At 46.7% G+C, this 115,343-nt stretch carries 119 protein-coding genes, 1 tRNA gene and 2 pseudogenes (2 of these 122 running past the window's edge); 28 read left to right on the top strand and 94 right to left on the bottom strand.

Going from position 1 to position 115,343, the window contains the following annotated elements:
- A protein-coding gene (gene rpoN / locus ICW23_RS09830; protein ID WP_049628769.1) for an RNA polymerase factor sigma-54 crosses the window boundary here: on the bottom strand, positions 1-69 show its beginning. Its footprint begins 1,242 nt before the window's first position; 69 of the gene's 1,311 nt are visible here — the first part of the coding sequence; it begins with the start codon at positions 67-69; its stop codon lies off the left edge, out of view.
- 77 nt (positions 70-146) lie between these two features.
- Between rpoN and yvfG the strand changes: the two genes are divergently transcribed.
- Positions 147-365, top strand: a complete 219-nt coding sequence (gene yvfG / locus ICW23_RS09825) for a protein YvfG (protein WP_003151570.1) — start codon at positions 147-149, stop codon at positions 363-365.
- A gap of 13 nt (positions 366-378) precedes the next feature.
- Here yvfG and ICW23_RS09820 read toward each other — a convergent pair whose 3' ends face one another.
- From ICW23_RS09820 to ICW23_RS09750, 15 genes are all read right to left on the bottom strand, one after another.
- Positions 379-1,344, bottom strand: a complete 966-nt coding sequence (locus ICW23_RS09820; protein WP_016937867.1) for a polysaccharide pyruvyl transferase family protein — start codon at positions 1,342-1,344, stop codon at positions 379-381.
- A complete protein-coding gene (locus tag ICW23_RS09815; protein WP_016937866.1) occupies positions 1,323-2,495 on the bottom strand; it encodes an aminotransferase class I/II-fold pyridoxal phosphate-dependent enzyme in 1,173 nt (390 codons plus the stop codon). Before ICW23_RS09815 ends, ICW23_RS09820 begins: the two co-directional genes overlap by 22 nt.
- A gap of 4 nt (positions 2,496-2,499) precedes the next feature.
- Entirely contained in the window at positions 2,500-3,147 is a 648-nt protein-coding gene (locus ICW23_RS09810; protein WP_188154426.1) for an acetyltransferase, read from the bottom strand.
- Positions 3,144-3,752 (bottom strand): sugar transferase, encoded by a 609-nt coding sequence (locus ICW23_RS09805; RefSeq protein WP_188154425.1) that lies wholly within the window; start codon positions 3,750-3,752, stop codon positions 3,144-3,146. The genes ICW23_RS09810 and ICW23_RS09805 overlap by 4 nt, the downstream gene beginning before the upstream one ends.
- Positions 3,749-5,266, bottom strand: coding sequence for an MATE family efflux transporter (locus ICW23_RS09800; RefSeq protein ID WP_188154424.1), 1,518 nt, complete (start codon positions 5,264-5,266; stop codon positions 3,749-3,751). The genes ICW23_RS09805 and ICW23_RS09800 overlap by 4 nt, the downstream gene beginning before the upstream one ends.
- Positions 5,263-6,297, bottom strand: coding sequence for a glycosyltransferase (locus ICW23_RS09795; protein WP_095241302.1), 1,035 nt, complete (start codon positions 6,295-6,297; stop codon positions 5,263-5,265). Before ICW23_RS09795 ends, ICW23_RS09800 begins: the two co-directional genes overlap by 4 nt.
- A complete protein-coding gene (locus tag ICW23_RS09790; protein WP_095241301.1) occupies positions 6,294-7,370 on the bottom strand; it encodes a polysaccharide pyruvyl transferase family protein in 1,077 nt (358 codons plus the stop codon). Before ICW23_RS09790 ends, ICW23_RS09795 begins: the two co-directional genes overlap by 4 nt.
- Positions 7,371-7,374: 4 nt before the next feature.
- Positions 7,375-8,412, bottom strand: coding sequence for a glycosyltransferase family 2 protein (locus tag ICW23_RS09785; protein ID WP_016937860.1), 1,038 nt, complete (start codon positions 8,410-8,412; stop codon positions 7,375-7,377).
- An 18-nt stretch (positions 8,413-8,430) separates the two neighbouring features.
- Positions 8,431-9,534: a biofilm exopolysaccharide biosynthesis protein EpsG gene (gene epsG, locus ICW23_RS09780; protein ID WP_016937859.1), complete on the bottom strand. Its 1,104-nt coding sequence runs from the start codon at positions 9,532-9,534 to the stop codon at positions 8,431-8,433.
- Between the two features lie 3 nt (positions 9,535-9,537).
- The gene (locus tag ICW23_RS09775; RefSeq protein ID WP_188154423.1) at positions 9,538-10,674 is read right to left on the bottom strand and encodes a glycosyltransferase family 1 protein; all 1,137 of its coding nucleotides are present in this window, start codon (positions 10,672-10,674) and stop codon (positions 9,538-9,540) included.
- Entirely contained in the window at positions 10,667-11,509 is an 843-nt protein-coding gene (gene epsE / locus ICW23_RS09770; RefSeq protein WP_188154422.1) for a glycosyltransferase EpsE, read from the bottom strand. The genes ICW23_RS09775 and epsE overlap by 8 nt, the downstream gene beginning before the upstream one ends.
- A complete protein-coding gene (locus ICW23_RS09765; RefSeq protein ID WP_188154421.1) occupies positions 11,506-12,645 on the bottom strand; it encodes a glycosyltransferase family 4 protein in 1,140 nt (379 codons plus the stop codon). The genes epsE and ICW23_RS09765 overlap by 4 nt, the downstream gene beginning before the upstream one ends.
- A 15-nt stretch (positions 12,646-12,660) precedes the next feature.
- Positions 12,661-14,478, bottom strand: coding sequence for a nucleoside-diphosphate sugar epimerase/dehydratase (locus ICW23_RS09760; RefSeq protein WP_188154420.1), 1,818 nt, complete (start codon positions 14,476-14,478; stop codon positions 12,661-12,663).
- A gap of 223 nt (positions 14,479-14,701) precedes the next feature.
- Positions 14,702-15,382: a protein tyrosine kinase EpsB gene (gene epsB / locus ICW23_RS09755; protein WP_016937854.1), complete on the bottom strand. Its 681-nt coding sequence runs from the start codon at positions 15,380-15,382 to the stop codon at positions 14,702-14,704.
- 5 nt (positions 15,383-15,387) lie between these two features.
- Positions 15,388-16,095, bottom strand: coding sequence for a YveK family protein (locus ICW23_RS09750; protein ID WP_188154419.1), 708 nt, complete (start codon positions 16,093-16,095; stop codon positions 15,388-15,390).
- Positions 16,096-16,340: 245 nt separating this feature from the next.
- Between ICW23_RS09750 and slrR the strand changes: the two genes are divergently transcribed.
- From slrR to ICW23_RS09735, 3 genes are all read left to right on the top strand, one after another.
- Complete coding sequence (gene slrR / locus ICW23_RS09745) at positions 16,341-16,796, top strand: HTH-type transcriptional regulator SlrR (protein WP_188154418.1); 456 nt, start codon at positions 16,341-16,343, stop codon at positions 16,794-16,796.
- An 80-nt stretch (positions 16,797-16,876) separates the two neighbouring features.
- Complete coding sequence (locus ICW23_RS09740; protein ID WP_188154417.1) at positions 16,877-18,340, top strand: carboxylesterase/lipase family protein; 1,464 nt, start codon at positions 16,877-16,879, stop codon at positions 18,338-18,340.
- A 133-nt stretch (positions 18,341-18,473) separates the two neighbouring features.
- Positions 18,474-18,674 (top strand): hypothetical protein, encoded by a 201-nt coding sequence (locus tag ICW23_RS09735; RefSeq protein WP_045925906.1) that lies wholly within the window; start codon positions 18,474-18,476, stop codon positions 18,672-18,674.
- A 29-nt stretch (positions 18,675-18,703) separates the two neighbouring features.
- Here the strand turns inward: ICW23_RS09735 and ICW23_RS09730 are convergent, their stop codons facing one another.
- Both ICW23_RS09730 and ICW23_RS09725 read right to left on the bottom strand, forming a co-directional pair.
- Positions 18,704-19,234: a dihydrofolate reductase family protein gene (locus ICW23_RS09730; protein ID WP_016937850.1), complete on the bottom strand. Its 531-nt coding sequence runs from the start codon at positions 19,232-19,234 to the stop codon at positions 18,704-18,706.
- 37 nt (positions 19,235-19,271) lie between these two features.
- A complete protein-coding gene (locus tag ICW23_RS09725) occupies positions 19,272-19,907 on the bottom strand; it encodes a YczE/YyaS/YitT family protein (protein WP_064778582.1) in 636 nt (211 codons plus the stop codon).
- A 119-nt stretch (positions 19,908-20,026) separates the two neighbouring features.
- Here ICW23_RS09725 and paiA point away from each other — a divergent pair, with 119 nt between their 5' ends.
- Positions 20,027-20,545 carry a spermidine/spermine N(1)-acetyltransferase gene (paiA, locus tag ICW23_RS09720; protein ID WP_099744160.1) on the top strand — a complete coding sequence of 173 codons (519 nt, stop codon included), beginning with the start codon at positions 20,027-20,029 and terminating at the stop codon, positions 20,543-20,545.
- 53 nt (positions 20,546-20,598) lie between these two features.
- Here the strand turns inward: paiA and ICW23_RS09715 are convergent, their stop codons facing one another.
- The 5 genes and pseudogenes from ICW23_RS09715 to ICW23_RS09695 all read right to left on the bottom strand — a co-directional run bounded on the left by ICW23_RS09715 (position 20,599) and on the right by ICW23_RS09695 (position 23,050).
- A complete protein-coding gene (locus ICW23_RS09715) occupies positions 20,599-21,087 on the bottom strand; it encodes a phenolic acid decarboxylase (protein ID WP_045925902.1) in 489 nt (162 codons plus the stop codon).
- Positions 21,088-21,108: 21 nt separating this feature from the next.
- Positions 21,109-21,258 (bottom strand): annotated as a pseudogene (locus tag ICW23_RS09710) (DUF3237 family protein); the annotation flags it as partial.
- Positions 21,259-21,519: 261 nt separating this feature from the next.
- A complete protein-coding gene (locus ICW23_RS09705; RefSeq protein WP_060965103.1) occupies positions 21,520-21,804 on the bottom strand; it encodes a DUF1433 domain-containing protein in 285 nt (94 codons plus the stop codon).
- A 204-nt stretch (positions 21,805-22,008) separates the two neighbouring features.
- Complete coding sequence (locus tag ICW23_RS09700; protein ID WP_188154416.1) at positions 22,009-22,296, bottom strand: DUF1433 domain-containing protein; 288 nt, start codon at positions 22,294-22,296, stop codon at positions 22,009-22,011.
- A gap of 415 nt (positions 22,297-22,711) precedes the next feature.
- Positions 22,712-23,050, bottom strand: a complete 339-nt coding sequence (locus tag ICW23_RS09695; protein ID WP_188154415.1) for a DUF1433 domain-containing protein — start codon at positions 23,048-23,050, stop codon at positions 22,712-22,714.
- 66 nt (positions 23,051-23,116) lie between these two features.
- Between ICW23_RS09695 and ICW23_RS18955 the strand changes: the two are divergent.
- Positions 23,117-23,227, top strand: a pseudogene (locus ICW23_RS18955) (sporulation transcription factor Spo0A); the annotation flags it as partial.
- Positions 23,228-23,415: 188 nt separating this feature from the next.
- Here ICW23_RS18955 and ICW23_RS09690 read toward each other — a convergent pair.
- Positions 23,416-23,730, bottom strand: a complete 315-nt coding sequence (locus tag ICW23_RS09690) for a DUF1433 domain-containing protein (protein ID WP_012118522.1) — start codon at positions 23,728-23,730, stop codon at positions 23,416-23,418.
- 51 nt (positions 23,731-23,781) lie between these two features.
- Between ICW23_RS09690 and ICW23_RS09685 the strand changes: the two genes are divergently transcribed.
- The 3 genes from ICW23_RS09685 (at position 23,782) to ICW23_RS09675 (ending at position 25,916) form a co-directional block, all read left to right on the top strand.
- Positions 23,782-25,209: a lipase gene (locus ICW23_RS09685; RefSeq protein WP_188154414.1), complete on the top strand. Its 1,428-nt coding sequence runs from the start codon at positions 23,782-23,784 to the stop codon at positions 25,207-25,209.
- Positions 25,210-25,225: 16 nt separating this feature from the next.
- Positions 25,226-25,537, top strand: coding sequence for a hypothetical protein (locus ICW23_RS09680; protein ID WP_045925896.1), 312 nt, complete (start codon positions 25,226-25,228; stop codon positions 25,535-25,537).
- Positions 25,538-25,721: 184 nt separating this feature from the next.
- The gene (locus ICW23_RS09675; protein WP_188154537.1) at positions 25,722-25,916 is read left to right on the top strand and encodes a hypothetical protein; all 195 of its coding nucleotides are present in this window, start codon (positions 25,722-25,724) and stop codon (positions 25,914-25,916) included.
- Between the two features lie 472 nt (positions 25,917-26,388).
- Here the strand turns inward: ICW23_RS09675 and ICW23_RS09670 are convergent.
- From ICW23_RS09670 to ICW23_RS09660, 3 genes are all read right to left on the bottom strand, one after another.
- Positions 26,389-26,464: transfer RNA gene (locus tag ICW23_RS09670), tRNA-Arg, on the bottom strand.
- 251 nt (positions 26,465-26,715) lie between these two features.
- The gene (locus ICW23_RS09665) at positions 26,716-28,185 is read right to left on the bottom strand and encodes a glycoside hydrolase family 32 protein (RefSeq protein WP_188154413.1); all 1,470 of its coding nucleotides are present in this window, start codon (positions 28,183-28,185) and stop codon (positions 26,716-26,718) included.
- A gap of 14 nt (positions 28,186-28,199) precedes the next feature.
- Positions 28,200-29,432, bottom strand: a complete 1,233-nt coding sequence (locus ICW23_RS09660; RefSeq protein WP_188154412.1) for an MFS transporter — start codon at positions 29,430-29,432, stop codon at positions 28,200-28,202.
- 365 nt (positions 29,433-29,797) lie between these two features.
- On the opposite strand from ICW23_RS09660, the gene ICW23_RS09655 reads away from it, so the two are divergent.
- On the top strand, positions 29,798-30,772 hold the full coding sequence (locus ICW23_RS09655; protein WP_188154411.1) for a LacI family DNA-binding transcriptional regulator: 975 nt from the start codon (positions 29,798-29,800) through the stop codon (positions 30,770-30,772).
- 241 nt (positions 30,773-31,013) lie between these two features.
- Entirely contained in the window at positions 31,014-31,610 is a 597-nt protein-coding gene (gene clpP / locus ICW23_RS09650) for an ATP-dependent Clp endopeptidase proteolytic subunit ClpP (RefSeq protein ID WP_003151513.1), read from the top strand.
- A 41-nt stretch (positions 31,611-31,651) separates the two neighbouring features.
- Here clpP and ICW23_RS09645 read toward each other — a convergent pair whose 3' ends face one another.
- On the bottom strand, positions 31,652-32,512 hold the full coding sequence (locus tag ICW23_RS09645) for a LysR family transcriptional regulator (protein WP_188154410.1): 861 nt from the start codon (positions 32,510-32,512) through the stop codon (positions 31,652-31,654).
- A 173-nt stretch (positions 32,513-32,685) separates the two neighbouring features.
- Here ICW23_RS09645 and ICW23_RS09640 point away from each other — a divergent pair, with 173 nt between their 5' ends.
- The 3 genes from ICW23_RS09640 to ICW23_RS09630 all read left to right on the top strand — a co-directional run bounded on the left by ICW23_RS09640 (position 32,686) and on the right by ICW23_RS09630 (position 36,254).
- A complete protein-coding gene (locus ICW23_RS09640) occupies positions 32,686-33,816 on the top strand; it encodes a 2-methylaconitate cis-trans isomerase PrpF family protein (protein WP_099744154.1) in 1,131 nt (376 codons plus the stop codon).
- A gap of 43 nt (positions 33,817-33,859) precedes the next feature.
- Entirely contained in the window at positions 33,860-35,236 is a 1,377-nt protein-coding gene (locus ICW23_RS09635) for an MFS transporter (RefSeq protein WP_188154409.1), read from the top strand.
- 178 nt (positions 35,237-35,414) lie between these two features.
- A complete protein-coding gene (locus ICW23_RS09630) occupies positions 35,415-36,254 on the top strand; it encodes a hypothetical protein (protein WP_188154408.1) in 840 nt (279 codons plus the stop codon).
- Positions 36,255-36,262: 8 nt separating this feature from the next.
- Here ICW23_RS09630 and ICW23_RS09625 read toward each other — a convergent pair whose 3' ends face one another.
- Entirely contained in the window at positions 36,263-36,838 is a 576-nt protein-coding gene (locus tag ICW23_RS09625; protein ID WP_047477263.1) for a TIGR00730 family Rossman fold protein, read from the bottom strand.
- Between the two features lie 115 nt (positions 36,839-36,953).
- Between ICW23_RS09625 and ICW23_RS09620 the strand changes: the two genes are divergently transcribed.
- A complete protein-coding gene (locus ICW23_RS09620) occupies positions 36,954-37,274 on the top strand; it encodes a MazG nucleotide pyrophosphohydrolase domain-containing protein (protein ID WP_016937830.1) in 321 nt (106 codons plus the stop codon).
- Positions 37,275-37,318: 44 nt separating this feature from the next.
- Here the strand turns inward: ICW23_RS09620 and ICW23_RS09615 are convergent, their stop codons facing one another.
- Complete coding sequence (locus ICW23_RS09615; RefSeq protein WP_049627467.1) at positions 37,319-38,908, bottom strand: SulP family inorganic anion transporter; 1,590 nt, start codon at positions 38,906-38,908, stop codon at positions 37,319-37,321.
- A 2-nt stretch (positions 38,909-38,910) separates the two neighbouring features.
- The gene (locus tag ICW23_RS09610; RefSeq protein WP_095241440.1) at positions 38,911-39,501 is read right to left on the bottom strand and encodes a beta-class carbonic anhydrase; all 591 of its coding nucleotides are present in this window, start codon (positions 39,499-39,501) and stop codon (positions 38,911-38,913) included.
- 364 nt (positions 39,502-39,865) lie between these two features.
- Here ICW23_RS09610 and ICW23_RS09605 point away from each other — a divergent pair, with 364 nt between their 5' ends.
- Positions 39,866-40,858, top strand: a complete 993-nt coding sequence (locus ICW23_RS09605) for a 2-hydroxyacid dehydrogenase (protein WP_188154407.1) — start codon at positions 39,866-39,868, stop codon at positions 40,856-40,858.
- A gap of 130 nt (positions 40,859-40,988) precedes the next feature.
- Positions 40,989-41,453, top strand: coding sequence for a ribonuclease (locus ICW23_RS09600; RefSeq protein WP_016937826.1), 465 nt, complete (start codon positions 40,989-40,991; stop codon positions 41,451-41,453).
- A 62-nt stretch (positions 41,454-41,515) separates the two neighbouring features.
- On the opposite strand, the gene ICW23_RS09595 is transcribed toward ICW23_RS09600, so the two are convergent.
- The 21 genes from ICW23_RS09595 to ICW23_RS09495 form a co-directional block, all read right to left on the bottom strand.
- Positions 41,516-42,262: an arylamine N-acetyltransferase family protein gene (locus ICW23_RS09595; RefSeq protein WP_045925888.1), complete on the bottom strand. Its 747-nt coding sequence runs from the start codon at positions 42,260-42,262 to the stop codon at positions 41,516-41,518.
- Between the two features lie 24 nt (positions 42,263-42,286).
- Complete coding sequence (locus ICW23_RS09590; RefSeq protein ID WP_012118534.1) at positions 42,287-42,544, bottom strand: HPr family phosphocarrier protein; 258 nt, start codon at positions 42,542-42,544, stop codon at positions 42,287-42,289.
- 23 nt (positions 42,545-42,567) lie between these two features.
- Positions 42,568-43,518 carry a DNA-binding protein WhiA gene (gene whiA, locus ICW23_RS09585; RefSeq protein WP_007407421.1) on the bottom strand — a complete coding sequence of 317 codons (951 nt, stop codon included), beginning with the start codon at positions 43,516-43,518 and terminating at the stop codon, positions 42,568-42,570.
- Positions 43,519-43,544: 26 nt separating this feature from the next.
- The gene (locus tag ICW23_RS09580) at positions 43,545-44,498 is read right to left on the bottom strand and encodes a gluconeogenesis factor YvcK family protein (protein ID WP_013353725.1); all 954 of its coding nucleotides are present in this window, start codon (positions 44,496-44,498) and stop codon (positions 43,545-43,547) included.
- Complete coding sequence (gene rapZ, locus ICW23_RS09575) at positions 44,495-45,382, bottom strand: RNase adapter RapZ (protein ID WP_013353726.1); 888 nt, start codon at positions 45,380-45,382, stop codon at positions 44,495-44,497. The genes ICW23_RS09580 and rapZ overlap by 4 nt, the downstream gene beginning before the upstream one ends.
- A 25-nt stretch (positions 45,383-45,407) precedes the next feature.
- Positions 45,408-45,875, bottom strand: coding sequence for an 8-oxo-dGTP diphosphatase (locus ICW23_RS09570; protein ID WP_013353727.1), 468 nt, complete (start codon positions 45,873-45,875; stop codon positions 45,408-45,410).
- Positions 45,876-46,149: 274 nt separating this feature from the next.
- The gene (gene trxB, locus ICW23_RS09565) at positions 46,150-47,100 is read right to left on the bottom strand and encodes a thioredoxin-disulfide reductase (protein WP_029575303.1); all 951 of its coding nucleotides are present in this window, start codon (positions 47,098-47,100) and stop codon (positions 46,150-46,152) included.
- Between the two features lie 205 nt (positions 47,101-47,305).
- A complete protein-coding gene (gene cwlO / locus ICW23_RS09560) occupies positions 47,306-48,712 on the bottom strand; it encodes a peptidoglycan DL-endopeptidase CwlO (protein WP_049627469.1) in 1,407 nt (468 codons plus the stop codon).
- A gap of 397 nt (positions 48,713-49,109) precedes the next feature.
- Entirely contained in the window at positions 49,110-50,564 is a 1,455-nt protein-coding gene (locus tag ICW23_RS09555) for a tetratricopeptide repeat protein (RefSeq protein ID WP_095241272.1), read from the bottom strand.
- 92 nt (positions 50,565-50,656) lie between these two features.
- Complete coding sequence (locus ICW23_RS09550) at positions 50,657-51,742, bottom strand: sensor histidine kinase (RefSeq protein ID WP_016937822.1); 1,086 nt, start codon at positions 51,740-51,742, stop codon at positions 50,657-50,659.
- Positions 51,739-52,416: a response regulator transcription factor gene (locus ICW23_RS09545; RefSeq protein ID WP_016937821.1), complete on the bottom strand. Its 678-nt coding sequence runs from the start codon at positions 52,414-52,416 to the stop codon at positions 51,739-51,741. The genes ICW23_RS09550 and ICW23_RS09545 overlap by 4 nt, the downstream gene beginning before the upstream one ends.
- A 36-nt stretch (positions 52,417-52,452) precedes the next feature.
- On the bottom strand, positions 52,453-53,058 hold the full coding sequence (locus tag ICW23_RS09540) for a hypothetical protein (protein WP_016937820.1): 606 nt from the start codon (positions 53,056-53,058) through the stop codon (positions 52,453-52,455).
- 88 nt (positions 53,059-53,146) lie between these two features.
- Complete coding sequence (locus ICW23_RS09535) at positions 53,147-54,916, bottom strand: ABC transporter ATP-binding protein (RefSeq protein ID WP_016937819.1); 1,770 nt, start codon at positions 54,914-54,916, stop codon at positions 53,147-53,149.
- 213 nt (positions 54,917-55,129) lie between these two features.
- Positions 55,130-55,750, bottom strand: a complete 621-nt coding sequence (gene hisIE, locus ICW23_RS09530; protein ID WP_099744374.1) for a bifunctional phosphoribosyl-AMP cyclohydrolase/phosphoribosyl-ATP diphosphatase HisIE — start codon at positions 55,748-55,750, stop codon at positions 55,130-55,132.
- Positions 55,747-56,505: an imidazole glycerol phosphate synthase subunit HisF gene (hisF, locus tag ICW23_RS09525; RefSeq protein ID WP_188154406.1), complete on the bottom strand. Its 759-nt coding sequence runs from the start codon at positions 56,503-56,505 to the stop codon at positions 55,747-55,749. The genes hisIE and hisF overlap by 4 nt, the downstream gene beginning before the upstream one ends.
- Positions 56,502-57,239, bottom strand: a complete 738-nt coding sequence (gene hisA, locus ICW23_RS09520; RefSeq protein WP_188154405.1) for a 1-(5-phosphoribosyl)-5-[(5-phosphoribosylamino)methylideneamino]imidazole-4-carboxamide isomerase — start codon at positions 57,237-57,239, stop codon at positions 56,502-56,504. The genes hisF and hisA overlap by 4 nt, the downstream gene beginning before the upstream one ends.
- Complete coding sequence (gene hisH, locus ICW23_RS09515) at positions 57,236-57,874, bottom strand: imidazole glycerol phosphate synthase subunit HisH (protein WP_045925881.1); 639 nt, start codon at positions 57,872-57,874, stop codon at positions 57,236-57,238. The genes hisA and hisH overlap by 4 nt, the downstream gene beginning before the upstream one ends.
- Entirely contained in the window at positions 57,875-58,459 is a 585-nt protein-coding gene (gene hisB / locus ICW23_RS09510; RefSeq protein WP_016937814.1) for an imidazoleglycerol-phosphate dehydratase HisB, read from the bottom strand.
- Positions 58,456-59,739, bottom strand: coding sequence for a histidinol dehydrogenase (gene hisD, locus ICW23_RS09505; protein ID WP_188154404.1), 1,284 nt, complete (start codon positions 59,737-59,739; stop codon positions 58,456-58,458). Before hisD ends, hisB begins: the two co-directional genes overlap by 4 nt.
- Entirely contained in the window at positions 59,736-60,377 is a 642-nt protein-coding gene (hisG, locus tag ICW23_RS09500) for an ATP phosphoribosyltransferase (RefSeq protein ID WP_045925879.1), read from the bottom strand. Before hisG ends, hisD begins: the two co-directional genes overlap by 4 nt.
- Complete coding sequence (locus tag ICW23_RS09495) at positions 60,370-61,542, bottom strand: ATP phosphoribosyltransferase regulatory subunit (RefSeq protein WP_188154403.1); 1,173 nt, start codon at positions 61,540-61,542, stop codon at positions 60,370-60,372. The genes hisG and ICW23_RS09495 overlap by 8 nt, the downstream gene beginning before the upstream one ends.
- A 240-nt stretch (positions 61,543-61,782) precedes the next feature.
- On the opposite strand from ICW23_RS09495, the gene ICW23_RS09490 reads away from it, so the two are divergent.
- On the top strand, positions 61,783-62,508 hold the full coding sequence (locus tag ICW23_RS09490; RefSeq protein WP_188154402.1) for a C39 family peptidase: 726 nt from the start codon (positions 61,783-61,785) through the stop codon (positions 62,506-62,508).
- Positions 62,509-62,524: 16 nt separating this feature from the next.
- Here ICW23_RS09490 and ICW23_RS09485 read toward each other — a convergent pair whose 3' ends face one another.
- The 4 genes from ICW23_RS09485 to hprK are packed head-to-tail and all read right to left on the bottom strand — an operon-like array spanning position 62,525 to position 65,485.
- Positions 62,525-63,043: an acyltransferase gene (locus tag ICW23_RS09485; protein ID WP_064778556.1), complete on the bottom strand. Its 519-nt coding sequence runs from the start codon at positions 63,041-63,043 to the stop codon at positions 62,525-62,527.
- Between the two features lie 3 nt (positions 63,044-63,046).
- Positions 63,047-63,697 carry a pyrophosphatase PpaX gene (gene ppaX, locus ICW23_RS09480; protein WP_064778555.1) on the bottom strand — a complete coding sequence of 217 codons (651 nt, stop codon included), beginning with the start codon at positions 63,695-63,697 and terminating at the stop codon, positions 63,047-63,049.
- Between the two features lie 25 nt (positions 63,698-63,722).
- The gene (gene lgt, locus ICW23_RS09475) at positions 63,723-64,538 is read right to left on the bottom strand and encodes a prolipoprotein diacylglyceryl transferase (RefSeq protein WP_016937807.1); all 816 of its coding nucleotides are present in this window, start codon (positions 64,536-64,538) and stop codon (positions 63,723-63,725) included.
- 14 nt (positions 64,539-64,552) lie between these two features.
- Complete coding sequence (gene hprK / locus ICW23_RS09470; protein WP_013353746.1) at positions 64,553-65,485, bottom strand: HPr(Ser) kinase/phosphatase; 933 nt, start codon at positions 65,483-65,485, stop codon at positions 64,553-64,555.
- Positions 65,486-65,654: 169 nt separating this feature from the next.
- On the opposite strand from hprK, the gene nagA reads away from it, so the two are divergent.
- The 3 genes from nagA to ICW23_RS09455 are packed head-to-tail and all read left to right on the top strand — an operon-like array spanning position 65,655 to position 68,312.
- The gene (gene nagA, locus ICW23_RS09465; protein ID WP_095241261.1) at positions 65,655-66,845 is read left to right on the top strand and encodes an N-acetylglucosamine-6-phosphate deacetylase; all 1,191 of its coding nucleotides are present in this window, start codon (positions 65,655-65,657) and stop codon (positions 66,843-66,845) included.
- Positions 66,842-67,567 (top strand): glucosamine-6-phosphate deaminase, encoded by a 726-nt coding sequence (gene nagB, locus ICW23_RS09460; RefSeq protein ID WP_188154531.1) that lies wholly within the window; start codon positions 66,842-66,844, stop codon positions 67,565-67,567. The genes nagA and nagB overlap by 4 nt, the downstream gene beginning before the upstream one ends.
- Before the next feature lie 13 nt (positions 67,568-67,580).
- Positions 67,581-68,312, top strand: a complete 732-nt coding sequence (locus ICW23_RS09455) for a GntR family transcriptional regulator (protein ID WP_064778553.1) — start codon at positions 67,581-67,583, stop codon at positions 68,310-68,312.
- A 133-nt stretch (positions 68,313-68,445) separates the two neighbouring features.
- On the opposite strand, the gene ICW23_RS09450 is transcribed toward ICW23_RS09455, so the two are convergent.
- The 6 genes from ICW23_RS09450 to ICW23_RS09425 all read right to left on the bottom strand — a co-directional run bounded on the left by ICW23_RS09450 (position 68,446) and on the right by ICW23_RS09425 (position 75,156).
- A complete protein-coding gene (locus ICW23_RS09450) occupies positions 68,446-69,021 on the bottom strand; it encodes a TetR/AcrR family transcriptional regulator (RefSeq protein WP_045925873.1) in 576 nt (191 codons plus the stop codon).
- A gap of 165 nt (positions 69,022-69,186) precedes the next feature.
- A complete protein-coding gene (locus ICW23_RS09445) occupies positions 69,187-73,056 on the bottom strand; it encodes a metallophosphoesterase (RefSeq protein ID WP_188154401.1) in 3,870 nt (1,289 codons plus the stop codon).
- Between the two features lie 92 nt (positions 73,057-73,148).
- Positions 73,149-73,508, bottom strand: a complete 360-nt coding sequence (locus ICW23_RS09440; protein ID WP_014418984.1) for a phage holin family protein — start codon at positions 73,506-73,508, stop codon at positions 73,149-73,151.
- A complete protein-coding gene (locus ICW23_RS09435; protein ID WP_003151448.1) occupies positions 73,509-73,703 on the bottom strand; it encodes a PspC domain-containing protein in 195 nt (64 codons plus the stop codon).
- Positions 73,704-73,707: 4 nt separating this feature from the next.
- Entirely contained in the window at positions 73,708-74,805 is a 1,098-nt protein-coding gene (locus ICW23_RS09430) for a DUF4097 family beta strand repeat-containing protein (RefSeq protein ID WP_188154400.1), read from the bottom strand.
- A 24-nt stretch (positions 74,806-74,829) separates the two neighbouring features.
- A complete protein-coding gene (locus ICW23_RS09425) occupies positions 74,830-75,156 on the bottom strand; it encodes a hypothetical protein (RefSeq protein ID WP_016937800.1) in 327 nt (108 codons plus the stop codon).
- Between the two features lie 200 nt (positions 75,157-75,356).
- On the opposite strand from ICW23_RS09425, the gene ICW23_RS09420 reads away from it, so the two are divergent.
- Complete coding sequence (locus ICW23_RS09420; RefSeq protein WP_016937799.1) at positions 75,357-75,596, top strand: hypothetical protein; 240 nt, start codon at positions 75,357-75,359, stop codon at positions 75,594-75,596.
- 45 nt (positions 75,597-75,641) lie between these two features.
- Here the strand turns inward: ICW23_RS09420 and uvrA are convergent, their stop codons facing one another.
- The 3 genes from uvrA to ICW23_RS09405 all read right to left on the bottom strand — a co-directional run bounded on the left by uvrA (position 75,642) and on the right by ICW23_RS09405 (position 80,919).
- Entirely contained in the window at positions 75,642-78,515 is a 2,874-nt protein-coding gene (uvrA, locus tag ICW23_RS09415) for an excinuclease ABC subunit UvrA (RefSeq protein WP_188154399.1), read from the bottom strand.
- A 7-nt stretch (positions 78,516-78,522) separates the two neighbouring features.
- The gene (gene uvrB / locus ICW23_RS09410; RefSeq protein WP_049627486.1) at positions 78,523-80,508 is read right to left on the bottom strand and encodes an excinuclease ABC subunit UvrB; all 1,986 of its coding nucleotides are present in this window, start codon (positions 80,506-80,508) and stop codon (positions 78,523-78,525) included.
- Between the two features lie 174 nt (positions 80,509-80,682).
- Positions 80,683-80,919, bottom strand: a complete 237-nt coding sequence (locus ICW23_RS09405; protein ID WP_003151438.1) for a CsbA family protein — start codon at positions 80,917-80,919, stop codon at positions 80,683-80,685.
- A 299-nt stretch (positions 80,920-81,218) separates the two neighbouring features.
- On the opposite strand from ICW23_RS09405, the gene ICW23_RS09400 reads away from it, so the two are divergent.
- The 3 genes from ICW23_RS09400 to ICW23_RS09390 all read left to right on the top strand — a co-directional run bounded on the left by ICW23_RS09400 (position 81,219) and on the right by ICW23_RS09390 (position 85,724).
- Positions 81,219-83,720: a PEP/pyruvate-binding domain-containing protein gene (locus tag ICW23_RS09400; RefSeq protein ID WP_188154398.1), complete on the top strand. Its 2,502-nt coding sequence runs from the start codon at positions 81,219-81,221 to the stop codon at positions 83,718-83,720.
- A 71-nt stretch (positions 83,721-83,791) separates the two neighbouring features.
- A complete protein-coding gene (locus ICW23_RS09395; RefSeq protein WP_016937794.1) occupies positions 83,792-84,361 on the top strand; it encodes a TetR/AcrR family transcriptional regulator in 570 nt (189 codons plus the stop codon).
- Between the two features lie 25 nt (positions 84,362-84,386).
- Positions 84,387-85,724, top strand: coding sequence for an MFS transporter (locus tag ICW23_RS09390; protein WP_188154397.1), 1,338 nt, complete (start codon positions 84,387-84,389; stop codon positions 85,722-85,724).
- A 227-nt stretch (positions 85,725-85,951) separates the two neighbouring features.
- Here the strand turns inward: ICW23_RS09390 and minJ are convergent, their stop codons facing one another.
- The 3 genes from minJ to ctpB form a co-directional block, all read right to left on the bottom strand.
- Positions 85,952-87,142, bottom strand: a complete 1,191-nt coding sequence (minJ, locus tag ICW23_RS09385) for a cell division topological determinant MinJ (protein ID WP_016937791.1) — start codon at positions 87,140-87,142, stop codon at positions 85,952-85,954.
- A 74-nt stretch (positions 87,143-87,216) separates the two neighbouring features.
- A complete protein-coding gene (gene swrA / locus ICW23_RS09380) occupies positions 87,217-87,570 on the bottom strand; it encodes a swarming motility protein SwrAA (RefSeq protein WP_012118562.1) in 354 nt (117 codons plus the stop codon).
- 374 nt (positions 87,571-87,944) lie between these two features.
- Positions 87,945-89,345 carry a carboxy-terminal processing protease CtpB gene (ctpB, locus tag ICW23_RS09375; protein WP_045926622.1) on the bottom strand — a complete coding sequence of 467 codons (1,401 nt, stop codon included), beginning with the start codon at positions 89,343-89,345 and terminating at the stop codon, positions 87,945-87,947.
- A gap of 167 nt (positions 89,346-89,512) precedes the next feature.
- On the opposite strand from ctpB, the gene ICW23_RS09370 reads away from it, so the two are divergent.
- Positions 89,513-90,919 (top strand): right-handed parallel beta-helix repeat-containing protein, encoded by a 1,407-nt coding sequence (locus ICW23_RS09370; protein WP_188154396.1) that lies wholly within the window; start codon positions 89,513-89,515, stop codon positions 90,917-90,919.
- A 46-nt stretch (positions 90,920-90,965) separates the two neighbouring features.
- Here the strand turns inward: ICW23_RS09370 and ftsX are convergent, their stop codons facing one another.
- The 26 genes from ftsX to degS all read right to left on the bottom strand — a co-directional run bounded on the left by ftsX (position 90,966) and on the right by degS (position 113,361).
- A complete protein-coding gene (ftsX, locus tag ICW23_RS09365) occupies positions 90,966-91,856 on the bottom strand; it encodes a permease-like cell division protein FtsX (RefSeq protein WP_016937789.1) in 891 nt (296 codons plus the stop codon).
- Entirely contained in the window at positions 91,849-92,535 is a 687-nt protein-coding gene (ftsE, locus tag ICW23_RS09360) for a cell division ATP-binding protein FtsE (protein WP_003151418.1), read from the bottom strand. The genes ftsX and ftsE overlap by 8 nt, the downstream gene beginning before the upstream one ends.
- Positions 92,536-92,753: 218 nt before the next feature.
- Positions 92,754-93,095: a cytochrome c551 gene (cccB, locus tag ICW23_RS09355; RefSeq protein ID WP_016937788.1), complete on the bottom strand. Its 342-nt coding sequence runs from the start codon at positions 93,093-93,095 to the stop codon at positions 92,754-92,756.
- A gap of 35 nt (positions 93,096-93,130) precedes the next feature.
- Positions 93,131-93,979 carry a YitT family protein gene (locus ICW23_RS09350; protein WP_095241253.1) on the bottom strand — a complete coding sequence of 283 codons (849 nt, stop codon included), beginning with the start codon at positions 93,977-93,979 and terminating at the stop codon, positions 93,131-93,133.
- A gap of 168 nt (positions 93,980-94,147) precedes the next feature.
- A protein-coding gene (gene prfB, locus ICW23_RS09345) for a peptide chain release factor 2 (protein WP_155816738.1) occupies positions 94,148-95,249 on the bottom strand; the annotation gives its coding sequence in 2 pieces (ribosomal slippage) (positions 94,148-95,176 and positions 95,178-95,249; 1,101 coding nt in all).
- A gap of 74 nt (positions 95,250-95,323) precedes the next feature.
- Entirely contained in the window at positions 95,324-97,849 is a 2,526-nt protein-coding gene (secA, locus tag ICW23_RS09340; RefSeq protein WP_188154395.1) for a preprotein translocase subunit SecA, read from the bottom strand.
- A 166-nt stretch (positions 97,850-98,015) separates the two neighbouring features.
- Positions 98,016-98,582, bottom strand: a complete 567-nt coding sequence (hpf, locus tag ICW23_RS09335; protein WP_016937784.1) for a ribosome hibernation-promoting factor, HPF/YfiA family — start codon at positions 98,580-98,582, stop codon at positions 98,016-98,018.
- Between the two features lie 194 nt (positions 98,583-98,776).
- On the bottom strand, positions 98,777-99,154 hold the full coding sequence (locus ICW23_RS09330) for a DUF8042 domain-containing protein (protein WP_029575299.1): 378 nt from the start codon (positions 99,152-99,154) through the stop codon (positions 98,777-98,779).
- Between the two features lie 9 nt (positions 99,155-99,163).
- On the bottom strand, positions 99,164-99,508 hold the full coding sequence (gene fliT, locus ICW23_RS09325) for a flagella biosynthesis regulatory protein FliT (RefSeq protein WP_188154394.1): 345 nt from the start codon (positions 99,506-99,508) through the stop codon (positions 99,164-99,166).
- Positions 99,508-99,909 carry a flagellar export chaperone FliS gene (gene fliS, locus ICW23_RS09320; protein ID WP_188154393.1) on the bottom strand — a complete coding sequence of 134 codons (402 nt, stop codon included), beginning with the start codon at positions 99,907-99,909 and terminating at the stop codon, positions 99,508-99,510. The genes fliT and fliS overlap by 1 nt, the downstream gene beginning before the upstream one ends.
- Positions 99,910-99,928: 19 nt before the next feature.
- Positions 99,929-101,449, bottom strand: coding sequence for a flagellar hook-associated protein 2 (locus ICW23_RS09315; protein WP_045926615.1), 1,521 nt, complete (start codon positions 101,447-101,449; stop codon positions 99,929-99,931).
- Positions 101,450-101,696: 247 nt separating this feature from the next.
- The gene (locus ICW23_RS09310; protein ID WP_016937779.1) at positions 101,697-102,683 is read right to left on the bottom strand and encodes a flagellin N-terminal helical domain-containing protein; all 987 of its coding nucleotides are present in this window, start codon (positions 102,681-102,683) and stop codon (positions 101,697-101,699) included.
- A gap of 144 nt (positions 102,684-102,827) precedes the next feature.
- Positions 102,828-103,052: a carbon storage regulator CsrA gene (gene csrA / locus ICW23_RS09305; RefSeq protein ID WP_003151402.1), complete on the bottom strand. Its 225-nt coding sequence runs from the start codon at positions 103,050-103,052 to the stop codon at positions 102,828-102,830.
- Positions 103,046-103,477: a flagellar assembly protein FliW gene (fliW, locus tag ICW23_RS09300; protein ID WP_016937778.1), complete on the bottom strand. Its 432-nt coding sequence runs from the start codon at positions 103,475-103,477 to the stop codon at positions 103,046-103,048. The genes csrA and fliW overlap by 7 nt, the downstream gene beginning before the upstream one ends.
- Positions 103,478-103,506: 29 nt before the next feature.
- Entirely contained in the window at positions 103,507-104,076 is a 570-nt protein-coding gene (locus tag ICW23_RS09295; RefSeq protein WP_188154392.1) for a DUF6470 family protein, read from the bottom strand.
- A gap of 90 nt (positions 104,077-104,166) precedes the next feature.
- Positions 104,167-105,084: a flagellar hook-associated protein FlgL gene (gene flgL, locus ICW23_RS09290; RefSeq protein WP_016937776.1), complete on the bottom strand. Its 918-nt coding sequence runs from the start codon at positions 105,082-105,084 to the stop codon at positions 104,167-104,169.
- A 12-nt stretch (positions 105,085-105,096) separates the two neighbouring features.
- On the bottom strand, positions 105,097-106,614 hold the full coding sequence (gene flgK / locus ICW23_RS09285) for a flagellar hook-associated protein FlgK (RefSeq protein WP_188154391.1): 1,518 nt from the start codon (positions 106,612-106,614) through the stop codon (positions 105,097-105,099).
- Between the two features lie 15 nt (positions 106,615-106,629).
- Positions 106,630-107,112, bottom strand: a complete 483-nt coding sequence (locus ICW23_RS09280; protein WP_045926612.1) for a flagellar protein FlgN — start codon at positions 107,110-107,112, stop codon at positions 106,630-106,632.
- Between the two features lie 14 nt (positions 107,113-107,126).
- Positions 107,127-107,393, bottom strand: coding sequence for a flagellar biosynthesis anti-sigma factor FlgM (flgM, locus tag ICW23_RS09275; RefSeq protein WP_016937773.1), 267 nt, complete (start codon positions 107,391-107,393; stop codon positions 107,127-107,129).
- 69 nt (positions 107,394-107,462) lie between these two features.
- Entirely contained in the window at positions 107,463-107,882 is a 420-nt protein-coding gene (locus ICW23_RS09270; protein WP_016937772.1) for a TIGR03826 family flagellar region protein, read from the bottom strand.
- A gap of 73 nt (positions 107,883-107,955) precedes the next feature.
- Positions 107,956-108,645 carry a phosphoribosyltransferase family protein gene (locus tag ICW23_RS09265; protein WP_223152324.1) on the bottom strand — a complete coding sequence of 230 codons (690 nt, stop codon included), beginning with the start codon at positions 108,643-108,645 and terminating at the stop codon, positions 107,956-107,958.
- 5 nt (positions 108,646-108,650) lie between these two features.
- Positions 108,651-108,935, bottom strand: a complete 285-nt coding sequence (gene comFB / locus ICW23_RS09260; protein ID WP_188154389.1) for a late competence protein ComFB — start codon at positions 108,933-108,935, stop codon at positions 108,651-108,653.
- Between the two features lie 57 nt (positions 108,936-108,992).
- On the bottom strand, positions 108,993-110,378 hold the full coding sequence (locus ICW23_RS09255; protein WP_188154388.1) for an ATP-dependent helicase ComFA: 1,386 nt from the start codon (positions 110,376-110,378) through the stop codon (positions 108,993-108,995).
- A gap of 107 nt (positions 110,379-110,485) precedes the next feature.
- Positions 110,486-111,334 (bottom strand): DegV family protein, encoded by an 849-nt coding sequence (locus ICW23_RS09250; RefSeq protein WP_016937768.1) that lies wholly within the window; start codon positions 111,332-111,334, stop codon positions 110,486-110,488.
- 97 nt (positions 111,335-111,431) lie between these two features.
- Positions 111,432-112,121 carry a two-component system response regulator DegU gene (degU, locus tag ICW23_RS09245; RefSeq protein WP_003219701.1) on the bottom strand — a complete coding sequence of 230 codons (690 nt, stop codon included), beginning with the start codon at positions 112,119-112,121 and terminating at the stop codon, positions 111,432-111,434.
- A gap of 76 nt (positions 112,122-112,197) precedes the next feature.
- Positions 112,198-113,361: a two-component sensor histidine kinase DegS gene (gene degS, locus ICW23_RS09240; RefSeq protein WP_016937767.1), complete on the bottom strand. Its 1,164-nt coding sequence runs from the start codon at positions 113,359-113,361 to the stop codon at positions 112,198-112,200.
- 222 nt (positions 113,362-113,583) lie between these two features.
- Between degS and ICW23_RS09235 the strand changes: the two genes are divergently transcribed.
- Together ICW23_RS09235 and ICW23_RS09230 are read left to right on the top strand one after the other, a co-directional pair.
- A complete protein-coding gene (locus ICW23_RS09235) occupies positions 113,584-114,231 on the top strand; it encodes a YigZ family protein (protein WP_045927194.1) in 648 nt (215 codons plus the stop codon).
- A 4-nt stretch (positions 114,232-114,235) separates the two neighbouring features.
- Positions 114,236-115,343: the 5' portion of an LCP family protein gene (locus ICW23_RS09230; protein ID WP_095241244.1), read on the top strand. 131 nt of this gene lie beyond the right edge of the window; 1,108 of the gene's 1,239 nt are visible here — the first part of the coding sequence; it begins with the start codon at positions 114,236-114,238; the stop codon falls past the right edge of the window.

The following is a 115,343-nucleotide window of genomic DNA, read 5'->3' as shown; positions in this document are numbered from 1 at the left end:
GATGGCCTGTTTAAGCTCTTGCGTTAATTGAGGCTTTAACATTTGTGTTTGCTGAAGTTTGATATCCATCATGCTCACTCCCCTTTTTTCATTGTACATGATTGGTTTCATACCGTATATACTTATTAAAAGGAGTTGCTTTATAGATGTCAGAACTTTTTTCTGTTCCGTATTTTATTGAAAACTTTACACAGCATATTGAAATGAATCCGAATGAAGACCGAATTCATGCGATGAACAGCTATTACCGTTCCGTCGTCTCAACCCTTGTCCAGGATCAGCTGACAAAGAACTCGGTTGTGCTCAAAAGAATTCAGCATTTGGATGAGGCATATAACAAAGTAAAACGTGGAGAAACAAAATAAACCTTCCGCTCATTCAAAGCGGAAGGTTTTCCTTCGTGCCGGCGGTTTCCCCGATCAGACGGACGTCCGGCGCTTCGTGCATCCAAGTGTGATAATAGTTGGCGTTTTTCCCGTATGAATTATCAATGACGGTATTTGGTTTCCCAAGAAGCGAGGACAGAATGTGGCCGTGAAGCCTTGACGTTTCCACCGATTCGTACCTGCTGAAAAACAGGACCGCTTTTTTCGTTAAGAAATCGGAATAGCGTTTCCAAAACCGCGCAATCGGCAGCGGGTTTCCCGCTTTTTTATTCAAAACATTCAGTGTTTGAAAAAAAGCGATCCCCCGGCGGTCACTTGCTGACAGCACATGCTGCCAGTCGCAGCTTTCAACGGAAGAATCGGTTTGCAGATTCGGATTGATTTCCCCGTCCGTGCGGATAAAATGGAGCCTGCCGCGTGACGGAGCCGCTGCCGTCCGGATCGGATACAGCTGATGGGCCATATCCGGCATAAGCCCGATATGATTTGCCGAAAAAAAGCGTTTCGCGGTTTCGTATGACACATGATCTCTCGTAAACAGATGCAGATCCTTGTGCTCCGCAAAAAGCGCCGCTGTCTTTCGCAGCCGTGTTTTATCCTGATAATAGATGGATTGCGGCAGAATGACGATCCTGTTTTCCGGAAAGGCTTTGACGATTCTTTCTCTGAACGTCTGATAGTACGGATAGAGATCCCCGAAATTCCCGCCTCCCTGGCAGACGATGATCGTTTCTTTGCCCGCCCGGCGCCCGAATGGAAAATTATCAGGGTTCCAGCGCTGTTTCACGCGGATGCCGTGCGCTTTAAAAAACGCCTCCGTCCCTTTCATAATTAATAAATCCCCTACATTTCCGTAGAGGGGATAGTCGGCATAAATGATGTCAGACTGGGGCGGTATGACGCTGAGCAGCCCTGCCAGCGTCTCTTTTAATCGGCTCATGACATGGCGGCTGTCCATGTTTTCTCCCCTTTCGTTTCAAACAGATGCGCAAGTGCGTCAATGACACGCTGCTGCTCGTCAATAGACAAGTCAGAGCCGGACGGCAGACAAATCCCCCGGCTGAAAAGATTCTCAGAGACCCGCTCATCTTCACTGTGAGGATAAAAGACGGAAGACGAGAAAAGCGGCTGCGTATGCAGCGGTTTCCACAACGGACGGGCCTCAATATGCTGTTTTGCAAGATAGGCGACGGCTTCTTCCGGCGTCACGCCGTTATCAAGCGTCAGAGCCGTCAGCCAGCGGTTTGAAACCGTTCCTTCAAGCTCCGGCATCATACGGATTCCCGGATACGTTTCGAGCGCTTCCCGATACCTGTGAAAAATGTCTCTCCTCGCCCGGACGCGATCTTCGAGCACTTCCAGCTGTGATATACCCACACCTGCGAGAATGTTGCTGAGCCTGTAGTTATAACCGAGCTCGCTGTGCTGGTAATGAACGGCGGCATCTCTCGCCTGTGACGCAAGAAACCTCGCTTTTTCAATCGCGGCTTCATCGTCAGACACGAGCATGCCGCCTCCCGATGTTGTAATGATTTTGTTTCCGTTAAAGGAATAAATGCCGAAACGGCCGAATGTGCCGCTCTGTCTGCCTTTATATGTTGATCCTAAAGACTCGGCAGCATCTTCAATCAGACAGACATCGTATGCGTCGCAAAGGCTCATGAGTTCATCCATTTTTGCGCTTTGGCCGTAAAGATTGACGGCGATCACCGCTTTCGGGAGCCTGCCGCGCCGTTTTGCATCACGGAGCGCCCGCTCAAGCGCGTCGGGAGACATGTTCCACGTCTCCCATTCCGAATCAATAAAAACGGGCTCTGCCTGCTCGTACACAATCGGATTCGCCGTGGCGACAAATGTAAAGGAGGGGCAAAATACAGCGTCTCCTTTTTTCACACCCGCAAGCCGCAGGGCTAAATGGATGGCCGCCGTTCCCGAGCTTACGGCCGCCGCGCTTTTCACTCCCGCATATTCCGCAAGCCGCGCTTCAAACGAATTGACGAGCGGACCGAGCGGCGCAATCCAATTGGAACGGAAGGCTTCCGCGATGTATTCCTGTTCTTTTCCGCTCATATGCGGCGGAGATAAATAAATCCGTTTGTTTGTATGCATGAAATCATCCTTTTTCATTATGAATAGGGGAGATGACGCGGGCCGGAACGCCGACCGCCGTCACATGATCGGGAATCCGGCTGATGACGGCAGCCCCCGCGCCGATCACGGACCAAGGGCCGATGTCCATCTGCGGTATGACGGACGCCCCGATTCCGACGTGCGCTCCTTCCCCGACTTTCACTCCGCCGGCAAGCGCCGCGCGCGGTGAAAGGTGGACGTAATCTCCGATTGCATTGTCATGATCGGCAACCGCACCCGTATTAATGATGCAATGGGCGCCGATGTCAGCGCCCGCCTGAATGACGGCGCCCGCCATCACAACCGTTCCGTGTCCGACGGAAGCCGTTTCACTGACGATTGCCTCCGGGTGAATGAGTGCGGCATAATTGTCTTGTTCAATCCCAAGCGTTTCAGCAAGCTGCTTTCTGACACCGTTATGTCCGATGCATATCGTGTACACGGCTTCAGGGACGAGTTGCAGAAGCATGTGCACGTCTTTCGTCCGGCCCGTATATAAACCGTTCCGAACGGCAAAACCGCTGAATCCGTCGTCCAATACGCCCGTAAGCTCCATATCGGAACGGGCCTGCACGATTTCCTTCACCACTTTTCCGTGTCCGCCGTTTCCGATCAGCACGACCTTTTTCACGATGACATATCTCCGCTGCCTGTGAAGCGCTTTGCCGTCACTTGGCCGTCTTGGTGTATGCCTTCTGACACGAGAACTTTTTTCACCGTTAAAAGCAGAATCTTTAAGTCGAGAAGGAATGAGCGGTTGTCGACATACCACACGTCAAGCTTGAATTTCTCTTCCCAGGAAATCTCGTTTCTCCCGTTAATCTGCGCCCAGCCCGTAATTCCCGGTTTCACCTCGTGCCGCCGCGCCTGCTCCGCCGTATAAAGCGGCAGATAATCCATCAGCAAAGGGCGGGGGCCGACCAGACTGATATCGCCTTTAATCACATTAAAAAGCTGGGGAAGCTCATCGATGCTCAGTTTTCTGATGAGCTTTCCCATTTTGGTCAGACGGAGATGATCCGGAAGCAGCACACCGTTTTCATCACGCGCATCCGTCATCGTCCTGAGTTTATACAACGTAAACGGACGCCCGTTATGCCCCGGTCTCGTCTGTTTGAATAATACGGGAGACCCGATGGCGCATCTGACGGCTGCCATGGCGAAGAGAAGAATGACACTTGCGCCGCACAATAACAACATCGCGGCCGCTATATCAAATACACGTTTCACCTTCAAATGTGAACAGCTCCTTTCACTTTTCGGCATTTCTGTAAAGCAAGCCGCCTTTCTTCTTTCGTACAAATGAAGAAAAAAGCGAATGCGGCATAGCTCATGCATACGGCAAGCCCCCCAGCGATCAGACCGGCCCAGCTGTCAAGCGGTGAAAACAGCCGGATACCCCGGCAGACAGCCCAGGCAAATACGGCCGCCGCCAACGGGCCGAACATTCCTTTGTAAAACGCGGTTTTCTGAAAGCCGGTAATATGCGAAACATACAGCGGCGTGAAGACGGCATTTTTCAAAATGAGGGAGACAGCCCCGGCAATGGTGATGCCGTACAGGCCGAGATGAGCCGGTCCGCTGAGAACCACGGCCAATATGACATTCAGTCCGCCTAAACATAAAGTAACGACGGCGGGCGTTTTTTGTTTATTAAAAGCCGTCCATACGTAAAAAAGCGGCATGACAGAGAGACTGACCGCCAAGTACCCGGCGTGAATGTATAAAAGCGGCGCCGTCTGCACAAATGACGGGCCCAGCCAAATCGCCAGAAACGGTTCGGCAAGCCCTCCCAATAATGCCGCGGGAAGCGCGAGCAGAAGCCCGTTCAGCCGTACGGCCTTATTGGCGTAAGACAGGAGGCCTTCCATATCGCCTTTTGAATAGCAGGAAGTCAAAACCGGCGCAAACAGCGAAGCAAGCGTCCCGGCGAGACTTCTGAGCAAAAGCGGAAATTGGATAATCGCCGCATAAACACCCGCTTCAGACGGTCCCAGCACGAGGTTGGCCGTCATGAGGTCAATCTGCAGAAACAGCAGCACGCCGATCTGATTGACAGAACTCCAGGCACCGGCCGAAAACAGCACTTTACTCGTCTGTAATGACAAGGTTTTACGGCTGAAAGAAAACCACGGAATCAATTTCTTAAAAAAGAAAAACGTCAGCACGGCCGCACAGACGGCTCCCGCTAAAGCTGAAAGCTGGATCTGCCAGATCTTCGGCGGCAGGCACGTAAACAGAGCGAGCACACACAGCACCCTCACCAGCATTTGCACGGCCTGAATGGAACTTGTGATATAAAGCTTGTTGGCAAAAAACGGCCCTGTCGCGAATCCCGCCGTCAAAAACGTCAGCATAAACAGCACACTGCCGATGACGATAGAGAGCCTCACATCCGTTAACAGCCCGGCCGGCACATTCATGATCTTGTCAATATAAAAAGCCGTCCCGGCGAGCGGCACAGCGAGCAAGAGCGATATCACGGCAGACGCGGCTAAATAATTGCTTACATACGCATTGGCCTCATCCCTGTTCCCCCTGTGGGCGGCGACGGTGAAAAACCTCACAACGACAGAGCTCAGCGCAACAGTAATAATCGAGAAATAGTTAATGATATTCTGTGTCAGATGGACAAATCCAAAAGCCTCCACACCTAATGTTTTCACAATAAAGGGCGTCATCCACACTGATAAAAACACCGATAGTAAAAACGCCGTCACATTGGCGCCGAAATTAATGGCAAATTTCATGCTCCTTCCGCACTGCCTTTCTCTTTCGTTTTCCGTTCGAAAAACGCATGCAGAAGAAGCGGAAGGCGCATTTTGCACAGACCGAGCACCACACGCTCTCCCGCCAGCAGCTGTTTATGCCGGCACGGCGTGCTGCGCACCGCCGTTTTTACCATGTCATACGTCAAAATTCTGCCGATGTGCGCCGTAATCTGATGTGACGGCTGCGGGGCGGCGCATGCGTTGGCGATCAGCATCGGGATCTGATGCTTGCACAAATACGTATCGATATCGCCCCGGCAGGCGTCCGTCAGTCCGTTCGCCTCATAAAAAGCCATTTTCGCCTCATATTGCTTCTGAAGTTCGTCATCTAAGTGAGGCTTAAACGGTGTTTCTGTAAGGCTTTGCGGGTTTTCCCGGTACACGTACAGCCCTTCATCTAGCACTTTGACACGCGAGGCTTGGCGGAACGCTGCCAAGTTAAACGGAGAATCTTCGGCAAACCGGATATCTTCATGGAACAACAGCCCTTGCAGCGCTTCTCTCCGGTATATATAGCGCCACACATACCAAATAAACCGATGTTCGTGCGCGCGGGTCAGCAATTCAGTCATCTCAGCCGCCGTGAAGACGCGGCCCGGCGGAAGGGACGGCGGCATATACGTTCTTTCTTTAGACGGCGTTTCTTTGTAATAACCGCAGCCGGCGATATCAAGCCGGTTCTTCTCCGCTTCTTCATAAAGCCGCTCGAACATCGTTTCCGCCGCATAGTCATCGCCGTCCGCAAAACCGATATAACGGCCGCGGGCGGCTTTTATTCCGGCATTGCGGGCCGAGCTGAGGCCGCCGTTTTCTTTATGAATCACCCGGATTCTCGCATCTTCTGCGGCGAATTGTTCGGCAATCCGGCCGGACTGATCAGGTGAGCCGTCATTGACGAAAATGATTTCGATGTCTCTCAGCGTCTGTTTTGTTAAAGATACAGCGCATTCTTTAATAAAAGGCTCTGTCTTATACATCGGGACGATCACGCTCACAAGCGGCGCGTTCATTGGGCATCACCGCTGATTTTCGAGCGCAGCCCGGCAAAATAAACACTGCGCAAAGAACCGTCTGCCTCATGCTTGCCGCTCAGCAGCCCGTTTACAGCGGCCGTCACGGCTTCAGGCTCCGGACGTTCAAGCAGTGTCATGTTCGGTATATGTTTCAGCCATTGAAAGCCTTCCATCACTTTATGATCAAACGAACGAATGACGACACAAGGCGTTTTCGTCAGCGCGCAAAAAATCATCCCGTGAAGCCTGTCAGTGACAACCGCCTCCGCGCCTTTCAGCGTATTCCACAGCGCCTCCAGCTCCCCTTCGCGTGTATGGCGGCTGACCCTCCGGCCGACCGTCGTGGTAAAAGTATGCAGCTCTCCGTACTCTTTTTTCAAAGCCTCTTTTACCATCGTTCTTTCCTCAGCTGTCAGCGCACTCTCCTTATCCTCCCGTAAACAAAGGTAGATCCCTTCCCGCGGGATGTGCCGCTCGCTTTTATCCAAATATAAGACCATATCAGGCTGTTTGAGCACAGTTTTTCCGGGAAAATGCCGCTTCATCCATTGATACGTCGTCTCATCTCTCGCCATCAGCAGAAGGTCAGGATGCGCATTGTACACTTTTTGGGCGCGTTTCAGTTCCTTCCGCCCCTTTTTTGAATCAGAGAAGTGAGCCGTCGCCGGAAGCTGAACGATCCGATACTGCCGGAATGTTTTTATAATAAAACGGCGCGTCCATTCCTCATACCGGTACAAATCCCCCATGTTTCCGCCGCCGATGATGAATACCATATCATCGGGATGGCGCTTTTTGATCAGCGCTTTTGCGGACCTGTAAATATCCTTCATATCGACCTCAATCAGATCAAAATCGGGATATTCCCGTTCAAGAAACGTTTTGCTTGCATAAGCGATGGCATGATCACCGAGATTATCGTGGGACGGAAGCAGCGTCAGAATGATCTTTTTTCTTGCCGCTGTATGCTCCGCCCTGTCCGCTGCCGTTCCGAAATGAAATTGGGACGGGTATTTGACCTTTAGCAAAAGCCATTCCGCGAGATTGATTTTTAAAGATTGTATCGACATTTCTTCACCCTCTGATTTTCATTTTGTACTCGATTGCCCGCTGATACGCGGCTGATGCCAGTGATACGAACGGAATCAGCTTCAGCCTCGCCAAAAGCAGAAGGCATGAGCGTTTAACGTCAAACGGCGCCGTTCCGGTTTTGGAAAGACTCAGCCGGAACACGGGATCAGCGCATATCCGGCTGATATTCCGCCATTTTTCGGAGAACCGGCCGCCGTTATTCCGCTTCCATTCATTCAGCAGGCAGACCGTTCCGTGCTGGACGATAAAATAATCAAGCTCCTGCCGGTATTCCTGTAAGCAGCCGTTTTCACGCAAAAAAGCCTCGTTCAGCCGGTAGAGAACGAGACCTGAGTCAAACAGCTTTTTCTGATAGCTTTGCACAATGGAAGTCAAGTGAATCCGATAATGATAGAGCGGCTGATCCACGTACGAGACCGCCTCGGCGAAAACATGCGCCCGGAGGCTGAAGTACTGATCCTCCACGTGCTCAAGCTCATCCCGAAGCGGAAAGCGCAGCCGATGCTGTTCGATCATAGCCCTTTTGTACAGCTTGTTCCATGAAAATCCGCTGACTCTTCCTTCAAATAAATCTTTCAGGTACAGCTGTTTCGGGCGGCCCTCGTATGCTGAAGCGATCGTTGAAACGGCGGTTTTCCCCGTATCCGCAAATTCGGCCGCATATTCGCAAATCACGAGATCAGCCTGATGAGCCTTCGCTTTTTCATACATGCGCAGGCAATAATCGGGATCAACCCAGTCGTCCGCATCAATAAAAGCGATAAATTCGCCGCGCGCCGCCTCAATCCCCTTGTTGCGGACCGCGCCGAGTCCCCGGTTTTGCTGATGAATGACCCGGATTCTCTCATCCCGCTTCTGATAGGTTTCAAGAATGTCCGGGCTTTGATCCGTTGACCCGTCATTGACGGCGATGATTTCGATATTGGCGAGCGACTGATTGAGCAATGAATCTAAGCATCTTTCTAAATAAGTTTCCGTATTATACACAGCAATTAATAAACTGACCGCGGGTGTTTCCATATAAACCTCCAGTATCCATTACCGGGAAAAAATCGTTCTGTACGGAAGCACAGACGAATCGACCGGCATAAGCAAATAGCTGTAAAGAAAATAACAGACAATAATGGCGATATAGATCAGCGCATTCGATTTTTCATCAAAAATCCTCACAAAATAAGGGATCAGGATCATTTGGTAAAGGCCGAAATATATATTAAACCGGGCAAAAATAACATCCTTTGTCGCCAGCAGACCGAAAAGCAGGCCCAGCAGACAGAAATTCACGATAACATCAATGTCAGGCCAGAGCTTACGCAGCCGCTCCCGGTAGCAAAAAGCCAAAAACAGCGGCAGAAGCAGCACCGCGATTTTTACGACGTTCATCCCGTTCGTGTTGGTCATCAGCCATTTCTCATAATGGCCGTACGAACTGTTTTCCAGCACGACGACAAACAGCGAAATGAACTTCTGATACAGAAACGTCATGAGAAGAAACAAGGCCGACAGCCCGAAAATCGCGGGCGACCAGGCTCTTCTTCTGACAATGAAATAAACCGGAATCATGATTAAGGCCGAGGAATGAAAGAGCGAACACAACAGCACGATGGACATATAACGCTTCCAGCTTCCATTTATCACATAGCGGACTGCCCAAAACAAAACGGCCGCCACCATATACTGCCTGATTCCGTTAAAGGAAGCGTAATAATGATACGTGCCCAAAAACAAAAACACACTCAGTTCAAACGGACGTCCGAACTCAACGAGCCCCTTTAAAATAAAGCTGCACGTCACGACCGCCACGGTGAAATACATAATTTGCGGATCTTTCGTGATAAAATTCATGAGCCAGATAAGAGCGGTAAATCCCGGATCAACGGCTGCTTTTTTCGCTCCGAACCCGAAGATCTCCCATATGCTCCCGTAATTTCCCGCCAGTTTATACATCAGCGCGTACGTCTGAAAATCCGTCCCGACTCTGTAACGCAAACCGGAAACCAATACAAGCGATGCCAGCGGAACGAGCATGACGAGCTGATTCGGCCGGTATCCGGTTGAAAGCGATTGATCACGCCCGCCGCACATTTTCGCGAACCATGACCAAATATAAACAATTCCCATATTGACTACATATACAATCATTCGTTACTGTTCCTTTTCACAGTTCATATTGTAAAGCTTCATAACAGCTCCCGCATTCTCTCCCGCGTCATATCCCAGCCGTCCGAGGGTTTCTTTAATGCGCGCCCTGCCAGGCTTTGGCGCCTCAGCTGCCCGTAAAATCGCGGATGCCCATTGTTCAGGCGGTTCTTTGAGGCTGAGCCTTTTGACCAGCCCGAGCCCGGCATCAGCTTCTTCCGTTATGCCGTCTGATATGACGCACGGCACCCCGGAGGCCTGCGCTTCAACGAGTGTGACGGGCAGCCCCTCATAAAGAGACGGCATGACAAATACATCCAGCGTTTTCAGCAGATCATGAACGCGATCCTCTACACCGATAAAACGCACAGCATCATCAAGCCCCAGCTTCTCCGCCAGTTTTTCCATATCGGTGCGAAGCGGACCGTCTCCGGCAAGAATCAGCTGTAAACCAATGCCCCGCTCTTTCATATCAGCGGCCAGCCGGAGCAGAAATTCGTGGTTTTTTTCTTCTGTAAAGCGGCCGATATGACCGATCACCAATCGGCCGGCGGCAATGCCCCGCTTCCTTTTTTCAGATTCTGTATCCGCGCGTCCTTCGGCAAATAAGTCAAGATCAATGCCGTTCGGCAAAAGCCGCACGTCTTTTTGTTCTCCGAATAAGAAACGGCCCGCTTCTTCTCCGCAGGCGCACAGTGCGGTGGCATTTGCCGTAATCAGCCGCCTGAACACAAACATCTGCATCTTGCCGAGCCCGGACGACCGTCCCCGCCACGATGTGCTGTGCGAATGACAGATCCGCACGGGGACGCCTGCTAAACGAGCGGCAAGCGCGATAAATCCCGACTGAAAATCGGTATGAGCATGCACGGCGGCAAACGGTCCTTTTTCCTGAATCACCCGTTTGACCTGTTTCACAAAAGTAATCGGGTTTGTGCTGCCGATGCTCGGCACATAAAAAAGCCGTCCGCCGAGAGCAAGAATCTCTTCATCATAAGCGCACGGATCGTTCCTATGGGTTAAAAAGTCAAACTGCACCTTCGTTCTGTCCATCTTCCGGTACAAATTCATCATCATCGTTTCTGCGCCGCCTCTGTTCATCCCGCTGAAAATGTGCAGCACCCGCGCCGGTTTGTCAGTCATGTTCGGCAAGCCCTTCTTTTTGGCGGACGTCCCTGTTTTTATGATAACGGTTCATGACTGCGGGCGGCGTGATGGCGCGGATGAGCGGTTTTGCGATATACACGTAATGGGAAAGCGGCAGTTTCAGCCGTCTGCACGCCTGAAAAACGAGCACTGCGTTATCAATGGAATACGTAAACGATCTCCGTTTAAACGCATCGCTGTCCTCTCTGACTTTATACAGCGTTTCCTGAAGGTTGTACCCTCGGAAACCCGCTTCAAAAAAGCGCAGCCACAAATCGATATCCTCCATCCGCCGCGTCCGCCTGACTGACCGGTAGCCGCCGAGTGCTTTGTACGCTTCGGCCCGCATCATAATGGTCCCGTGGCAGAACGGTGTGCCTTTCGCCATAATTTCCGGTTTCGGCACGGGCGGCAAAAGCCGGGCGCCCCTGACGCCGAATTCGTCAAATACGAGCATACCCGTGCCGACGACTTGATAGTGGGCGTGCTTGTTTAAGAAAGCGGCCTGTTTTTCCAGTCTTCTCGGGGCGGATATGTCATCACCGTCCTGCCTGGCGATATAATCCCCCGTTGCGTATGTCAGACAGCGGTTCAGCGAAGCGGCAAGCCGTTGATTTGTCTTATTTTGAATCAGCGTGATCCGGTCGCTGTAATGGTCCGCATAGCGGCGCGCAATCTGATACGTTCCGTCAGTTGACGCGTCATCACACATAATCAGTTCCCAATTCTTATAAGATTGGCTCAGGATGGATTCAATACTCTCCGCTAAAGTCTGTTCGCAATTATAAATCCCCATGATAACGGAAATTTTCGGTTGTGCTCCTGCATTCATACGCTTTTCTCCTTTTTATCCATATAGCCGGCGTAAATATGCGCCATTTCCTTTACCGTGCGTGTTTCTGAAAAACATTCCGCCGTACTGCGCCCTTTTTGCCCCATTGCTTTTCGCAGGCCGGGGGAGCGGTACAGCTTTTCAATCCGATCGGCAAACGCCGCGCTGTCTCCGGCCGGCACGAGAAAACCATTCACACCGTCTTCGATGATCTCGCGGTGCCCCCTGTTGTCCGTGGCAACGACGGGCTTTTCGGCAGCCATCCCTTCAAGCAGATTCATACCGAGCCCTTCGCGGATGCTTGAGGCGACAGACAGATCGGCAAGCTGAATCAGCTCATGAATGTCGCGGCAAAAACCGTAAAATCGCACAATGTCGGATACCCCGAGTGATTCAGCCTTTTTTCTGTACGGCTCTTCCATCGCGCCTTCTCCGGCAAATACGAGTTTCAGCTCCGGGATGCTGCGCTTCAGCAAGGCCGCAGACTCAATGAGGATACCCTGATTTTTGTTGCCGTTTAATTCGGCGGGATATACGAGGATAAATTCCCCGGCGCTGAAGCCGTGTTTTTCTCTCAGCCGTTCACTTTCTCTCCGGCTCACAGGGCGGAACCTGTCTGTATTAACACCGATGCCGTGTATTTTTTTCGCGTCGCAATCCGTTTTTTTCATTTGCTTGGCCCGTTCGAAATCTTCTTCATTAATGGTAATGAGACAATCCGTATAAGAAGAGAGAAATTTTTCGATCGGGTAATAAAGAAGCCAGTTCTTCAGAGGCGCTCCGTCGCAGAAGTGAAAGCCGTGCGCGGTGTACAGCACCTTTGTCCCTTTTTGGCGCGCTTGTCTCGCAGCAAGGCGGGTGAGTACGCCGCCGACCGGCGTATGACAGTGAATCATGTCATAGCCGTTGTCTTGAATGAGCTGCTTCAGCCGCCTGTAAACAGAAAGATTTTCGGGATGAAACGGGGAGCGCCGGATCGGAATGGAAAACTTTTTATCAACGAACGGAAGGTTCATATGACCGCCTGCCGCGACATGCACCTCCCAGCCCATATCCTGAAACCATTGAAAATACGGAAGATGAAAGGCTTTAAAATGATAATCGACTGTCGCGCAGAATAATACTTTTTTCGTCATCTTTCTGTCCTCCCATCACACGCCTGCGGCCGCTTCTTCATGTACTGATTCAATCGCCTCAAACAGCCGTTTTCTCAGCTCATCTTCAGGCAGACGGCTGAATTCCTCCATAAAACGGATGAGCACGCCCCAATCCCCGTCGATCGCTTTACCGATATGGATTTTCGGAAAAATCTGTTCCGTATGTACTTCATTATGATTCAGCAGTTCTTCATACATCTTTTCTCCCGGGCGGATGCCTGAGAATTCAATGGGAATCTGTTCTGTCGTATAGCCTGATAAATGAATCAGGTTCTTTGCCAAGTCGACGATTTTGACGGGCTCTCCCATATCCAGAACGAAAATCTGACGCCCTTTTGCAAGCGCCCCCGCCTGAATGACGAGTCTTGACGCTTCGGGAATCGTCATAAAATATCTTGTCATCGCCGGATGCGTGACGGTGACGGGTCCGCCTTTTTCAATCTGCTTTTTAAAAATCGGAATGACGCTGCCGCGGCTTCCGAGCACATTTCCGAAACGGACGGCGGCGAATTTGGTGCGGCTGACCTTTCCGAGGTTCATGATGACCATTTCCGCAAACCGCTTCGTCGCGCCCATGACATTGGCCGGATTGACCGCTTTGTCAGAAGAAATCAGCACGAATGTTTCCGTTCCGCACATATCGGCGGCTTCGGCGACATTTTTCGTGCCGATAATATTGTTTTTGACGGCTTCTTCAGGATTATGTTCCATTAACGGCACATGTTTATGAGCGGCCGCATGATAGACGACGTGCGGCTCGTATTTCTTCATCAATGTAAAGATTTTATCTCTGTCCTGAATATCGGCAATCTCCGCGTGAAAAAGCACCTCTTTGCCGAAGCGTGCGGACAGTTCGTTATGCACCGAATAAATGCTGTTCTCCCCGTGGCCGAGAAGGACGATTTCATGCGGAAGAAACGCGCTGATCTGGCGGCAGATTTCAGAACCGATAGAGCCGCCGGCGCCCGTGACCAGAATCGTTTTCCCCTTTATGCTGTCAGAAATTTTGCTCGTATCAAGGGTGACCGGCTTTCTGCCGAGGAGATCTTCGGCTTTTACATCCCTGATGTTTCCGGCAGCCTGCGTTCCGAGCAGGATCTCATCAAATTGCGGCATGATTTTAATATGGGCGCCCGTCTGCACACATTCTTTGTACAGCGTTTGGAGCTCATGGGGGCAAAGAGACGGAATGGCGATGATGATATGATGAATTCTCAGCCTCTGCACCGCCGGCATAATGCTTTCTTTTCCGCCGATGACGGGCAGACCCATAATTTTGAGCTTATGCTTCGTCTGATCATCATCAATAAAAGCCACCGGCATGATCCCGAGATCATTTTTCTGCGTAAGCTGACGGGCGAGCAGCGTCCCCCCTGCGCCCGCGCCGATGATCAGCGCCCGGGAAGAGTCATTTTGCTTCCTGCCGATCGTTTCTTTCAGCACGCGCGAAATCATCCGGCTTCCTCCGATAAACAAGAGCTGAATCATCCAGCTGACGGCTAAAAGCCGGAACAAAATCGTGTGGAACACCCCGTATTGGACGGCGGCTGTCACGGCTGCGGACAGAGTGATCCCCTTCAGCAGATCAAGCAGCTCGCCTATTCCCGTATACGTCCATACCTGCTTATACTGATGAAACATAAAAGCGCATACATGGTGGCTGATCAGCATGCTCACGGCGGTCAGCAATAACGCTCCGGAGTCATAAAAGTGATAAGAATCCTCAAAAAATTGATATCCTATAACAACGGAAAGTAAAACGAGATACGTATCCAATGCAAAAATCATTGAAAGTCTTCTCCGGTAAGTCAATCTTTCCCCTCCTCATTTATCGGTTTAGCTGGTACGGTTTTCGTAAAAAAACTGGCATAACAGCTAAAACGATAACAATGCAGCATTAAGATAAATTGGGCATTTAACCCGTCCTCACACCCCGCCACCGACGACCAGCATCTAAGGCAGCAGCAGAAACCGCTGCCCACAGCAGAGCCGAGTGCCTCCGTTGATAAAGGTAAGGAGACATCACCTGCACTGCTCAATACGAGTAGTGCTCTGTTTTTTTGATCTTCTTTTTATTCAGCAGTGCGCCCAGAAGCTTCGCCTTTGACTGCTGGAGCGCGTCTTTCGCCTTTTGGACGGTATCCATTTTCGTTTTTCCGCTCAAAACGACGAGAACGCTTCCATCCGTCTGGTTTGCTAAAATCTGTCCGTCAGCCACCGCCAAAAGCGGAGGTGAGTCGAAAACAACAAGACTGTACCGGCTGTACATCTCCTGAATCAGCTCTCCCATCGCCTTTGAGGACAAAAGCTCTGCCGGATTCGGCGGCGTCGGCCCGCTCGTTAGGACATAGAGGTTGTCAATCAGCGTTTTTTGCACTGTTTCATCGAGGGAAGCGTTTCCGACTAACACATTCGTAAGGCCTTGTACATTTTCAAGCTGATAAGTCTCGTGTATCGTCGGTTTTCGTAAATCCGCATCGACGAGCAGCACCTTTTTCTCCTGCTGCGCAAATACCGCGGCAAGATTGGCGGCGCTGAATGATTTTCCTTCTCCCGGAACGGAAGAAGTGACGAGAATGGAGCGCAGATGGGTCTGGACAGAGGAAAACTCAATATTTGTCCGAATGGTGCGGTATTGTTCAGCCACCAATGATTTGTGATGTAAAACAGATATTTGAGCCAATCCCCGTCTTGACTTCTTTTTTCTGAATCCCAAACGCCTCACTCCCCGAAATGTTTTTCATCAGACCGTGTCTGCTGATTTTTGATATCATACACAACCCCTAAAACGGGCAAGTCCGTTTTTTCGCTGAGCTGCCGCTCGCTCTTAACGGTTTCATCAAGAAAGTGGAGAAAAAACGCAAGCGTCACACCGGCCATAAGAGCCGCACCGAATGCCATCATGATATTCCGGATGCGCGAAGGCTTGACCATCGGGCTTTCCGATGCTTTCGCCTCAGACAAAACGATAACGCCTTTTATATTCATCCTGTCGCGGACTTCTTTTTTAAATGCCTTCATCAGCGTGTTCGCTATAGCGGCGGCCTTTTTCGGATTCTCATCCTGCACCGCTGCGGTGATGATTTCTGAATCGGTTTCGCTGCTTGTCGTGATCTTTGCTTTTAAAGCGGATGCCGTCTCAGAAAGATGCAGCGTCTGTTTCACTTTCTCAAGCACAACCGGGCTTTTCATTATCGTTTGAAACGTGGTGCTGTAATGAAGATTCAGCTGAACGTCGCTGAGATTCGAATTTTTTTCACCGCTTGTTTCATGAATGAGCACTTGTGTCGACGCCTGATAAACGGGCGAAATCACCCGGAATTGGATGTATCCCGTTATCAGCGTCACCGCTGCTGTCATGATAAAAATCAGTAAAAATCTGTACTTAATAATGTCAAATAATTCTTTAAAACTCATATTCTCATTCATGTAATATACAGCCTCATCCTTGTTGCATCAGGCTTAAACGCCCCCTTCTGTTAATGATTGGATTATAAAAGAAAAGCTCGAAATTTGAAAATTTCAAATTAAGCCATTTGGTTCTTTTTAGAGAACATTATCGTGATTTTCCTCTTATTTACTGCACTTACCTTTCAATTTTAAATTTTATAAAGAACGAAAAATTTCTTATAATGAACGAAAAAATGTCAGTATGCAGGGGAGAATTCAGCACAATGATTGGAAGAATAATACGTTTATACCGCAGAAGAAATGGCTACTCTATTAATCAGCTAGCAGTCGAAGCGGGAGTCTCTAAATCTTATTTAAGCAAGATAGAACGGGGGGTTCACTCAAATCCGTCCATCCAATTTCTTAAAAAAGTGTCCGCCACCCTTCAAGTCGATCTGACGGAGCTTTTTGATGCCGAAACGATGCTGCATCATATGGGAGGCACGGAAGATGAGTGGCGCATTCATCTCGTGCAGGCTGTGCAGTCAGGCATGCCGAAAGAAGAACTGTTCACCTTTACGAACAAACTGACTGAAAAACGGCCGGAGCCCGCACCCTACCGCAACAGAAAACTGACTGAATCGAACATTGAGGAATGGAAAGCGCTGATGCAGGAAGCAAAAGAACTCGGCTTGTCCGTTCAGGAAGTCAGATCATTTTTAGAACGGAAACGTTACTGATCATATGCAGATGAAAGGGATTTCATTCGCTTCATGTCTTCATCTCTGTATATAATGAAAAGAAAAAAGGGGATGAAGTCATGACAAAACTTACCGTTCAAACCCGCTGCGGCGCATTAAAAGGAACGGCCGGCCGCGGTGTCCGCACATGGAAGGGCATCCCTTACGCCAAGCCGCCCGTCGGAGAGCTGAGATTTAAAGCGCCGGAGCCGCCCGCACCTTGGGACGGCGTAAAACATGCCGACTCGTTCGGACCGGTTTGTCCGCAGCCCGCTGATTTGCTGTCCATGTCGTTTTCCGGAGATGTTCCGCCTCAATCTGAAGATTGCCTTTACCTCAATGTGTTCGCCCCGGAATCAGAGGGTGTGAAACGGCCTGTCATGGTATGGATTCACGGCGGCGCATTTTTTTTAGGCGCCGGAAGCGAACCGATTTACGACGGCTCTGCTCTTGCCGCTGAAGGAGATGTCATTGTGGTGACACTTAATTACAGGCTCGGGCCGTTCGGTTTTTTACATTTGTCTTCTATTTCTGACGCGTATCCCGGCAATATCGGCCTGCTCGATCAGATCGCCGCGCTGCGCTGGGTGAAGGACAATATTTCCGCTTTTGGAGGGGACCCTGATAACGTCACGGTATTTGGTGAATCGGCAGGCGGCATGAGCATCGCCTCCCTTATGGCAATGCCTGACGCAAAAGGCCTGTTTCATAAAGCCATTTTAGAAAGCGGGGCCTCTCAGACGATGACTGCTGATATGGCAAAAGACATTGCCGAGACTTTTATCAGCGAGGCCGGTATTAAGACAGATGATATGAGCAAATTGCATACCCTCCCGACAGATGACATTCTCACAGCTGCCGGAAAAGTGAACAGTATAAAGGGACAGAATATTTTTCATCTTTTTTATCAGCCGGCCATAGATCCGGCCACATTGCCGAAGGAACCTGAAAAAGCGATACACGGCGGTGCGGCAGAAGGCATACCGATACTCATCGGCACCAATCGGGATGAAGGATATTTATTTTTCACCCCTGATTCACCTGTTCATTCCGAACAGGAGCACGCCGATTATTTGCGCCATCATCTTGGAGAAGAAGGCTATTTGCAAGCGGCACCCTTATATCCTCATTCCTTAACGGGACAAATTGATATGATGACGGATCTGAAATTCTGGCGGCCGGCTGTCGCTTTCGCACAAGGACAATCGCGATTCGCACCCGTCTGGATGTACCGCTTTGACTGGCATGGCGAAACACCGCCGTTTCATAAAGCGGTTCACGCTCTGGAATTGCCGTTTGTGTTCGGAAACTTTGATTCTTTGAAAAAGACGCTGAAGGAACCGCCCGGTGAAGATGCAAAAGAGCTCTCCAGGCTGATGCAATCCGCATGGCTGGCCTTTGCGAAAAAAGGAAACCCGGACACCGATCAGCTCCATTGGCCTCAGTATGAAACAGGCTCGCGTGAGACGCTCATTTTCAACACAGCCGTCTCGACGGAAAGTGATCCCGATTCCGCCAAACGCCGCATCCTGTTTCAAGTATAAAAAAACCCCAAGGGATCAGGTTCCCTTGGGGTTTCGTTTTCATCCCAGTTCAGACCTCAATTTTCCACATTAACCCTTATATGTTATATTCCTTTATAACTGATCATCTAACTATTCATAAAGGAGTTTTTATATGGAGAAATCAAGTATTTTCGGCACAGCTGCCGTTATCATCGGGGCGCTGATGATCTTAGTTTCAGTTGTCTTCCTGCGCGACACTGATTTCTATGCCGTGAGGTGGATAGGCGCTGTCATCATGGCTGCAGGATTTTCATACGGGCCGGCCCACACAATTTCAAAACATAAAAACAAACATGAAAAAGAAACCCGGTAACCTTACTGGGTTTCTTTCATCTATTTCATTTATCTCACTTCATAGTGCAATTCCGCAAATTGTTTATAGCGCCGGACATCCGTCAGCTTCAGCCCGGTCTCCCGGTCTCCGGGTTTAAATAACGGAATTCCCCGGCCGAGCAGAACAGGTGCGATCTGAATGATAAACTCATCGACAAGTTTTTCCTCCAAAACGGGGTGCAGCAAATCACTCCCGCCGACAATCCAAATCCGCTTGCCTTCTTGGCGTTTCAACGCTTGTATAAAACCGGCAGGCTCTTCATGAATAAACCGCACATTTTCAGTACGCCCGGTCAATGTCCGCGAAAACACATAGCACTCTTTTCCCTTATACAGAAACTCCTCGGGAAATAACGTCATAATTTCATCATATGTTTTTCTGCCCATAATGATCGTATCGACAGATTCATAGAAAGATGCATAATCGGTGTCTTCTTCACCTTCAGTCCCGATTAACCAATCCAAAGAATGATTTTCCCGCGCAAGATAGCCATCTGCGCTGACAGCACCGTAAAAAACGAGCTTTCTTTGACCGCCCATGAAAAATCCCTCCCCCTTTTTTACAAGTTCATACAAACTAATTATACCATTTTTTCTTATCTTTCTGCTTTTGAGATGCTGTTAAAATACCGTCTATCCATCTTCCTGTAATCGGCATAAAGAAATGAAGGATGAGCCCTCCTAAACAAACGGTGAATAACGTCCCGATGCCGACCGGACCTTTTAAGATCAATGCCAATATGAAAAACACGAAGTAAATGACCGTTCTTGAAAAGAATATGCTTCTCCCTGTTAATTCGCGGATAATCAACGTTAACCGATCAACCGGGATCGGTGCGAAATTTGTGTGCAGATAAGCCGCGGTTCCAATCCCTATTACAACCAAACCGATGGCAAAACAACCCGCTTTTTCGTACCATGGTTCAGGCACTATGAAACGATGCAGGAAAAACAGCCACATATCAATCCCGATTCCCGTTATAAACGCCGTAATCATCCCTGAAAATTCCGGTCTTTGTCTTTTTAACATTGAATTGCAGCATATTAACAGGAAAGCTATGATGATTTCCCAGCTTCCTACAGTCAGCCCAGCATGTACAGACAGCCCCACGATTAGCGCATCGAAAGGCGACGTTCCAAGATCAGATTGAATCGTGACAGAAATACCAAAAGTTAATATAATGATTCCCAAAATATAAAAACCATATTTCATGTTACCGGCCTCATTTTCATATTTTATGTTGCAAATACAACAAAACCACATTATATTTAATATACGGTATTTTTATTGCAATTACAATATTTCATAAATAAGAAAGGAGCTGTATGAACATGAGCATCAAATTAAAAAAATGCAGCCTCGACGATATAACAGCACTCCGGGAGATAAGCATTGACACATTCAATGATACATTTACAGATCAAAATTCACTTGAAAATATGAAGGCTTATTTGGAAAATGCATTCCGCTCTGAACAGCTGAAAACGGAATTATCCAATCTGTCTTCACAATTCTATTTTGTCTATTATAATGATGATCTTGCGGGATATGTAAAAATCAACATGGATGAAGCTCAATCAGAAAAAATGGGTGATGATTCTCTGGAAATTGAGAGAATTTATATAAGAAAAAACCATCAGAAACACGGGCTTGGCAAATATCTGCTGAATGAAGCTGTGAAAATCGCTGCCGAACACAACAAAAAGAAAATCTGGCTTGGCGTATGGGAAAAAAACGAAAACGCAATCGCCTTTTATAAAAAAATGGGGTTTGTCCAAACGGGAGAACACTCTTTTTTTATGGGGGATGACGAACAAGTCGACTTTATCATGACCAAAACCCTGTCGTAGGATTTCCTGATTTCATACACAAAAAACCCGGCAGCTGAGCCGGGTTTTTTCTATTATTTTAATTTTCCTGCGCGAATATCATCTGTCATGCCTTCGTACGGCGCTTCTGAAATCAATGATTCGTTATTGATTCCCGCATTATTGAGATACGTAATATCCGCAAACTCAGGAACGACATATTTAGGATACGTTTCATATTTCTCACGTGACTCTTTCATCACGTCAATGTAATCATTTTGGTAGCATACCGTGATTTCCGGATGCTCATGCACCCATTTCGGGAAGAAAATAATCCCGTGCATCCGTTTTTCATTCGGCATAAAGTTTAATGAAACATCTGTGCCTGTCGGTTCAGTCCATGACACTTTATATACGCCTTCTGTCAGCTTTACGATATTCACTTCTTGGTCGCGCACCCAGCGTCCGCCTACCATACCGCTATGAATCCGATAGTCGATCGTATGATCATTTTTAATATAAATTTCATACTCCCAGCCGTTTTCATACGTGTAAATCATATGGCTTCCGATAAAGTTTTCCATGTCGACTCACTCTCCATATCATTATTGAACTTCATAAATATCCAACCGAATGTCATCCGGCAATCTGACCGCAGCCCTGATAAACAGCCGGTCCTGCAGAAACTGATATGCCTCACTGCTTGCTTCAAACATAGGCACAGTGCGAAAATAAACATGCTCGGGATCAATGATGCCGTTCACTGAATCATTGATGACTTTTTTAAAGAAGGTTCATTCAAGAACGTATCACCTCCCGAGATATTATGTTTATTTAAACATGTAACTATTTACACGTTTAATTGTAACGCTGTTAAAATGGACTGTCAAATAATGAGCGGCCTCTGATAAAGTTTACCCGAAAAAAGAGGTGTTCAACAAAAAAGACAAGGGCGGCAAATGCCAAACCCTTGTCTTTTTCGTTTAGTGTATGCTCATACCAGACGAGCGTCTTTATTAATAATCGCAGTCTTTATCTCTGCATTCTTTCTTTCTCACAGCATCTATAGTGTGTCCCATAATCTTGTCATTTGCCTTATCATAAATACCGTCAAATTTATTTGATGTATCATCGTTGTAATAGCCAAATACCTCTATCCCGCCCATTGGATCTGTTTCATATTTATCTTTAAATGTAACGTTATGTATTCCTTCATAATTCGCTTTGATAAATTTCTCCATTCGTTTCTGAGCAATCTTTATCTCTTCAGCCTGAACATTTTTATCATTCATACTCTTCATTATAAAACCTCCGGCTGCTATAAAGATAACCATGAAGATCATAATGTATGTTTTCACCAGAATCATCCTCCCATGAGTTATGATGAAGCTCGCGGACTAGAAAAATGATCGGTGACATCCGGTGCATTTAGGCGTCTTAAGATTTTTCTTCAGTGTCCACAGAGGATCATATAAGCGGCAATCCAGAGTACTTCTTGCGTCTTTTTAGTATTCACACTCTTTTTCCTGACATTCGGGTTTCTCTTCCGCATCGACTGACGAAACTCCTATTTCATCATTCGTTTTGTCATAAAGTCCAAAAAATTCTTTTTCCTTATTACCATTCAAGTACCCCTTCACGGAAATACCACCCATAGGATTTATTTTATAATTGTTAAGGTATGTAATGCGCTTTATATCTTTGTAATTAGCTTTTATATAGCTTTCCATTTTATTTTTCGCTTGGATAAAAAGTTCTTGTTCTGCTTCTTTTTTATCATGGTGGTACTTCATGTAGATACTTCCTGACGCTATAGTTATCACAAATATTAGGGCAATTTTGCATCTCTTCACAAACTCATCCTTTCTTAGATTAAATTTATATCAACCTCGGGGTGTTGTACATGTCTAAAAAGCATCAATGTATCAAGTATCAGTGATCGAGAATACTTTTTTATAAGCGTTAGTTATAGTTAGATCTAGGTTAAATGAAGTGATAAAGGAGAAAGGAATTCAAATCCAGAAGGAATTGGCTGATTTAGTTGGTTCTACTGAGGCTGCGATAAGCAACAAATACAAAATATGATATCACAACACTATTCATTATTAACTGAGGATTAAATGTACCTATGGAAGATTTGTTTTATGTCGAGGAGATAGAGTAAGAGCAATAAAACAAAATTAGCTCAGCTCGATTGAGCGGGCTAATTTATCTTATACAAAGCTTATCTATACATTCTTCTTTAGGTTCGGCATCAACCGTATACGACAATATTTCTTTATTGTTTGGATCATACAGACCTTCAAACTCTTTTTCTCCGTTAGTATAACCCTTAACACTAATACCACCAATTGGATTGATATTGTAATCCTCAGAAAAATGGATATTATCCACATTTTTATAGTTCGTTGTTAAAAACTTTTCCATATGATTCTGGGCTTCTTCGAATAACGCAATCTCTTTTTCCTTTTGATCATACTGATGCTTCATAAAAAGTCCCCCAACTGCTATAATTATTAAAATAAGGATAATTATGTACTTTTTCATTTGGAAATCAATCCTTTCCTATAAATAACTGTCGTTTTTAAGTAAACGAAATGAGCGAAAACTTGATATGAATATACTTTCAGCATGTCAAAAGCAAAGCTAACCAATTCAGAATTCATCGCGATTGTTGCTGACAAGTTAAGATTGGAACTTAAAGCGAGTAAAATGCTGATCTGACGTTTTTCCTATCGTTGAGTTGTCATGATATTTGTATGCGGTTACCGTTAATATCGGGGATACCTCGACAAATGAGACGGTAGAGGCGATTGATCTCAGGAATAGGTTTGAACTGTATGAGAAACATATCACGAATTTTGTAAGATAATTAAACAAAATAAATACCCACTCATCCTGATGTGGGTATTTTACCTTTCTTCGGCATTGACCACTGAAATCCCTATCTCCTTGTTCGTTGGATCATATATACCGGAAAATTCTTTTTCTTTATTATTATTTATGTAGCCTGAAACTTCAACTCCGCCTGTCGGATCGATATTGTAGTCTTTTGAAAAATGAACTTCCTGTACATTTTTATAGTCTTTTTTTAAGTAATTCTTCATGTGCTCTTGCGCCTCAATCACAAGTTTTTCTTCGTTTTTATGTTTATCATATTGACGCTTCACGAAAAAACCTCCCACTGCTATAATTATAACAATTAGGATAATAATGTATTTTCTCATGCGTATCATCCTTTCGGAACTATTTTACAATATAAGAAAGGTGATGTATATATGCCAAAAGGAAAAGAAATAACCGTCTCTAATGTCACAGATAAAGAATATTATCGTTTGAGTCAAGCAGCTTACCATTATAAAATGTTAGCCCTGCATATGAAATATAAAACTCCTTATAAAATAAGTAAGACGTCATATTGGTACGTTGAGAAAGTGAAGCAGGATTCTGATACGGGTCTCGATGCCATTGTATTCTCAAAAGGCATCAAGACAAAAAACGGCAAATGGGTAAAATCAAAAAACCCCGAAAACGTGGTCGTCGCCTTTGCCGGAACCGATATCGGAAAAGACCCGATCAATGACGGCGTAAAAGCGGACGGCGGGAATATTGTTTTCGGAAATAATCCGAAAAAAGAAGTGTATTATATTGTAAAAAAAGATGCGAAAGACACGTCTAAAACACTCGGAAAATACAATGGAACGCCCTCTCAAGACGCCATGCTCACAACCGGAAAGTATAAGCTGATAACGAAAACATCACAAATCGATCAAGCCGATCAGCTGGTACGGAGCGTAAAGAAAAAGTATGCCGGAACGTCAACGATTATTTCAACAACCGGCCATTCACTCGGCGGCGCTGAGGCCGAATACAGCGCGGTGAATAATGATATTTATGCCGTTGCGTTTAACAGTCCTTCCGTCGTGAAACTGCACGATGAAGAAACACAGAAAGACATCAACAGCGGCATATACGATCCTTACATCCGGTCAATTATCAATCCGGACGACATGGTCGGGGCAGGTTATTGGAACGAATATGACCGCCACAACGGGACAACGATTTATACGAAAAACCCCTCACTCTCACAGTTCAGCCGAAAGCAGCGGCTTGATGGGAACTTAAACGAGCAGATCAGCAAGAATCTCGCTTATTTCTTTACTACCGTCATTCTGAGAAATCCGGATACACACGGCTTAAACGAAGCGAATTTCATATTTGACCGAAACGGAAACATCACAAATCCGAACGGAGATGAGTTAGTCTTCGATAAAAATCTCGGCGCTCTTCTGCCGGCCGGTGCGATCGGTAGCGGAGACGCGATAAAAGTAACGCCGAAAAACGCAAAGAAGCTGGCTGAAAAGGTGCAGGCCATGACTGAGGATTTGCGGACGATGAAAAAAGAAGCGCAGAACGCCTATCAGGAGCACGATGAAAAAATCGCCGAGCTGAAAACAGAATTTTACGGCCAAGTCGGACACGGCTTGTTTGATCAGCTTCAAGCACAGGACGTGACCAATACAATTGAAGATATTGCGCAATCCTACGATAAAGGCCCGATTTTTTACGACACTCAGGCTGAGCAGGCGTTTATTGATTCTTTGCAGGCCACGATCACGGACCTTGAAGAGATCGGCGGATTCTTACATAAAATAGCGGACAAATTTCAGGAAAAAGACCAGATGCTCGCAAACTGGTTAAGATGATAGAGGTGGATACATAATGCCGACATTAGACGAACTTTTAGAACATAAGGACGACCCGATGAAGAAAAGGCTGCAGCGGCAAATGCTGAAAACCGTCATGACGCAGGCAGCGGGGACAAAACTGGAAACAGTGCGCCAAACACTGAAACCGACATTCGAAATGGACACATTGAAAGATGAATTATATGAAGTTTACTCAGCTTTATTGAACAGCTTCGAAGGCAAGGCGCAAAAAGCTCTCGCACAGCGGATCAGTGAAAGTGCGCGGCTGATTGCCGGCACCGAAAATAACAGAGACACATTCATTAACAGTTTCAAAACAAGGTAAAATAAAAAACCTCGCGGATTTATTATTTGCGGGGTTTTTCCTATCATCTTAACTGACACGCTCGGAGAATGTATCATATACCTCTATGAACGTTGATATATAAGGTTTTTGATAATCCTTTGATCCGTCAGTCGGAATGAGTAGCCGGCGGGAAGTGAGAGCGGGAGAATAAAAGAAGCTTATCATGAACATTAACAAAACAAGAGGTTTATTGTATAAAATCGCGCGTATTCTTGGCGATGTTCAAGCTGCCAAAAACGGCAGGCTTGGAAAAAGGATAGCCCGCCGCGCTGCAGGAAAAGCCACCGGGACACTAAACGAGTGGGATTTTTTTTCGGCTAGGCTATATCCTCTTTTAAACAAAATCCTTATTTGGTAAAATAATGGGCATTGTAAGGAAGGAGTGATTGAAGCGTGTTATTGTTTATAGGAAAGTTCATATTGCTCTTTTTGTTCTGTACGTTAGTGTATTATTTATTTAAAGTGGTTTATTACAATGTTGGTAAGAAGGTTGCTCTCAATGCGACAGAAGGAACAAAAGCCAATTGGGTTGCGAACGTCTTAATTAAAAATGGTACTAAGCTTACTGACGGAGATTACTTTATGGTTGCTGTCGTTACGACATTATGGCTTGTGATCCATTTATGATGTATCAAAACGATTAGGACTTGCTAGTATTGATACGACTCAAAGCCATGTGCAAAGTTTGTGCAAAACGAAATGAAATAATCCGTTTTTTAACGCTTTCTCGGGCTCCCAATAAGTCCATCGAAACAAAGAAAAACCCTTGCACGGCAAGGGTTTTCGACTTCTTTAAGCTTTATTCATTTAAAGCTATCTCATGCTTTTGACGCGCTCGGAGGGATTCGAACCCCCGACAGACGTGGTACCGGAAACCACCGCTCTATCCAACTGAGCTACGAGCGCACGTTTTTTCAATCAGATACCTTTATATTATAATAAAGACACGCGCAGAAAGCAACACTTTTTCAATAATAGTGAACTTTACGGCGCTTCTGCTGCAGTGATGTATGTATAGTAACAGGATTATGCAGCGTCCTCATGCAGCATAATCCCGCCCCGCATAACGGCTTGTTTTTCAAAAGGCTCACACGCCTGATGCGATCAGTCATTTCAGCTGCTCAGTACTTTTCCAGTCACTTCAGAAAAAGCACGTTTCAGCTTTTTTTCCAAATGTCTTTTAACGTCCAATAGGTGAATTCCTCAACCTTTACAGCGCCTTTCTCAGAAAACAGCTCAAGCCCCAATCTGCCCTCTTTCGGATAGATACGGCTTGTCATCGTTGCTTCTCCATGATTGGCGAATACTTCAATCGAAGATCTGTCAATAAATATCCGCAGCGCCAGCTTGCCGCTTGCATCCAGCCGCACTCTTCTCACACCGTCTTTCGCTTTCCCCATTTTGGTGCAATCAAGTGTCAATTTTTTATCCGTTAGATTGTACTTAAGCACAAGTTCTTCTTCACCAAGGCCGCGAATCTTAAAACCTGCCGATTCGGCATCGCAATCGTTTATATCAAACACGACTCGAACTTCAAGCAGGTCTTCGGACGTCTTTGCCAAGTAACTCCCTGATATCTGCCGGCCTGCACATTCCCGGTATTCCTTTGTTCGCAGCTGCTTGGTTTCTTCGGCGGGATTCATCAAAAGTTTATGATCGTCACGCAATGTCAGTTCTCGCGGCAGCGTCAATGCACCGCACCATCCGTCCGCTTTTGTCGGCATCTCAGATTCCCACATATCCATCCAGCCGATAGCGATTCTGCGTCCCTTATCATCTAGTAATGTTTGCACGGCGTAAAAGTCATGGCCGTAATCCAGCTCTGTAAAAGCGCCATGTGTAAATTTATTTGTTTCATAATTATAGTCACCGATTAAATAACCGGTTTGATGTAAATTGTTATATGAATCGCCGTCCGCTTCAATACCCTGTGGCGAAATCAGCAGGACATGTTTGCCGCCTAATTCAAAGAAATCCGGACATTCCCACATATAGCCGAGATGACCGTCACTTTGGGCGAGAACACCTGCGTATTCCCAATCACGCAAATCAGATGAACGGTATAAAACGACCCGTCCGACATTTTCTTTTGTGGAGTTGCCGATGACCATATACCAATCATCGCGATGCTTCCATACTTTCGGATCGCGGAAATGACGGGCGCTGTCTTCCGGCGGTGCCGCAATAACGGGGTTTTCCTGAAGCTTTTCAAACACAATTCCATCTTGGCTGACCGCGATATTTTGAGTTTGATAGAAAAGGTCTTTCTCTTGATCAATCATATTATGGCCTGTATAGATTAAAGTAAGGCGTCCGTTATCATCGGCCGCGCTTCCCGAAAAACAGCCGCTTTGATCAAATGCATCCCCCGGAGCTAAGGCAACCGGCAGGTGCTCCCAATGAATGAGATCTTTACTCTTTACATGCCCCCAATGCATCGGCCCCCAATTCTCATCATACGGATGATGCTGAAAAAAGACGTGGTATTCTCCTTTAAACTGAATAAGCCCGTTCGGATCATTGATCCAATTCGCCCGGGGCATAATGTGGTACCCCAGCCGATATCTTTGTTTCACTTTACCCTCGGCTTCCTTCAAAGCTTCTTCCGCCTGCTGAATTCTATCCATTTGCGACATCCTCTCTATCCGATTTTTTGCAGACGCTGAACACGCCTGCTGTTTTGTTTCGGGCCCAATAAAGTAAATATGGAGATGACGGTAAAACCAAAGACGACGATTCCCATGATGAGATAAGTTTGCCGGAACCCCGCACTGTCATATAATCCTCCCGCCAGCGGCGACAGAATCGACGCGCCTGCCTGAGATGCGAATTGAAAACCGACGAGATAAAGGACGGACGACAGACGCGTATCAAAATTGGCCGCCAAATATTTAAAAACGGCGATCAGCATAATCGGCAGTTCCAGTGCGTGGATGAGTTTCATTGATGAAATTCCTACAGGCTCAACTGCAATTCCGGACCCGACGATGCGGAAAGCCATTAAAAACCCCGCTAAAATCAAACTGTTTTTCGCTCCGAACTTATTGACGATAAAAGGCGCAAGAAACATCATGCCGGCCTCTAAAAATACCTGGACTGAATTAAGATAGCCGAATACTTGGTTGCCTATCGACACTGAAGGAAACAAAGACGCATAGTAGATCGGGAACTGCTGATCATATACGCCGTAAATGCAGGTCACGCCGATAATGTACATCATAAAAAACCAAAAATCCTTTATTAAAAAGAGCCGCCCCACATCTTTTAACCGGACCGAATCCGCTCTGTTTTTCTCGTGGTCTGTCATTTCGATTTTTACAGACATGATAATGGCCGTTAAAATGACGGCTGAAACAGACGCGATCCAGAAGTTGATATTGGGATTGATATTGAAAAGCTGTCCTGCAAAAAATGCAGCCGCCGCCCAGCCCAATGAGCCCCACATTCTTGATTTTCCATACTCGAAATGATATTTTCGGCTGACCTTTTCAATGTACGTTTCAATCGCGCCTATCCCCGCCAAAAAGCCGGCTCCCAAATACAGGCCTCCGACAATGGCGCCAAGAAAGACATTGTACTGTAAGAGCGGTCCATAGATGAAAATATAAAACGGACCTGTAAATAGGAGAAGAAAGCTGATCATAAATAAAATCTTTTTCTTCAGCCCCAATTTGTCAGAAATAAAACCGTAAAGAGGCTGCATGCACAAGGCAAATACGGCGTTTACAGAAAAAATAATGCCTGTCGATGATCCATTCAAATTCATTTCCTGCCCCAGCCAAATCGCAAATAAAGAATAGCTGGAAGACCAAGTAAAAAAGAAAAAGAAAAAATAAGCACTCAGTTTCCAATACAGACTTTTTGCGTTTTTCATTTTCACCGCTCCTTTAATAGGACCTTTTACTCCACGTTCCCGAACCGCTGAGCCATGTCATTCCTTCCCGCTATAAAGTAAGCGCTTTCTTTTTTAGCGCTGTCCGGTACTTCACTTTAGTTGCATTACGCAAACAGCCGCCGTCACTTCCCTTCATCCTCTTTATAAAGCGCTTTCATAAAGAATTTTATGTCAACCGGTTTCATATGTCAATCGGTTGACATAAAATTTTCTGATTATTCAAATCGAATAAAACGAACCCTTAGCAGAAATATGGAATTTCCTTGCGCTTGTCAGCACGATTCTCTAAAATAGGTGCGTGACGAGAATTGTAAGCCATTTCAGTAAAGCAGGAGGGCAAGGGAATGAAGCCTAACATTCACGATGTTGCAAAAATAGCGGGAGTTTCCTCTACAACCGTTTCGCGGGTATTAAATAACCGCGGCTATATCAGCGAAAAAACAAAAGAAAAAGTGTACAATGCGATGGAAGAAATCAATTACTTTCCAAACGATCTCGCCCGCTCTTTATTCCGTAAAAGAACCAATTTAATAGGGCTTATCATCCCAAACTCCGGCAACCCGTTTTTCGGGGAACTCGCTTTTCATATTGAAAGCATTTGTACGTCCATGGGCTACAAACTGCTGCTTTGCAACAGTTTACATCGAAAGGATAAAGAAGAAAAATATGTGGAGATGCTGATAAGAAACCAAGTGGACGGCGTGATCGCCGTGACTTACAACCGGGGAATTCTCAATTATCATAAGCAAAATCTGCCGATTGTCGCCATTGATCATTTCTTATCGGATTCAATTCCCGTCATCGGCTCAGACAACTATGACGGCGGAAAAAAAGCGGCGGAACTGCTGATCGAAAAAGGGTGCCGGCACATCGTCCATATCAACGGCCCGCTTGAACTCGAAACACCGGCAAACCTCAGAAGAAAAGCATACGAAGATGTCATGCGTAAACACGGAAGGCAGCCTATTACATATGAAGTACCCTTTTATCAACATGACCATGACATCATTTCATCGTTATTCGATGAACAGCCTGACACCGACGGAATTTTTGCCAGTGATGATCTGATGGCGGCAGCAGTCATGACGGAGGCCAAAAAACGGGGAAAAGACATCCCGGCTCAATTAAAAGTGATCGGTTATGACGGCACCGAAACCGTTCAATCGATCCTTCCGGAATTGACAACCATCCAGCAGCCGATCGAATTGATTTCCAAAACAGCCATCGAGATTTTAGTAAAAGAAATTGAAGGCGAATTTGATGATTTGCCGCTGGAAACGTATTTGCCGGTGCGGTTTCTAGAAGGTCAGACAACTTAATCAGCCGGTTCAGCCGTACGGCACGCCAGCGTTCTATTTCGGCTGCTCAGGCCATATCATTTTCTCAAGCGCCGGCGTTGTTAATACCCATTTTTACTTTGCTGTTTGAACTTTTTGTTTTCTGGGAAAAATGGTGTTAGAAGAAAAGGTTGGCATTTTGGTCAGCGTTTTGTTTGACCTTTATTGACCAAAAATGTATCATGTAAATACATACTTACCTAAAAGGTGAAGGAGGAGCATTATGAATTTAATACCTACAGTCATTGAACAAACGAACCGCGGAGAAAGAGCTTATGACATTTACTCCCGTCTTTTGAAGGACCGTATTATCATGCTTGGATCTGCGATTGATGACAACGTTGCGAACTCCATCGTGTCACAGCTTTTATTCCTTGAAGCGGAAGACCCTGAAAAAGATATTTCCATTTACATTAACAGCCCTGGCGGATCAATCACTGCCGGTATGGCAATCTACGATACAATGCAGTTCATTAAACCGAAAGTATCTACAATCTGCATCGGGATGGCCGCTTCTATGGGAGCATTTTTACTTGCAGCCGGTGAAAAAGGCAAACGTTACGCGCTTCCTAACAGTGAAGTCATGATTCACCAGCCGCTTGGCGGAGCGCAAGGACAGGCGACAGAAATTGAAATCGCGGCAAAACGCATTCTCTTGCTTCGCGATAAATTAAACAAAGTGCTTGCTGAACGTACCGGCCAGCCGCTTGAAGTGATCGAGCGCGATACAGACCGCGACAACTTCAAATCAGCTGATGAAGCTTTAGAATACGGCTTAATCGATAAAGTGCTGACACGCAATACGGAAGACCAGAAGTAATATCCTGCCTGCAAGAGAGTCTCAAACTCTTGCAGGTTTTTTTATGTTCTATCTTCATTCAAAAAAGTAATGAATGCTTTGACGACAGACAATTCTAACGCTGAAGAATCATACATAAGCCACGTATCACGTATCACAGGCTCGTTATTTTTATAAGACAGCGCCAATGTGTATAATTCATCAGAAGGCTGAAGACAGATTTCCGGCACAACAGAATAACCGAGACCGTTTTTCACCATCTCTTTACAGGTTTCCTGCCTGTCTACCTCCATTGCAATGAAAGGCGGCTCAGAAAATTGATTATTCCACCATTTTTGAATCAGACTTTTCAAAGAAGCATCAGTTTGATAATAAATCATCGGCAATTTGGGCAAGTCCTCACTGTTGATTTCAGTTTTTGAAATAAGGTACAGCCTCTCTTCATTTAGCAGTTGTTTTTCCCCTTGCCAATCATAATTTCCCCTCATAATCCCAAGGTGCACGCCGGAATGATGAAGCAGATCCATCACCTTCGCACTCCATCCCGTATTGACGTGGAATTGAACAGACGGATACTGATCAGAAAACCGTTTTAGAATCGCCGGGAGCTTATACTGAGCAAAATTGCTTGAGACTCCTAATCTGAGAACCCCGCTGACTTCATGGCTCATATTGAGCATATCATCCTTCATTTTTCTGAATTCCTGCAGCATCTCTTTCGAATATTCAACCAGATATTCACCTTCTGAAGTGAATTCCATCCCTTTTTTTCTTTTATAAAAGAGGCGCACTCCGAATTGCGATTCCAAGTTTTTGAGCCGGTAACTTAATGCCGGCTGTGTCATATATAACCGCTCTGCCGCCTTCGTCATATTTTTTTCCTCGAATAATGTAATGAGTACAGCCCAATCCTTTTCATCCATATAAAATCCCCCAAAATATTTTTCTGCTATAAAATTTTCTCCTGTTATAAAAGTTTTTTATTCAACTTTATAAAAATTATATGTTTTACTTATAATCCTTATTTATCATACGATATTTTCCAAAGGGACCGGTACCTTTTTATCCACACAAAATGATGTAAGGATGAGACAGCATGGAAAAAGTTCCTGTAACCGTCATGAGAGGCGGCACCAGCAAAGGCGTTTTTATTCTTCAAAAAGACATGCCAGACGATACAAACCTATGGAGCGATTTTCTTTTAGACATTATGGGGAGCCCTGACGAGAGACAAATTGACGGTCTCGGCGGCGGACATTCCCTCACAAGCAAGGCAGCCATTATTAAGAAATCCGCCAGAAAAGACGCAGATGTTGAGTATACATTTGCGCAAGTCAGTCTGACTGACAAATTTACCGACTTCAAAGGCAATTGCGGAAATATCTCTTCTGCCGTAGGCCCTTATGCTATTGAGAAAGGGCTCGTTCAGGCTGAAGAGCCGGTGACAACAGTCAGAATTTTAAACACAAACACTCAAAAAGTGATCGCAGCAGAAGTTGAAGTCAAAAACGGAACATTTCATTATCAGGGAGACTGCTCGATTCCGGGAGTTCCAGGTACAGCTTCTCCTATTTATCTTTCATTTCACCAGGCTGAAGGGGCGGTGACCGGAAAACTGTTTCCGACCGGTCAGCCTATTGATGTTCTCGATACACCGTATGGGAATATCTCCGTATCGATTATTGATTACGCCAATCCGCTTGTCTTTGTAAAAGCAGAGGACGCGGGGCTTACCGGCATAGAACTTCCGGACGAATATACTCCGGATATATTGGAAAAGCTCGAAATAATCCGATCAATTGCAGCCGAGAAATGCAGATTCGCTCCGAGACATGAGGCTTCGGCAAAATCACCGGCCGTACCAAAACTGACTTTAATCTCATCCCCAGCGGATTATATTGATACAAAAGGGATAAAGAGACACGCTCATGAAATGGACCTTGTCATTCGTATGATGTCCATGCAAAAACCGCATCAAGCTTTAGCCATTACAGGGGCGGTATGCACGACCGCCGGCATGTTATTGGAGGATACGATATTATCTGAATTTTCATTCTCCGGAAAAACGATCCGATTAGGGCATCCAAGCGGCATTTTAAAAACCGAAGCAGATGCCGATCCGGACGGAACAACGATTAAAGTAGTACGCACAGCAAGAAAAATCTCTGAAGGCTATGTGTTTACTAAGCAAAGTTACAACATGAATACGCTGAATCACATTGGTTAATACAAGCCCCCAGACAAGTCAAAGATAAACGGAGGAATACGAGATGATCAATGTAAACGCGTCTAATCGACTGAACAGACTGCCTTTTTCAAGGGCTCATCAAGCGGTGCTCGTTATCCTTTCATTCGCTTACTTTTTTGATTTTATTGATTTAAATACGTTTTCATATGCGGCGCCTTCACTTTTAAAGGAATGGAACATATCCACTCATACCATCGCTTTTATTACGTCTGTCTCCTATTTCGGAATGTTTATCGGCGCCTCTGCCGGAGGATGGTTTTCAGACCGTTTCGGAAGGAAAAAAGGTTTAATTCTGGTTGTCACCTTTTTCTCTTCCTTCTCCCTCCTCTCTTCTCTGGCTTGGAACCCAGAAATACTCGGTGTTTTTAGATTTCTTACGAGTTTAGGTATCGGCGCCACAACGATTGTGGCAAGTACGTATATCAGCGAATTTTTCCCCTCCGCAGCCAAGGGAAAATACCAGGCAATCTGTATTACGATAGGCATATGCGGAATTCCTGCAGCCGGCTGGGTGGCTAAATTGGTCGTGCCGTCCGCCTCTTACGGCTGGCGGTTTATCTTTCTATTCGGCGCAGTCGGTATTTTTTTTCCGCTGATCGCCAGAAAACTGGAAGAATCACCAAAATGGCTGGATACGAAAGGAAAAAGCGAACAGGCACACCGCATTCTGCTTGAGCTTGAAGCAAAAATAGAAAAAGAAAAGGGTGAACTGCCTGAACCGGCTCCGGCTCTAAAAAGCAGAAAAACCGCTGTAAAATCCGTTCCATATCGGACGTTATTTCAAAAGCCTTTAGCAGGAAGAACTTTGGTTTTAATGACGATGTGGGCAGCTTCCACGATTGCCATTCAAGGCTTTGGCACGTGGGTTCCCACCCTTTTGGTGAAAGAAGGCGTATCAATGGATGAGTCTATCGTATACGTCACTCTGGGAACGATCGGTGCCCCGCTTGGCGCTCTCATTGCGTCGCAAATCTCTGACCGTGTAGATCGAAAGTGGGCCATTTCTGTTTTATCGTTCATTATTATGGCGCTTGGATTCATTTACGGCATCAATCCTTTGCCGATGGTCATTGTCATATGCGGATTTCTCATGCATATGTTTGAGCGTACGTTCAGTTCAATCGCATATGCTTATACGCCGGAATTATATCCGGTTGAAGCCAGGGCGTCTGGAAATGGCCTCACTTACGGCGTGGGACGTCTTGCGAATGTAGCCGGTCCCTTTGTCGTCAGTTTCCTGTATTCAGGCTACGGATTTTTAAGTGTCTTCTTGTTCTTTACAGGCTGCTGGCTCCTTTGTGCACTGACAGTCGGTATTTTTGGAATCGGGTCAAAAAAACAAAAGATGCAGCAGGATGATTTCATATCGGAAGACACATTTGCGCAGCAAAAGTTGTAAACGCATACACCTCAAAACGCAAAACATCCATCTCCTCAGAGGAAATGGATGTTCTTCTTTCAATCCCAACCGCAGTCTCTTTCTCATCTTATTCTCATACACATGTCTTATCCTTAAGAAAGGCGTGATACGCATGAGGCGGAGAAAACGGTTTTTCCCCGGGAAGAAAAGGTATTTTATGGGCGGAGAACTTTCCGATCAGAATGGTTTAGATGCAACCGCCGAACCATCTTCCTACAGAGCAGTTGATGCCGAAACATATTTCAGACCCTCTTGTCTGCCTGTCCTGAACACAGCAATTGAAAGTTCCTTTTTTAACCCTTATATTGACAGGCCTTGGAAAAGCATTCATCTGCCCCAATCCCTCACTTTGGCTCCTGAAAAAACGGTCTTACATTATTTTAGTGTTTTACGTGAAGCCGAAAATCTTACGGACGAAAAAGCCGGGGGGTGCGGTACAGTCGGCCAGGCCCGCATTCCTTTTCCGCTTGCCTATGCCTTTTTCTCTCCGGCCTGCCGTAAGAAACATTCCTACAAAGCTTTTCTTGCCTCATTTGAAGGTATTGGCCAGACCCACCTGATCAAATTGAATCAGCTTGAAGGCTTGCGCTATTTCGTTGAGATCGAAACCATTCAAGGTTCAAATCAAAACGTCACATTTTTCGCTTATTATCACGGTATTGTCCGGTTGGAAAAACACAATGGCCGGTTTCTGATCGGCCGAATAACTTGGTATGGTGAAGATTTTTTGTGTGCCGCTTACCATTTGTGGCAGCACAATGCAGAAACCAGCCTTGATATCAAATTTGGCAGCTGGTGCAAGCTTATTAAAAAAAGGTGGCCTGTCCGGCAGAATGGTTATGTCAAAACAATTGATTTTGACGGAACAGACGGCGGTCATTACCGTTTTGTCTATTTTCAGCTCACAAATGGTACAGACGTGTTAGCCAAACAGCTGAGAAAAAACAGCTCCGGGCAATGGGAGCTGATTCATCTTGATGCTGACGACTGCTTATAGAATCTTCCTTACAATTCCCGCCATTTCTTATCTAAAATCGGGTATGTATACCGATTCATCTGTTCAATCAGCTCATCTGGGCGGGAGGAGCTGTGGATCAGCTTCAAATGAGATTCATTCGAAAATCCTTCCTGAATGCTGTATTTGACCATCTTCATCATCGGCTCAAAATAACCGTTCACATTGTAAAGTCCGATTGGTTTTTGATGAATGCCGATTTGCGCCCAGCACAGCACTTCAAATAACTCTTCATAAGTTCCGAAGCCGCCTGGCATGGCAATGTACCCGTCGGCAAGTTCACTCATTTTCGCTTTCCGTTCATGCATGCCGCTGACTTCAATCAGCTCCGTCAGATTTTGGTGAACAATCTCTCCGCTGAACAATCCGCTCGGCATGACGCCGACAGCTTTTCCGCCGCCTGCCATTAACGCGTCGGCAACGGTTCCCATCAGACCGACCCGTGAACCGCCGTAAACAAGGGCGATTCCCTGCTCCGCCATATATTCACCGAGTTCGGCCGCTTTGCGTTTGTATTCTTCATTTACCCCCGGATTTGATCCCGCAAATACACAAATCGTTTTCATTTTTTCATCTCCGCATCTATATATGTACATCAATAAATCAAAATACACTATATATTGTCCCATCTCTATATGATAATATCAATAAGAATCATACAGGACATAAGGAGTGTTTCACATGCAGATCGCTGAAACAGAACAATGGCTGAAAGACTTTTACGAAAAAAGAGGATGGACGGCGTACGGACCATTTATCAGAATCGGCTTTTTAATGGAAGAAGCGGGTGAGCTCGCCCGGGCGGTAAGAGCATATGAAATCGGCAGGGACCGGCCGGATGAAAAGGACGCGACCCAGTCAGAACGCAGGCAGGAGCTGATGGAAGAAATGGGTGACGTCCTCGGAAACCTCGCCATCCTCGCCGATAAGTACGGAATCACTTTAGAAGATGCGATGAGAGCCCATCAGGAAAAACTGATTAAACGTTTTGAAACCGAATAAAAACACGGCCTGTCCGCTTTTTCATGGACAGGCCGCACCTGAATTTATCCCGTTATCTCGTCCTGATGCTCAAAGAAGTGCTGTTTTCCGATTTTATGAAACAGCCCCGTCTTTCGGATCAGCTCCCTCGGCTGAGACTGCAATCCGACGATCATCAATCTGCCGTTATGGCGTTTGATCCGGTTCATGACATTCCCCAGAACCGCTTCTGCGGAAGTATCCATGTAATGCACATTATTCATCAGCAGGATAAGCGTTTTCGGCTTTTCCTGAAGCCTCTCCAGCAATGATGATTCCAATGAATCAATCGAACCGAAAAACAGCGGCCCTTCAATGGAATATGTGCTGACGGACGAATCGTTTTTAACCGATTTGACGGCGGCATGCGGTGTTTTGACGCTTGTCGATTCGCTCATTTTTCTGATAAAGAAAACAAAAGCGAGCACGAGACCGGCAGACACGCCGATGATTAAATCAAACAGAACCGTCAGTAAAAAGGTTGCCGCCAGTACGAATGAATCAGTGTTTTTCAGCCGCATCATATTGGCGACTTCCCTCCGTTCACTCATGTTCCAAGCCACAACCATCAATACCGGCGCCATGCTTGCCAGCGGTACGTGAACGGCAAGCGGGGCGAAGACGAGCAGGACGAGGAGGACGGTGACTCCGTGAACAACACCGGAAATCGGAGAAACTGCGCCGTTTTTAATATTTGTTGCGGTCCGCGCAATCGCTCCCGTTGCCGGTATGCCGCCGAAAAGCGGCGCGGCCATATTGGCGATGCCCTGCCCGACAAGCTCCCTATTGCTGTCATGCCGTGATCCCTTCATATTATCCGCGACCATTGCCGATAATATGGATTCAAGCCCGCCGAGAAGCGCAATGATCAGAGCCGACGGAAACATCATTATCATGTTATCAATTGAGAAATCAGGAAGCTGAAAAGCCGGAAGCTGCCGCGGAATCTCTCCGTAAGCAGAACCGATTGTCGCCATCTTGTCAGGGAAAAACACGACCGCCGCGGCTGTAGATACAAGCAGCGCCACAAGCGCACCCGGAATCTTCGGCATCAGCCTGGCTGATAACAGCAAAATGGCCAAAGCAATTCCCGCGATCAAAATGCTGTACAAATTAAAGGTTCCGATCTTTTTGCCGATCTCCGCAATGTTAAGGATAAAGCTTTCATGCTTTTGAATATCGCGCAGACCGAGAAAATGGGCGATCTGCTCTGAGAAAATCAGCACCGCGATTCCGGCCGTAAATCCGACGATCACCGGCTTCGGCACAAATTTCATAATCTTCCCGAGCTTAAATACGCCGAACAGGACGAGCATCACGCCTGCCATGAAACCGGCGACAAGTAAATTCTCAAAACCATACTGCATCACAATGGCAAATAAAATGGGAACAAACGCCCCCGTAGGCCCTCCGATCTGATATTTAGAGCCGCCTAACAGCGAAATCAGAATTCCGGCCACAATAACGGTATAAAGCCCGTATTCCGGACCGACCCCGGAGGCGATGGCAAAGGCCATGCCCAAAGGAATTGCTACAATTCCGACGACAATTCCTGCGACCAAGTCTTTCTGAAATTTCTGCAAATTGTATCCATGATATCTGCCGGAAAATTGCATGGTCAGCTGCATCCCCCTTTGACTGTTTCATAACCGTCAACCACAACATCCAGCGTCCCCGTCCCCGGATCAATCACCAGCCCGTGCACCGGCACCTCTTCAGGCAGGAGCGGATGGTGCCTGACCATATTCACGCTGTGAGCCACGCTTTCTTCGACGCTGTGAAAACCGGACAGCCATGTCTCCAAATCGACTCCCGCATGCTGCAAAAGGCTGAGACATTTCTCCTCCACGCCGCGCTCTTTTGCTTTATTTAATATGGAAGCCGCATTCAATCCCGACATCCCGCACTCGCGGTGACCTACGATGCAGACTTCCTCAGCCTGCAGTTCATAAACGGCAACCAAAATACTCCGCATGACACTTCCAAATGGGTGAGAAACAATGGCTCCCGCGTTTTTTATGATTTTGGCATCGCCGTTTCTGAGTCCCATCGCCTGCGGCAGAAGCTCCGTCAGCCTTGTATCCATACAGGATACGATGACAAGCTTTTTTTTCGGGAATTTTGTCGTTTGGTAAGGTTCATATTTCCTTTCTTGGACAAACTGCTGGTTGTGCTCCAAAATGCTTGATAAAGAAACCATTTTTCTAATCATCTCCCATCCGATTGTATTGCAAGCCTTCTTACCCAGCTTACAGTAAGGAATTATAGCACAGAAAAAGGCCTCAAAAGCGCTTTCAAAAAAAGACACGATAATTTAACTGTAAATTCAGATTATATTCATTTATATCTTTCAAAAATAATAAAATTTATCTTTATACAAACCTATAAAGCTTTTGAAAACAGCGGTCCCGCGCTTTTGCCTTTAGAAATATAGGCGGATTCTGTTACGGATTGGAGAAATCACACATGTATATCTCTTCTTCTTTTCATTTTGGGTTCAAAAGAACCAGAAATTCACCGAATGCGTTTGAATATTTCTCACCTTACCGCTTCTCTTATATAATAAAATAGAGATGAAAGACAAAGGAGGAGAAGCCCCGTTGAAACCATATGTATTCATCGCAAAACCGATACCGCCGGAAGTCGAACAAATGATAGGCGAGCATTGCCGCTATGACATCTGGAAGGAAGATACCATTTCAAAAGAAGAATTGTACGAGAAAATGAAGGATGCTGAAGGGCTGCTGACATCCGGAACGGCGATTGACAGTGATTTGCTGGATCACGCGCCGAAACTGAAAGTCGTCAGCAACAATTCGGTCGGCTACGATAATTTTAATATAGAAGAAATGAAAAGACGCGGGGTCGTCGGCACACATACTCCGTACACCTTGGATGACACGGTCGCTGATCTGGCTTTTTCATTAATCCTGTCTTCCGCCAGACGGGTTGCCGAATTGGATCGATTCGTCCGGGCCGGCAAATGGGGAACTGTTGAGGAAGAATCCCTTTTCGGTATGGATGTCCACCATCAGACATTGGGCATTATCGGCATGGGCAGAATCGGTGAACAAGCAGCCAAACGGGCAAAATTGGGCTTCGATATGGACGTGTTATACTATAACCGCAGCAGAAAACCGGATGCTGAGAAAGAGCTCGGCGTTACATATGCCGACTTAGATACACTGCTGAAAACGTCAGACTTTGTGCTTTTGATTACGCCGCTTACTGACGAAACGTATCATATGATAGGAGAACGGGAATTTAAAATGATGAAAGATACGGCATTTTTCGTCAATATTTCCCGGGGAAAGACGGTTGATGAAAAAGCGCTCATCCGCGCATTGCAGGAGGGCTGGATAAAAGGCGCCGGTTTAGATGTATTTGAAAAAGAGCCGATCGGTGAAGACAATCCGCTCCTCCAGCTGGAAAACGTCACATTGCTTCCGCATATCGGTTCAGCAACGGCTAAAATCCGTTTGAATATGTTCAAGCAAGCCGCCCAAAACATGATTGACGCCGTATACGGAAAAACACCGAAAAACCTCACGAAAGAATTTCAATGAGAGGAAAAATCCCGGTTGGTTCAGCCGGGGTTTATTTTTCGCTGGATCAAAAGTACTATTTTTAAATTCTATCTATTCCTTTCTTTCGATGCTGATACAATAAAAAGGAATCAGCTTCACATGATGAAAAATGGGAGGTATTGCTTTGAAAAAACGTTTATCATGGATTTCCGTATGTTTACTGGTGCTTTTCTCGGCGGCGGGGATACTGTTTTCAACGAATGCCAAGACGGAAACACCGTCTCACAAGGCACACACAGAAGCACAGGTTATCAACACATTTGACGGGGTTGCGGATTATCTTCTGACATATCACAAACTTCCTGATAATTACATTACAAAATCAGAGGCACAGGCCCTCGGCTGGGTAGCATCAAAAGGGAACCTTGCAGACGTCGCTCCGGGGAAAAGCATCGGCGGAGACATCTTCTCAAACAGGGAAGGCAAACTCCCGGCTAAAAGCGGGCGGACGTGGCGTGAAGCGGATATTAACTATACATCAGGCTTCAGAAATTCAGACCGGATTCTTTACTCAAGCGACTGGCTGATTTATAAGACGACAGATCATTATAAAACCTTTACGAAAATCAGATAAACCGAAACAAAAAACGGCTTCCCTGCGGGAGGCCGTTTTTTTCTGCAGGAAATCTGCAGGCTTTACATAAAATGAGTATTAAACTTTTCTTCAAACTCTGATCGGTCTATTCTGCTGTTTTCCGCTGTGCCATCGTGTTTTTTTATTGTTATATTGCGTTCAGACAGAACCATGTGCCCTTCCGGTGTCCGCTTAGAAGCAAGCAGGCGTTTGTTGAAAGGAGAGCGTTCATGTTCAAAGATTGTTTGTTTCATAGACTTGAGGTCCTTTTCATCGATTTCTTCAAGCGAAAATGCGTAACCTGTCTGCCAGCCGTCCCCTTTGTTCATTTCAAGCATGTATGTCCCGTATTCCGTCTCTTCTATCCTCACGCGGAACGCGCCGGCCGCTGATACCATCTCGTCTCCTGACATCGGCACAGGCTGCATGGCGAGATTGAGGCCGAAGCCTGCATCAGCGATGTACTCACTCCCCCCGGCGGAAAGAAGTACGGCCGCATGTGTGCCGGGCAGCGCCCAGCCGTTTTTCCAGACCGTTCCGCGGATCAATTTGACATCAAATCCGGCATCTTTCAGTATGAAATAAAGCAGTCCGTTTAAGTCATAACAAAGGCCGCCATGAGGTTCCTTCACCATGTGCCGCCACAGTCCTTCTTTCGTGACGTCATATTCTTTTTTGGACAAAACCGCGCGATTTTCAAACGGAAACCGATACGCGAGCGCCTTTAAAAACTCCGGCAGGTTGCTGAAATCGAGGGAATCCTTTTCCCAGCCTATCGTTTGATAACAATCTTTCAGAAACTCATTCATCGTTCCGTCCCCCTTACAAAGTGTTTACACTTCTTCCTGCACATAAGCGGACAGCTTTTCCAGCGCTTCCTTTTCATCGTCGCCTTCAGCGATCAGAGTGACTTCCGTCCCCGTGCTGACCGCCAGACTCATTAATCCCATAATGCTTTTGGCATTCACTTTCTTGCCGTTTTTCTCAAGAAACACATCTGATGCAAAACGATTTGCCTCCTGTACAAACAATGCAGCGGGACGCGCCTGCAATCCCGTCTTTAAACGCACTTCCACTTTCTCCTGAACCATAAGATCTCCCCTTTTCTGTACGGTTATTTCAAAGTGATGCTTTGTCCTGTACGCAGCTGTTCTGCAATTTCATCGAGCTTTCTCAGCCTGTGATTGATGCCGGATTTGCTGATTTTCCCGCTTGCAACCATTTCCCCAAGTTCTTTCAGCGTGACTTCCTGATAATCAATCCGCAGCTGCGCAATTTCGCGAAGCTTTTCCGGCAGCGCTTCAAGACCGATCCGTTCATCAATGTATTTAATATTTTCCACCTGTCTGAGCGAAGCCCCGATGGTTTTGTTTAAGTTTGCTGTTTCACAATTGACGAGGCGGTTCACCGAATTTCTCATATCTCTGACAATCCGCACATCTTCAAAGCGCAGCAGTGAATTGTGGGCGCCGATGACATTCAGAAATTCAGTGATTTTTTCCGCCTCTTTTAAGTACGTAATATAGCCTTTTTTCCGTTCAAGCGTTTTGCTGTTCAGGTGGAATTCATTCAGCAGCGCGCATAATGAATCGTTATGTTCCTTATAAAGCGAGAAGATTTCCAAGTGGTATGACGATGTTTCAGGATTATTCACGGATCCCCCCGCCAAAAACGCCCCTCTCATATAAGAACGTTTGCAGCAGCGTTTCGCCACCAGTTCCTCAGAAATATTCCGCTCGAATACAAAGTTCTCCCCGAGGATTTTCAATTCCTCCAAAATCAGCTTTGCATTTTCAGAAAAGCGTACAATATAAACATTGTTTTTTTTCAGCCGCATTTTTTTTCTGACTAACAGTTCGACCGATACATCATATTGTTTCTTCAGCAATGTATAAATGCGGCGCGCAATCGCCGCATTTTCGGTTTGAACGTCAAGCACGAGATGGCGGTTTGAAAATGACAATGAACCGTTCATCCGAATCAGCGCGGACAGCTCCGCCTTGGCGCAGCAGTCCTTCACTTCCAGATTCGTCAGTTCTTTTTTGGTTTCCGATGCAAATGACATATTAGCCACCTCATTTCAAAAGACCTCTAGTCCCTTAATAAATCGACGAGAAGAGAAGCCACTTTATGTGTATCGTGACGGATTACGCCATTTTTATACGTGATAATCTGGTCTCTGATCACTTCAAGCCCCATGGCTTTCAGCTTTTCAACGTTAAATTCAACGGGCCGGGCCAGCTCTTTCGCATATTTGCTTTTGATTTCGTCAGGGATATCTTCATTATTGATTAAAATCGTATCGATAAACGGCTGCTCCATATGATCGTTCAGCGCCTTAACATGGTCGGCCGCGCTGTATTGAAGCGTTTCGCCGGGCTGCGTCATGACATTGCAGATATATACTTTTTTGGCCGCAGCCTTGACGACTTCCTCTCCGATTTTCGGCACGAGCAGGTTCGGGAGAATGCTTGTATACAGGCTTCCCGGGCCGATAATGATTAAGTCGGCCTGGCGGATCACGTCAATCGTCTCCGGCAGCGGATCAATTTTTTCAGGCGTAAGAAACACCCGTTTAATGCGCTGGCCGTAAGAAGGAATGGTCGATTCTCCGGAGACGACCTGCCCGTCCTCCATTTCGGCATGAAGAACGACGCTGGTGTTGGCAGCCGGCAATACTCTGCCGCGGACATTCAGCACTTTGCTCATTTCGGTGACAGCGTGAAAGAAATCACCGGTTATATTCGTCATCGCTGCCAAAATCAAATTGCCGAGCGAATGTCCGGTTAAGTCGCTTCCTTTGTTGAAACGGTGCTGAAACAGGTTTTCAACGAGCGGCTCAACATCTGACAAAGCAGCCAGTACGTTACGGATGTCACCCGGCGGCGGAATTTGAAGTTCATCCCGCAGACGGCCTGAACTTCCGCCGTCATCAGCAACGGTCACAATCGCCGTAATATCAACGGGCTTATGCTTTAATCCGCGGAGCAGCACGGACAAACCCGTTCCGCCTCCGAAGATTGCGATTTTCGGCTTCTTATTCATTTCCGGCTTCTCTTTTCAATGTCCCGGTGAGTAACATGAGTATAGAAATCCTTTTTAAAATAATCAGCCAGATACTCAGCGAGTGTAACAGAGCGGTGCTGGCCGCCCGTACAGCCGATCGCGATGACAAGCTGGCTTTTTCCTTCCCGCTTATAAGACGGAAGCATAAAGCCGAGCAGATCAACAAGCTTTTCGATAAACTTTTGTGTTTCGTTCCACTTCATCACATAAGATGAGACTTCCTCATCTTTCCCCGTAAGCGGCCTCATGCTTTCAATGTAGAACGGATTCGGCAGAAACCTTACATCAAACACGAGATCGGCATCTATCGGAAGACCGTATTTGAAACCGAATGACATCACGTTCACTGTAAAAGTCTCACCTTGGTTCGTGGCGAAATGCGCCACGATTTTTTCACGCAGATCACGCGGTTTCATATCCGACGTGTCATAGATCAGCTGAGAGCGCCCTTTCAATTCTTCAAGCAGCTGGCGCTCCAGTGCGATTCCTTCGAGAGGAAGCCCGGTAGCGGCCAGCGGATGAGAACGTCTCGTTTCTTTGTATCTCGTCACAAGGATGGAATCCTTCGCATCTAAGAAGAGAATGCGCGGTGTAATCCACGGATTTTCCGCCATTTCATCCAGCGCCTCAATCAGCCTGTCAAAAAATTCACGTCCCCGCAGATCCATGACAAGCGCGACCTTGCTCATTTTTGAACTTGATTCTTTCATCAGTTCCAAAAATTTCGGCAGCAAGGAAGGTGGCAGATTGTCGACGCAAAAATAGCCGAGATCCTCAAAGCTTTGAATGGCGACGGTTTTCCCCGCTCCAGACATTCCCGTTATGATGACGAGCTGAATATCATGATTTTCATTCACACTCATCTTTCTCCCCCCTGAGGTCTTTCTTTTATTTGATAAGCTGCGGATCTAAACGATAGCTGAGCAGCTCAAAGTCCGGCGTATACGTAAAGGTGCCGTGCAAAAGCCCTTGGCCCTTGATCATAAAATCAAGGATATGTCCGTCTCCGGGTGCCATCGGAAGGCTGTGGATATCTTTCACGTCATGCCACTTCAGAATGCCTTCCTCTGATTCAGCGACATTCCGCCCTGTGTAGGAATCGGCGACAAAAGTAAACATCATCCACTCTGACACGATTTGTTCCTGTTCCTTAATAATAAAGGTAAACACGCCTTTTAACTGCGGATTTAATATATAAATTCCCGTCTCTTCTCTGTACTCTCTGATGACGGAATCTCTGACTGATTCACCGCTCTCCATCTTCCCGCCGGGCGCGACCCACCAGCCCCGTCTCGGCTTTTGGAGAAGGAGAACCTGATCATCTGTCTGCAGCACACAATTTGTCACTCTTTGCACAAGTACGTCACCTAACCTTCTCAACAAATCATCGTCTCTTCATTATACCGTTTCGGCATGTCTCTCACAATGCAGAGACACCGACATCCTTTTCTTTTATTTGACAGAAAACAAAAATTTACAAAAAAAGGGCACGGATACTGGAATCCGTGCCAAGGTGTATTCATATAAAAAGGGGGTCAATTACTACATTCATCTTAAAACATCAGTATTTCACCCGTGTTACAGCGGAATTAAAAGCCAGTAACGATTCAAAAACTGAACATTACAGCGATTATTTAACGGTTTTGAGCGTCTCCTGAAGCTCTTCCACATAATGCTGAACGCTTTGGGCCGCAATACTTCCGTCACCTGTCGCCGTAACGATCTGGCGGAGTGATTTTTCACGGATGTCTCCCGCAGCGAAAATGCCGGGAACTTTTGTTTCCATTTGATCATTTGTTTCAATGTAGCCTTCTTCATTTGTGATGCCCAAGTTTTCGAACGGTTTAGAAAGCGGAAGCATGCCGATATAAATAAAGACGCCGTCAGCTTTGAATTCTTCCTCTTCTCCCGTCACAGTATCCACAAGTGTCAGTCTGCCGACTTTTCCGTTTTCTTCATGGATTTCTTTTACGGTTTTATTCCATTCGAAATCAATTTTGTCATTGTCAAAGGCACGCGCCTGAAGAATGCTTTGCGCACGCAATTTATCACGTCTGTGAACGATGGTGACTTTTGAAGCGAAGCGTGTCAGATAGACGCCTTCTTCCACAGCCGAGTCTCCGCCGCCGACTACGACAAGCTCTTTATTTTTAAAGAATGCGCCGTCACATACCGCACAGTACGATACGCCGCGGCCGCCAAGTTCTTTTTCCCCGGGAACGCCGATCTTTTTGTATTCCGCTCCGGCAGAAATGACGATGGCGCGCGCTTTATATTCTTTTGAACCGGCTTTGACCGTTTTATATTCTTTGCCGTCGACGATTTCTTTAATATCGCCGTACGCATATTCCGCACCGAATTTTTTCGCATGTTCAAACATTTTATTAGAAAGTTCAGGGCCGAGAATGCTTTCAAAACCCGGATAGTTTTCAACATCCTCTGTGTTGGCCATCTGGCCGCCCGGAATTCCTCTTTCGATCATTAATGTGGATAAGTTCGCTCGTGATGTGTAAACGGCAGCGGTCATCCCCGCCGGACCCGCGCCGATAATGATCACATCATAAATTTTTTCTTCTGACACCATGATTCACTCCTTTTCGAAATGGGACGCACCCTATATGGATAAGAATCCCCATCAATCGTATTCCTTACCCATATCCTATAAAATCTGAGGGCGATTCGCTATTTTTTTGCTCATTTTCTGAGAAAACGTGATTAGGCATCTCCTGAGCGGGTATACAAATAAAGAAAGAGCCTTCCGGGATGGAAGGCCCTTGTCTTATTCATTATTGCACGACACGTCTTACATTGCCGTTGAATACTTTTTTCCAGTAAGGGTTGCTCATAGAATCGATGGATACACCATGAGATGTATTATCGTTCAGGAATGTCCCGTTACCTAAGTAGATGCCGACGTGGCCGTTTGTTTTATACGTATCGAAGAATACTAAGTCTCCGCGTTTCATGTCAGACGCGCTGACTGCTTTACCTCTTCCGATTAGCGTATCTGTGCTTGTGCCGCTTACAGGTCCGAGGTTAACGCCTGCGTTAGCATAAGCCCAGCGTACAAATGAAGAGCAGTCAAAGATACGGTTGTTAATATCAGATTGTGTGCGTCCGCCGCCGAACTTGTACGGAGATTGACCCACAAGGCTTGATCCTACGCTGATCGCGCCTTCAATACCGCCTGAATTTGAGATAACAGATCCGCCGTCAGAATCATCTGAACCGCCGCTGTTATGAGATGAGCCGCCTGAAGTGCCCGATTTGCTTGAGCTGTCAGATGAATCAGATGATGTTGAAACAGCCGCTTTTTTCACAGTTTTAACCGCTGCCGGCTGGCTGTCATCTGTTTGGTTTTGGTCTTCAGAGGCTTTTTGCGCTTCTTCCTGCTTTTTGATCAGGGCAGCCGCTGCAGCCTGCTCAGCTTTAATGCGCTTCTGTTCTTTTTCAGTGTCAGCTTTTGCGTTTGCAAGCTGTGACGCTTCTTTTTTCAGATCAGAGATAGCGGCAGCCGCTTTTTTCTGACCGTTTTTCGCTTCGTCGAAAAGCTTGTCTTTCTGATCAAGCTGTTTGTTCAGGTCTTTTTGCATAGACTCTAGCTTCGCAAGGTCGTCCTGGACTTTTTTCAGCTTCACGTTAAGCTCAGCTTCCGCATCTTCGAGTTTCGCTTTATCCTGCTCCTGCTGTTTGATCAGGTCTTTATCCGCATCAACGATAGAAGATACCGCAGTCGCACGTGAAATGAAGTCCCCGAAGCTTGTCGCCCCTAAAAGAACATCTATGTATCCTTGAGAACCGCCGTTTTCCTGTAAAGAACGAACGCGTTTTTTCAGGATTTCATTGCGTTTTTCAATACGCGCTTCTGTTTCTTTGATTTCTTTTTTCAAATCAGCGATGCGCTTTTTCGTTTTTTCATTTTCAGCTTTTTTATCTTCAATTTTATTACTTGTATCCAACGCTTTTGCGTTAATGTCTTTCAGTTCTTTTTCAATCTTAGCCTGCTTGTCCTGAAGTTTAGACAATTCCTTTTCTTTTGCATCAAGGCTTGAAGCCACCTCAGATTGCTTGCTTTCGATTTTTGCTTTTTTGCTGTCTAATGTTTCCGCCGATGCAGTTTTTGTAAATGGGATCAAAAAACTGCTTGTCCCGATGACGGAAGCCAAACCAAGTGTTAATAAACTCTTTTTCACTTTTTCTTTCCTCCCTTTTACTTTAAACCTGTTCTCATTTGGAATTCTATTATGAACATCAAAGTTACGCTTCCTCACATACCCGTGAGGCTGATGATTTTTATGTATGAATCTTTTAATCTTTTAAATTGGTATAGATTATACAGCACATGTAAAATAAACTAATCTCTTATGTACGAGAATCATTATACCATCATGTTTCGACAATTTTTATTACAGTTATATTTCAATGTGATTGCAAATCTCATATTTTGCAAAATAAACGGTGCTGGCGGCCTGATTTCGGTTCAAAAAGCAAAAAAAAGACGTATAAAAATCTCTTTTTCCGGCAGTAAAGTTCTGTTTTGCCCCTTTCTGATAAAAAAAGAACCGACTCTTTATATAGAAAGAATCGGTTTTATTCTAATATATCATCTATTTGTCTGATGTATTTTGACAGTGTTGCCGGAGATACACCGTAAACGGCGGCCGTATCTTTTTTTGTCGTTTTTTCGCCGTTCGCTTCTTTCCATACGTATGCGATGGCTGCGGCCCATGCCCGCTCATTCTGTACGGCAGCGGCGGCGCGGATGTGCTGAATGACGTGAAAAACCCAGCAGCTCATGACGTCAGTCTTTAAACTGCCGGCATCCGCTTTCTCCAGCAGCTTGACCGTCCGATACGTAAACAAAGCATCATGAGAAACGCCTGAAGCGCCTTCTTCACCGGAAAGCAGCAGTCTGACGAAGTCTTGTTCAAACGGTGAAGCAGCGCGTTTTGCCGTCAGAACTTTTTCAAGCTGGTTTCGCTCTCCTTCAGCGCTGCTGATATAATAGGCGGCGAGCCGCTGTTCAAGTGCAGCAGGCAGAGGTTCCTGCCGTTCTGCCCAAGGCGCGGACCGGTCTGATTCGGGAAATTCGGTTTCGGCCTTTCTCCAAATGGTTTCGGCAAATTCTGTGCGGCCTGTCCCGTAGGCTGAGGCGGCCAGCCAGTAATAAAACGTGTCGTCGCCTTCAAACCCGCTTTTGTAGAGAGACCGGAGCCATTTATAGCCGAGATCATGTCTGCCGACAAGCGCCAGCGTCGCCCCCAGCTTGTAGCGCTGTTCGAATAAAATCGGATACACATTGGAGAGCCTTTCGCTCAATTCCCCGACTTTTTCATCTTCTCTCTCGTAATAGCAGAATACCAGGTAGTTGCACAAGGCATGGAGATTGCCTTCATTTTTCTCAAGCACTTCGAATACCGTCTGTTTCGCTTTTGTGACATTGCCTGAGTAAAAGTAAGCGAGCGCAAGGTTGTTGTACGCGGACCAAAGCTCGGGATAATCGGCTGTAATCTCTTCAAGCATGACAACCGCTTCATGAAGCTGGCCGCTCTCAAGAAGCGTTTTTGCCCGGTCCTGCCTGATCAGCAATTCATCCTGATCATAGAGCGATTCGTTTTCACCCGCTTCACCGAAATCCAAAAGCTCCATCAGATTTTCTATCTCTTCGCTGAATTCTCCGTCCGGTTCGGCATCTGAATAAGCCGCGGCTTCTTTGTATGCTTCCTGAAAGAGCCCCAAATGCGCGAAATTGTTCGCTTTAAAGTAATGACACTCGGGCATTTCTTCTTTCAGGTTCACCATAATAAAGTCGAACAGCTCATTTGACTGCTGGTAGTGGCCCATTTCAGAATAAATGACGGCCAGCCGGGACAGCATTTCGGAATCATTCGGCTCGAGGTGAACGGCCCTCTGAATCAGTTTGCTGGCCCGTTTTAAATTCCGCTCTTTATATGCTTTTAAGCCTTTATGAAAAAAATATTGTCCATCCTGAAGCAGCTGGACAATTTGTGCGTGCTTTTTATGTTCAGAAGTGTGTTTTCCCACAAATATCCTCCGTTTTATACGTATTACCGTCAGTAGTATACCATAAAACGGTTTCGCCTCAATAGTTCAAAAGACAGAATCAGCTTCGTTTTTTACTGGCTGGTTCGACCAGATTTTAGCTGTTTTTTTTCATGCGGATCGGCAGGAAGGGTGACGCGGAAAAGGGTTCCTTCGCCCCGCTTGCTTTCTACCTCTATCGAACCGCCGTGCAGCTCGGCGATTTTTTTGGCGATGGACAGGCCGAGGCCGCTGCCCCCTGCGTTTCTCGCCTTGTCCGCTTTATAAAACCGTTCAAATACGCGCTCCGCCTGCTCAGGCTCCATTCCGATTCCGTTGTCGGCGATTTCGACAGCCGCCGCCTCCGGCAAATCAACAATTTTAACGGATATACGGCCTCCCTCACCGGTAAACTTCACGGCATTGTGAATCAGATTCATCCATACTTGGCTGAGCAGCGCCTCATCTCCGTACACATACGATTCCTGTAAATCGATGAGAAATTCAATCTGTTTGGCGGACCACTCAGGCTCACAGGTCAATATGGTGCGCCGCAGCTGTTTGTCAATGCGAAACGGTTTTTTTTGAATCGGTTCGGTTTGGCGTTCGAGTGCAGTGAGCTTCAGCAGATTTTCACTGATTTTGGATAAGCGTTCTGTTTCTGTCTCGATGATGTGCAAGTAGCGCCCCCGCTCCTCATATGATAAATCCGGTTTTTTCAGGAGGTGCGCGTACCCCTTTAATGAAGTAAGCGGGGTTTGGATTTCATGGGAAACGTTCGAAATAAATTCTTGTTTCAGTTTTTCCATTTCGCTCAGTTCGGCGGCAAGTGTCGACAGTTCATCAGCCAATTTCGTCACGGGGTGGTCCCGTTCAATCTTCTCCATTTTCCTGGAGGCGGCCGCGGTGAAGTTGCCGCTCGACATTTGCTTGATCGTGGCGGTCAGCGAATCCCAGATCGCATGATGTCTTTCACGTGCTGACTTTGAAAAAATAAACATCGTGACAAACAGCAGGCCGAAAACAAGCCAAAGCGTGAGAATCTGCTGGACGTAGGGTACAAGCAAAACCGGCCATATGAGACCGAATCCCTGAACGATCAGGTGGGCCGCCAGCCATAAGAATGCGGTGACGGTGAGAAGGATAATGATTCTTCCAGCCGTTCTGAAGATCCGTTTCATCCTGTCACCACAAACCGATAGCCGAGCCCCCGCACCGTATGAATGGCAAAAGGATAGTCTTTTTCCGGAAACCGTTCTCTCAGCCTTTTAATATGCACGTCAACCGTCCGCTCATCACCTTCATAATCAAAGCCCCAAATATCTTCTATTAAATGTTCTCTAGAAAACGTCTTATTCGGGTAACTGGCGAGCTTGAATAAAAGCTCAAATTCGCGCCGGGGCAGCGTCATTCCCGCTCCGCCGCCGCGCGTTACGGTGCGGGATTGCTTATCTAATGTGACCGTTCCGACGGTCAGCAGTTTTTCAGCGGTGATCCGGTACCGTTTCAGCAATGCTTTGACCCTCGCTTCAAGCTCAAGCGGCTCAAACGGTTTGACGAGATAATCGTCCGCTCCGGAAGTAAAACCTTGCACTTTGTCCAGTGTTTCGCCTTTTGCCGTCAGCATTAAAATCGGAATATCCGTAAAGCTGCGGACGGCTTCACTGACTTCAAACCCGTCCATTTTCGGCATCATCACATCCAGTATGACAAGATCAACAGGTGTTGATTCTATCAGCCGCACCGCCGCTTCTCCGTCTTCAGCTTCTGCGACGTCAAAGCCGCTCTGCTCCATCATAAGGCGGACAAGCTCACGGATATGGCGGTCATCATCCGCAACCAATATGACAGCCATAAAAATCCCTCCTTCTGATTTTTTACTCATCATCTTTTAATGAATCGACATGATTTTTATAAGCCGTCTGATCTTTTCATTGTCTCCTGTATCGACATACACTTTTTTTGTATGGCGGATCATCTCCTCCGTCACTTCTTTCATTACGCCTTTTTCAGAAGACTCCCAGCGCAAAGGAACATTGTATACCTGAATGGTGCCGTCGCCGTTGCTGCTGTAAGTGACCGCCCCATCAACTAAACGGGAACCGGCTAACTGAGTAACATCTTCCGGATAGCGGGCGCTCGTACGATCGTCAGGATTGACGAGTGCTCCGGCCGGAATGCGGCGAACGTTCAATTCATCTATCAGCTGATTTTCCCCAAGCTGCAGCCAGACGCGGGCATATTCAATTTGCAGAGGAGAATAATCTGCCGCGATGCTGTCTGGTTCGCTTTTGTCCGCAGAGATGTGATGTGAATCTTTGTTTACAGCTTCGTTTTTTTCTGCCGGTGATGCTGTTTCAGTCTTGTTTATGCTGCTTCCCCCGGCCGGACTTGAAGAATGGGCCGGCTCTTCGTCGTTACCGCCCGTACACCCGGCAGTCATGAATACGAGCAGCACGGCAGCGTGACAATAAAAAATCGTTGTGCGTTTTTTCATGATTTAACCCCCGCTTCCAATGAATAGGATTCCGGCTGCAAAATAAAAAGCAGCTTTTTCAGCTGCTTTCTATTCCTAAAGTCTTGCTTTACACAGCTTTGTTTTCTAAATCGGCATTCAGCTTCAGCTGCTGTTCCGCAAAATCGCGGTACAGCGCATGGGATGCCATTAATTCATGGTGTGTGCCCCGTCCGGTGATTTCCCCCTGTTCAACAAAGAGAAGCTGATCTGCATCCACAACCGTGGATAAACGGTGGGCAATCACAATGGTGGTGCGCCCTTCCATTAAGACTTCGAGCGCCTGCTGCACCCATTTTTCAGATTGGCTGTCCAGACTGGATGTCGCTTCATCAAGCATCAGAATACTCGGATTGCGGAGAAGTGCTCTGGCAATGGCAATGCGCTGGCGCTGTCCGCCTGAAAGCATAATCCCCCGTTCACCGACCTCGGTTTCAAATTTCTTCGGTAAGTCTTCAATAAATTGCAGGGCGTAGGCCATGTCAGCCGCTTGTCTCAGTTCCTCATCAGTCACCTCGCGTTTTAATCCGTAGCAGATATTATCGCGGATGGTTCCTGACATTAACGGGCTTTCTTGCGACACGTAGCCGATATGCTCCCGCCATGATTCAAGAGAATACGCATCAATCGGTTCGTTTCCGAGCAGGATGCTTCCGGCCGTCGGATTGTAGAATCGTTCAAGCAGCTTAAATAACGTTGTTTTCCCGCCGCCGCTCGGTCCGACAATCGCGGTGACTTTGCCGGCATCAATCGTTGCCGTAATGTCTTTTAAGATGGTTTGATCTTTTTTGTAGCCAAATGAGACTTGTTCAAGCTTAATCGGCTGATCTGCATTTTCAATGATTTTTCCGGTTTGGATATCTTCTTCTTTTTCTGCAAGAATGTGAATCATCCGTTCCGTTGCGCCGACCGATTTTTGAAGCTGTGTAAAAAATGAAGTGATCTGGCCCATCGGCATAATGATCTGAAACAAATACAGAATAAAGGCAACGAGCGCGCCGGCTGTCAGTTCACCGGATGACACCTGCATTCCGCCGTACCCGATGACAGCGACCAGCGCCGCCATTAATACAAGTGTAATGAGCGGGCCTACGAGCGACTGCACCTTCGCTTCACGCAGACCGAGTTTAAAGAGCGCCATGATGCCGGCTTTTCCGCGGCCGTATTCCGCTTCTTCAGCGTTTGAGGCTTTCACAAGTCTGATTTCCGGAAGGATGTGGTTTAATAATCCGGTGAATCTCGCCGTCTCATCCTGTGTCTCCCGAGAAATTTTAAACATTTTCCGGCCGATCGGCACTAAAATAACCGCAGCCAGCGGCACGACGATCAGCACGAGCAATGTGAGCTTCCAGTTCATGAAAAATAAGATCGTCAGTGACCCGATAACGGAAATGATTCCGGTAATAAATCCGCTGATATTGTTGGTGATCAGCTCTTTTACCACCATCGTGTCATTGGTGACACGGCTGATCGTTTCTCCCGTGGCGTTTTTGTCAAAATAAGAGACAGGCAGTTTAATTAACTTCTGCCACAACAAATCACGCAGTCCCGAGATGATTTTCTGGCCGCTGTAGTTCAGGGCGTAGGTGGCGTAGGCGCTTAATGCAGCCTGTACGATAAACACGGCTGCGATGATTCCGATTTGCACGCCTGACAGCGACGACATGGAAAAGCCGTCGACGAGCTGCTTTGTCAACAGCGGAATCAGCAGGCTGACGAGCGTTGTCACAATACTGAGAGACAGCGCGAAGGCCAGCATTCCGTAGGATGGTTTTGTTTTTTTGACTAATGAAAAGAATGAGCTGAATTTCCCTTTAGGTTTTGGTTGTTTATTCGGCATATGTTTTCCTCCTATATCACTGTTTATACTATAACGGATGTGCATGAACGGAATATGAACAAAACGTATATTTTTGATAAAAACCAAAATAAACTCTATTAGTCAATATTATCAAATTCATCTGCCTCCGGTTGCAGAAATAAGGAATATTTTATTGAATGTTTAAGTTCGGGCATATTTAAAAACCTCACGGAGCTCTCCGTGAGGTTTGTTTTACTCAGATGCTGAATGGCGTTTCGCAAGAACGTCAAGCACGTCGTCCAAAGGAAGCGACTGTTCACGCAGAAGAACGAGCAAATGATACAGCAAATCTGCCGCTTCCCATTTTAATTCTTCATGATCGCGGTTTTTCGCGGCGATGATCACCTCTGCGGCTTCTTCGCCGACTTTTTTGAGAATTTTATCGACGCCTTCCCGAAACAGATACGTTGTGTAGGCCCCCTCAGGCATCTCCGCCTGCCGTTTGGCGATTACGCTTTCCAGTTCGTTTAAGATGCCGAAACGATCCTGCGCGTCCGCTTTTTCCGGAGAAAAGCAGCTGTAGCTTCCCTTATGGCATGCGGGTCCTGAAGGCTCCGCAAGCACAAGGAGGGCATCTTGATCGCAATCATAGCGGATGGCTTTCACCTTTTGGGTATTCCCCGACGTCGCTCCTTTATGCCACAGCTCCCCGCGTGAACGGCTGTAAAACCAGGTTTCTTTCGTTTCTATCGTTTTTTCGTAGGATTCACGATTCATATAAGCCAGTGTCAGTACTTCTTTGCTTGCCGCATCCTGTACGATGGCGGGAATCAGCCCGGCCTCGTCAAACCGCAGTTCATCTGCCCGTTTCATCTCACATTCACCCCGTGTTTCTTCATATAATCTTTCACTTCTTTTATAGATGTCTCTTTGTAATGGAAAATGGAAGCTGCAAGCGCGGCGTCCGCTTCACCGATCGTGAAGGCTTCAAGCATATGGCGCGCGCTGCCGGCTCCCCCTGACGCAATGACGGGCACCGGGACGGCACGTGAGACAAGTTTTGTAAGCATATGGTTAAAGCCTGTTTTCTCACCGTCAGCGTCCATGCTTGTCAGCAGGATTTCACCCGCTCCCCGTTTGACGGCTTCTTTTGCCCAAGCCGTGACTTCCCACTCGGTTTTCTTTCTGCCGCCGTGTGTGTACACTTTATAGCAATCCGAATCTTCGTCATACTTTGCGTCAATCGCCGCTACGATGCATTGCGAGCCGAAAAACTCAGCTCCTTCCGTAATCAGCTCGGGACGGAGGACGGCCGCTGTATTAACGGATACTTTATCAGCGCCCGCGCGAAGCATTCTTTTCATATCGCTTAATTGATTGATTCCGCCGCCGACCGTAAACGGAATCGCCAGTTTTGCCGCAACCTGCTCCACGACGTCAGCCATCGTCTTCCGGCCTTCATGAGAGGCGGAAATGTCGAGAAAAACAAGCTCGTCAGCGCCCTCCCTGTCATAGGCTTCGGCCAGCTCGACAGGATCGCCCGCATCCTTCAGCCCGAGAAATTGAATACCCTTGACGACGCGTCCTTCTTTCACATCGAGACACGGAATGATTCGTTTCGTGATCATGCGTCCTTCACCCCGCTGAGTGCTTCAGCCAATGAAAATTGTTTTGTATACAGCGCTTTTCCGATAATCGCTCCCGATACGCCGGCGTCTTTGAAGCGGGCCAGCGCTTTGAGGTCGGCGACTGAGCTGACACCGCCTGAGGCGATGACGTTTTTCCCCGTTGCTTTTGCAAGCTGAACGGTGCTTTCGATGTTCGGGCCTGACAGCATGCCGTCAGTCGCAATATCCGTGAAAATGAAGATTTCCGCTCCTTCCTCCGCCAATTCACGGCCCAAATCGGACGCTTTTACCGAAGATGTTTCCAGCCACCCTTCCGTCGAGACATACCCGTTTCTCGCATCGAGACCGATGGCGATTTTCCCGCCGTATTGTTTCAGCATGCTTTTCACAAACGCCGGATCGGAAACGGCCGAGCTGCCGAGAATGACGCGATCAGCGCCTTGTGATAAGTAGCCGTATACATCCGCTTCAGAACGGATTCCGCCGCCGATCTCAACCTTGACATCAAGCTGCCGGACGATGTCCAGAACATGCCTGTCGTTTACTTTCCTTCCCTCTTTCGCGCCGTCAAGATCCACGAGATGAATCCATTCGGCACCTTCGTTTGCAAATTGGGCCGCCATGTCTAAAGGTGAGTCTCCGTAGATCGTTTCCTTGCCGTAATCACCTTGAATGAGGCGGACGCATTTGCCGTTTCTCATATCGATTGCCGGATATAATGTAAAAGCATTCATTTCTTCACCTTCTGTTCCGCTGCCATTTTTGTAAATTGCGTTAAGATCGCCATTCCGGCCGTGCCGCTTTTTTCTGGGTGAAACTGCGCTCCGAAGACATTGCGTTTCCCGACGACCGCAGGAACACGAACGCCGTACTCAGCGCTTGCCAGAAGATCGCCTTCTTCCATCCCGTCTATATAATAGGAATGGACAAAATAAACAAAGCCTTCTCCCGCTTCCGAAAGCAAAGGAGATGTTTGGTGAACCGCCAGCCGGTTCCAGCCCATATGCGGCACCTTCAGCTTATTTCCTTCGGCATCCCTGTCTTTGAGTCTCACTGCTTTTCCGGCTAATAAACCAAGTCCTTTTGCAGAGCCGTTTTCGCTGCTTTCTTCGAAAATGAGCTGCATGCCGAGGCAGATGCCAAGAAGCAGCTTCCCTTCGTCAACCATACGGTGTATGAATTGATCAAGCTTCGTGCTGCGTAAATTGTCCATGGCGTCACTGAATGATCCGACACCGGGAAGAATAAAAGCATCCGCTTTTTCGAGCTCTTCCGGCCGGTCTGAAACGACATACGGGACGCCGACGCGTTCCAGCGCCTTCGACACGCTGAATAAATTGCCCATTCCGTAATCAATTACACCGATCATTTACAGCATCCCTTTCGTAGACGGCACACCCTTGACGCGCGGGTCAATGGATGACGCTTCGTCCAGCGCTCTGCCAAGCGCCTTAAACACGGCTTCTATCATATGATGCGTATTTGTGCCGTAATGAACGATGACGTGCAGATTCATTCTCGCTTCGAGCGCCAGTTTCCATAAGAATTCATGTACCAGCTCGGTATCAAACGTTCCGACTTTCGCTTGCGGAAATGCAGCGCGCATCTCAAGGTGCGGCCGGTTGCTCAGGTCTACGGCGACTTGGGCGAGCGCTTCGTCCATCGGCACAAGCGCTGATCCGTACCGTTTGATTCCTTTTTTATCACCGAGCGCCTCCAAAAAAGCCTGCCCTAAGCAGATGCCGATATCTTCAGTCGTGTGGTGATCATCTATCTCCGTATCGCCTTTTGCGTCAACGGTTAAATCAAATTGTCCGTGCTTTGTAAACAAATCAAGCATATGAGTCATAAACGGCACATCCGTGCTGATATCGGCTTTTCCTTCTCCGTCAATACCGAAAGCCAGCTTAATATCCGTCTCATTTGTTTTTCTGGCGCGTTCCGCTTTTCTCATCGGTCATTTCCTCCGTTTCTCGCTTCAATCGATCTTGCGTGCGCTTCAAGCCCTTCCAGTCTCGCAAAGGCGGCAATGCTGTCCGCGTGGGTTTCAAATGCCTTCCGGCTGTATGAGATGATGCTCGATTTCTTTTGAAAATCCGTGACATTCAGCGGGCTTGAAAACCGCGCCGTCCCGTTTGTCGGCAGAACGTGATTCGGTCCCGCAAAATAATCGCCGACCGGTTCAGCGCTGTATCGCCCTAAGAAAATCGCTCCCGCGTGCCTGATGCTTCCAAGCAAAGCCTCCGGCGAATGCGTCATGATTTCTAAATGCTCAGGCGCCAGCGCATTCACCGTATCCACCGCATCCTCCATCGTTTCCGCGATGTAAATATGGCCGTGATCTTTGATCGATGCTTCGGCGATTTCTTTACGCGGCAGCGTCTGAAGCTGTTTATCCACTTCACCTGATACCGCTTCTGCAAGCTTCCGTGAGTCGGTGACAAGCACGCATGAGCTGAGCATATCGTGTTCGGCCTGAGAAAGCAGGTCAGCGGCAACTTCTTCGGGCACCGCCGTATCGTCTGCCAGGACTGCGATTTCACTTGGCCCGGCTATCATGTCAATATCCACATCGCCGAAGACTTCGCGCTTCGCCAGCGCCACAAAAATATTGCCGGGACCTGTAATCTTATCAACAGGCTGTATCGTTTCCGTTCCGTAAGCGAGCGCGGCAATCGCCTGCGCGCCTCCCGCTTTGTAAATTTCCTTTATGCCGAGCTCAGACGCTGCCGCCAGAACGCCCGGCGAAAGGCTGCCGTCTTTTCCCGGCGGACTGACGAGAACGATCCGCCCCACTCCCGCAGCGAGAGCGGGGATGACATTCATTAAAACGGAAGACGGATAAGCGGCCGTCCCGCCCGGCACATATACGCCCGCGGAATCAAGCGCCGTTATTTTCTGCCCGAGCATCGTGCCGTCTTTACGATGGTAAAACCAAGAGGATTGCAGCTGGCGCTCGTGATATTCTTTAATATTGGCAATTGCCTGCTTGATCACTTCCAGCAGCTGATCATCAAGCAGACGGTACGCCTCTGCGATTTCTTCTGCGCTCACCGCCAACTGTTCCAGGCTGATGCCGTCAAATGTTTTTGTATAGGCCAAAACGGCTTTGTCGCCGTTTTTTCTGACGTCTTCAATAATCGCCCTGACGGTTTTCCGCTGCTCTTCAGTTCCGCTGTCAATGGAACGCTTCAGTGAAAACCGGTCGCTTTTTTTTATTGCGGTTATTTTCATTTTGCCGTTTCTCCTTCCACAACCCTGGCCAGCCTGGCAGCCATTTCGTCGATGACGTCATCCTTCATGCGGTAGCTGACTGGATTGACGATAAAACGCGATGTGATGTCACAAATGTGTTCTGATTCAACGAGTCCGTTTTCCTTTAATGTCCGCCCTGTTGATACGATATCCACGATTCTGTCAGCAAGCCCGATTAAAGGCGCCAGCTCAATGGAGCCGTTCAGCTTGATGATTTCCACCTGCTCGCCCTGCTCTCTGAAATAACTTGACGCAACATTCGGATATTTCGTCGCAATCCTCGGGGCGACACCGTTCCAATCCGCTCCCGGAAGCCCCGCAACGGCGAGATGGCATTTGCTGATATTCAGATCGAGCACCTCATACACGTCACGCTCTTCTTCAAGCATGACATCCTTTCCGGCAATACCGGCATCAGCGACGCCATGTTCGACATAAGTCGTGACGTCCATCGGCTTCGCTAAAATAAAGCGGAGATTTTCTTCAGGAACATCGATGATCAGCTTTCTTGATTCCTCAAACTCCTCGGGCAGCCTGTATCCGGCCTGCCGCAGCAATCCGGCCGCTTCTTCGAATATCCGCCCTTTTGGCATTGCCATTGTGAGTACCTTACCCATTTTGCTCTTCCTTTCTGGCACCGATAAAGTATGTGACTTTTGTGAATGATTTTGTCATATGATCGATATTTTCAATGCCCGCCAAATCCTGCAGGACGACCTTTCTGCCTCTTGCCCTTTCTTCCTCCGCGAATAAAATGGCCTGCGCCCGCTGCTCCTTGCTGAAAATAACGGCGTCCGCCTCGCTTGTTTCTTCCTGGATGCCGAGCGCTTCAATCAGCCTGTCGATACGGAGTCCGAAGCCCGTGGCGGGAGCAGGGCTGCCGAAATGGCCGAGAAGATTGTTATAGCGGCCGCCGCTTCCGATGACAAACCCGACATTTGCCGCATACACTTCGAATAAAATTCCCGTGTAATAACTCATATGGCTGACCATGTTCAGATCAAGGCGGATATGCTCGGCACACCCGTAATCTTCAAGAATGTCCCATAGGTCTTCCAGCTCCTGAATCACGCTTTGCCCGGAGATGCCGATGATCTCCTCCGCTTTGGCGCAGATCTCTTTTCCGCCGCGCAATTCCAAAAGTCCGAGCAGCCGGCTTTTGTCTATTGAAGAAAGCGGAAGCGATTTGACATGTTCTCTGTACCCCACATAATTCTTTTCAAAGAGAAAGCGCCGCAGGACATCCGCCCGCTCGGCATTGCCCAGCACCTCGACAAACAGCTCATCTGCGAGTCCTGCATGGCCGATCGCGATTTTAAATTGGTGCAATCCCGCGTTTTTCAACGCGCCGGCCGCGAGTGCAATCACCTCAGCGTCCGCACTTGTTGATCCGTCGCCGATCAGCTCCGCGCCGACCTGTTCGAATTCGGCCGGACGTCCGCCTTCCCGTTCTTGAGCGCGGTAAACGCTTGCCGCGTATCCCGCTCTGAGCGGATGATTATTTTTGTGCAGCTTAGACGCCGCCACCCGGGCAATCGGTCCGGTCATGTCAGGCCGAAGCACAAGCGTTTTTCCGTCCTGATCGAGAAGCTTAAACAGCTGCTGTTCTTCAATGGCTGACTGGACACCCACTGTTTCATAAAATTCAAGGGTCGGAGTCTCCATAAACTGATAACCCCATTTATCAATTAAATCCGTCAGTGTGAAACGGACTTTCTTCTTTGCTTCGTATAAACCGGGAAGCGTATCTCTCATGCCATGCGGTTTTTCAAACATAAACATTGCCTTTTGCACCTCCGCTTTGTCTGAAGGAAAATTCCGAATCCTTTAGTTCGCTAATATGATAATATGTTAGCAGATAAAAGAATGGATTGCAATGCCCAATGTCCGCCTATTCTTTCCCATATTGATGACTAAATCATGAACAAATCTGTAAACATAAGAGAACCATCTAATCATATTGAGCAGAAGTGCTATAATACATAGAATAGCTTCATCAGAAACAAGGGAGAATAATTGATAATGAAGACGCTTGGAACATTATGTGTGCTGATTCTGACAGCCGTCCTTGTCTATCTGGGATATAACATCTATACAAACGATATTCATTTGAATTTTTTCAATCAGCAGTCCGACGAGTCTGATGAGAAAACACCGTTAAAAGGGAGCGCGACACCGCTGAATGTCGTTTTGTACAGACAGATGGATTCACCCAGACTGTACAATGGCTGTGAGGTGACAAGCCTTGCTATGATTTTGAACAATGCCGGATATCATGTATCAAAAAATACATTGGCGGATCGAATCAATAAAGTTCCGCTCACATACAGCAGCGGGCTGAAAGGAGATCCGAATGAAGGATTTGCCGGAGACATGGAAAACGGCCCGGGTTTAGGCGTTTATCATGAGCCGATTGTTAAACTGGCCAAAGAGTATGCGGGAAACAAAGTATACGACCTGACGGGAAAAGACATTTCTGCTGTGTATCGCCAGCTTGAAAAGAGACGGCCGGTCTGGGTGATTATCACCACTTCCTTTAAACCGGTTGATCATATGCAGACTTGGAATACGCCGAACGGAAAGGTCGACATCACGTTCAGCATGCACAGCGTAGCCGTCACCGGTTATGATCACGATTATGTATACGTCAATGACCCTTACGGCTATAAAAACAGAAAAACGGACCGGACTGAATTCGAAAAAGCCTGGAAGCAGATGGGCAGCCAGGCCATTGTAATCAAGTCATAAAAAAACCCCGCTGACGTTAATCAGCGGGGTTTTCCATTCGTTTTTTCATTTCTTCGTGCGTATAGATCAGCTTCATCGGGTTTCCTCCGACAAACGCCCCGGCCGGGACATCTTTATGCACCAGCGTGCCGGCTGATACAACGGCTCCGCTCCCGATGGTGACGCCGGGCAGAATCGTTGTGTTTGCCCCGATCATTACCTCGTCACCGATTGTGACATCACCGGTCCGGTACTCATGTATTAAATATTCATGAGCCAAAATCGTCGTATTGTAGCCGATGATGCTGTTTTCTCCGACAGTGATTTTTTCAGGAAACATAATATCCGGCATCACCATCAGCGCGAATGAGGTTTGTTTTCCGACATTCATTTTCAAAAAGGTTCGGTACAGCCAGTTCTTCACGCTTAGAAACGGCGTATACCTTGCAATCTGGATGATGATGAAGTTTTTTATCACCTTCAGAAAGGGAACCGTCTGATATACATGCCACAATGAATTTGCACCTGTAACCGGATGGCGGTCTGTTTTTCTCACGGATTACTTCACTCCGGTAATGTGCAATAAATCACTCATTTTCTCAAGCATATAATCGGGTTCATAGGCGGAAAGCGTCTGTGCGCCTTTAATCGTCCACGCGACGCCGGCTGTTTTCGTGCCGGCGTTTTTGCCCGCCATGACATCGTGATAATTGTCACCGACCATCATGGCCTCCGACGGATCGCACCCAAGCCGGCTGAGCGCAAGCTGCACAGGTTCGGGATCAGGCTTCGGATGCTTTACATCATCAAGCGTGACGACAGTATCGAAAAACGCCCCGATGCCTGTCAGCTTCAATCCCATATTGACTGTATCCCTCAGCTTTGTGGTGACAATCCCGAGCTGATAGCCCGCTTTTTTCAATTCATCGAGCGTTTCATAAACCGTTTCGTACTCCGTGACAAGCTCATCGTGCTTCTCATGATTGAATGCCCTGTACATGCTGATCATGTCATCGCACTTTTCGGCATCAATGCCTGAAAATGTTTCGTACAGAGGCGGGCCGATAAACGGAAGCACATCTTCCCGTTTATACTGTCCCGGGCAATAATGATCAAGCGTATGAAGATAAGAAGCGATAATCAGTTCATTCGTGTCAATCAGCGTGCCGTCGAGATCGAATAAAATGGCGGTTAAACGTTTATCAGTCATCTTATGTCCTTTCCGATTTCAGACGTCAGTCCGTATCTGCATACCGCTTATCGGCATACCCTTTAACGCGTCTGAAAACCATTAAAATAATCGCAAGAACAATCAGCACAATGGAAATGACCTGCGCGATCCGAAGCTGACTCGTGAGCATCAGGCTGTCCGTACGCATTCCTTCAATAAAGTATCTGCCGATCGAATACCAGATGATATACGTTAAGAACAGATTGCCCCTGCGCAGGTTCACGCGGCGGAGCAGAAGCAGAATCACGACACCCGCAAAGCTCCACAGCGATTCATACAGAAACGTCGGGTGATAATAATGTCCGTCTATGTACATCTGATTAATGATGAAATCCGGAAGGTGCAAGCTTTCCAAAAATGAACGGCTGACCGCTTCGCCGTGAGCCTCCTGGTTGATAAAGTTTCCCCAGCGCCCGATGGCCTGACCGAGCAGAATACTCGGCGCGGCAATATCCGCCAGCTTCCAGAATGATATCCCTCTTACTTTTGAAAAAACAACGCCCGTTGCGATCGCGCCGATCAATCCGCCGTGAATCGCGATGCCGCCTTTCCAAATTTTAATGATTTCCCCGGGGTGTTCCGAGTAATAGCTCCACTCGAAAAGCACATAGTATGCCCGTGCGCAAATGATTGCGATCGGGATGGCGAAAAGAACAAGATCAATAAAAATGTCCTTTTTCAGCCCCCGCTTTTCGCTCTCCCTCATGGCCATCCAAAGCCCTAATAACGCACCCGCGCCGATAATGATCCCGTACCAGTGCACGGATAAAGGCCCGAGCTGCAAGGCAATCGGATTGATTGGTGTTCCTGCTTCGTTCATATTATTGCCAACTCCTATTCGTCTTGTTCGCCGTCTTCAATGACATCCGCCAGCTTATTCGTAAATTGCTCGGCGGCATTTAAGCCCATCCGCTTCAATCTGAAGTTCATCGCCGCAACTTCGATAATAACAGCGAGATTTCGCCCAGGGCGGACTGGAATGGTCAGTTTTGTAATTTCCGTATCAATGATTTTCATTTTTTCTTCTTCAAGTCCGAGACGGTCGTATTGCTTCCCTTGCTCCCAAAGCTCAAGGTCCATGACGATTGTAATTCTCTTATTGCTTCTGACGGCGCCCGCTCCGAACAGCGTCATGACATTTATAATGCCGAGACCCCTGATTTCAAGCAGATGCTCAATCAGATCAGGCGCATTCCCGACGAGCGTATCCTGATCCTCCTGCCGGATTTCGACGCAGTCATCCGCGACAAGACGATGGCCGCGTTTGACGAGCTCCAGGGCCGTTTCACTTTTACCGACGCCGCTTTTTCCCGTTATGAGCACACCGACGCCGTATATATCCACAAGCACGCCGTGAATGGCGGTTGTGGGCGCGAGACGGCTCTCAAGAAAATTCGTCAGCCGGCTTGACAGTCTGGTTGTTTTCAGAGGGGATCTCAGCACCGGCACGCCGTTTTTCTCGGATGCTTCTACAAGCTCCGGCGGGATCGGCATATCTCTGGAAAGTATGATAGCCGGCGTCACATCGGTGCACAGCGATTCCATCCGCTGTTTTTTATCCTCCTCAGGAAGCTGATCGAAAAATGACAGCTCCGTTTTTCCTAAAAGCTGCACCCGTTCTCTCGGGTAATATGTAAAATAACCGGCGATTTCAATACCGGGCCGTGATAAATCACTCATCGTAATCGGGCGGTTAATCCCTTCTTCTCCGCTGATCAATTCTAAATGGAACTGCTCCATTACGTCTTTGGTCCGAACCTTTGCCAAGATATGTTCCTCCTGTTCTGGGATGTTCCGAGCTTTGAACAGTTATATTTTATCACTTTACCGTCTGAACCAAAACAGATTTATACAATTCCGGCATAACTGGTCTAGATAACTAGTCTGAAAAAGAGTAAAATAAAACTAACAACTAACAAGAAAGGCGTGTTTTAAAGTGGCTGAAAGCTTGTTAATCAGCGGTGCGGACATCGTAACAGAAGAGGAAATCATCCGAAACGGATTTCTCGGCATAAAAGACGGCATCATTTCTTACGCGGGTCAAACAAGGCCGCAGGAAACGTATGAGAAGGAATGGAAGGCGCCCGCGGGTTCGTATGCGCTTCCCGGAATGATAGATATCCATATTCACGGCGGTTACGGCGCGGATACGATGGATGCCGATCTCGCGGCTCTTGATACAATGTCCGCCCGGCTGCCCGAAGAAGGAACAACCGCTTTTCTAGCGACCACGATCACACAGCAGCACGAAAACATTGAAAAAGCGCTTAAAAACGCCAAGGAATGGACGGACTCCTCACCGCAGGCTCATAAAGGCGCTGAGTTGATCGGCATTCATTTAGAAGGACCGTTTGTCTCTCCGAAAAAAGCGGGAGCACAGCCGAAACAATGGATTACGCCGGCCGATGCCGGGCTCTTTCAGAAATGGGAGCGTCTCTCCGGAGGACTGATTAAAATCGTGACGCTTGCACCGGAAGAAGATCCTGATTTCAGCCTGATCCGTTATTTAAAAGACCGGAACATCATCCCGTCAATGGGACACACAGACGCGGGAGCCGATCTTTTAGAAAAAGCGGCGGATGCCGGAGCACTGCATATGACACACCTCTTCAACGCCATGAGCTCCTTTCACCACCGTGAGCCGGGGGGCATCGGAACGGCGCTCGCCTGCGGCCGCATCACGGCGGAGCTGATCACTGACGGCATTCATTCTCATCCTTTGGCTGTAAAGCTTGCCTATTTGGCGAAAGGAAGCCAAAACCTGATCATGATTACAGACTCCATGCGGGCAAAAGGGCTTAGGGACGGAGAATACGAATTCGGCGGACAAAGAGTCACCGTTTGCGGAGACAAAGCGCTTCTTTCTGACGGGACGCTGGCCGGTTCCATTTTAAAAATGAATGAAGGCGCGGCGCTCATGCGCAGGTTTACGAACTGCTCATGGCTGGATATAGCTAATATGACAGCGGCAAACGCAGCCCGCCGGCTCGGCATTTTTGACCGTAAAGGAAGCCTTGCGGAAGGAAAAGACGCCGACGTTGTTTTGACGGACGGACAGTGCGGCGTGCTGGCAACGATTTGCCGAGGAAACACCGCATATATCTCAGGAGGAGCTGATTGGACATGAACGTCATCACATGCAGACATTATGAAGAATTAAGTGAAAAAGCCGCAGAGATGATTGCTGAAACAGTTAAACAAAAGCCGGATGCCGTTCTCGGGCTTGCGACGGGAGGCACCCCTGAAGGCGTATACAAAGAGCTTGTGCGGATGCACCGCTCCGAGGGCCTGTCATTCCGGGATGTCACGACGATAAACCTTGATGAATACGCCGGGCTTTCTCCCGAGGACAAAAACAGCTATCATTATTATATGAATACACATTTTTTTGCACATATCGACAGCAAAAAGGACCGCCGCTTTCTCCCTGACGGACGGGCAGACGATCTTGAGGCTGAATGCGAACGCTATGACCGATTGATTCAAACACTCGGCGGAGCGGATATTCAGCTTTTAGGCATCGGACACAACGGCCATATCGGCTTTAATGAGCCCGGGACGCCATTTGAATCCCGAACCCATGTCGTTGAGCTGAATGAAGAGACAAGACGGGCGAATGCGCGGTACTTTCCGTCAATCGATCAAGTTCCTGAAAAAGCCGTGACAATGGGGATCAGGACGATCTTGTCCGGCAAACGGATTTTGATCATGGCATCCGGAAAAAGCAAGGCCCAAGCGGTGAAGCAGCTTCTGGACGGGCGCGTCAGTGAAGCATTCCCCGCCTCCGCCCTGCACGAACACCCGGATGTGACGGTCTTGATTGATGAAGAGGCTGCGGGCGGCGATTGAAAGGATTTGACCTATGCAGATTGATAAACAATCTCCGATTCCGATTTACTTTCAGATTATGGAACAATTGAAAACCCAAATCAAAAACGGCGAGCTGAAAGCGGATGCGCTGCTTCCGTCGGAACGGGAATACGCCGAACAATTCGGCATCAGCCGCATGACGGTGCGCCAGGCGCTTTCCAATTTGGTGAATGAAGGATTTTTATACAGACAGAAAGGCCGTGGAACCTTCGTCAGCAAACTGAAGATGGAGCAGCCGCTCCAAGGACTGACAAGCTTCACCGAAGATATGAGAAGCCGGGGCATGAAGCCGGGGAGCAGACTTGCCGAATACCAGCTGATTCAGGCGACGGAAGAATTATCTTCTATCCTGGGATGCGGCTGTCCGGCAACGCTTCATAAAATCATCCGCGTCCGGCTGGCGAATGATATCCCGATGGCGATCGAAGCCTCGTACATCCCGTTTGACAAGGCGGGGAAATTGGATGCCTCCCATTTTCAATCATCCATGTATGAGCACATCGAAGCGTACAATCAGATGCCGATTTCACACGCCAAACAAGAGCTTGAACCGGGAGCCGCTTCCGAGGAAGAAGCCGAACTGCTCGGGATCCAGCCCGGCGCGCCCGTCCTCTATATCAAGCGGACCACTTATCTGCAGGACGGCACTGCCTTTGAGCATGTCAAATCCGCCTACAGAGGCGACCGCTACACATTCGTACATTATATGGACAGGGTGAAATGAAACATCTCCAACCGTTACAGGTTGGAGATGTTTTTTTGATCTGCCATTTTCAAATCAATTTTCTATGACTCTGTCAAAACGGAGAGGCTGGGGTTCTGGTATCTAATTTTATAAAGAAAAGAGTACTAAAATGCTACCCTCTGTTTTGGACAATATACGGAACCTGCTTTGAAATCAGCAGCAGCGGTTCTTTGTTTTTGTGAGCCAGTGAAAACATGATTGCGCCTTCAATCATCGAGTTGATTGTCATCCCAAGCTTCTCCGCTTCCTCTTGTTCAAACCCATGCTCAAGAAATTTTGCCGCAAACACATCCGTCCACTTCTTGAACACCTCAACACATGTGCATCTTAACGTTTCATTGATCAGAGCGGTCTCACCCGCCAGCAATCCAACCGGCACGCCCTCAATATTCTGAGGATCATTAAACTGTTCAGCCGTTACATGAATAAAGTGCTGAATGGCTTCTACAGGGTCCCCGAATTCAGACATACTATTCTGTATTTGCTTTTCAACGCATCTTCCCGTATGTCTGATTGCCGCAATGGCAAGTTCTTCTTTTCCGTTTGGAAAATGATGATACACAGACCCTCTGGGTGCTCCGCTCTCTTTTATAATTTGATTCAAACCTGTCGCATGGTATCCCTGAATCTGAAAAAGATATGCAGAGGTTTGAATAATTCTTTCTTTTGTCCCGGTTTTACTGTTCATTATGTTTCCTCCTGCATTTAAGAAAACCAATCGATTTTAGTATAGAAAAGGGACATAAAAAAGTCAAAAGCACTTATCACAGCAGGGCGCAGCCATTTCCATACAGAAAAAATCCTGCTGACCGTCAGATTCCGTTCTGAGCGATCAGCAGGCGGTATTTCACTGTTAAGGGTTGGAGACATGCCTGAAATCAAGCTGATCCGGAGCTGGAGCATACGGGGTTTTTCCCGTTTTGAACATCCAGATCGGTGATATTGTTTTGCCGTTGTACGGATCCTTGACGACGGTGTACCAGTAATAAACTGATTCTGGCTGCAGGCCGTCCCAGACCCACTCTGCGGTTTTTCCGCTTTTTACGTGTTTTTGATGACCGAGCAGTTCGTTCGTATAAACGTTGCATTCAAAATAATCGGTCGCTACCTTTTTCATTTTCGGCTGTAAATCCATTTCAACTGAAAATTCGTCTTTATCAGCGAACAGATCGGTGTCATAGTAATTGATGTCATCCGTATACGGCGAGTAGGAGAACATGTGAACCTGATTGGCGGCCTGATCGAATTGCATGATGCGCATATAGCCTTGGCCCCCTTCAGGACCGTCCTGATAGTCGGTCAGAATTTGATGAACGAGACGGTCCGGTTTTCCGTCGCCGTCATCGTCAAGGGCATCGGTTTTTTTCATGGCATTATGGTAATGGCCGCTCAATACCATCGCCACATTGCGATTCGGCTTAACGACTTTTTGGTAGATCGTCTCCCCGATCGGGCTTCGGTTTCCGCTCACAAGCAAATACTCATGAAAACATAATATGGCGGTTCGGTCCGGATATTGCTTAAGTACTTGATTGATCCAGTCAATCTCTTGATCCGCAATGCCCCAGCCCATATAAATCATAATAAAATCGTTCCCGCTTGCCGACAGCAGATCATAGTGCCCGCGGTTATTTTTGTATGACCCGCCGTAATGCATGTTCTTTTCAAAACGGCGGCTTCCGAAGAAATCTCCGAAGGTGCGGTATGTGCCGTCTTTATGGCCGACGTCATGATTGCCGGCAAGCACGCCGTACGGAATCCCCGCCTTATCAAGTGTCCGCATGGAGTGATCGGCGTGTTTCCACTGTTTCATCACCATTGAATCATCGACGATATCGCCGGTATGAAAGACATATTTGATATTGTGCTTTTCCTTATTTTCTTTGATCCACTCCGTCATTTTGTCAAAAATGTTCGGGTGCCCTTGTGCGTAATACTGTGTATCGGACATCCAGACAAACGAGTAATTGCCTTTTGCCGGGATTTGATCCTGAACGATGACATTCATCTTTGAGTTTTTCACCGCATCCGCTGCGGACACGGCGGCTTTTAACGTAAACGGCTTTTTATTTTTGGCAAGGACGCTGTCCGCCTCCTGCCAGCGGCTTGTCCGGTAATTCCAAATATACATGGTTACCTTTCGGCCGGGCAGAGAGCTTCCTTTCCAGACCGCCTCGGCCAGATCCGTTTCGTCAATAGACGGGTCAACGGTTACTTCAAATCGGTGATAAGGGAAACGTTCCTTGCTTTCCGATGAGACTGTTTTTCCGTCATTTGCCGAGATACGGTTCATTTCCGGCAGTGTAAACGGCATTTCATTTTCTTTTATGCCTTGCGGCGGTTCTGTTAATGAGGCGTGTTTATACACTCTCACGCTGCCCGGATGCCGCGCGGTGTAACGGAATCCCCGGTAAAATGATACATTCATCTCATCCTTCGTCGGATCTTTTACCCGGACGGACAGCTTCGCTTTATGGGCGCTTATGTTTTGATCGGCAAGCTCCGGCTGATCCGGCTCCTCCCGTTTGATATGGAAGGTGCGGACGGACGTTGTTTCATTTCCGGCAAGGTCTGCCGCAGTGATGGTAAGCGTATGCTTTCCGGGCTTAAGATCGGCTGATGACGTATGATGCGGGAGCGTGATGCTTTCTCCATCCAAAAACGCTTTGACTTCTTCCACCTTGCTCCATTTATCACGGATGTCCGCTTTCAGCTCAAAGTTACCTTTCAATGTCGCGCCTTCTTTGATACCCGGAACAATTTTCGGCCCTGTATTGTCCACCCGCACAGACTGACTGAGCTGCTCCTCACCGTCGCTTACAAAAATCTGGTGATAGCCTTCAGAAAGCTTCGCCGTATTCCATGGCAAAAGCCGCGACGTAAATAAATGATCCGGCAGGCTGAATGAGAAGGTCATGCTCTGATTCGCCCGCTTCCCGTCACCGATAAACAGCTGCTCAGCAGGATCCCGCTTCCCGTCTTTGATCAACGTTCCGTCTGAAAGGACCAGGCGGGCATTTTTTACGATAAAATCATCCCGATTCTCCCCCGTGTCATACGGAGAAACCTTTGAGCCCGCGCGGATGGATACTTTCTGCGTTTTGCCCCCTTTTTGCAGCAGACGTTCCGGAAGCAGAACCGAATACGTTCTGTAGCGGTGAGCCGGATCGTCAAAAATGTGCAGCACCTCGTTTTCCATCATGACGGTGTTTTTGAAATAAAGATTGGTTTTCCGGGCATCGAAGGCGAAATAGACCTCTTTTTCCAGCGCCGGCCGGGTCTCCTGCCGCTTGCCGTCAATCCACAGCCTGATCTTATCCGCGCCGGCGTCAGATGTGGCTTTGAGCAGATAGGTGCCCGATATCGTATCTTCCGGTTCAATGTTCATTCTGAGTCCGTGTGATTTACTCGTCTGTTCAATGTCAATCATCTTGACGGGTGTTTTTGCTTCATTTTCCCCGTCACCGGCTGCGATATAATACTCCAGCTGATCCTGGCCGAGCAGTTCCGGAGAATAAATAATGTGACGGTATAAGCTGTCGTTGCGGTCTTTTTCAGCCAGAATTCGTTTGAATGGTTTGTTCTCATTGGTTCTGTAATAAAACGCGGCTGTTTTGACAAGGTTTTTGTCCCGGATGTCCGCTTTTAATTCAATGCTTTCTGCCGGCCGGACCGGCTTTTTGTCTGTAAGGTCTTCAATGACCGGTTTTTCCTTGTCCGGTTTGATCACTCTTTTCTGCTGAGGGATCTGCGCCTGAAAAACGGAGCCCGGTGACGGCTTATGTTCGCTTGTGGAGATCTTCAGCAATTCTCCCGTTCCGTTCAGCGGATATTTGTACAGCAAAGAAGTCAGCCGTCGGAATGCATGTTTTCGGTAATGCGCTGAGGCGATGGTTTTTCCGGTGTTTGCTGACAGCACCACCGTCCGCGGGCGGGCGTTGGACATTCCGTCGGTCCCTTCGATGACGGCGAGATGTTTTCCCTCCTTCAGGCGGGTTCCGTAATAGCGGTTGAAATCATCTGCCGTCAGTTCTGATCCGGCGCGTCTCAGCCAAAACACATAAGCGCCGCCTGACGGAATGACAATATCTTCTCTCGGCCTCCATATCACATCTGATTCCGGCCCTTCCTTCGGGTAGCGGTAGCGGATATGATAGTCCTTAAAGTGAATGGGTCTGTCCGTCGTGTTATACACCTCGATAAATTCATAGGCATCAGCGCCGTCTTCATTTTTCGTATCAACGGCAAGCTCCGTAATCATCAGCTCGGGAATATGATTCAAATCGGCTTGATAGCCGTCCAGCTTCAGCCGCTTTTTCTCCGATTCCGCCCGCTGTCTGCCGTTGGTGAAAACGAGGTAATATTCCAATTCTCCATTCCAGATATCCCGTTTTGAAACCTGGGCCGTAAACAGCCGGATTGCGCCTGGAGCGGGCTCCATCGGCACCATCTTATATCCCAGCTCATTGCTTTGTTTATAAAAAAGAAACGCCGAAAACGCTTGATAATCGGCATTCTGTACATGAGCCTGTATGAACAGGTTTCTTTTCATTTCCGCCTTTACTTCGATTTGGGGAGGATTCTCCAGAAGCGGTATGTAATGAGGCGGCTGTCCGAATTCCTGCTGATTCACCGGGATTGCCGATTCTTTGCGCGCCGCACCCGCAGAAGGACTCACACAAAGCAAACCAATCAGAAAAAAGAGCGTCATCACAAGTTTCATCTCATTACCTCCCTATGCATTATGTTGCGTCAGGAGGCCTCCGCTTATGTAACCGCACATAAAAAAGCTGCCCTCTCGGGGACAGCTCTTTTTTATCCTTTTCTAAGCGGCTCCAATATGCCTTTTTGAATCAGCAAGTGGAAAACGGAAAGCACGACGGATGCCCAAATGGCGGTGCCGAACCCGTCAATCTGAAAGCTGTCTCCCATCAAGGCAGCAGTCATCATTAACGTAATGGCGTTGATGACAAACAGAAAAAGGCCGAGGGTCACAACCGTGACAGGCAATGTCAATATGACGATGATCGGCTTGATCAGCACATTTAACACAGAAAGAATCACACTGGCGATGACAGCCGCTCCGATACTGCTGATATGGACGGAATCAAAATATCCCGCGATAACGATTAATAATAAAGCATTTACTAAAATGCTGACTGCCCATTTGATCATTTATTTCAAATCTCCTTCTAAAGGTACGACAAAACACCAGATAATATATACAATCGGCACGATTCCGCTCGTGACAAGCGCTAATACAACGGTTATGATGCGCAAAAGCGACGCATCCATATTGATGTACTCCGCCAAACCGCCGACGACACCGGCGATTTTACGGTTTTTTTCTGAACGGTAAAGTCTTTTCATCCAATCACCTCTGAGTATGCTTGAGCTTAATGGCTCCTGTTAACGATTCTGAGAAAATCGAGAGATGCTGATCATGGGCTTGATTTGATTCCAGCATCAGTTCTTTTTGAATGGTATCATTCTTTTCCTTTAAAATCTCCGCATCAATCAGCTCGTGGCTGAGAGAGCCGAGATTGCTTTTGAGCTCCGCTTTCACCGCCGAGTCATCAGGCAGGGCGATCTCCACATTTCCGGTCGTCGTTTTTGTGTAGATGGAGCGGCAGTGCGGCGCTGTCACGGTAAGGATGATATTGCCGTTAAAGCTTTGGACGTCTATAGATTCACTCGATCCGCGCAAATCAATCAAGCCGTTAATTGTTTCTGCTTCGATCGCGCCGCATTGATGGCCGGCCAGCTTGATTTGTCCGTTAGCCGTTTCCGCCGACGCTTTCTCAGCCGTCAGATGAGAGAACGACAGAACGCCGTTTGTCGTTTTCGCCGAGAATTCTTTTACATGTAAATGTTCCCCTCTGATCGGTCCGTTAAACAGTTTCACTCTTATCTTATCGTACTCTTTCTGAGGAACATAAAGCGTGACATTGGTTTTCATCGTTTTCTTTTCCGTGCGGACAAAAAACTTATTGCCCTTCATTTCACACTCAATGTGCTGGAGGAATGCGGTGCGCGCCGCCTCCTGACTGTCCGCCCGGTACACTTTCGCCTGGCACTCCGCTCTGACATCTTCATCCTCCCACGGTACGATATTGACGCTGCCGTTTGCAATCTGCATATCAATGGCTGAGAATTCACTGTCTTTAAATTGAAAAATATGCTGCACGTCGTGTGCGTGGCCGAAATTCAGATCCAGATCCGCTTCCTTCACTTTTTTGACAGCCGAATCAATCCAATCGAACAGCTTAGCACCGAGCGACGGCTTTTGGCTTTCTTTTGTCCCGCTTTTGAAATCTTCCGCAGATTCCTGGACCTCCGTTGATAATGCGGTGATCTGCTCTTCTTTTTCTTTATATTCAAGATCCAGTTTTTCAATGAGCGTCAAAGCTTCCTGCGCCGTCAGCCTGCCTTCTTCCACAAGCTTTAAAATCCGTTCTTTCTCCTGCTTCATATAAAACTCCTCCCCCGACTTTTCTTACACCTGGCGTAATACCTTTATTCCCTGCACGATATTCCAAATGACCATTCCGATGAGGATCAGAAAATAAACAGCTGCTCCTGCTATCATAACAAAAACCGGAACCATACTCTCCCCCTGAGCCGTAATCGCTCCTCCGACAACACCGGCAATCACAATCAGCAATCCCGCAAACGGAATGATGTGAGAAATCAGGGCGCGCATGGCATGCCGCTTCGTCTCTTTTTCATCGACGACGAAGTAAGCCACAATCGGAAGAATAAGAGGCGCAAAAAACACGCTGAAATAACAGATGGATGCGATGATCGCTTGGTTTCGATTCAATAAAAACACTCCCTGTGCGGTAATGTAAAAGGCCCTTCATTATACATACGTATGACGAATGGGCGGGTTTCATTTTCATGCTAAAGGACATGCTTCGTTATACGTAATTTTTCATTTCAGAGATTTCACTATAGAATCTTTTCCCCTAACCGATTACAATATGTAACAAAGCCTGACCGTATGCAAGGAGGACATACCAAATGGAGAAAGATCCCGGAAACGACCAAGTAACGGAAGAAAGCCTGCGAAAATTGATTCGCGAACAGAAAAGAATGAACAGCGAAATGCTGGCTGAACTGGAACAGATCAAGGCGGCGCCTCTTCCCATTTCTCATGATATTCAATATATAAAAGTGCTGCTGGACAGCAGCAGCACTCATATTCTGCAGGACTTAATGCATTTAAGCAGACAGCTTCCCCAACAGAAGAAAAGCCTGTAGCACAACAGCCCAAAACCGATCGGTTTTGGGCTGTTCTTGTATCTGTTAAGTGGCTGCCGTTTCTTTTTCGGCCAGCAATGCTTTCATCCGTTTTTTATCACGTTCCATTACCGGTTTCAGATAGCGGCCCGTATATGATTCTTTCACTTCGATAATTTCTTCAGGCGTCCCGGAGGCTACGATCGTGCCGCCTCCCGCGCCGCCTTCAGGTCCGAGATCGACGATGTAGTCCGCCGTTTTAATGATATCGAGATTGTGTTCAATAACCAAAACGGTATCTCCGTTATCGACGAGTCTTTGAAGCACAACCAAAAGCCTTGCGATATCATCAACGTGGAGGCCTGTCGTCGGTTCGTGCAGAATATACAGCGTCCGGCCGGTGGAGCGCTTATGCAGTTCGGAAGCAAGCTTGACGCGCTGCGCTTCTCCGCCTGAGAGCGTCGTCGCAGGCTGACCGAGCGTCACATACCCGAGTCCGACATCGGCAAGCGTTTGAAGCTTGCGTTTGATTTTCGGGATATTTTCAAAGAAAGACAGAGCATCTTCCACCGTCATATCCAGAACATCAGAAATGCTTTTGCCTTTGTACGTGACCTCAAGCGTTTCCCGGTTGTAACGTTTGCCGTGGCACACTTCGCACGGGACGTACACGTCAGGAAGGAAATGCATCTCAATTTTGATGATGCCGTCGCCGCGGCAGGCTTCACAGCGCCCGCCTTTCACATTAAAGCTGAATCGGCCTTTTTTGTAGCCGCGCACCTTTGCTTCATTTGTCTGCGCGAACACATCGCGGATGTCATCAAACACACCCGTGTAAGTTGCCGGATTTGATCTCGGCGTCCGGCCGATCGGCGCCTGGTCGATATCGATCACCTTATCAAGATGGTCGAGGCCTTTGATCTCTTTATGGCTTCCCGGTTTCGCTTTGGCTTTATGAAGCTTTTGCGCAAGCGCCTTATGCAGAATTTCATTCACAAGCGTGCTTTTTCCGGAACCGGATACCCCTGTCACCGCCGTAAAAGTGCCGAGCGGGAATTTGGCATTCGCTTTTTTCAGGTTGTTTTCCGTAGCGCCTTTGATTTCAATGTATCGGCCGTCAGGTTTTCTTCTCTCCGGAGGCATCGGGATGAATTGAGCCCCTGACAAATAACGTCCGGTCAGAGACTCCGCATCATTCATCACTTCTTCAGGCGTGCCCGCAGATATAACACGGCCGCCGTGAATGCCGGCGCCCGGTCCGATATCTATCAGATAATCGGCAGCCATCATCGTATCTTCATCATGCTCGACGACAATCAGTGTGTTGCCGAGATCTCTCATGTTTTTCAGCGCGCTGATCAAACGGTCATTGTCACGCTGGTGAAGACCGATGGACGGCTCATCAAGAATGTACAGGACGCCTGACAAACGGGAGCCGATCTGCGTCGCAAGCCTGATACGCTGGGCTTCGCCGCCTGACAGCGTACCCGCCGCCCTGCTCAGCGTCAGATAATCAAGACCGACTTTATCTAAGAAACTGAGCCGTTCCACAATTTCTCTTAAAATTAAATCTGCAATCTGCATATCTTTCTCAGACAGCGTCAGGTTTTTGAAAAATTCCAGCGCATCGCCGACGGAAAGTTCGGTAATGGTTCCGATGTGGCGTCCGTTGACCAAAACGGCCAGCGCTTCTTTCTTCAGCCGGTAGCCTTTGCACGTCGGGCACGGCTTCTGTGACATATATTGCTCCATCTGTTCACGGATATAATCGGAGCTTGTCTCTTTATACCGTCTCTCAATATTGCGCAGCACGCCTTCAAATTCAATTTCATTCTCCCGCACTTGTCCGAAATCATTCTCGTATTTAAAGTAGATCCGTTCATTGCCGCTGCCGTACAGCACTTTATCAAGCTGATGCTTCGGCAGGTCTTTGACCGGAGTCTCCATATCGATGCCGTAATGGCGGCAGACCGCCTGAAGCAGCTGCGGATAATATTGTGAACTGATCGGCGTCCACGGTGCGATGGCGTGTTCTTTTAATGAGAGCTCAGGATTTGGAATGACGAGCTCCGGGTCCACTTCAAGCTTCAAACCGAGACCGTCGCAAGTCGGACAGGCGCCGAACGGGCTGTTAAACGAAAACAGCCGGGGCTCAAGCTCTCCGATTGAAAAACCGCAAATCGGGCAGGCGTGATGCTCGCTGAACATCAGCTCTTCCTGGCCGATGACATCTATCATGACACGGCCTTCTCCTAAGCGGAGGGCGGTTTCCAGTGAGTCGGAAAGCCGGGCGGCAACGCCTTCCTTGACGACAATCCGGTCAATGACTACTTCAATGGAATGCTTTTTGTTTTTTTCAAGTTCAATATCGTCGGAAAGCTCGGCCATTTCTCCGTCAATCCGCACCCTTACATACCCTTGCTTTCTGATTTGGTCAAGGACCTTAACATGGGCGCCTTTTCTGCCTGAGACCATCGGCGCAAGCACTTGAAGCTTCGTCCGCTCAGGATATTCAAGAATCCGGTCAACCATCTGTTCAATCGTTTGCGATGTAATTTCGATGCCGTGCTCCGGACAGTGCGGCTTACCGACTCTCGCGTATAAGAGCCGGAGATAATCATAAATCTCCGTTACCGTTCCGACGGTTGACCGCGGATTTCGGCTTGTCGTTTTCTGGTCAATGCTGATGGCCGGAGAAAGCCCTTCGATCGCATCAACGTCCGGCTTATCCATCTGCCCTAAAAATTGGCGTGCATAGGCAGAAAGCGATTCAACATACCGCCTCTGTCCTTCCGCGTAAATGGTGTCAAAAGCAAGGGATGATTTTCCCGATCCGGACAGACCCGTCACGACGACGAGCTGATCCCGCGGAATCGTTACATCAATGTTTTTTAAATTGTGCGCCCTTGCCCCTTTCACCTCGATCCGGTCAATTGCCATGTGTTCATCATCCTTCCGCTTTTAGCTCTAACAGTAAGTCACGAAGCTCTGCCGCCCGCTCGAAATCAAGCGCTCTGGCCGCTTCTTTCATTTCATGCTCCATTTGCTCAACGACTTTCTGGCGTTCTTTCTTCGTCAGCTTCGTCAGCTTAGGCGCGGCTTTTGTTTTGTATTCTTCTTTATCCTCAGCGGCCTGCGTCGCGCGGATCACATCACGGATTTCCTTATTGATCGTTTGCGGCGTAATGCCGTGGATTTCGTTAAAATGCTCCTGCTGTTCCCGGCGGCGCTTCGTTTCATTCATCGCGATTTCCATCGAATTCGTGATTTTATCGGCATACATGATGACCCGGCCTTCTGCGTTTCTCGCTGCCCGTCCGATCGTCTGAATCAGCGAACGCTCAGAACGGAGGAAGCCTTCTTTATCCGCATCCAGAATGGCGACAAGCGACACTTCCGGAATATCAAGACCTTCTCTCAGCAGGTTGATGCCGACCAGCACATCATATTTTCCGAGCCGGAGGTCACGGATGATTTCAATCCGTTCAAGCGTCTTAATCTCGGAATGCAGATAATTGACCTTGATGCCGATTTCTTTCAGATAATCGGTCAGATCCTCTGACATTTTTTTCGTTAAAGTCGTTACGAGCACGCGCTCATTCCGTTCTATCCTCGCCTGAATCTCCCCGATCAGATCATCAATCTGTCCTTCGATCGGCCGGACGTCAATGAGAGGGTCGAGCAGTCCCGTCGGCCTGATGATCTGTTCGATCATTTCCGGTGTATGCTCAATCTCATACGGTCCCGGAGTAGCCGACACGTACACGATATTGTGCATATGTTTCTCAAATTCCTCGAATCGGAGCGGACGGTTGTCAAGCGCTGACGGCAGGCGGAACCCATGATCGACAAGCACCTGTTTTCTTGCCTGGTCACCGTTGAACATGCCGCGCACCTGCGGAATCGTCACGTGTGATTCATCAACGACGATCATAAAATCGTCCGGAAAATAATCAAGCAGCGTATACGGCGTAGAGCCCGGAGGACGGAGCGTCAAGTGTCTTGAATAGTTCTCAATGCCCGAACAGAAACCCATTTCCCGCATCATTTCAAGATCATATCTCGTCCGCTGCTCAAGCCGCTGCGCTTCAAGGAGCTTGCCGTTTTCGCGCATGACTTTCAAGCGCTCCTCAAGCTCCTGTTCAATGTTCAGAATCGCTTTTTCCATCTTTTCCGCCCGGGTGACGAAGTGGGAAGCCGGGAAAATCGCGACATGATCGCGGTCGCCGAGAATCTCTCCGGTCAAAGCGTCAACTTCTCTGATCCGCTCTATCTCGTCTCCGAAAAATTCCACTCTGATACAATGTTCGTCACGGGAAGCCGGGAAAATTTCCACAACGTCGCCGCGCACGCGGAACGTCCCCCGCTTAAAGTCGATATCATTGCGGGCATACTGGATATCCACTAGCTTTCTCAGCAGCTCGTTCCGCTCAATCTCCATTTCCGGTCTGAGCGACACGACCATCTCCCGGTATTCTTCAGGCGAACCGAGACCGTATATGCATGACACACTCGCAATGATAATGACATCTCTCCGTTCAAACAGAGAGGATGTCGCGGAGTGCCGCAGTTTATCAATTTCATCGTTAATACTTGCGTCTTTCTCTATAAATGTATCCGTTTGAGGCACATACGCCTCCGGCTGATAGTAATCGTAGTAGCTGACAAAATATTCGACAGCGTTGTTCGGAAAAAACTCCTTAAACTCGCTGTACAGCTGTCCGGCAAGGGTTTTGTTATGGGCAATGACCAATGTCGGCTTATTGACTTCTTTAATCAGATTGGACACGGTAAAGGTTTTACCCGTCCCTGTCGCACCCAGGAGAGTCTGGTGTTTTCTGCCTTCCTGTATGCCTTTGACAAGCTTCTCAATCGCTTGCGGCTGATCTCCCTGGGGCTGATATTTCGAGACTAACTCAAAACGATCTTTCACAAAAAAGCCTCCGTTTCTTTACGAAATCTTCCTATTGATATAGTAACACAATGACGGGCAAAATCACTAAAAATACGAACTAAAGTTCGATGGTTTGTTTTTACCAAGTCAATTTTTGTATAAAAAACCTGCTTTTATGGCGTAAAAGCAGGCTTCCATTTCATATTCACCATGTCAGGCATTGTCTTTCTTTTTGTCTGCTTCTTTTTTGGCCATGTACAGCCCGCCGGCTACCAATGATACGACATCCAATCCAACGATGAAATACGTTTCGGTGTAACCTTTTAAATAGGATGCGAAAAGCAGTGCGGCTGTGAGCGCGATCGCCACATAATGGTTAAAAGTGACCCGCGTAAAAAGGACGACCAGCATAAAAGGGAAACATAATGCAAAAACGGCTTTTGTAATCACAAAAACCCTCCTCGGGAATTCTTCATCTCATCTGATTATAGTAAAAAATGAAGAATCGGACAATCGTTCCCCTGCTATCACAATACCCTTTTTCAGCAGTCTTCAATCATTTGTCAGAAAAAATGTGAATGTAAATCTATTGAACCATTAATGAAATGAATCAAATTGCCTTTCTTCAGCCGAAAGGAGGAGAAGGATTAGGTCTTTGTGTCTTTGACAGTTTCTTCCTCCCTCTTTACAATGTAATGATAGTGTTTACTATCATTTTCTTGGATGAAGAAAAAAGGGGGTTATACCGCATGTATTCAGTACGATTTCAAAAAGCGGAAGAATCGAGCCGCTCAGCAGGCGCAAAAGGAATGAACCTGATTAAACTGACGAAAAACGGCCTGCCCGTTCCCGACGGTTTTGTCATTCAGACAAATGCGCTGACGCGTTTTATGGAAGATAACCGGCTTCAGGCAGATGAGGAAGAGATGGAGCGCGCCATTATAAACGGCACGTTTTCAAAAGAGCTCCGTGATGAGCTGATTGCCTCTTTTTATGAATTGAGAGAATCATACGCCTCTGTTGCCGTACGTTCCTCGTCTGCGTCCGAAGATCTTGAAGGCGCTTCTTTCGCGGGCCAGTACGAAACCTATTTAAATATCAAAACAGAAGAAGAGTTTCTCGGAAAAGTGAAAGAATGCTGGGCTTCCTTCTTTTCGGCTCGGGTCAGCGGTTATAAAGAGAAAATGAACAATGACACTGCAGAACCGCTAATGGGCGTTGTCGTCCAAGGGCTGATCAATTCTGAGGTATCAGGGGTCATTTTCAGCCGAAACCCCGTCACACATGATGACGGAGAACTGATGATCAGCGCGAGCTACGGTCTCGGAGAAGCAATCGTTTCCGGAAGCGTGACGCCCGACACATTTATCGTCAATAAAGACACATTCCGGATTGACAAAGAAATCGGTTTAAAAGAAATGTATATCGTTTCTCAAAAGGAAGGCGTAACCGAAAAAGAAACGTCCGCTGACATGAGAAACCGCTTCTGCCTTGATGACGAGAGCATCAAAGAACTTGCCATGCTGACGATAAAGACAGAAGAACTGTACGGTTATCCCGTGGATCTCGAATTCGGATTTGCCGAAAATAAGCTGTATCTGCTTCAGGCCAGACCGATTACAACGATCGCTCAGGATCAGAAAGCGGCAGACGAAGAACGGGAATTTATCATGACGCCTCGGGACCAGAAAGATTTTTGGATCAATATGGAGTCTAATATTGAAGGCCCAATCAGCCCGTTATTCGCCTCTCTCATTGTGCCTGCTTTAGAATACGGCCTCAAAGAGAGTACGAAGGCCTTCCCTGTGATGGGCATCGAGATTGAGCGTGTCAAGCTCCACCAGGGCCATGTTTTTTCCAGACAGCATAAGACGGACGACAACCTGCCCCCAGAACAGTTAGAAGCGCTTTTTCCCGTTTTGGCTGACCGCATGTATGATATTATTCATGAAACCTTTCTGCCTTTTTATCAAAAGCTGGACGGACTGGCGCATAAAAATCATACACCGGAGACTGCCCTTGAGGCGTTCCGAAACCTGCAAGAATTCTATTTAAAAGGATATGAAGAACATTTCAACATTGTCTTTCCGCAGATTGCGTTAAATATGACACTGGAGTCCATGTACGGACAGATTGAAAAAGACAACGCCTCCCTTCTGTATGAAATGCTGGCCGGCGTCATGAATAAATCACTGGAAACCGACAGACAGCTTTGGCTGCTTTCCGGACAAGTAAAAGACAACCCTGAACTGCTGCGTGTCTTTACGGCTTCCCAGGCCGACGAGCTTCATCAGACGCTTCAGCAATCAGATGAAGGAAAACGCTTTCTCGAACAAGTCGGCGAATTTTTACAAGAATACGGCTGGAGATCAGTAAAAAGCCATGATCTGATCGAAGAAACGTGGGCGGAAAATCCTTATTTCGCTTTGGCTAACATTCAAAACTACGTCCGGAACGGCTACGATTTTGACAGTGAGTTTCATAAAACGATAGAAAAACGCAAACAGCTTTACGCCGCCTTCATGAATCGAATTGAAGATGACGGCTTCCGGGAGACGTTTGACCGTTATTATCAGTGGGCGTTATCTGCATCTGTCATCATAGATGATCACCATTTTTATATCGATGCGATGCTGGACGCCAAAGCGCGCCTTTGTCTCTTGAAAATCGGCGAGCTGCTGCAAAAACAAGGCGTGATCGATGACCGGGAGGATATGTGGTACTTATACAGCGATGAAGTCGAGCAAGCGCTGGTGGCGCCTGTTCCGATGAAGGAAAAAACCGCTGAACGGAAACAGCTTTTCCAGCAATATCAGCTGCTTGAAGCGCCCGCTTATCTCGGCACACCGACGCCCGAACAGCTGAAAGCCGCTGAGCAGGTTACAGGCGCCATCACAGAAGATGAAAAAAACACTGAACATCATATTTACGGACTTGCAGCGTCAAGCGGAATCGCAAGCGGCCCGGTGAAAGTCATTCGTGACGCAAGTGATTTTTCCCGTTTTTCATCAGGAGATGTGCTTGTCTGCAAAATGACGACACCGCTTTGGACCAGTCTGTTTCAGGATGCAAAGGCCGTCGTTACGGATACGGGCGGCATCCTGTCACATGCAGCGATCATCGCAAGAGAATACGGGCTTCCCGCTGTTCTCGGCACACGTGTCGCGACTGACAGGCTCAATGACGGAGATATCGTCTCGGTAGACGGCACAAACGGACAGATTACGATAGTCAAACGCGCTTCATGCTAGGTTTCCCTCTTTATTGACGGGCAGGGCGGGTGTATACTTGTCCTGCCAGTATTTACGCGAGGTGAAACATGTTGAGAACGACGAACAAGAGAATTCTTGACGCTGCGATGAATCTTATCATTCAAAAAGGATACCGCGCCGCGACAACAAAAGAAATCGCAGAAAGAGCGAATGTAAGCGAAGCAACGATTTTTCGTAATTTTAAAAACAAACAAGGACTAATGAAAGCCATGATTGAGCAGCAGGCACCGGTTCCGGAAAGCGTAATCACCAAGGCGGAAGGCAATCTGTATGAGGATCTTCTTCATTTCGCCACGACCCTTTTGCAGCGATTGGAACAAAAAAAAGAGGTGTTCCGCATCTGCCTGCGCGAACCGGAATTATTCGAAGACGTCCTGCAGGATATTGTCGTATATCCGCAATCCGTGAAAAAGGATTTAATCGTTTACTTTAAGGAACTGACAAAGAAAAATAGGATAAGCCCCGGCAGCGAAGAAGCTAATGCAGACGTCTTTATGACGATGATTTTCGGTTATTTTATGCACCGGCTGCAGCTGGGGAAAAGAGTCATTACTCTTTCTGAAGAAACGATGCTGAAACATAGCACTGAGATTTTTATTAAAGGAATTATCAGCCGGTAATGTCCGGCTCCTAGGAGGATGAAGGATGAGTTCAAAGAAAGAATGGGCGCTGATCGTTTCGCTTTTGCTGGGAGCCATACTCGTTCCCATCAATTCTACGATGATCGCAGTCGCTCTTTCATCCATTTCCCGCTCATTCAGCGAATCAATTGCCAGCATCACATGGGTCGTGACGGTTTATTTAATTGTGATGGCCGTGACACAGCCCATTGCCGGCAAGCTCGGTGATATGTACGGAAATAAAAAAATGTATTTATGGGGTGTCGGCCTTTTTCTGATCGCTTCATTGGGGTGCGCCCTCTCGCCAAGTCTTTTCTTATTGATTTTCTTCCGGGCGCTTCAGGCTGCCGGCGGCGCTTTGCTTACGCCAAACAGCATCGCCATCATCCGCCATGTCGTGTCCGAAAAACGGCTTCCGAAAGTATTTGGTTTTTTCGGCCTCGGTGCCGGGCTGGGCGCGGCTCTCGGACCGTTTATCGGCTCTCTTTTAATCGAGAGTTTCAGCTGGCATTCTATCTTTTGGGTCAACATTCCGTTTCTGGCGATCGCACTTGGGACGGCATTTATCATGTTTCCTAAATATAAAGAAGAAACCTCTGACGCGCCGCTTGATATCATCGGATCCGTTCTGCTTGCCGGGAGCATTGTTTCTATTATTCTTCTGACGAAAAATGAAAGCTCTTTGGGCTATTGGGTGTACGCGCTGCTCATTCTTTTATTTGTTCCGTTATTTTTCAGGCGGGAGCTGTGCACGAAACATCCGATTATTGATTTTGACCTGTTTAAAAACACAACCTTTACAAGCGCCAATCTGTCCGTTCTGTTAAGCAATTTAATGATGTATGCCGTGTTATTGATTATGCCGCTCTTTATGACCGGCCACTTCAGCATGAATACGTCGCACAGCGGTATGGCTCTTTCAGTCTTTTCCATTTTTATGTCCGCCAGCAACTGGGGCGGAGCTCAGCTGCATCACAAATGGGGCGCGCGAAGAATGATTTTTCTGTCCTTCGGGCTGATGGCCGGAGCCAATCTTTTATTTCTGCTTTTGGTTTATTCCCATTCCGTCCCGTTCCTTATGGCATCGCTTATTGTGGGGGGCATCGCGTCCGGTGCGGGGCTGACGAGCATGCAGGTGTCTTCTCTTGCGACGGTAGAACCGGGCATGTCCGGTATCGCATCCGGGATTTTTTCCACCTTCCGTTATTTCGGAAGCATTATTTCTTCAGCACTGATCGGTTTAATCTCCGGATTTCACATTCTGTTTATAATATTGATCGGCGTATCTGTGATCGGCTTGTTCGTATCGCTTGGAATTAAGTCCGGCGAAACCGTTGATACGAAAAAAAGCCATTCGGCGTAAACAAAAAAGGTTCCGTGAGCACCCGCTTTCCGGAACCTTTTCTAGTTTTCCTTCTTATTTTTCTCTCTCGAAAGTGTCACCGCACTCCCCCGCCGCATAGAGTATCGCGATGCCGTTATCTTTTTATTTAAAAGAGAGAAGTGGAATGTAACTGAGTTCGGCCGCTGGCGCCGTAATCCGGCCGTAAAAAAAAAGCCCGGTGCCGCTAAACACGGCGGCCGGGCTTTTTATAATGCTGTCATTTCTTCTTGCTCATGTTCATCCTGAACGAATAAAATACCTAATTCATGATGTTCGCCTTCATAGGACGCGCGCTGATCAAACCGGATCTCACCATTCAGGCCGATGATCTCCATTTTTACAAATGCGCGGTTTTTTTGAAGTGCTTCGTAAAAATCCGATACATGCTTTACGGGAATGCCGTTTACTTTCGTTATAATCTCACCGATCTTCAGCTCAAGATCTTCCGCGGGCGTATTCGGAATGATGCCGAGCACCATTAAGCCCTGATCCCGCTTAGAGAAATAAAACGGAGCCGCGTTATCATTCAGCCGCTGTCTCAATGATAAGAACAGGCGTCCGAGCACCGCAATACAAGCGGCAGCACCGGCAAGCGGACTCCACCAAAGGGCCGCTGCCCCGAATGCGGTGACGATAATCCCGAGAATCATGACACGCTTCGCCGTTATCCGTATGCTGACCTCCGGCAGGGATCCCTGCACACGCTGTCCGAAGCCGGCGATATAAGGAATCCAGATCAGATGGAAAGAGCCGCCCGGCACGGTAAAGACAGGCCACCAAGAAAGGTGTGACTCAAGTCCGCTGCCCGGCACCAATAAGAAAAGCGGAAGCAGCCATGCGCGATTCGCCAATTGACGGCCGATGGGCAGACCTCTGCTGCTGACGACAAGCGCCGGAGATGTTTTCAGGTGCGCTGAACGGTAAGCAGCTGCTCCCTCCGTGATGATCAAAAGGCCCATAAACACGGCTGCTGATGCCCAATTCACGCCGAATGCCTGCGGAAACCGATCCGCAAACGGCACTGTGTGGGTATACTGAAGGATAAACGCAATCAACATGCCGGCGCTGACAATATAAGCTGATGACAGCCAGTTCATACGGAACGTCAGCGATGCCAAAGCCGTCACAGCCGCAATTATGCCGAGAAGACCGAATGGAATCGAAATTCCCAGTCCAAAAAATAATATGGAGAGAAGAATACCCGGTATAAGCCCTTTTATGTATGTAAAGATAAGCTCGTCATACATATCTGCGATTTTTGTATGAAACGTATGGCGTTCACGTTTAATCCGCAAATATCCGCATGCGAGACTTATGATGATAAAAAACCAAAACATCGGGTGCAAAAAAAACAGACCGATACTTTTCAGAAGTTCAATTCCCCATTGAACAGACATTGCTTTCACCGCCTCAAGCCAAACATTTTAATTCTATTCTACCAAATAATCATTGGCTTGAATATCTCAAACGTCTATCTCTCTTCCGTCATCCACAACGTCACATTTGATAGAGAGAAATCTTTCAGATAGTGGTCGACTTCCACCTCGATTACACCGCTGATCAAAAGCATGGACCGTTTAATATCCGTCAGATTGATTCCTAAACGCTTATGGTTTTTCATTAAGTAGGTGAAATAATGCTTTGCACACTCCTCATTGATATCGTGAACACATTCAACATTTGTGTAATTGACCAGGTATCTGCTGAACAGCATAAGAAGACTTAGTGCTTTTGTTGATGAAAATGTAACGTCTTTTGTTCGGTCTTTTAGTTGTTCCACTAATTCATAATATTTTTTTTCACGCACAATACTTGCCCTCTTCAATTGTGAACCCCCATTTTTTTATCCAGATAAGCACGGGTGATTACAGCTGCCGTGCTGAAGCGCCGCAAACACTTCTGCTTTCAATACTGAAATGCAGCTGCCAAACTAAAAAACTGTTCTCTATTAGAACCTTCTTTTATTGTAAGAACTAAAACTGACTGAGGCAACTTTCAAAAGTTTCATTTTGAATACATATTAACTCGGCATAAAGTCTCTCTTCCATATAAATATCGGGTAATGTTTGTCCTTTATAAATGTTTAAATGTGAAAATTTTTTTAATATCTTGTCAAAATCGTCATAATTATGTGTCTTTTGGTTCATTTATGAGACATGATAAAAGAAACAGGAGGCCTTAAAAAAGCCTCCTTTTCATTTATTTAACAAATAATGATTTTAACGCCATTTGCAGCTGTATATCATTTTTTTCGTCAGATTTCTTCTCATTCATCAGCTGATTCATTTTTTCCGCTGTTTGTTTGTCAATGACAGCTGTTTTATCAAGTTTGTACCGATCTTGGAACGCCATGACGGCTTTTTTCATTGTGCCGCTGAAATAGCCGTCCGCCCTGCCCGGGTCGAAACCCAAACCTTTCAGCAGGATTTGCGCGTGTTTGACATCTGCGCTGTTCATATCAGGCTGAAGCGGCTGTTTCAGCTGAAGCGGTCCCGCCGCAAAATAATCCGGCTGGCTTACGGCGATTGTCGGAGTAATGCCTTTTTTGTGAATCCAATTGCCTTTCGGCGTCAGCCATTTGTAAAGCGTCAATTTAATGTTGCTGCCGTCTCCCATCGGCACGGCCTGCTGTACCGTTCCTTTACCGAAGGAGGTATCACCGACAACGTCATAATGCCCCGCTTCTTTCAGCGCGCCCGCAAGAATTTCTGAAGCAGAAGCGCTTCCTTTATCCGTAATGACATTAACGGGATACGGCTTCTTATGTTTTAAAGTTGAGAAATATTGTTTTTTATCTCCGTTGCGTTCCGCGATTTGGATATACGGCATGTCTTTTGTGACGAAATGCTTTAAAATCTGTTCGACGCTTTGAAGGTAGCCGCCGGGATTTCCTCTTACGTCAAGAACGAGTCCGTCAATCCCTTGTTTCTCAAGCTTTTTCAGCGCCGCGGCGAAGTCCTGAGCAGTATGCTCGGAAAATGTCGATATAGCGATGTAGCCGACATGATGCCCGCCTGATTCCTTGCGGGAAGCAAATACGGTTTCCAGCGGGATTTCCGCTCTTTTAATCCGGAATGACAGCTGTTTTTCAGTGCCCGGACGATGTATTTTAATAGAAACCTTCGATCCTTTTTTCCCTCTGATTTTCAGCACGGCTTCATTTAAATCTTTCCCGTTCATTGACTCGCCGTTTATACTGATGATTTCATCATTCGGCTTGAGGCCTGCCTTTTCAGCCGGAGATTGCTTAAACGGTGATACGATAATGATTTTATTCTCTTCCATACCGACTTCAGCGCCGATCCCTTCAAAAGATGAATCCAGAGAATCGGAAAACTGCTTGGCGGTCTGCTTGTCCATATAAACGGAATAAGGGTCGTTTAATGTAGACAGCATCCCCTGAATCGCTCCTTCAAGTAGCTTTTCTTTATCCACATTTTCCACATATTCGTTCGAGATCAGCTCATATGCTTTTTCGATTTTTTCCATTGCCTGGCTTCTTTCTGCTTCTGATGATTTCGGCTGTGCCGCCCCGGCAATATGGGCTCCGCCGCACAAGATGCTGACGGCCGCTATCGCTGCGATTATTTTCTGCTTCATCGTTTACCTCCTCTTAGTCCTTTTACGAAAACCTGGAGATAGTATGTGTAAACTGAAAAGAATTCATGTAACGGCAACAAAAAAACGGAACCGATAGATTGTTTCATATAAATGGGTAACGTATAATAATTTGTATGCAATTCATTAAATATACAGGAGAATGCGATATGAAAATAAAATTATCGATTTTATCCGCGGCGGTGCTGGCCGCAGGCATTACCGCCTTTGTCTGGCAAAAAACAGAGGCCAATGAAAAATCACAGGCTGACGCTCTTTATGTTTCTCCCGCGGGAAACGATCAAAATGACGGAACGAAAGAAAAGCCGTTCCGCACATTGAAGCATGCGGCGGAAAAGGCGGAGGCCGGAACAACAGTATTGATTCGGGAAGGAACGTACGACGAAACATTTGAAGTAAAGCACAGCGGGACGGCGAAAAAGCCGATTACATTTCAGAACTATCAGAATGAGCATGTCACCATCAGCGGCAAATCTGCACCTAAAAGCGATTCTGAAACACCGTTAATTCAAATCAGCAATAAACAGTACATTACCATTCACGGCATTACGCTTGAAAACCTATCCGTCTCATCAGAAGATGCGACAGCCATGGGCATCTATGTCACCGGATCAAGCAGTCATATCGCCATTGACGGCAACCATATCCGGAACATTAAAACAACGGCTGATGAGGGAAATGCACACGGCATCGCGTTTTACGGCTCGGGCGCCATGAAGGATGTCAGCATCACAAATAACACGGTTGAAAAATTGACGCTCGGCGCAAGCGAAGCGGTCGTGCTGAACGGGAATGTTGACGGTTTTAAGATCGCCGGCAATACCATCCGGAACAACAACAATATCGGGATTGACGTGATCGGCTACGAAGGAACTTCCAAGCAAAATGACTATGCGCGAAACGGCGTCATTGAAAACAATACGGTGAGCCATAACTCTTCTTACGGAAACCCCGCCTACGGCAATGAATACTCTGCGGGCGGTATATACGTTGACGGCGCAGAACATGTGGACATTAAGAAAAACACCGTTTACAACAATGACCTCGGCATTGAAGCCACTTCCGAGCATAAAGGGAAGTACGCACAAGATATACGGATTACGGATAACAAAGTGTACAACAATGCTTACACGGGTATTTCAATCGGGGGATATGACACAAAACGAGGCGGCACAATCAATTCCGTGATCGCTCACAATATTATGTACCGAAATGACACGAAGGACCTTGACGGCGGCCAGCTGCTGCTTCAGTACGATACAAAAGGGAACACCATCGAAAAGAACATCATGGCGGCAAGCGGTTCACGAATTTTTATCGCAAATGATTATACGAAAAACGAAGGCAATACCGTTAATCATAACGTCTATCACAAAGAAACGGGAAAAGACGGCATTTGGAATTGGAAGAACAAAGAATATGATTCATTCGCAGCTTACAAAAAAGGAACGGCAAATGATCCGAATTCCATATATGCCGATCCGATGTACCGTGACGAATCGTCTTATGACTTTACATTAAAGCCGGGATCACCGGCCCTGCCCGTCATTCAATAACAGAACCATCAAAAAAAGCCAGTCTGACAAAGACTGGCTTTTGCATTTATACACGAAGGAATTTCCGGATGGAAGTCAGGCTTCCCCATACTCCGATAACCGCGCCGATCAGAATGAGCACAAGTGATACTTGGAACACAAACGGACTGTACGGCAGGAGTGAAACAAATGAGCCCTGAACTTTCGGAGCCACCCAAGCGACCATTGACTGGTACGTGCTCAGCACGAGGGCGATCGGTATGACAGAACCGAATACCCCAAGCAGCAGCCCTTCAAGGAAAAACGGCCAGCGGATAAACCAGTTTGTCGCGCCGACAAGCTTCATGATTTCAATCTCTTTTCTTCTGGCGAAAATCGTGATTTTAATTGTATTTGAAATTAAGAACATTGCCGTGAACAGAAGGCCGATGATTAACGCGATCCCGATGTTGCGTGACACTCCGACGACCTTAAACAGACGGCTGACTTCTTCTTTCCCGTATGTCACTTTATATACATGATCCAGCTTCTCAATTTTTTTCGCGACTTTCGGCGTATCATGCGGATCTGTCGTTTTGACGATAAACGCGTTGTTCAGCGGGTTTTCCTGATCTTGCATTTTCATGGCCTTTCCGCTGTCGCCGAAGCTTTTGACCAATTGATCAAGCTCTTTATCTTTAGATGAAAATTCTACGCTTTGGATTCCCGAGATGTCTTTAATCTCATTCTGCAGCGTATCCTGCGTTTTCTTATTTGACGTCAGATCGATTAATACTTTAATTTCCACTTCTTTTTCAGCATTTTTAGCCATGTTGTTTAAATTCAGCATAATGACTAAAAACACGCCGACCAAAATCAATGTAACGGTAACAGCGCTGATGGATGCAAATGTCATCCATGTGTTTCTTCCGAGAGATTTAAAACTCTCACGCAAATGGCGCCCGAGAATTTTAATCATAAGAACCATACTCCCCTCTTGACTCATCACGCACAATAATTCCGTCTTCGATCGCGATGACCCGTTTCTTCATGGTGTTTACTATTTCTTTATTGTGTGTCGCCATCACGACGGTCGTTCCGCGGTTGTTAATCTCTTCCAGTGTCTTCATGACTTCCCATGATGTTACCGGATCAAGGTTGCCCGTCGGTTCGTCAGCTATAACGACGTCAGGATTGTTGACGATGGATCTTGCGATGGAAACACGCTGCTGTTCTCCTCCGGAAAGCTGGTCGGGAAACTGCCGCGCTTTATGCTTCAGCTGCACAAGATCGAGCACTTCGAGCACGCGTTTTTTAATGACTGACTGCTGCTCTCCGATAACCTCAAGCGCAAACGCTACGTTTTCAAATACCGTCAATTTCGGAAGAAGTTTAAAATCCTGGAAAACAACACCTATTTTACGCCGCACGAAAGGAATCTCTTTTTCTTTCACAGCCGCGAGATCTTTATGATTAATCAATATTTGCCCTTTTGTCGGTTTTTCTTCTCTGTAAATCATTTTAATAAAAGTAGATTTACCGGCTCCGCTCGGTCCTACGACATATACAAATTCTCCGGGATGAATCATGACTGACAGCCCGTTAATCGCTTTTACACCGTTCGGATAGGATTTATATACTTCTTTCATCTCTATCATGAAATCACCTAATCTTTTATTTATGTCTTGCAGCCATAGAGTTCGCAAAAATACTGCAGTTTATGGCCGATCTACCAGGAAACAGATGAAAAATCTGAAAGTTCCTTTTCCTCAGTACACTTCATTATACGTCAAATTTAGACATATTACTATTACAGTTTCTTTTCATTCCCAGGCCGTGAAAAAACCTTGCCCCTATAACAGGCAAGGTTTTTCTGTTATTTTTTCTGTGACAGCCATTTTGCGATCTTCGCGGCTTCCTCATCATTTACAAGATGGCTCGGCATATTGCCGCGTCCGTTTTTAATGATGCTTTCAATTTTAGCTTCATCATACTTCCCGCCGACTTCCTGTAAATTCGGACCTCCGCCGCCTTCTAAGTCTTTACCGTGACAGCCGATACAGCTTTGCTGATAAAGCTCTTCGCCCGCTGACGCAGATGCTTTCGATCCGCCTGAACTGTCAGAGCTTTCTTTTTTCGATTCATTGGCTCCGCCGCATGCCGCCAACAGGACGGACATGGTCAGAACCAGCGCCAGCAGCGCCCATTTTGATTTCATATGTAAGATGCACCCCTTCGCTATTATAACCCCGTTTACGCGCGTTTGAAACCCTCGCCGAGCACCTCGCTTGCGTCTGCGACAATGACAAAGGCTGACTCATCAATTTGTTTGACGATTTGTTTCAGTTTTGTGAATTCGGTCTGGCCGACGACACACATTAAGATCGGCCGGTCATGTTCCGTATACCCGCCGACTGCGGAAATCTTCGTCACTCCCCTGTCAATTTCCGTAAACACAGCCGACCTGACGGCTTCTTCATGCTGCGTTATAATTAAAGCCATTTTGGAGCGGTTGAACCCGACCTGCACGACATCAATCGTTTTGCTTGACATAAATACCCCAAGCATCGCATACAGTCCCTGTTCCACTCCGAAAACGAGCATCGCGCTCAGCACAATTAATCCGTCCATGATGGCAAGGCACGTTCCCAGTGAAAGCCCCGTGTATTTGTGGATGATCTGCGCCGCCAGTGCCGTTCCCCCCGTGGAGCCTTTGCCGAGATACACAATGCCGATCCCAGCGCCGATCCCGACGCCTCCGAAAATCGCCGCCAGCAGTTCATGGGTCGTCGCGGCAGGCAGGTCTCTTGTTAAAAAGACGGCAAGCGGCAGAACGATGGAACCGACAAGTGTCTTCATTCCGAATTTCCCGCCGAGAATGATCACTCCGGCGATAAACAAGGGGATGTTAATGATCCACTGCACGTAAGCCGGCTCAAAACCAAATGTCTCCAAAATGGTGCTGATTCCGCTTACTCCGCCCGCCGCTATACGGTTCGGCAGCAAAAATACGTTAAACACGACCCCTGTAATCGCCGCGCCGATCATGATATATATGTAATCTTTGATCAGCCGGAGCGGCTTATTGTGATTCACATCCATGCAAAATCCTCCGTTCTCCGATTTTCTCTCGATAGCATTTTAAGTCTTCCCGGCTTAGAAGTAAATAACAGCCAAATACCGTATTAATTTGCTAAAGCGCTATTGTGAAAAATGGAAAAGAGAACGGATAAAAAAACACACCATGCCAAAGGCAGGTGTGTTCCCGGATTAAGACAGTTTAGAGCGTAAGTAGGCATCAATGAAGATATCAATATCTCCGTCCATAACCGCCTGTACGTTCCCCATTTCCGTATTGGTCCGGTGGTCTTTCACCATGGAGTACGGATGGAACACGTAAGAGCGGATCTGGCTGCCCCAGCCGATTTCTTTCTGTTCGCCGCGGATTTCGTCAAGCTCCGCCTGCTGTTCTTCAATTCTGCGCTGATACAGCTTCGCTTTGAGCATTTTCATCGCTCTGTCGCGGTTTTTGATTTGTGAACGTTCCGTCTGGCATGTGACGACTACATTTGTCGGCAGGTGGGTGATCCGAACGGCCGAATCAGTCGTATTGACGTGCTGTCCGCCGGCACCGCTTGCCCGGTACGTATCAACTTTAATGTCTTCGGTACGAATATCAATGTCAATTTCTTCATTGAATTCAGGCATGACTTCACATGACACGAATGACGTGTGGCGGCGGCCTGATGAATCAAACGGAGAAATCCGCACGAGTCGGTGTACGCCTTTTTCCGCTTTTAAATAGCCGTATGCATTGTGGCCCTTAATGAGCAGTGTGACCGACTTAATTCCGGCTTCATCTCCTGGCAGATAATCAAGCGTTTCAACTTTGAATCCGCGTCTTTCCGCCCAGCGGGTATACATTCTGAGCAGCATGGAACCCCAGTCTTGGGATTCTGTACCGCCGGCACCCGGGTGAAGTTCTAAAATCGCGTTATTTTTGTCATATGGTTCACTGAGCAGCAGCTGAAGCTCAAATTCATTCAATTCCTTCGTTAATGACTTCAGCTCTTTCTCAAGCTCCTGCTGAAGATCCGTATCAGGTTCTTCTTTTAAAAGATCATGTGTCATTTGGAGCTCTTCATGAGACTCGCTCAGCTGATGATAGGAGTTCACGTATTCCTTCAGACCGTTCGCTTCGTTGATGACAGTTTGGGCCTTCTGCTGGTCATTCCAGAATTCCGGTTCCGCCATCTTTTCATCTAATTCTGCAATGCGGGCTTCCTTTGATTCGAGGTCAAAGAGACCCCCTGAAGTCCGCTAAACGAGAAGCCATATTTTCGAGCTCTGCCCTGATTTCTGATAATTCCATTCCATTCACCTCATTAAAAGATCCGGGGCGCCATAAGACGCAGACCCGGTCATGTTCGATGCATACAGTCGTGACTATTCTGTCCGGCCGCAGCAATTTTTATATTTTTTTCCGCTTCCGCAATGGCAAGGCGCGTTGCGTCCGATATCTACGACTTTGCGCACCGGCGCTTTTTTCACTTGTTTGGCCTCATCGCCGTCCTGCGGCTGGTGAGCCGTCGTTTGGCCCTGAACAACTTCTTCGCGTTCCAGATTGCTTTCAATCTCGGCCTTCATGACGAATTTCGCAACCTCGTCCTCAATGGACTCAATCATGTGCTCAAACATAGCGAAACCTTCCATTTGGTATTCACGCAGCGGATTTGTCTGCGCATAGGCGCGAAGGTGAATCCCTTGACGCAGCTGATCCATCGCATCAATATGATCCATCCATTTTGAATCGACGGCACGCAATACGATGACTTTTTCGAATTCACGCATCTGCTCTGTGCCGAAATTCTCTTCTTTTTCATTATATTTTGTCATGATACGATCCATGATCATCTCATGCATTTCATCCGGTTCTTTTCCGAAGATATCGCTCTTTTCAAGCGCGCCTTCATCAAGATACGTTGTATTCACAAGCTCCACGAGGCCGTCAAGATTCCATTCTTCCGGAAGCTCCTCTTTCGGCGTATAAGCGGCAATTGCACGCTCCAGTGAAGACTTGATCATGCCTTCCACAATGTCACACAGGTTTTCAGAGTCAATGACTTCAAAACGCTGCTTGTAAATGACTTCGCGCTGCTGACGGAGCACGTCGTCATATTGGAGAAGCTGTTTACGTGAATCGAAGTTGTTTCCTTCGACACGTTTTTGAGACGATTCCACGGCGCGTGACACCATTTTGCTCTGAATCGGCGTGGAGTCATCCATACCGAACCGGTCAAGCATCGCCATCGTCCGTTCAGCTCCGAAACGGCGCATCAATTCATCTTCCATTGAAAGATAAAATTGTGTGATACCCGGGTCTCCCTGACGCCCTGAACGTCCGCGGAGCTGGTTGTCAATCCGGCGGGATTCATGGCGTTCCGTACCGACGACTGCAAGGCCGCCAAGCTCTTTTACGCCTTCACCGAGTTTAATGTCGGTTCCGCGTCCTGCCATGTTGGTCGCAATTGTGACAGCGCCTTTTTGTCCCGCTTCTTCAATGATCTGAGCTTCACGCTCATGGTTTTTCGCGTTCAGCACCTGATGCGGAATTCCTTTATTCTTCAGAAGTTTAGAAATCAATTCAGATGTTTCAACGGCAACCGTACCGACAAGAACGGGCTGTCCGGTCATGTAGCGCTGGGCGACATCCTCCGCCACCGCCTTGAATTTCCCTTCCATTGAGCGGTAGATCAAATCCGGACGGTCTTCACGGATGACCGGCTGGTTGGTCGGAATGGACACAACCTGCATGTTATAAATATTGCGGAATTCTTCCTCTTCCGTTTTTGCGGTACCAGTCATGCCGGCAAGCTTTTCATACATACGGAAATAGTTTTGGAACGTAATCGTCGCCAGAGTCATGCTTTCATTTTGAATCTCCAAGCCTTCTTTCGCTTCAATCGCCTGGTGAAGGCCTTCGCTGTAGCGGCGTCCTTTCATCAGACGGCCGGTGAAGGAATCGACGATGACGACCTGGCCGTCCTCAACAACATAATCCACGTCTTTCTGCATCGCCGCATGGGCTTTTAAAGCCTGGTTGATATGGTGGTTCAATGCCACGTTTTTGACATCAAACAGGTTGTCGATGCCGAACGTTTTTTCAGCCTTCGTCATTCCTTCTTCCGTCAGCTGAACGCCCTTCGTTTTGACGTCATACGTATAATCCTGATCTTGCTTGAGTGTGCGGACAAACGCATTTGCCTGCACGTACAGTTTTGTGGACTTCTGAGCTTGTCCGGAAATAATCAATGGCGTTCTCGCTTCATCGACTAAAATGGAATCGACTTCATCAATAACGGCAAAATGAAGCGGGCGCTGCACCATTTGTTCTTTATAAAGCACCATGTTGTCACGCAAATAATCAAAGCCGAGTTCATTATTCGTTGAATATGTGATATCGGCCGCATAAGCTTCGCGTTTTTCGTCTTTTGACAACGAATTCAGGTTCAGGCCGACTGTAAGCCCGAGAAACTCGAAAATTTCTCCCATTTGCTGAGCATCACGGCTTGCCAGATATTCGTTGACCGTCACGACGTGAACGCCTTTTCCCGTCAACGCGTTTAAATATACCGGAAGGGTGGACGTCAGCGTTTTCCCTTCCCCTGTTTTCATTTCTGCGATATTCCCCTCATGAAGGGCAAGGCCCCCCATCAGCTGCACTTTAAACGGGAACATGCCGGTTACGCGGCGTGAAGCTTCACGAACGACGGCAAACGCTTCGACAAGAAGGTCATCCGTCGTTTCTCCTTTTTCAAGCCGCTCTTTAAATTCTGCCGTTTTTTGTTTAAGCGCATCGTCAGAGAGATTTTCATAATCTCCTTTTACAGCATCAATGTCATTCGCTATTTTTTCGTATTTGTTCAGCGCACGTTTGGTCGGATCAAACATTTTATTTAAAATCCCAAGCATCTATAACGCTCCTCTATGTTCACATGCAGATTTCGCATGGAATAAATGATAATTTTCTGTCCATGTATACCTCTCATTATCATAACATACCTTTGGTTATTTCCAAAGAATTTGCAGATAAAGTATAGAGAAAAACCTTCCGCGCGTTCACGGAAGGCTGGATGGTTTATTCAGTCGGTTCAATTAATCCGTATTTGCCGTCATTTCGGCGGTAAACGACATTTGTGAGATTCGTTTCCGCGTTGGTGAATACGAAGAAATTATGTCCGAGCATATTCATTTGGAGAATCGCTTCTTCATTATCCATCGGTTTTAAATTAAAACGTTTCTGACGGACAATTTCCGGGCTGTCATCTTCAATTTCGTCCTGAACCGCTACGTTTGTATCAGCTGCGCTTCCGTTCTCGAAGTAATGTTTCGGAAGACCCTGCTCGCGGAATTTTCGGTTGACTTTTGTTTTATGCTTTCGGATTTGACGTTCCAGCTTGTTTGTTGCGAGATCAATTGCATTGTACATATCCTCGTTATGCACTTCGGATCGAAGCGCCAGATCAGTCATCGGAATGGTGACTTCAACTTTGGATTCCTTATCATTATAGAATTTTAAGTTGACGTTCACATCGGCATTGACGCTCTGCTCGAAATATCGTTCCAGCTTGCCGATTTTTCTTTCCACATGATCCTTTAACGCAGGTGTAACCTCAATGTTTTCTCCTCTGATATTGTAGTTCATCAAAGAACGCCTCCCTTTATCTAAGGATATGTAACTATTTCTCTTTTTCCCCTTCTGATCCCTGCTGAAACGTTAAAATAATGTGTAAATTCGGTGAACGATGACGAATGGTGTCGGCTTATATCCGCTGCTTCCGGCAGGATTATCAGTATATGCAGAAGACGCAGGCAAAAGACCTGCCGCTTGCAGCAGGTCTAGTGAAGAACATACGGTTTGATGCAGTCGTGCGTCTGCTCCATCCACACCTTATAATGCGGCAGAAAGATGGTTTTTAAAAACTCCTGAAATGGAGCGGACGGAAAATCATAATCATTTAACATGCTGAAATCCTGAAAAATCTCGTCAAATGACCGAATCGCAGTCTCCACGCATCGGCACTCAACGATAGACAAGAGAAGCGCATGAGAGGAATCGAGATGAAAAAAAGCCTGAATCAAATCGTTGTAAATCCGTTCGCCCTCCGTCTTGAAAAAATCATCCTGCGTATCCAATAGGTAGCAGAGCCCCTCATCAATGGTAAAAAGAAGCTGGTAGTATGCTGACACCAAATGGTAATCGTTCAAACTTCTCAAAACACTCACCTATTTGCGTTTGTCGTAATAACGGCCGTCACTTGTCGTTTGATGATACGGATTAAAATACGTATTATGGTACACCCGTTTTTTCTTGAGTGTTTTTATTTCATTTCGGATGCCATCCTGGATCCGTTTCACTTCCCCGGTAATCAAGCGGTCCATCGCGGCCACCTGCTGAAGAAGCGTTTTTTCTTCTTCGGAAAAAGGCGGCTTTATGCCCGCAAGCATCTCCTCCCTTTTCTCCGTAAATGCCGTAAAGCTGCTGATGAGGCCGTCGCTTTCCTGGGCATCCTTCAGTGCGGCGTACATGTTCTTCGTTTCGTTATACAAAGAAAGGACATTGCTGTTCATCAGGCAAGGCCGCCCGCACCGTGGCTGTTTTTCCGTTCGCTCTGCATGGCTTGTTTCCACGTATCGCGGAATTCAGTAACAAGCTTTTCCGCTTCATCTAACAATCCTTCATTATTCTGCACGTTCGCTTCAATCAGGCGGCGGCGTATGTAATCATAGATTGATGACATTTGTTCAGAAATCTCAATCTCCCGGTTTAACGTGATGCTGAGCTCTTGAATGATGTTTTGCGCCTTTACGATATTTTCATTTTTGGCTTCAAGGTTGTTTTGCTTCATCGCCTGCCTTGCCAGCTTAATGAATCGCAGGCAGCCGTTATAAAGCATAAGGGTCAGCTCTTCCGGAGCGGCTGTAAAGACGGATGTCTGCTGATAAGCAGCAAAAGGATTATTTATTGCCATTTTTATAAAACCTCCAAGGTTATGATGTTGAAGATCCTAACATTGACGTGAGATATGAAGATTGGCTGTTCAATTTCTCCAATGCCGTATCCAGTGCACTGAACTTTTTATAATATCTCGTCTCGATGTCATCCAGCTTCGTTTTCATATTGGAAATATTTGTTTCTATTTCATCCAGGCTTTTTCCGATGGCAAAGCTGGTTGATACCGAGCTTTCCGTACCCGCCTGTTTTGAAATTTGAATCTGCATTTTATTTAATGTGTCTTTTAATCTCCGGGCAATCCCCTGTTCCTCCGGGTTTTTGGTTTTCGCTGTATCAGGGCTGTCTGCATTAAACAGTTTAGCCACGAGAGCAGGATTCTCGGTAATTTTCTGTTTCAGTTTCGCTTCGTCTTTAATGACAAGCTTTCCTTGATCCGTATAACTATCAGACGTCTCAATTCCGAAATCGGCAAGCTGATATTTTTTCCCGTCAATCGTAACCGTCGAGTACAGATCAATCCGCATCTCCGCCAAACCGTTTTGCAGCGTGCTGTCGCTCCGCAATAAACCGCTTTTGGCTTTTGCCTCCCACTGCTCAACCTGCTTATCGGTCATCGCTTCTCTTTGTTCATCGGTTAACGGCGTATAATCACGGTATTTTGATTCTGTCACCTTCTCGTTTGCGCTTTTAATTAACGTATTGTATTTATCAACGAAATCTTTAATGTTGTTAAAAATGCCGTCCGTATCAGTCGTGCTGTTAATCGTAACCGTTTTATTGCTGTCCGTCACGCTGTTCAGCGTGTATTTGATGCCGTTGATCGTAAAGTTATTTGACGTTTTTGTCATTTCAAGCCCGTTGAACGTAAACTTCGCGTTTTTCCCTTCGGCATTGGCCGTAAGTTCATTCGTTGTATCATCAACGGCAAAACCGAGCTGATCTTTCAGGAAGCTTTTAGTTGCGTCATCACCTGCGGCAAGGGCAAACCCTTCTCCCGTTTTATTGGAAGTAAACGCGATCGTATCCACATAATCCGTGCCGTTGGAGATTTTCTCTTTTAAAGCCGTCACCCCGAGGCCCGAGCTGTTCAGTTTGGTGACCACATCATCAATCGTATCGGTTGCGGCGATCGTGACGTTTACCTCAGTCGGCTTCGTTTCGCCCGGATTTGTGACATTGAATTTCAATGTTTGGCTTTGACCCGAAGTGAAATTGATGGCCCCTGAGGATTTATAAGTCGTCGGCGTAGCCAGCTGCTGTACAGACATGCTCGTTGAAATATTCTGTTCAGCACTGACAGCCGCCGCGCTGACACTGGAATCCGAACTTGTTACTGTTTTTTTATTCCAGTTTGTGGACATCAGCATATTATTAAATGTAGTGGAATACATGTCGGCAATCTGGGTATTCATTTCCCGATAAGCATCGCGCTTCCATTCAAGCGTCTGCTTTTGCTGGTTTAATTTATTAAGCGGCTGCTTTTCGGCATCCATCATTTTTTTCACCAGAGAATCTACATCAAGACCGGAATTAAGGCCTGTGATTCTTGTGACCATATGTACCCTCTCCTTTTCGGCGTTTAGTCGTAGACGGCTCTATGACAACAGTGAGTTTCCGACTGTTTATCATATCACAGCTCCATAAATGTATGATCTTATTCTTATATCGGTCAGATTAAAAGGTTTTCAATAATTTAACTGCAAATTATAACGTTTCATTTTGTCAATAGGATTCCTTGGCATGCTGAGGGGGGAATGCTGCAAAAATAAAAAAAGACCCTGGAGAACCAGGATCTTTCCGTCATTAACCTTTAAGCAATTGAAGAACTTGCTGAGGCTGTTGGTTAGCTTGCGCAAGCATTGCTTGAGAAGCCTGAGTAAGGATGTTGTTTTTCGTGTACTCCATCATCTCAGAAGCCATGTCTACGTCACGGATACGTGATTCAGCAGAAGTCAGGTTCTCAGAAGAAGTACCAAGGTTGTTGATTGTGTGCTCTAAACGGTTTTGAACCGCACCAAGTTTAGCGCGCTCGCTAGATACTGTGTCGATAGCTGTTTTGATTGTTGTAAGAGCTGAAGACGCAGCTTTAGCTGAAGAAGAGATGTCGATACCTTTTGTTACTTTAGAATCTCCAGCCACAGCACTGTCAGCTTGATAAACTAATTTATCAGCAGCATCATAGTAGCCATTCGGTCCTTTAGAACCGTCAGTTACAAGTGTTGCTTCATTTCCATCTTTATCTGTAATTTTAGATCCGTCAGCATTTGCTGTATAAGTTGTACCGACTTTCAGGCTTTCAGAATCCATTTTATTGATAGACAGGCTCATTGTTTGGCCTTCGTTAGCTCCGATTTGGAACGTAAGGTTTTTCGCAGTTCCGTCAAGAAGTTTCTTCGTGTTGAACTCAGTGTCAGTAGAAATTCTTGTTACTTCAGATGATAATTGGTCCATCTCTTTTTGAAGCTCAGAACGGTCTGAATCTGTGTTTGTATCGTTCGCCGCTTGTGTAGCAAGCTCGCTCATACGCTGAAGAATGCTGTGAGTTTCGTTCAATGCACCCTCAGATGTTTGGATAAGAGAGATTCCGTCTTGAGCGTTTTTAGACGCCATGTCTAAACCGCGGATTTGAGAACGCATTTTTTCAGAGATCGCAAGACCCGCAGCGTCATCACCAGCGCGGTTGATGCGAAGACCTGAAGATAATTTTTCCATGTTTTTTGCAGCAGAGCTTGAACCTGCATTCAGCTGACGGCTAGTGTTAAGAGCCGCGATATTGTGGTTGATTCTCATTTTGTATTTCCTCCCTGAATTGTTTTTCGCACGTCCTTGTGCATTTGCGCAGCGTCATTTTTGAAGAAAATTTTTCCTCTCATTGGCTACACTATATATATCGGACGGCCGCTTCTATTGTTTATATTGAAAATAAAAAAATCCTCACTTTTTTTGTGAGGATAAATTAAGTAATAAATCAGTATTAAAAGATACGGCTCTGTTATTCTCTTCCAGGATAGACAAGTATATTTCCTTCCGATGAATATCCACGTGCTGCGGCGCTTCAATTCCCAGCTTCACTTGCTCTCCTTCGATGGCAATCACCTTGATTTCAATATCCGGCCCGATCTGAATGGACTCATTCACTTTTCTCGAGAGAACTAGCATGATCCTCCTCCTATCAAATGTTTTGTTTCATAGGAAGCATCATGTAAAATGATTTGTTTCGCCTTCATTTCCTTTTTATTGACGATAATCGGCGCTTTTAAATTGGCGGTCGTGTTTTCAAAAGGCTCTTCCAGCGTTAAAATTGCCATCACTTCGACGTCTTCTATATCTTCAATGTGCAAAAGCTCCAGCGTCGATTGGTCAATGTCAAATTCGTATCCTTTAAAGAAAATAAACGGACTGGCGACAATAAAGGCGATATGCTCCTGTTTGACAGACTGCAGCGCCAAAAACGGTGAATCTTCCGACAAAGGAAGAACAACAAATTGAGTCTCGTCATTAAATCCCGGCAGCCCGTTTTCAAATGAGATAATCTGCCCTTCGTCTATTCTGATTTCTCCGTGATATTTTGTTTTAATAATCATGCTTCACAATCCTTTACCACTTTCATCTTTTATTCTGTATTACCGTCGTCAACCGAAATCGTCACTTTAGGGTCTTGCCTCATATCAATCTGAACTCTCCCCGGTGTGTAATTCCATACCGGTTTATGAGCGGTAGCTTCAATTGAAGGTTTGCGGGCTTCAATATCAACCGTAAGCTTTGAAGGAATGCAGTCAATGTCAACGAGAAACTGCGCAGGCAGAAAATCGCTGAATTCGCCAAATGGATCAGGCGGGCTGACATCCGCTACCTGCCGGGCCATCACATTGCCGGTTTTCTTTTCAATAGCCGCCATTTCCTTCCCTTCTCTGACTGTTTTCGCAATAAACTCACTGCATGCTTGCGCACCTTTCTGGGCGGCTTCAGCGTTCAGCTTCTCAAATGATTTCAGATTTAAGTTCTCCCACGCCCTCGTCTGATCAATCGTCAGTTTGGCCGGCGTGCTTTCAATGTTCAGCTCTGCCGGCGGCTGCTCGATTTCCAGGTCAGCGGGCGGCTGTTCCATCTCGATTTCTTCCTTCTGAAAGGTTATACCGATTTTAGCAGGCACACTGTCAATAATCAATCTCTGCATCTGCATAGAGACCCCTCCTCTTTAGAGTGTTCTAGTAAAAAAAGCGATCTCCCTGTTGTGAGTCGCTTTTTTTATATATAGAAGACGTTTCATCTATTATTTCAGGAAGTCGATCAGTGACGGCTGAATGATATTCGCATTTACTGACAGCGCAGCTTTATGTACCGTCTGCTGAGATAAATAATCAACAATCACATCTTCCATTTCTACATCTTCATTATCTGACAATACTTTTTCAGCGGTAGCAGCTTGAGATTCCAACCTTGTCTTAATGAGTTCCAAACGGTTTGTTCGGGCGCCGATATTGGATTTTTCAGCATTCATTTTGTCAGTAAAACCGTCGATGTCTGACAGAATTTGATTTGAATCTGCTTCAGAGAGCGTACCTTTGCTTAAAGAAGCTTCTAATGAGTTGAGAAATTCAAATACATTATCTCCATTTTGAGCGACGCCCCCGAAAGCTGATTTCGGGTCAGAATTCACTTTCAGCACTGCCCCGTTCGAAATGTTGATATTAACATCCGAAGCACTAGTGTAATTTTCATAGTTGTACGTATACGTGCCGTCGGCATTTTCAGTGATCGGCGGGACATCTGAATTTGTTCCGTTAAACAGGTAACGCCCGTTCACTTGAGTATTCGCGACAGAAACGAGCTGCTTTTTCAGCTGGCCGATTTCTGTACCGATTGCTTTTAATTCCGTTTCACCGTTCGAATCACTTTTTGCCTTAATCATCAAGTCTCGGATTTTCCCCATAATATCCGTCTCTGAGTTTACGCTGGATTCCGAGTTTTCCAGCCATGTGAAACCTTGCGAAACATTCCGCTGATACTGGTTGACCTGCGCAAGCTGAGTACGGTACTGCATTCCCTTCATTGCGACGACCGGATCATCAGAAGCTTTGGTGATTTTTTTCCCCGTAGACACTTGCTGCTGAAGCCGATCGAGCTTGTCATAACTTGAGCCGATAAATCGAAGAGAATTTTTTGCGATCATCCCTTGAGTTACTCTCATTTACTTATCTCCTTATCTTCCTCCGGTGCCCATACCGTTAATAATTTTATCGTATATTTGATCCTGCATCGTTATGATTCGCGCAGCGGCATTATAAGCGTGCTGAAACTGAATCATATTTGTCATTTCTTCATCTAATGACACGGCGCTGACTGATTGTCTCCGCTGATCGGCCGAAAGGGTGTTGCTTTCAGAGTTGTTCATAAGATTGGCCGCTTTTTGTGAATTAACGCCCAGCTTGCCGATAAGGGATTCATAAAAGTCATTAATTGTAGTGGTTTCACCGTTAATTGTCAGCTTGCTGTTCTGCACGGCTGCCAGGTTTGTCGCGTTTGTGCCGTCGCTTTTTTCTCCGTTTAACGACGCTGCGATATTGTCTGTAGACGCAAGGACTTTGTCACTGACTTTTATTTTGGCTGCCGCCCCTTTTACCGGCACCGCTTCATCACCGCTGAAATCAAAAAATGCTGCGCCCTGTTCGCCTGTATAGGTCTTTCCTTTTTCGTGAACTGCATTAAACGCGTCAGCAAAGGAGAGCGCCATATTATCAAGAGCAGTCATCATTTCAGGATAAAGGCCCTTTTCTTCTCCATTTGACATATAGCCGTATGACTCAATAAGACCTAAAAGTGAGCCTTTGCCGGTAAATGCATCCGCATTAACCGCATTGCTGCCGACGGATACGCTTGACACAAGACCGCTGTCCTGGTCGTAGTTGATTTTCATTTCTGAAACGGTTTTTGTATTACCATCAAGCAGTGTTCCGAGAGAATTGTTGTTTCCGTTCAGCAATTCCACGTTGACCGTGCCCTCAGCAGTCGCCAAGGCATGTCCGCCCGACTTATTATATGAAACTTTTATATTTGCCATAGAAGATAGTTGGTCAATCAATCTGTCTCTTTGGTCATATAAATCATTAGGAAGCATACCGCTCGGCTCAACTGCCGCTATTTGAGTATTAAGGTCATTCAGCTGATTTAAAATTGAATTGGCCTGATCCGCTGTGTTATCCAGGTTCTTTTTAATATCCCCCTGAATGTTAGTCAAAGAGCTTGATATATAGTTAAAACTCTCGACAAGAGATTTCCCCTGCTCCTGCAAGACTGAGCGCGCTCCCTTATTTTCCGGGTTCGTCGCCAGGTCCTGAAGAGCATTCCAAAACGAACTGAGTGATCCGTTTAATCCGTTATCATCAAGCTCTTTCATGACGCCTTCCATTTGCGACAATGAATTGGAACGGGCTGTATAGTAGCCTAATTTTGTATTTTCAGTTCTGTACTGATAGTCTAAAAAACTGTCTCTGACACGCTCCACTGAACCGGCTTTGACCCCGGTTCCGATTTGGCCGGCCGTCAGCTCACTGTTTTTTGATACAGCGGGGTAAGGGCTCGTCGATTGTAATGTGACGCGCTGCCTTGTATATCCTTCTGTATTTGCATTTGCAACGTTATTTGAAACTGTGCTCAATGCAGTCTGCTGCGCACTCAGTGCACGTCTTGCTGTTTCGAGCCCCATAAATGTCGATGGCATTGAAAATCCTCCGTTCTAAGCTTTTGAATCGAATAATGTCAAACGGCTGACAGGCTGGCGCGCCGCTTGCGGCTCTTTATAATTCATATTCTCTTTTTCATCCGGCATGATCATATCGAATGCCCCTGAGATGAATTGCAAAGCCTGAATCGTGAGCTGCTTATTCATCTCATTCACTTCTTTCAGACGGTTAAGAAGCGCAGATAAAGAGTGAAATAATCCTTCAAGCTCCTGTTTTTCACTGCCTGAAGTTCTTGAGATACATGCAGCAATTGTGTTATCTTCATCGCGGCTGAGAAACTGGGAAGTTAACTTGATTCGCTCTTCTTCAGTCTGCCCGATTGCCTGAATATACTTTTGCTCTTTGGTTAATATGTTGGAAAGCTCTTTTGTTTTACCTGCTTTCAGCGCTTCCGTTTTCTCCTCAGACAGCGTGAGCAGATGTTCATGCAGTGCGCAAAGTCGCTTCAGTTGATCGATAATTGGCTTTGCTGACATTGGCTTTCTCCTTTTTATTGCTTTTTATAGAAATTCATTATTTTTTCAGCGATGCTGTTTGAATCTATTTTATATGTTCCGCTCTCTATATCCGCTTTCAGCTGAGCGATTTTTTCCTGACGTGTTTTAGTGACCGCATCTGACGCATTTTGAAGCTCTTTTGCATGAGAAGAAATTTCCACTTTGTCTTTCGGCTTTGCAGCCTCTTTTTGTACGGCTTGCTTTTCGTAATTTTTTTGGTATGGATTAACGGATTGTGTTCCGTACTGATTGATTTTCATTGGATTCCTCTCGCTTTCTGTTCGCAGTCTAATTCTTTTATCGACTGCGTTATCAGTTAGTTTAGGGAATCAGGTGTTTTTGGTATTATAGGCATAGTACGTGTCTTTAGTACCATTTTTCTCTTTGAATTCAGCAGCTGTTTCTTGGTTCATATGATCTAATTGCGACTCGATATCAGTCTGACAGGACTTGCAGAATTTCCCCGTCCTGATCGGATTTCCGCACCTTTCGCAAGGGTATGCCAAATTCGGAAGATGGCTGATTTGAATCCTTTTTTGTTTGATAAACTTGAGGATCAGCTCTTCTTCCACACCTGTTTCCTCAGTAATCTGCTGCATCGTCGACTGTCTGTTGATCTGCTTTCTTAAAAATTTATAGACGGTTTCAAATGCTTTTTCTTCTTCTTTAATACATGCCTGGCATACGGTCTGCAGGTTCGTTTTAAAAAATAGAGCATTGCATTTTGGACAATTTGCCAATTCACCCATCGTTTTAACTCCTATTCCTTCATTTATCTGCCTTATATTTCTATCAATTATATCGGCAGAAAAAATGAATGATTTAGCTCCTGATTAAAGTAAAAGAGGAGGCCGATAACGCTTTGCCTGCTGTCAGCAGAGCTTCGGCAGCTTGATGCAGTGTGGCGCCCGTCGTATAAATATCGTCTATTAAAATGACGTTCATACCTTCGACGGAGTTTTCAGCAGCTGAAAACTTTTTTTCTGCGGAGAGCCTTTCTGTTTTGCTTTTTTTGGATTGTTTTTCATTGTTCAGTCGGATGAGGGGGTAAATGACGGGCATTCCGAGCAGAGAGGCCAGCAGCTCGGATTGATTGAACCCGCGTTCCGCCAGCCGTTCGCCGCTCAGCGGAATAGGGACGAGGGTATGTGTATTTGCCGGGTATGCCGCTTTAAAGCCGGCAGCAAAATCACGTTCAAATGCTTGAATGATTTTCGCATCACCCCGAAATTTAAACCGGGTCCATGCATCCTTCATCGCATCATTATACAAATATACCGAACGGTTCTGCCGCAGCAAAAAACGCTTTTCCGTTTTTGATTCCCGCGACATGCAATCAGTGCATTTTTCATTTGACTCCTGAGACCTTCCGCACAAACAGCATACGGGACCTTCAATTTTTTTGAATTGATTGCTGCATGCGCTGCAAACCTCTTGTTCCGGCGCAAGGGAAAATAGAGATCTCCAGGTCAATGAACTTGAAATTGGTGAATCACACAATAAACAATTCAGAGATATTACGCTCCTTCCCGATTTTCACAGAACTCGCTTGGTTTAACTGAAACAATCGCGGCTGATTCAGCCAGAATGACAAGTAGCGCCGTATTTTTCTGTTTATCAACCATCTCTGCTTTTGCATAAGCAACTTTCTTTTTATCAGTAACATATGCCGGTTCAGCCCGATTTAACGAAAGAGCCAGTACATCATTTTTGCATACGCGGCATGTGCATTTCATATGAAGCTTAGGCATATGGCGGTCGAGAAGTTCCCTTAATATGATTTCTTTAGAATTGACAAGCATGTTGACAGCTCCTCATAGGAAAGTATGAGTATACTGTATCACGTTTTCTGAAATTAACTAGTCCAACAATTTACTTTTTTGTGCCAATTTGTTCATATGTTCTATATGTTTTTTTGCTTTTTTCATTCCGTTTGTCATTCCGAAATGAAACATGACGACATCACCGCTGAAATGTTTATAGTGCCTTCCCGTTCTGCCTGCGATCTGCACGAGTGCGCTCTCAGTAAAGATAGGTGCTTCTGCGCCGAGGACACATGTCTGAACTTTAGGTACGGTAACTCCTCTTTCTAAAATCGTAGTTGTTACCAGCAGATCAAGCCGGCCGTCTCTGAACCGTTTCACTTTATCCTTTCTGAATGTGTCTTCCGCATGTACGCCTTCTGCCCTTACGTTTAATTTCTGAAAATAATCCGTTGTCTTTTTCAATACATGTACAGACGGAACGAATAAGAAAACCGGCAGCCGTGATTGAAGTTTTTGCCGGACCCAATCCGTTACTGAGTGCGGCAGTTTTCCTTTCTCAAGCTTCTTCTTCCAATTGCCGCACCACAAAAAACGCGGCTCCGGGAGAGGTTTTCGATGATATCTGGCCGGTATGCGGACGCTTTTCAGCAAACCGGCTTCAGCCTTCTTTTTTAATGCGTCTGAAGGAGTTGCCGTTACATAAACAAGGGCGCTGTTGTTCTTTCTGGCTTTATCAACCGCGAATCTTAATGTCTCATCGGCTGAAAAAGGAAATGCATCCACTTCGTCTATTATCATGACATCAAAAATGTCCCGATAGCGCATCAGCTGGTGAGCGGTTGAGATCATTAGCGGAGTTAAACTGCCTTTGTCTTCACTGCCGCCGTACAGAGCTGAAACTTCAACATTCTCAAATGCTTTTTTCAGTCTCGGCAGAAGTTCAAGCACGACATCTGTACGCGGAGTTGCGACACAGACCCGCAATCCGTGATTCAGCGCAAACTCTATACCCGGAAACAGCATCTCTGTTTTCCCTGATCCGCAAACCGCCCACACTAACAGCTCTTGTTTCTCTTTTATCGCTTTTATAAGCGCGCCGGCCGCCTGCTTCTGTCCGTCTGTCAGTGTTCCTTCCCAAGCAAGCTTTACAGGCTCCCAGCTGCTTTCTGAGGTTTGATTCCAAGAATATACTGACGTCAGTTCATCAGCCCTTCCCATGACGACACAGGCACGGCAATAGGTAATATGTCTTTTGGCAGAAGGCGCCCAGAATGCGGCAAAGCAGGATTGGTCAGACTGGCCGCATCGGCGGCAGACGTAACGGTTTTTCCTGCGGATGACAGACGGCTCGGCCGTTATATATTCTTTTTCTATAAAAGGATTGATACGCTGATCTGAAAACGGTATCTCAGATCTCAACAAATGCCTGCCGTAAAAGAAATCCCGCACCTCTGAAAATTCTGAAGCATCTTTGGACATTTCTCTGCCTCCTTTCTGCTCAAAGTATGCCTGCCGGGAATTTTTTTGTCGAATCCCGAAAATTAAAAAACAAAAAAATCTCCGCTCTTGAAAACGGAGATTTTCACTTAGTTTTTAAAGCACCAGCCGATTCCGATGGCGCCTTCGCCCAAATGCGTTCCGATCACGGCACCGAAATAGCTGTTATAGAATTCGACATGAGGGTATTTACCGCTTAATTCTTGAATAATATCCGCGGCTTCTTCCTCCCTGTTTGCATGAATGACAGCTGCCCGCATCGGGATTCCTTTACTTGCATCCTCGCCAAACAGCTCAAAAATTCTAGAAATCGCTTTTTTGCGTGTCCGAATCTTCTCAAAAGGAACAATTACCTTATTGTCAAAATGAAGAATAGGCTTTACCTTTAACAGACCGCCGATAAATGCCTGAGCACTGCTTAGGCGCCCGCCCCGCTGCAGATGTGATAAATCGTCAACCATAAAATACGCACGGACTGTTTTCTTCATTTCTTCCAGCTCTTTTAAAATCTCTTCCGGAGAGTCAACACCGTCTTTAATAAGCTGTGCCGCTTTTAATGCATAAAAACCTTGCGCCAAACAGCTGATCTCTGAATCAAAAGGATAAACTTCGATATTATCAACCATAGCGTTTGCCGAAGCGGCGCTGTTATAAGTTCCGCTGATTCCGCTGGACAAGTGTATGCTTATGACCGCATCATATGTTTTGCCCAGTTCTTCGTACAATGCGATCAATTCACCGAAAGAAGGCTGTGACGTAGTCGGCAGCTCATCATGATTTTTTACTTCTTTATAAAAGCTTCTCCAGTCGAGCTCTGTTTCTTCGCGGAATGTTTTTTCACCGAAAACCACTTGAAGAGGAATCATATGAATATGATGTTCATCTCTCATCTCTTTCGGAATATATGCTGTACTGTCTGTTACAACTGCAATATTCATCACTTTACCTGCCTTATTAAGTACTTAATAAGTATTTTAATAGATATGAAGCGGTAAAAAAAGACTTGCCTATTATGGCAAGTCTTCTCATACATGACTAACGCATCTCTACCCAGCCGTTTTTAATGGCTACGACAACGGCTTGTGTCCGGTCGTTAACGTTCATTTTCTGCAAAATATTACTCACGTGGTTTTTCACTGTTTTCTCACTGATAAACAATGATTCACCGATTCCGCGGTTGCTTTTTCCGTCTGCAAGCATTTGCAGCACTTCACATTCCCGTCTCGTTAATATATGTAATGGTCTCCGAATTTCCGGATAAACCTCATGCTGAGGATGAGCGGAAACTCCGCTTGTCGCAAGACGTCGGAATTCGTTGACAAGATTGTGGGTTACTTTCGGGTGAAGGTACGAACCGCCTTCGGCTACCACTTTCACTGCCTCAATTAAAGTATCCGCGTCCATCTCTTTCAGGAGATACCCTCTTGCGCCTGTTTTTAAAGCATGGGTCACATAGTTTTCATCATCATGGATGGAGAGGATAATCACCTTAGATTCAGGGTACAGCTCAACAAGCTGTTTAGTAGCCTCTACTCCATTTACATTCGGCATATTGATGTCCATTATGACGACATCGGGATGATAATGCTCGACGATACGAGCCGCTTCATCTCCATCGTCACCTTCTGCTACCACTTCAAAGGTAGGTTCAAAATCCAATATTCTTTTTACACCCTCACGGAATAGTTGATGGTCGTCGATAATAACAATATTTACTTTAGTCACACGCTACGCCTCCTTATCCTATTGTTCTATATACGCCGCTGTTCGGTCAATATGTCTTTTGGCTCTATTTAACAAATTATAGGCCGAGAGATAACGGAACCTTAATCATGATAAATGTCCCAAGACCTATTTTAGAGTCTATCGTTATCGTTCCTTCAAGCAGATCTACTCTTTCTTTCATTCCCAGCAAGCCGAATGACTTGTTTTTCTTTTGTTTAGCTTCCTTAATATCAAAGCCTTTTCCGTTGTCCTTAATGATAAGAACGACAAAATCAGCGGTTATTTCCACTTTTACCGTAATTTCCTCTGATTCTGAATGTTTGAGGGCATTTGTAACGGCTTCCTGAGCGAGACGGAAAAGCGCCACTTCAAATTGCGGGGCAAGCCTTTTGTTCTCCGTGTCTCCGATGCACTGAAAATGTATTTTCACCTTTCCGTTGTATTCTTCAGTTGTATAAAGATATTTTCTCAGTGTCGGAATCAGCCCGAGATCATCCAATGCCATCGGTCTTAAATCATATATAATCCTTCTGACTTCGTAAAGAGCGTTCCGCACATTTTGCCGAAGATTTCTGATTTCCTGAAAGCCGTCCTCCGTGCCGCGGTCGCGGAAGATCCGTTCTATCAATTCCGATCTCATCATGACATTTGCCAGCATTTGCGCGGGACCGTCATGAATTTCTCTGGAAACTCTTTTTCTTTCTTCCTCTTGGGCTTCGATAATTCTTAAACCGAAATCTTGTTTAGCCTGCGCATCGGCAAGCAGAAGCCCTACTTGGCGAAGGTCTTGATTCAGGTAATTCAGAACGACGGTTATTTGGCTGACCAATGATTCTGACCGTTCAATGATTTCCTGTAGCCCTAAAAGCCGGCGTTCCAGATCATCCCTTCGCTCCCGCAGCTGTTTTTCACGCTGCTGAATCATCGTCAGTTCCACTTGAAGTTTGTGCGCCTTTTCATAGGCGTTGCGAATCTCTTCTTCGCTGAACTTATGGAAATTTCTGCTTACTTCAGACAAACGGTTTCTTGCGTGCCGAGTATGAACTTCAAGTTTGTCTCCCAGTTCAATGACATCGTAGACCTGCTGTTTGATCTGTTTGAGCTCTTCGACCAGCTGTTCATATTGCTGGCGCGACTGCTCTCCGATTTGAAAAACCTCGTCTTTGCTCCCGTCCACGGTTTTCAGCATTTTCATAAGTATAGAATCCAAAACTTTGGAGTCCATCTTCGATTTATTCATCGGTCTCCCTCCGTAACGGTGTTGTTATGTATTTTTATTATAAATGTAATTGAACTGCAATTTATGTCGAATTATAATGAAAGAATGCGTATATTCTAGAAAAAAACATTTTTATATAGTATCTTACTCTTTCATGATACCAAAATATGCGCAAAAATTCTAAAGTCTGTTCGAATTTGTAGAAACAAGTCTTTTAATGCTTGTCAGGAGGGTCCAGCAATCATGCTGCACAGCTATTTAACTGTTAAAGAAACGGGTGAACACGAGATTGTGATTGAAAAATCACGTTTTATCTGCCACCTGAGCCGTGCTGCTTCTGAAGAGGAAGCGCAGGAATTTATACAAAAGATAAAAAAACAGCACTGGAATGCGACTCATAACTGCTCAGCTTATCTGATCGGAGAAACGGATCATATACAAAAGGCGAATGATGACGGAGAACCAAGCGGCACAGCAGGCGTACCCATGCTGGAAGTGCTGAAAAAACGCGGCCTGAAAGATACCTGCGCGGTGGTTACCCGGTATTTCGGCGGAATAAAGCTCGGTGCAGGCGGATTGATTCGTGCATACGGGAAGTCAGTGTCTGAGGGGTTAAATCATATAGGGGTTACGGAGCGGAAGCTGATGCGGATTATGCATACATCGGCGGATTATACGTGGCTCGGCAAGATAGAGAATGAATTGAGGGAGTCAGTTTTTTTACTGAAGGATATCCATTATGCAGATCACGTCGAATTTGAAACGTACGTTGAAGAAAAAGACAAAGGCGAGTTTATAAAATGGATGACAGAACTGACGAACGGCAAGAGTAAGAATACAGAGGGAGAACTGACGTATTTAGAAACAGACGTCAGCCCTAAAGGAGACTAATGTAATGGCTGAACGTGTAAGAGTGCGTGTTCGAAAGAAAAAGAAAAGCAAACGAAAGATTATTTTCAAGCGGATTTTGCTGCTGCTTACCCTCGTTTTGTTAGTCGCTGCCGGGTTCGGCGGGTACAAAGTATACAAAACGATCAATGCGGCAGATAATGCATATGATGCCCTTTCCCGCGGAGATAAATCAAAACTGAGGGATGAAGTCATCGATATGAAGAAAAAACCGTTCTCCATTTTGTTTATGGGGATCGAGAATTATGCCACTAGCGGAAAAGGCGGACGATCAGATTCTCTTATTGTCGTTACCCTTGATCCGAGAAATAAAACAATGAAAATGCTGAGTATTCCGCGTGATACGCGGGTGACGCTTGCCGGCGACACAACTGGTAAAAAAACAAAAATCAACTCGGCTTTTGCTAAGGGCGGAGCGGATGAAACCGTGGCGACCGTAGAGGACTTATTAGACATTCCGATTGATAAGTATGTCACTGTGGATTTTAACGGATTTAAGGATGTTATTGATGAAGTCGGCGGAGTCAATGTAAAAGTGCCGTTTGACTTCGACGAGATGAGTGACGTCAGTAAAAAGAAACGGATTTACTTCAAGAAAGGAAACATGCATTTGAACGGTGAGCAGGCTCTGGCCTACGCGCGGATGAGAAAGCAGGATAAGCGCGGAGACTTCGGCCGGAATGATCGTCAAAAGCAAATCCTCAATGCTCTGATCGACCAAATGTCTAAGGCTGGAAATATTGCTAAAATCGATAAAATCGCTGAAACAGCGAGCAATAACGTACAAACGAATATCCGAATCACTGAAGGACTCGCTCTTCAGCAGATTTACAGCGGCTTTACCAGCAAAAAGATTGATACACTGTCCATTACAGGATCAGATTTATATTTAGGCGGCGGCGGAACCGCATCTACGGGCGGAACGTATTATTTCCAACCGGATCCGGCCAATCTCGAAAAAGTACGGCAAACCTTGCAGAAACATTTAGATTACCCGTCCGGAAGCGGCACCGCGGCCGATTCTGCTTCTGACAGCACCGGAACGGACAGTACGACTGGTTCAACTTCCGGCGGCACGGGAACAGACGATGGGA

It is taken from the genome of Bacillus sp. 1021 (genome assembly GCF_014534735.1).
Classification (GTDB): Bacteria; Bacillota; Bacilli; order Bacillales; family Bacillaceae; genus Bacillus; species Bacillus siamensis.
Note: the sequence above shows the minus strand (reverse complement) of the source record. Positions and strands in the feature narration are given on the sequence as shown.

Bases quoted from the DNA above. Each gene is read 5' to 3' on its own strand.
- ftsE (WP_003151418.1), bottom strand. From the start codon at position 92,535: ATGATAGAGATGAAAGAAGTATATAAATCCTATCCGAACGGTGTAAAA.
- ICW23_RS09255 (WP_188154388.1), bottom strand. From the start codon at position 110,378: ATGTCCAAAGATGCTTCAGAATTTTCAGAGGTGCGGGATTTCTTTTAC.
- ICW23_RS09655 (WP_188154411.1), top strand. From the start codon at position 29,798: ATGAAGCCTAACATTCACGATGTTGCAAAAATAGCGGGAGTTTCCTCT.
- ICW23_RS09350 (WP_095241253.1), bottom strand. From the start codon at position 93,979: ATGGATGTGAATCACAATAAGCCGCTCCGGCTGATCAAAGATTACATA.
- ICW23_RS09580 (WP_013353725.1), bottom strand. From the start codon at position 44,498: ATGAATAAGAAGCCGAAAATCGCAATCTTCGGAGGCGGAACGGGTTTG.
- ICW23_RS09640 (WP_099744154.1), top strand. From the start codon at position 32,686: ATGGAAAAAGTTCCTGTAACCGTCATGAGAGGCGGCACCAGCAAAGGC.
- minJ (WP_016937791.1), bottom strand. From the start codon at position 87,142: ATGTCTGTTCAATGGGGAATTGAACTTCTGAAAAGTATCGGTCTGTTT.
- rapZ (WP_013353726.1), bottom strand. From the start codon at position 45,382: ATGAGTGTGAATGAAAATCATGATATTCAGCTCGTCATCATAACGGGA.
- flgM (WP_016937773.1), bottom strand. From the start codon at position 107,393: ATGAAAATCAATCAGTACGGAACACAATCCGTTAATCCATACCAAAAA.
- secA (WP_188154395.1), bottom strand. From the start codon at position 97,849: ATGCTTGGGATTTTAAATAAAATGTTTGATCCGACCAAACGTGCGCTG.
- ICW23_RS09820 (WP_016937867.1), bottom strand. From the start codon at position 1,344: ATGGACAGCCGCCATGTCATGAGCCGATTAAAAGAGACGCTGGCAGGG.
- hisD (WP_188154404.1), bottom strand. From the start codon at position 59,739: ATGAAAATAACCGCAATAAAAAAAAGCGACCGGTTTTCACTGAAGCGT.
- ICW23_RS09765 (WP_188154421.1), bottom strand. From the start codon at position 12,645: ATGACGAAAAAAGTATTATTCTGCGCGACAGTCGATTATCATTTTAAA.
- ICW23_RS09545 (WP_016937821.1), bottom strand. From the start codon at position 52,416: ATGGCTGTCATATTGGTTGCGGATGATGACCGCCATATCCGTGAGCTT.
- ppaX (WP_064778555.1), bottom strand. From the start codon at position 63,697: ATGACTGATAAACGTTTAACCGCCATTTTATTCGATCTCGACGGCACG.
- epsG (WP_016937859.1), bottom strand. From the start codon at position 9,534: ATGATTGTATATGTAGTCAATATGGGAATTGTTTATATTTGGTCATGG.
- ICW23_RS09630 (WP_188154408.1), top strand. From the start codon at position 35,415: ATGGGCGGAGAACTTTCCGATCAGAATGGTTTAGATGCAACCGCCGAA.
- ICW23_RS09750 (WP_188154419.1), bottom strand. From the start codon at position 16,095: ATGAATGAGAATATGAGTTTTAAAGAATTATTTGACATTATTAAGTAC.
- ICW23_RS09550 (WP_016937822.1), bottom strand. From the start codon at position 51,742: ATGAAACGGATCTTCAGAACGGCTGGAAGAATCATTATCCTTCTCACC.
- ICW23_RS09700 (WP_188154416.1), bottom strand. From the start codon at position 22,296: ATGAAGTACCACCATGATAAAAAAGAAGCAGAACAAGAACTTTTTATC.
- hpf (WP_016937784.1), bottom strand. From the start codon at position 98,582: ATGAACTACAATATCAGAGGAGAAAACATTGAGGTTACACCTGCGTTA.
- ICW23_RS09430 (WP_188154400.1), bottom strand. From the start codon at position 74,805: ATGAAGCAGGAGAAAGAACGGATTTTAAAGCTTGTGGAAGAAGGCAGG.
- ICW23_RS09420 (WP_016937799.1), top strand. From the start codon at position 75,357: ATGGAGAAAGATCCCGGAAACGACCAAGTAACGGAAGAAAGCCTGCGA.
- fliW (WP_016937778.1), bottom strand. From the start codon at position 103,477: ATGATTATTAAAACAAAATATCACGGAGAAATCAGAATAGACGAAGGG.
- ICW23_RS09685 (WP_188154414.1), top strand. From the start codon at position 23,782: ATGCCAAAAGGAAAAGAAATAACCGTCTCTAATGTCACAGATAAAGAA.
- flgK (WP_188154391.1), bottom strand. From the start codon at position 106,614: ATGCCATCGACATTTATGGGGCTCGAAACAGCAAGACGTGCACTGAGT.
- cccB (WP_016937788.1), bottom strand. From the start codon at position 93,095: ATGAAATCAAAATGGGCGCTGCTGGCGCTGGTTCTGACCATGTCCGTC.
- epsE (WP_188154422.1), bottom strand. From the start codon at position 11,509: ATGAATGCAGGAGCACAACCGAAAATTTCCGTTATCATGGGGATTTAT.
- hisA (WP_188154405.1), bottom strand. From the start codon at position 57,239: ATGAATGCTTTTACATTATATCCGGCAATCGATATGAGAAACGGCAAA.
- ICW23_RS09815 (WP_016937866.1), bottom strand. From the start codon at position 2,495: ATGCATACAAACAAACGGATTTATTTATCTCCGCCGCATATGAGCGGA.
- ICW23_RS09730 (WP_016937850.1), bottom strand. From the start codon at position 19,234: ATGGGCGGTCAAAGAAAGCTCGTTTTTTACGGTGCTGTCAGCGCAGAT.
- slrR (WP_188154418.1), top strand. From the start codon at position 16,341: ATGATTGGAAGAATAATACGTTTATACCGCAGAAGAAATGGCTACTCT.
- ICW23_RS09535 (WP_016937819.1), bottom strand. From the start codon at position 54,916: ATGCCGAATAAACAACCAAAACCTAAAGGGAAATTCAGCTCATTCTTT.
- ICW23_RS09540 (WP_016937820.1), bottom strand. From the start codon at position 53,058: ATGAAAAAACGCACAACGATTTTTTATTGTCACGCTGCCGTGCTGCTC.
- lgt (WP_016937807.1), bottom strand. From the start codon at position 64,538: ATGAACGAAGCAGGAACACCAATCAATCCGATTGCCTTGCAGCTCGGG.
- ICW23_RS09725 (WP_064778582.1), bottom strand. From the start codon at position 19,907: ATGAAATATGGTTTTTATATTTTGGGAATCATTATATTAACTTTTGGT.
- fliT (WP_188154394.1), bottom strand. From the start codon at position 99,508: ATGAACAGCAATGTCCTTTCTTTGTATAACGAAACGAAGAACATGTAC.
- ICW23_RS09620 (WP_016937830.1), top strand. From the start codon at position 36,954: ATGCAGATCGCTGAAACAGAACAATGGCTGAAAGACTTTTACGAAAAA.
- ICW23_RS09595 (WP_045925888.1), bottom strand. From the start codon at position 42,262: ATGAATGAGTTTCTGAAAGATTGTTATCAAACGATAGGCTGGGAAAAG.
- ICW23_RS09605 (WP_188154407.1), top strand. From the start codon at position 39,866: ATGAAAGACAAAGGAGGAGAAGCCCCGTTGAAACCATATGTATTCATC.
- yvfG (WP_003151570.1), top strand. From the start codon at position 147: ATGTCAGAACTTTTTTCTGTTCCGTATTTTATTGAAAACTTTACACAG.
- whiA (WP_007407421.1), bottom strand. From the start codon at position 43,518: ATGTCATTTGCATCGGAAACCAAAAAAGAACTGACGAATCTGGAAGTG.
- csrA (WP_003151402.1), bottom strand. From the start codon at position 103,052: ATGCTAGTTCTCTCGAGAAAAGTGAATGAGTCCATTCAGATCGGGCCG.
- ICW23_RS09390 (WP_188154397.1), top strand. From the start codon at position 84,387: ATGAGTTCAAAGAAAGAATGGGCGCTGATCGTTTCGCTTTTGCTGGGA.
- ICW23_RS09450 (WP_045925873.1), bottom strand. From the start codon at position 69,021: ATGAACAGTAAAACCGGGACAAAAGAAAGAATTATTCAAACCTCTGCA.
- nagB (WP_188154531.1), top strand. From the start codon at position 66,842: ATGAACGTCATCACATGCAGACATTATGAAGAATTAAGTGAAAAAGCC.
- ICW23_RS09270 (WP_016937772.1), bottom strand. From the start codon at position 107,882: ATGGGTGAATTGGCAAATTGTCCAAAATGCAATGCTCTATTTTTTAAA.
- flgL (WP_016937776.1), bottom strand. From the start codon at position 105,084: ATGAGAGTAACTCAAGGGATGATCGCAAAAAATTCTCTTCGATTTATC.
- ICW23_RS09705 (WP_060965103.1), bottom strand. From the start codon at position 21,804: ATGAAGAGTATGAATGATAAAAATGTTCAGGCTGAAGAGATAAAGATT.
- ICW23_RS09680 (WP_045925896.1), top strand. From the start codon at position 25,226: ATGCCGACATTAGACGAACTTTTAGAACATAAGGACGACCCGATGAAG.
- ftsX (WP_016937789.1), bottom strand. From the start codon at position 91,856: ATGATTAAAATTCTCGGGCGCCATTTGCGTGAGAGTTTTAAATCTCTC.
- ICW23_RS09660 (WP_188154412.1), bottom strand. From the start codon at position 29,432: ATGAAAAACGCAAAAAGTCTGTATTGGAAACTGAGTGCTTATTTTTTC.
- hisB (WP_016937814.1), bottom strand. From the start codon at position 58,459: ATGAGAAAAGCGGAACGCGCCAGAAAAACAAATGAGACGGATATTAAG.
- ICW23_RS09315 (WP_045926615.1), bottom strand. From the start codon at position 101,449: ATGGTCACAAGAATCACAGGCCTTAATTCCGGTCTTGATGTAGATTCT.
- ICW23_RS09400 (WP_188154398.1), top strand. From the start codon at position 81,219: ATGTATTCAGTACGATTTCAAAAAGCGGAAGAATCGAGCCGCTCAGCA.
- ICW23_RS09440 (WP_014418984.1), bottom strand. From the start codon at position 73,508: ATGATCAAATGGGCAGTCAGCATTTTAGTAAATGCTTTATTATTAATC.
- ICW23_RS09790 (WP_095241301.1), bottom strand. From the start codon at position 7,370: ATGTCGATACAATCTTTAAAAATCAATCTCGCGGAATGGCTTTTGCTA.
- ICW23_RS09490 (WP_188154402.1), top strand. From the start codon at position 61,783: ATGAAGACGCTTGGAACATTATGTGTGCTGATTCTGACAGCCGTCCTT.
- ICW23_RS09795 (WP_095241302.1), bottom strand. From the start codon at position 6,297: ATGAACGCGCCGCTTGTGAGCGTGATCGTCCCGATGTATAAGACAGAG.
- hisG (WP_045925879.1), bottom strand. From the start codon at position 60,377: ATGGGTAAGGTACTCACAATGGCAATGCCAAAAGGGCGGATATTCGAA.
- ICW23_RS09495 (WP_188154403.1), bottom strand. From the start codon at position 61,542: ATGTTTATGTTTGAAAAACCGCATGGCATGAGAGATACGCTTCCCGGT.
- ICW23_RS09250 (WP_016937768.1), bottom strand. From the start codon at position 111,334: ATGAATATTGCAGTTGTAACAGACAGTACAGCATATATTCCGAAAGAG.
- ICW23_RS09600 (WP_016937826.1), top strand. From the start codon at position 40,989: ATGGGAGGTATTGCTTTGAAAAAACGTTTATCATGGATTTCCGTATGT.
- ICW23_RS09370 (WP_188154396.1), top strand. From the start codon at position 89,513: ATGAAAATAAAATTATCGATTTTATCCGCGGCGGTGCTGGCCGCAGGC.
- ICW23_RS09785 (WP_016937860.1), bottom strand. From the start codon at position 8,412: ATGGAAACACCCGCGGTCAGTTTATTAATTGCTGTGTATAATACGGAA.
- paiA (WP_099744160.1), top strand. From the start codon at position 20,027: ATGAGCATCAAATTAAAAAAATGCAGCCTCGACGATATAACAGCACTC.
- ICW23_RS09695 (WP_188154415.1), bottom strand. From the start codon at position 23,050: ATGAAAAAGTACATAATTATCCTTATTTTAATAATTATAGCAGTTGGG.
- ICW23_RS09625 (WP_047477263.1), bottom strand. From the start codon at position 36,838: ATGAAAACGATTTGTGTATTTGCGGGATCAAATCCGGGGGTAAATGAA.
- ICW23_RS09775 (WP_188154423.1), bottom strand. From the start codon at position 10,674: ATGACTGACAAACCGGCGCGGGTGCTGCACATTTTCAGCGGGATGAAC.
- hisH (WP_045925881.1), bottom strand. From the start codon at position 57,874: ATGATCGGTGTAATTGATTACGGAATGGGCAATTTATTCAGCGTGTCG.
- ICW23_RS09800 (WP_188154424.1), bottom strand. From the start codon at position 5,266: ATGAAATTTGCCATTAATTTCGGCGCCAATGTGACGGCGTTTTTACTA.
- ICW23_RS09665 (WP_188154413.1), bottom strand. From the start codon at position 28,185: ATGGATAGAATTCAGCAGGCGGAAGAAGCTTTGAAGGAAGCCGAGGGT.
- ICW23_RS09735 (WP_045925906.1), top strand. From the start codon at position 18,474: ATGGAGAAATCAAGTATTTTCGGCACAGCTGCCGTTATCATCGGGGCG.
- ICW23_RS09435 (WP_003151448.1), bottom strand. From the start codon at position 73,703: ATGAAAAGACTTTACCGTTCAGAAAAAAACCGTAAAATCGCCGGTGTC.
- ICW23_RS09615 (WP_049627467.1), bottom strand. From the start codon at position 38,908: ATGCAATTTTCCGGCAGATATCATGGATACAATTTGCAGAAATTTCAG.
- degS (WP_016937767.1), bottom strand. From the start codon at position 113,361: ATGAATAAATCGAAGATGGACTCCAAAGTTTTGGATTCTATACTTATG.
- ICW23_RS09445 (WP_188154401.1), bottom strand. From the start codon at position 73,056: ATGAAACTTGTGATGACGCTCTTTTTTCTGATTGGTTTGCTTTGTGTG.
- ICW23_RS09455 (WP_064778553.1), top strand. From the start codon at position 67,581: ATGCAGATTGATAAACAATCTCCGATTCCGATTTACTTTCAGATTATG.
- ctpB (WP_045926622.1), bottom strand. From the start codon at position 89,345: ATGAAGCAGAAAATAATCGCAGCGATAGCGGCCGTCAGCATCTTGTGC.
- ICW23_RS09635 (WP_188154409.1), top strand. From the start codon at position 33,860: ATGATCAATGTAAACGCGTCTAATCGACTGAACAGACTGCCTTTTTCA.
- fliS (WP_188154393.1), bottom strand. From the start codon at position 99,909: ATGGCAATAAATAATCCTTTTGCTGCTTATCAGCAGACATCCGTCTTT.
- ICW23_RS09645 (WP_188154410.1), bottom strand. From the start codon at position 32,512: ATGGATGAAAAGGATTGGGCTGTACTCATTACATTATTCGAGGAAAAA.
- ICW23_RS09740 (WP_188154417.1), top strand. From the start codon at position 16,877: ATGACAAAACTTACCGTTCAAACCCGCTGCGGCGCATTAAAAGGAACG.
- uvrA (WP_188154399.1), bottom strand. From the start codon at position 78,515: ATGGCAATTGACCGGATCGAGGTGAAAGGGGCAAGGGCGCACAATTTA.
- ICW23_RS09295 (WP_188154392.1), bottom strand. From the start codon at position 104,076: ATGCAGATGCAGAGATTGATTATTGACAGTGTGCCTGCTAAAATCGGT.
- hisIE (WP_099744374.1), bottom strand. From the start codon at position 55,750: ATGAAACGGGCAGATGAACTGCGGTTTGACGAGGCCGGGCTGATTCCC.
- ICW23_RS09715 (WP_045925902.1), bottom strand. From the start codon at position 21,087: ATGGAAAACTTTATCGGAAGCCATATGATTTACACGTATGAAAACGGC.
- ICW23_RS09235 (WP_045927194.1), top strand. From the start codon at position 113,584: ATGCTGCACAGCTATTTAACTGTTAAAGAAACGGGTGAACACGAGATT.
- ICW23_RS09310 (WP_016937779.1), bottom strand. From the start codon at position 102,683: ATGAGAATCAACCACAATATCGCGGCTCTTAACACTAGCCGTCAGCTG.
- ICW23_RS09590 (WP_012118534.1), bottom strand. From the start codon at position 42,544: ATGGTTCAGGAGAAAGTGGAAGTGCGTTTAAAGACGGGATTGCAGGCG.
- hisF (WP_188154406.1), bottom strand. From the start codon at position 56,505: ATGATCACGAAACGAATCATTCCGTGTCTCGATGTGAAAGAAGGACGC.
- ICW23_RS09280 (WP_045926612.1), bottom strand. From the start codon at position 107,112: ATGTCAGCAAAGCCAATTATCGATCAACTGAAGCGACTTTGCGCACTG.
- clpP (WP_003151513.1), top strand. From the start codon at position 31,014: ATGAATTTAATACCTACAGTCATTGAACAAACGAACCGCGGAGAAAGA.
- ICW23_RS09675 (WP_188154537.1), top strand. From the start codon at position 25,722: ATGAACATTAACAAAACAAGAGGTTTATTGTATAAAATCGCGCGTATT.
- ICW23_RS09690 (WP_012118522.1), bottom strand. From the start codon at position 23,730: ATGAGAAAATACATTATTATCCTAATTGTTATAATTATAGCAGTGGGA.
- comFB (WP_188154389.1), bottom strand. From the start codon at position 108,935: ATGCTTGTCAATTCTAAAGAAATCATATTAAGGGAACTTCTCGACCGC.